This window comes from Martelella mediterranea, assembly GCF_004342225.1.
GTDB lineage: Bacteria > Pseudomonadota > Alphaproteobacteria > Rhizobiales > Rhizobiaceae > Martelella > Martelella mediterranea_B.
Genome location: NZ_SMAR01000004.1, coordinates 56,637 through 169,699 on the forward strand (window position 1 = coordinate 56,637; position 113,063 = coordinate 169,699).

Annotated in this window: 111 protein-coding genes and 1 other RNA gene (2 of these 112 cut by a window edge); 73 read left to right on the plus strand and 39 right to left on the minus strand. The window is 56.2% G+C overall.

Translation table 11 applies throughout. The annotated features are described in order from the left end of the window. A protein-coding gene (locus EDC90_RS04055) for a hypothetical protein (protein WP_207903838.1) crosses the window boundary here: on the minus strand, positions 1-448 show its 5' portion. Its footprint begins 11 nt before the window's first position; 448 of the gene's 459 nt are visible here — the first part of the coding sequence; the start codon lies at positions 446-448; the stop codon falls past the left edge of the window. A 55-nt stretch (positions 449-503) separates the two neighbouring features. After that, a complete protein-coding gene (locus tag EDC90_RS04060; protein WP_245510929.1) occupies positions 504-1,133 on the minus strand; it encodes a LexA family protein in 630 nt (209 codons plus the stop codon). Between EDC90_RS04060 and EDC90_RS04065 the strand changes: the two genes are divergently transcribed. The 23 genes from EDC90_RS04065 (at position 1,128) to EDC90_RS04170 (ending at position 15,563) form a co-directional block, all read left to right on the plus strand. Beyond that, entirely contained in the window at positions 1,128-1,412 is a 285-nt protein-coding gene (locus EDC90_RS04065) for a helix-turn-helix domain-containing protein (protein ID WP_132308833.1), read from the plus strand. The two genes, EDC90_RS04060 and EDC90_RS04065, sit on opposite strands and share 6 nt — an antisense overlap. A gap of 243 nt (positions 1,413-1,655) precedes the next feature. Then, complete coding sequence (locus tag EDC90_RS04070) at positions 1,656-2,144, plus strand: hypothetical protein (protein ID WP_132308835.1); 489 nt, start codon at positions 1,656-1,658, stop codon at positions 2,142-2,144. A 240-nt stretch (positions 2,145-2,384) separates the two neighbouring features. Continuing rightward, on the plus strand, positions 2,385-2,663 hold the full coding sequence (locus EDC90_RS04075) for a DUF2312 domain-containing protein (protein ID WP_245510935.1): 279 nt from the start codon (positions 2,385-2,387) through the stop codon (positions 2,661-2,663). Continuing rightward, positions 2,660-3,022: a helix-turn-helix domain-containing protein gene (locus tag EDC90_RS04080; protein ID WP_132308837.1), complete on the plus strand. Its 363-nt coding sequence runs from the start codon at positions 2,660-2,662 to the stop codon at positions 3,020-3,022. The genes EDC90_RS04075 and EDC90_RS04080 overlap by 4 nt, the downstream gene beginning before the upstream one ends. 101 nt (positions 3,023-3,123) lie before the next feature. Continuing rightward, positions 3,124-3,300, plus strand: a complete 177-nt coding sequence (locus EDC90_RS20815; protein WP_165972729.1) for a hypothetical protein — start codon at positions 3,124-3,126, stop codon at positions 3,298-3,300. A 25-nt stretch (positions 3,301-3,325) separates the two neighbouring features. Beyond that, a complete protein-coding gene (locus EDC90_RS04085) occupies positions 3,326-4,159 on the plus strand; it encodes a YdaU family protein (RefSeq protein WP_165972730.1) in 834 nt (277 codons plus the stop codon). Then, positions 4,143-4,595 (plus strand): hypothetical protein, encoded by a 453-nt coding sequence (locus EDC90_RS04090; protein ID WP_132308841.1) that lies wholly within the window; start codon positions 4,143-4,145, stop codon positions 4,593-4,595. The genes EDC90_RS04085 and EDC90_RS04090 overlap by 17 nt, the downstream gene beginning before the upstream one ends. Continuing rightward, entirely contained in the window at positions 4,579-5,313 is a 735-nt protein-coding gene (locus EDC90_RS04095; protein ID WP_207903840.1) for a hypothetical protein, read from the plus strand. The genes EDC90_RS04090 and EDC90_RS04095 overlap by 17 nt, the downstream gene beginning before the upstream one ends. Then, positions 5,310-5,945 carry a transcription termination/antitermination protein NusG gene (gene nusG, locus EDC90_RS04100; RefSeq protein WP_132308845.1) on the plus strand — a complete coding sequence of 212 codons (636 nt, stop codon included), beginning with the start codon at positions 5,310-5,312 and terminating at the stop codon, positions 5,943-5,945. Before EDC90_RS04095 ends, nusG begins: the two co-directional genes overlap by 4 nt. A 237-nt stretch (positions 5,946-6,182) precedes the next feature. Continuing rightward, positions 6,183-6,593, plus strand: a complete 411-nt coding sequence (locus tag EDC90_RS04105) for an HNH endonuclease (RefSeq protein ID WP_132308847.1) — start codon at positions 6,183-6,185, stop codon at positions 6,591-6,593. Between the two features lie 160 nt (positions 6,594-6,753). After that, on the plus strand, positions 6,754-7,386 hold the full coding sequence (locus EDC90_RS04110; protein ID WP_132308849.1) for a P27 family phage terminase small subunit: 633 nt from the start codon (positions 6,754-6,756) through the stop codon (positions 7,384-7,386). Then, entirely contained in the window at positions 7,352-9,118 is a 1,767-nt protein-coding gene (locus EDC90_RS04115; RefSeq protein WP_132308851.1) for a terminase large subunit, read from the plus strand. Before EDC90_RS04110 ends, EDC90_RS04115 begins: the two co-directional genes overlap by 35 nt. After that, entirely contained in the window at positions 9,115-10,350 is a 1,236-nt protein-coding gene (locus EDC90_RS04120) for a phage portal protein (RefSeq protein ID WP_132308853.1), read from the plus strand. The genes EDC90_RS04115 and EDC90_RS04120 overlap by 4 nt, the downstream gene beginning before the upstream one ends. A 1-nt stretch (position 10,351) precedes the next feature. Further along, positions 10,352-10,939 carry an HK97 family phage prohead protease gene (locus EDC90_RS04125; protein ID WP_132308855.1) on the plus strand — a complete coding sequence of 196 codons (588 nt, stop codon included), beginning with the start codon at positions 10,352-10,354 and terminating at the stop codon, positions 10,937-10,939. Positions 10,940-10,995: 56 nt separating this feature from the next. Next, the gene (locus EDC90_RS04130; protein ID WP_132308857.1) at positions 10,996-12,267 is read left to right on the plus strand and encodes a phage major capsid protein; all 1,272 of its coding nucleotides are present in this window, start codon (positions 10,996-10,998) and stop codon (positions 12,265-12,267) included. A gap of 63 nt (positions 12,268-12,330) precedes the next feature. Then, the gene (locus tag EDC90_RS04135) at positions 12,331-12,510 is read left to right on the plus strand and encodes a hypothetical protein (RefSeq protein WP_132308859.1); all 180 of its coding nucleotides are present in this window, start codon (positions 12,331-12,333) and stop codon (positions 12,508-12,510) included. Continuing rightward, positions 12,507-13,085 carry a head-tail connector protein gene (locus tag EDC90_RS04140; RefSeq protein WP_132308861.1) on the plus strand — a complete coding sequence of 193 codons (579 nt, stop codon included), beginning with the start codon at positions 12,507-12,509 and terminating at the stop codon, positions 13,083-13,085. Before EDC90_RS04135 ends, EDC90_RS04140 begins: the two co-directional genes overlap by 4 nt. A gap of 171 nt (positions 13,086-13,256) precedes the next feature. Then, positions 13,257-13,619 (plus strand): head-tail adaptor protein, encoded by a 363-nt coding sequence (locus EDC90_RS04145; protein ID WP_132308863.1) that lies wholly within the window; start codon positions 13,257-13,259, stop codon positions 13,617-13,619. Beyond that, positions 13,619-14,050, plus strand: a complete 432-nt coding sequence (locus tag EDC90_RS04150; RefSeq protein WP_132308865.1) for an HK97 gp10 family phage protein — start codon at positions 13,619-13,621, stop codon at positions 14,048-14,050. Before EDC90_RS04145 ends, EDC90_RS04150 begins: the two co-directional genes overlap by 1 nt. After that, the gene (locus EDC90_RS04155) at positions 14,050-14,469 is read left to right on the plus strand and encodes a DUF3168 domain-containing protein (RefSeq protein ID WP_132308867.1); all 420 of its coding nucleotides are present in this window, start codon (positions 14,050-14,052) and stop codon (positions 14,467-14,469) included. The genes EDC90_RS04150 and EDC90_RS04155 overlap by 1 nt, the downstream gene beginning before the upstream one ends. A 73-nt stretch (positions 14,470-14,542) precedes the next feature. Then, complete coding sequence (locus EDC90_RS04160) at positions 14,543-14,992, plus strand: phage tail tube protein (protein ID WP_132308869.1); 450 nt, start codon at positions 14,543-14,545, stop codon at positions 14,990-14,992. After that, positions 14,992-15,318, plus strand: coding sequence for a gene transfer agent family protein (locus EDC90_RS04165; protein ID WP_245510930.1), 327 nt, complete (start codon positions 14,992-14,994; stop codon positions 15,316-15,318). The genes EDC90_RS04160 and EDC90_RS04165 overlap by 1 nt, the downstream gene beginning before the upstream one ends. A gap of 53 nt (positions 15,319-15,371) precedes the next feature. Continuing rightward, positions 15,372-15,563, plus strand: a complete 192-nt coding sequence (locus tag EDC90_RS04170; RefSeq protein ID WP_132308871.1) for a hypothetical protein — start codon at positions 15,372-15,374, stop codon at positions 15,561-15,563. Here the strand turns inward: EDC90_RS04170 and EDC90_RS04175 are convergent, their stop codons facing one another. Beyond that, positions 15,564-16,202 carry a hypothetical protein gene (locus EDC90_RS04175; RefSeq protein WP_132308873.1) on the minus strand — a complete coding sequence of 213 codons (639 nt, stop codon included), beginning with the start codon at positions 16,200-16,202 and terminating at the stop codon, positions 15,564-15,566. A gap of 163 nt (positions 16,203-16,365) precedes the next feature. On the opposite strand from EDC90_RS04175, the gene EDC90_RS21410 reads away from it, so the two are divergent. Genes EDC90_RS21410 through EDC90_RS04195 form a run of 5 tightly spaced genes read left to right on the plus strand, consistent with a single transcriptional unit; the run spans position 16,366 to position 21,389 of the window. Further along, a complete protein-coding gene (locus EDC90_RS21410; protein WP_281015392.1) occupies positions 16,366-16,497 on the plus strand; it encodes a hypothetical protein in 132 nt (43 codons plus the stop codon). Continuing rightward, on the plus strand, positions 16,497-19,625 hold the full coding sequence (locus EDC90_RS04180) for a tape measure protein (RefSeq protein ID WP_132308875.1): 3,129 nt from the start codon (positions 16,497-16,499) through the stop codon (positions 19,623-19,625). Before EDC90_RS21410 ends, EDC90_RS04180 begins: the two co-directional genes overlap by 1 nt. Continuing rightward, the gene (locus tag EDC90_RS04185; protein WP_132308877.1) at positions 19,625-19,972 is read left to right on the plus strand and encodes a phage tail protein; all 348 of its coding nucleotides are present in this window, start codon (positions 19,625-19,627) and stop codon (positions 19,970-19,972) included. Before EDC90_RS04180 ends, EDC90_RS04185 begins: the two co-directional genes overlap by 1 nt. Beyond that, the gene (locus EDC90_RS04190) at positions 19,969-20,679 is read left to right on the plus strand and encodes a phage minor tail protein L (protein ID WP_132308879.1); all 711 of its coding nucleotides are present in this window, start codon (positions 19,969-19,971) and stop codon (positions 20,677-20,679) included. The genes EDC90_RS04185 and EDC90_RS04190 overlap by 4 nt, the downstream gene beginning before the upstream one ends. A gap of 14 nt (positions 20,680-20,693) precedes the next feature. Next, positions 20,694-21,389 carry an NlpC/P60 family protein gene (locus EDC90_RS04195; RefSeq protein WP_132308882.1) on the plus strand — a complete coding sequence of 232 codons (696 nt, stop codon included), beginning with the start codon at positions 20,694-20,696 and terminating at the stop codon, positions 21,387-21,389. On the opposite strand, the gene EDC90_RS04200 is transcribed toward EDC90_RS04195, so the two are convergent. Both EDC90_RS04200 and EDC90_RS04205 read right to left on the minus strand, forming a co-directional pair. Further along, positions 21,386-21,778 carry a type II toxin-antitoxin system HicB family antitoxin gene (locus EDC90_RS04200; protein WP_132308884.1) on the minus strand — a complete coding sequence of 131 codons (393 nt, stop codon included), beginning with the start codon at positions 21,776-21,778 and terminating at the stop codon, positions 21,386-21,388. The two genes, EDC90_RS04195 and EDC90_RS04200, sit on opposite strands and share 4 nt — an antisense overlap. A 15-nt stretch (positions 21,779-21,793) precedes the next feature. Beyond that, positions 21,794-21,976 carry a type II toxin-antitoxin system HicA family toxin gene (locus EDC90_RS04205; protein WP_132308886.1) on the minus strand — a complete coding sequence of 61 codons (183 nt, stop codon included), beginning with the start codon at positions 21,974-21,976 and terminating at the stop codon, positions 21,794-21,796. 90 nt (positions 21,977-22,066) lie between these two features. Between EDC90_RS04205 and EDC90_RS04210 the strand changes: the two genes are divergently transcribed. The 9 genes from EDC90_RS04210 (at position 22,067) to EDC90_RS04250 (ending at position 32,676) form a co-directional block, all read left to right on the plus strand. Beyond that, positions 22,067-22,663, plus strand: a complete 597-nt coding sequence (locus EDC90_RS04210) for a tail assembly protein (protein ID WP_132308888.1) — start codon at positions 22,067-22,069, stop codon at positions 22,661-22,663. Between the two features lie 19 nt (positions 22,664-22,682). Next, entirely contained in the window at positions 22,683-25,889 is a 3,207-nt protein-coding gene (locus tag EDC90_RS04215; protein WP_132308890.1) for a host specificity protein J, read from the plus strand. Then, positions 25,886-26,740, plus strand: coding sequence for a hypothetical protein (locus EDC90_RS04220; RefSeq protein ID WP_132308892.1), 855 nt, complete (start codon positions 25,886-25,888; stop codon positions 26,738-26,740). Before EDC90_RS04215 ends, EDC90_RS04220 begins: the two co-directional genes overlap by 4 nt. Next, entirely contained in the window at positions 26,740-27,381 is a 642-nt protein-coding gene (locus tag EDC90_RS04225) for a DUF4376 domain-containing protein (protein WP_165972731.1), read from the plus strand. Before EDC90_RS04220 ends, EDC90_RS04225 begins: the two co-directional genes overlap by 1 nt. A 32-nt stretch (positions 27,382-27,413) precedes the next feature. Continuing rightward, positions 27,414-28,364 (plus strand): glycoside hydrolase family protein, encoded by a 951-nt coding sequence (locus EDC90_RS04230; RefSeq protein ID WP_132308896.1) that lies wholly within the window; start codon positions 27,414-27,416, stop codon positions 28,362-28,364. Further along, positions 28,361-28,774, plus strand: a complete 414-nt coding sequence (locus EDC90_RS04235; RefSeq protein WP_132308898.1) for a hypothetical protein — start codon at positions 28,361-28,363, stop codon at positions 28,772-28,774. Before EDC90_RS04230 ends, EDC90_RS04235 begins: the two co-directional genes overlap by 4 nt. Next, positions 28,771-29,094, plus strand: a complete 324-nt coding sequence (locus tag EDC90_RS04240) for a hypothetical protein (RefSeq protein ID WP_132308900.1) — start codon at positions 28,771-28,773, stop codon at positions 29,092-29,094. Before EDC90_RS04235 ends, EDC90_RS04240 begins: the two co-directional genes overlap by 4 nt. A 338-nt stretch (positions 29,095-29,432) precedes the next feature. Beyond that, positions 29,433-32,396, plus strand: coding sequence for a class I SAM-dependent DNA methyltransferase (locus EDC90_RS04245; protein ID WP_132308902.1), 2,964 nt, complete (start codon positions 29,433-29,435; stop codon positions 32,394-32,396). Positions 32,397-32,469: 73 nt separating this feature from the next. After that, entirely contained in the window at positions 32,470-32,676 is a 207-nt protein-coding gene (locus EDC90_RS04250) for a hypothetical protein (protein ID WP_132308904.1), read from the plus strand. 238 nt (positions 32,677-32,914) lie between these two features. On the opposite strand, the gene EDC90_RS04255 is transcribed toward EDC90_RS04250, so the two are convergent. From EDC90_RS04255 to EDC90_RS04265, 3 genes are all read right to left on the minus strand, one after another. Continuing rightward, the gene (locus EDC90_RS04255; protein WP_132308906.1) at positions 32,915-34,429 is read right to left on the minus strand and encodes an AlbA family DNA-binding domain-containing protein; all 1,515 of its coding nucleotides are present in this window, start codon (positions 34,427-34,429) and stop codon (positions 32,915-32,917) included. A 20-nt stretch (positions 34,430-34,449) separates the two neighbouring features. Further along, positions 34,450-36,060 carry a hypothetical protein gene (locus EDC90_RS04260; RefSeq protein WP_132308908.1) on the minus strand — a complete coding sequence of 537 codons (1,611 nt, stop codon included), beginning with the start codon at positions 36,058-36,060 and terminating at the stop codon, positions 34,450-34,452. Positions 36,061-36,650: 590 nt separating this feature from the next. Next, the gene (locus tag EDC90_RS04265) at positions 36,651-37,673 is read right to left on the minus strand and encodes an alpha/beta hydrolase family protein (RefSeq protein ID WP_132308910.1); all 1,023 of its coding nucleotides are present in this window, start codon (positions 37,671-37,673) and stop codon (positions 36,651-36,653) included. Positions 37,674-37,805: 132 nt separating this feature from the next. Between EDC90_RS04265 and EDC90_RS04270 the strand changes: the two genes are divergently transcribed. The 6 genes from EDC90_RS04270 to EDC90_RS04295 all read left to right on the plus strand — a co-directional run bounded on the left by EDC90_RS04270 (position 37,806) and on the right by EDC90_RS04295 (position 44,031). Next, positions 37,806-38,801, plus strand: coding sequence for a helix-turn-helix domain-containing protein (locus tag EDC90_RS04270; protein WP_132308912.1), 996 nt, complete (start codon positions 37,806-37,808; stop codon positions 38,799-38,801). 407 nt (positions 38,802-39,208) lie between these two features. Continuing rightward, positions 39,209-40,786, plus strand: coding sequence for an ABC transporter substrate-binding protein (locus tag EDC90_RS04275; protein ID WP_245510931.1), 1,578 nt, complete (start codon positions 39,209-39,211; stop codon positions 40,784-40,786). Then, positions 40,779-41,798 carry an ABC transporter permease gene (locus EDC90_RS04280; RefSeq protein WP_245510932.1) on the plus strand — a complete coding sequence of 340 codons (1,020 nt, stop codon included), beginning with the start codon at positions 40,779-40,781 and terminating at the stop codon, positions 41,796-41,798. The genes EDC90_RS04275 and EDC90_RS04280 overlap by 8 nt, the downstream gene beginning before the upstream one ends. Then, positions 41,791-42,657, plus strand: coding sequence for an ABC transporter permease (locus tag EDC90_RS04285; protein ID WP_132308914.1), 867 nt, complete (start codon positions 41,791-41,793; stop codon positions 42,655-42,657). Before EDC90_RS04280 ends, EDC90_RS04285 begins: the two co-directional genes overlap by 8 nt. Next, entirely contained in the window at positions 42,654-43,451 is a 798-nt protein-coding gene (locus EDC90_RS04290) for an ATP-binding cassette domain-containing protein (RefSeq protein ID WP_132308916.1), read from the plus strand. The genes EDC90_RS04285 and EDC90_RS04290 overlap by 4 nt, the downstream gene beginning before the upstream one ends. After that, a complete protein-coding gene (locus tag EDC90_RS04295; protein ID WP_132308918.1) occupies positions 43,444-44,031 on the plus strand; it encodes an ABC transporter ATP-binding protein in 588 nt (195 codons plus the stop codon). Before EDC90_RS04290 ends, EDC90_RS04295 begins: the two co-directional genes overlap by 8 nt. A gap of 242 nt (positions 44,032-44,273) precedes the next feature. Here the strand turns inward: EDC90_RS04295 and EDC90_RS04300 are convergent, their stop codons facing one another. The 12 genes from EDC90_RS04300 to EDC90_RS04355 form a co-directional block, all read right to left on the minus strand. Beyond that, positions 44,274-45,599 carry an ABC transporter substrate-binding protein gene (locus EDC90_RS04300; protein WP_132308920.1) on the minus strand — a complete coding sequence of 442 codons (1,326 nt, stop codon included), beginning with the start codon at positions 45,597-45,599 and terminating at the stop codon, positions 44,274-44,276. Positions 45,600-45,761: 162 nt separating this feature from the next. Next, complete coding sequence (locus EDC90_RS04305; protein ID WP_132308922.1) at positions 45,762-46,607, minus strand: carbohydrate ABC transporter permease; 846 nt, start codon at positions 46,605-46,607, stop codon at positions 45,762-45,764. Beyond that, the gene (locus tag EDC90_RS04310) at positions 46,607-47,545 is read right to left on the minus strand and encodes a carbohydrate ABC transporter permease (RefSeq protein WP_132308924.1); all 939 of its coding nucleotides are present in this window, start codon (positions 47,543-47,545) and stop codon (positions 46,607-46,609) included. Before EDC90_RS04310 ends, EDC90_RS04305 begins: the two co-directional genes overlap by 1 nt. Beyond that, a complete protein-coding gene (locus EDC90_RS04315) occupies positions 47,538-48,665 on the minus strand; it encodes an ABC transporter ATP-binding protein (RefSeq protein ID WP_132308926.1) in 1,128 nt (375 codons plus the stop codon). The genes EDC90_RS04310 and EDC90_RS04315 overlap by 8 nt, the downstream gene beginning before the upstream one ends. A 230-nt stretch (positions 48,666-48,895) precedes the next feature. Continuing rightward, positions 48,896-50,410 carry an alpha-N-arabinofuranosidase gene (locus EDC90_RS04320; protein ID WP_132308928.1) on the minus strand — a complete coding sequence of 505 codons (1,515 nt, stop codon included), beginning with the start codon at positions 50,408-50,410 and terminating at the stop codon, positions 48,896-48,898. A 125-nt stretch (positions 50,411-50,535) separates the two neighbouring features. Next, positions 50,536-51,462: an ArsR/SmtB family transcription factor gene (locus EDC90_RS04325; RefSeq protein ID WP_132308930.1), complete on the minus strand. Its 927-nt coding sequence runs from the start codon at positions 51,460-51,462 to the stop codon at positions 50,536-50,538. A gap of 124 nt (positions 51,463-51,586) precedes the next feature. Next, complete coding sequence (locus EDC90_RS04330; RefSeq protein ID WP_132308932.1) at positions 51,587-52,960, minus strand: alpha-glucosidase/alpha-galactosidase; 1,374 nt, start codon at positions 52,958-52,960, stop codon at positions 51,587-51,589. A gap of 22 nt (positions 52,961-52,982) precedes the next feature. Beyond that, a complete protein-coding gene (locus EDC90_RS04335) occupies positions 52,983-54,653 on the minus strand; it encodes an ABC transporter ATP-binding protein (protein ID WP_132308934.1) in 1,671 nt (556 codons plus the stop codon). A gap of 21 nt (positions 54,654-54,674) precedes the next feature. Then, the gene (locus EDC90_RS04340) at positions 54,675-55,799 is read right to left on the minus strand and encodes an ABC transporter permease (RefSeq protein ID WP_132308936.1); all 1,125 of its coding nucleotides are present in this window, start codon (positions 55,797-55,799) and stop codon (positions 54,675-54,677) included. Then, positions 55,796-56,809: an ABC transporter permease gene (locus EDC90_RS04345; RefSeq protein WP_132308938.1), complete on the minus strand. Its 1,014-nt coding sequence runs from the start codon at positions 56,807-56,809 to the stop codon at positions 55,796-55,798. Before EDC90_RS04345 ends, EDC90_RS04340 begins: the two co-directional genes overlap by 4 nt. A 148-nt stretch (positions 56,810-56,957) precedes the next feature. Then, positions 56,958-59,054, minus strand: a complete 2,097-nt coding sequence (locus EDC90_RS04350; RefSeq protein WP_132308940.1) for an ABC transporter substrate-binding protein — start codon at positions 59,052-59,054, stop codon at positions 56,958-56,960. A gap of 150 nt (positions 59,055-59,204) precedes the next feature. Continuing rightward, on the minus strand, positions 59,205-60,677 hold the full coding sequence (locus tag EDC90_RS04355; RefSeq protein WP_132308942.1) for an alpha-glucosidase/alpha-galactosidase: 1,473 nt from the start codon (positions 60,675-60,677) through the stop codon (positions 59,205-59,207). A 181-nt stretch (positions 60,678-60,858) separates the two neighbouring features. On the opposite strand from EDC90_RS04355, the gene EDC90_RS04360 reads away from it, so the two are divergent. From EDC90_RS04360 to dctP, 4 genes are all read left to right on the plus strand, one after another. Continuing rightward, positions 60,859-61,815, plus strand: coding sequence for an AraC family transcriptional regulator (locus EDC90_RS04360; protein ID WP_132308944.1), 957 nt, complete (start codon positions 60,859-60,861; stop codon positions 61,813-61,815). 147 nt (positions 61,816-61,962) lie between these two features. Then, the gene (locus EDC90_RS04365; protein ID WP_132308946.1) at positions 61,963-62,553 is read left to right on the plus strand and encodes a TRAP transporter small permease; all 591 of its coding nucleotides are present in this window, start codon (positions 61,963-61,965) and stop codon (positions 62,551-62,553) included. Next, entirely contained in the window at positions 62,553-63,842 is a 1,290-nt protein-coding gene (locus EDC90_RS04370) for a TRAP transporter large permease (protein WP_132308948.1), read from the plus strand. Before EDC90_RS04365 ends, EDC90_RS04370 begins: the two co-directional genes overlap by 1 nt. A 34-nt stretch (positions 63,843-63,876) precedes the next feature. Further along, positions 63,877-64,941: a TRAP transporter substrate-binding protein DctP gene (gene dctP / locus EDC90_RS04375; protein ID WP_132308950.1), complete on the plus strand. Its 1,065-nt coding sequence runs from the start codon at positions 63,877-63,879 to the stop codon at positions 64,939-64,941. Between the two features lie 134 nt (positions 64,942-65,075). On the opposite strand, the gene pyk is transcribed toward dctP, so the two are convergent. Continuing rightward, positions 65,076-66,515 carry a pyruvate kinase gene (gene pyk / locus EDC90_RS04380; protein ID WP_132308952.1) on the minus strand — a complete coding sequence of 480 codons (1,440 nt, stop codon included), beginning with the start codon at positions 66,513-66,515 and terminating at the stop codon, positions 65,076-65,078. Further along, a complete protein-coding gene (locus EDC90_RS04385; RefSeq protein WP_132309102.1) occupies positions 66,515-66,952 on the minus strand; it encodes a DUF1036 domain-containing protein in 438 nt (145 codons plus the stop codon). The genes pyk and EDC90_RS04385 overlap by 1 nt, the downstream gene beginning before the upstream one ends. Positions 66,953-67,202: 250 nt before the next feature. Between EDC90_RS04385 and EDC90_RS04390 the strand changes: the two genes are divergently transcribed. The 3 genes from EDC90_RS04390 (at position 67,203) to EDC90_RS04400 (ending at position 68,666) form a co-directional block, all read left to right on the plus strand. Then, positions 67,203-67,982: an N-formylglutamate amidohydrolase gene (locus EDC90_RS04390; protein WP_132308954.1), complete on the plus strand. Its 780-nt coding sequence runs from the start codon at positions 67,203-67,205 to the stop codon at positions 67,980-67,982. Positions 67,983-68,006: 24 nt separating this feature from the next. Continuing rightward, complete coding sequence (locus EDC90_RS04395) at positions 68,007-68,312, plus strand: DUF1244 domain-containing protein (RefSeq protein WP_132308956.1); 306 nt, start codon at positions 68,007-68,009, stop codon at positions 68,310-68,312. A gap of 87 nt (positions 68,313-68,399) precedes the next feature. Then, on the plus strand, positions 68,400-68,666 hold the full coding sequence (locus EDC90_RS04400) for a DUF2312 domain-containing protein (RefSeq protein ID WP_132308958.1): 267 nt from the start codon (positions 68,400-68,402) through the stop codon (positions 68,664-68,666). Positions 68,667-68,676: 10 nt separating this feature from the next. Here the strand turns inward: EDC90_RS04400 and EDC90_RS04405 are convergent, their stop codons facing one another. Continuing rightward, the gene (locus EDC90_RS04405) at positions 68,677-69,435 is read right to left on the minus strand and encodes a sulfite exporter TauE/SafE family protein (protein WP_132308960.1); all 759 of its coding nucleotides are present in this window, start codon (positions 69,433-69,435) and stop codon (positions 68,677-68,679) included. A 141-nt stretch (positions 69,436-69,576) separates the two neighbouring features. On the opposite strand from EDC90_RS04405, the gene EDC90_RS04410 reads away from it, so the two are divergent. The 7 genes from EDC90_RS04410 to EDC90_RS04440 all read left to right on the plus strand — a co-directional run bounded on the left by EDC90_RS04410 (position 69,577) and on the right by EDC90_RS04440 (position 76,972). Continuing rightward, the gene (locus tag EDC90_RS04410; protein WP_132308962.1) at positions 69,577-70,230 is read left to right on the plus strand and encodes a thiamine phosphate synthase; all 654 of its coding nucleotides are present in this window, start codon (positions 69,577-69,579) and stop codon (positions 70,228-70,230) included. Between the two features lie 8 nt (positions 70,231-70,238). Further along, complete coding sequence (locus tag EDC90_RS04415) at positions 70,239-71,339, plus strand: tetratricopeptide repeat protein (protein WP_132308964.1); 1,101 nt, start codon at positions 70,239-70,241, stop codon at positions 71,337-71,339. 5 nt (positions 71,340-71,344) lie between these two features. After that, positions 71,345-72,568, plus strand: a complete 1,224-nt coding sequence (locus EDC90_RS04420) for a diguanylate cyclase (protein WP_207903842.1) — start codon at positions 71,345-71,347, stop codon at positions 72,566-72,568. Positions 72,569-72,664: 96 nt separating this feature from the next. Then, on the plus strand, positions 72,665-73,462 hold the full coding sequence (locus EDC90_RS04425; RefSeq protein ID WP_132308968.1) for an inositol monophosphatase family protein: 798 nt from the start codon (positions 72,665-72,667) through the stop codon (positions 73,460-73,462). 204 nt (positions 73,463-73,666) lie between these two features. Beyond that, positions 73,667-74,695, plus strand: a complete 1,029-nt coding sequence (locus tag EDC90_RS04430; protein WP_132308970.1) for a flagellar motor protein MotA — start codon at positions 73,667-73,669, stop codon at positions 74,693-74,695. A gap of 2 nt (positions 74,696-74,697) precedes the next feature. Continuing rightward, a complete protein-coding gene (locus tag EDC90_RS04435) occupies positions 74,698-75,729 on the plus strand; it encodes a peptidoglycan -binding protein (protein ID WP_132308972.1) in 1,032 nt (343 codons plus the stop codon). 334 nt (positions 75,730-76,063) lie between these two features. Next, positions 76,064-76,972: a DMT family transporter gene (locus EDC90_RS04440; RefSeq protein ID WP_132308974.1), complete on the plus strand. Its 909-nt coding sequence runs from the start codon at positions 76,064-76,066 to the stop codon at positions 76,970-76,972. Here EDC90_RS04440 and EDC90_RS04445 read toward each other — a convergent pair. Together EDC90_RS04445 and EDC90_RS04450 are read right to left on the minus strand one after the other, a co-directional pair. Next, complete coding sequence (locus EDC90_RS04445; RefSeq protein WP_132308976.1) at positions 76,969-78,495, minus strand: cryptochrome/photolyase family protein; 1,527 nt, start codon at positions 78,493-78,495, stop codon at positions 76,969-76,971. The two genes, EDC90_RS04440 and EDC90_RS04445, sit on opposite strands and share 4 nt — an antisense overlap. Positions 78,496-78,568: 73 nt before the next feature. Beyond that, positions 78,569-80,371, minus strand: coding sequence for an ABC transporter transmembrane domain-containing protein (locus EDC90_RS04450; protein ID WP_132308978.1), 1,803 nt, complete (start codon positions 80,369-80,371; stop codon positions 78,569-78,571). A gap of 195 nt (positions 80,372-80,566) precedes the next feature. Here EDC90_RS04450 and rpmE point away from each other — a divergent pair, with 195 nt between their 5' ends. Further along, positions 80,567-80,788 (plus strand): 50S ribosomal protein L31, encoded by a 222-nt coding sequence (rpmE, locus tag EDC90_RS04455; RefSeq protein ID WP_132308980.1) that lies wholly within the window; start codon positions 80,567-80,569, stop codon positions 80,786-80,788. A gap of 303 nt (positions 80,789-81,091) precedes the next feature. Here the strand turns inward: rpmE and EDC90_RS04460 are convergent, their stop codons facing one another. From EDC90_RS04460 to EDC90_RS04470, 3 genes are all read right to left on the minus strand, one after another. Continuing rightward, the gene (locus EDC90_RS04460) at positions 81,092-81,613 is read right to left on the minus strand and encodes a DUF1465 family protein (RefSeq protein WP_132308982.1); all 522 of its coding nucleotides are present in this window, start codon (positions 81,611-81,613) and stop codon (positions 81,092-81,094) included. Between the two features lie 277 nt (positions 81,614-81,890). Next, entirely contained in the window at positions 81,891-82,079 is a 189-nt protein-coding gene (locus tag EDC90_RS20820; RefSeq protein ID WP_165972732.1) for a DUF1192 domain-containing protein, read from the minus strand. Between the two features lies 1 nt (position 82,080). After that, a complete protein-coding gene (locus EDC90_RS04470; protein WP_132308985.1) occupies positions 82,081-83,367 on the minus strand; it encodes an MFS transporter in 1,287 nt (428 codons plus the stop codon). A gap of 194 nt (positions 83,368-83,561) precedes the next feature. Here EDC90_RS04470 and EDC90_RS20825 point away from each other — a divergent pair, with 194 nt between their 5' ends. Next, the gene (locus EDC90_RS20825) at positions 83,562-83,717 is read left to right on the plus strand and encodes a hypothetical protein (protein WP_165972733.1); all 156 of its coding nucleotides are present in this window, start codon (positions 83,562-83,564) and stop codon (positions 83,715-83,717) included. Positions 83,718-83,786: 69 nt separating this feature from the next. Here the strand turns inward: EDC90_RS20825 and EDC90_RS04475 are convergent, their stop codons facing one another. From EDC90_RS04475 to tkt, 4 genes are all read right to left on the minus strand, one after another. Next, entirely contained in the window at positions 83,787-84,983 is a 1,197-nt protein-coding gene (locus tag EDC90_RS04475; RefSeq protein ID WP_132308986.1) for a phosphoglycerate kinase, read from the minus strand. A 269-nt stretch (positions 84,984-85,252) separates the two neighbouring features. Next, positions 85,253-87,070 carry a potassium/proton antiporter gene (locus tag EDC90_RS04480; RefSeq protein ID WP_132308987.1) on the minus strand — a complete coding sequence of 606 codons (1,818 nt, stop codon included), beginning with the start codon at positions 87,068-87,070 and terminating at the stop codon, positions 85,253-85,255. Between the two features lie 308 nt (positions 87,071-87,378). Next, the gene (gene gap / locus EDC90_RS04485; protein WP_132308990.1) at positions 87,379-88,380 is read right to left on the minus strand and encodes a type I glyceraldehyde-3-phosphate dehydrogenase; all 1,002 of its coding nucleotides are present in this window, start codon (positions 88,378-88,380) and stop codon (positions 87,379-87,381) included. Positions 88,381-88,625: 245 nt separating this feature from the next. Next, positions 88,626-90,602 (minus strand): transketolase, encoded by a 1,977-nt coding sequence (gene tkt / locus EDC90_RS04490; RefSeq protein ID WP_132308993.1) that lies wholly within the window; start codon positions 90,600-90,602, stop codon positions 88,626-88,628. A gap of 590 nt (positions 90,603-91,192) precedes the next feature. On the opposite strand from tkt, the gene EDC90_RS04495 reads away from it, so the two are divergent. From EDC90_RS04495 to EDC90_RS04520, 6 genes are all read left to right on the plus strand, one after another. Further along, entirely contained in the window at positions 91,193-91,474 is a 282-nt protein-coding gene (locus EDC90_RS04495) for a DUF4164 domain-containing protein (RefSeq protein ID WP_132308996.1), read from the plus strand. A 23-nt stretch (positions 91,475-91,497) separates the two neighbouring features. Further along, entirely contained in the window at positions 91,498-91,863 is a 366-nt protein-coding gene (locus EDC90_RS04500; RefSeq protein ID WP_132308999.1) for a cell division protein ZapA, read from the plus strand. 94 nt (positions 91,864-91,957) lie between these two features. Further along, positions 91,958-92,119: non-coding RNA, 6S RNA (gene ssrS / locus EDC90_RS04505), on the plus strand. Positions 92,120-92,178: 59 nt separating this feature from the next. Further along, on the plus strand, positions 92,179-92,751 hold the full coding sequence (locus tag EDC90_RS04510) for a 5-formyltetrahydrofolate cyclo-ligase (RefSeq protein ID WP_132309104.1): 573 nt from the start codon (positions 92,179-92,181) through the stop codon (positions 92,749-92,751). A 156-nt stretch (positions 92,752-92,907) separates the two neighbouring features. Then, on the plus strand, positions 92,908-93,732 hold the full coding sequence (locus EDC90_RS04515; protein ID WP_132309002.1) for a TIGR00282 family metallophosphoesterase: 825 nt from the start codon (positions 92,908-92,910) through the stop codon (positions 93,730-93,732). A 253-nt stretch (positions 93,733-93,985) separates the two neighbouring features. After that, the gene (locus EDC90_RS04520; protein ID WP_432419985.1) at positions 93,986-96,769 is read left to right on the plus strand and encodes a DNA translocase FtsK; all 2,784 of its coding nucleotides are present in this window, start codon (positions 93,986-93,988) and stop codon (positions 96,767-96,769) included. A gap of 18 nt (positions 96,770-96,787) precedes the next feature. On the opposite strand, the gene EDC90_RS04525 is transcribed toward EDC90_RS04520, so the two are convergent. Then, on the minus strand, positions 96,788-97,600 hold the full coding sequence (locus EDC90_RS04525) for an ion transporter (RefSeq protein ID WP_132309008.1): 813 nt from the start codon (positions 97,598-97,600) through the stop codon (positions 96,788-96,790). 210 nt (positions 97,601-97,810) lie between these two features. On the opposite strand from EDC90_RS04525, the gene EDC90_RS04530 reads away from it, so the two are divergent. Continuing rightward, on the plus strand, positions 97,811-98,620 hold the full coding sequence (locus EDC90_RS04530; protein ID WP_132309011.1) for an MBL fold metallo-hydrolase: 810 nt from the start codon (positions 97,811-97,813) through the stop codon (positions 98,618-98,620). A gap of 108 nt (positions 98,621-98,728) precedes the next feature. Next, positions 98,729-99,475, plus strand: coding sequence for a YebC/PmpR family DNA-binding transcriptional regulator (locus tag EDC90_RS04535; protein WP_132309013.1), 747 nt, complete (start codon positions 98,729-98,731; stop codon positions 99,473-99,475). A 61-nt stretch (positions 99,476-99,536) separates the two neighbouring features. On the opposite strand, the gene EDC90_RS04540 is transcribed toward EDC90_RS04535, so the two are convergent. Then, on the minus strand, positions 99,537-100,538 hold the full coding sequence (locus EDC90_RS04540; protein WP_132309016.1) for an LLM class flavin-dependent oxidoreductase: 1,002 nt from the start codon (positions 100,536-100,538) through the stop codon (positions 99,537-99,539). Between the two features lie 260 nt (positions 100,539-100,798). On the opposite strand from EDC90_RS04540, the gene ruvC reads away from it, so the two are divergent. Genes ruvC through ruvB form a run of 3 tightly spaced genes read left to right on the plus strand, consistent with a single transcriptional unit; the run spans position 100,799 to position 103,045 of the window. Then, positions 100,799-101,308, plus strand: coding sequence for a crossover junction endodeoxyribonuclease RuvC (ruvC, locus tag EDC90_RS04545; protein ID WP_132309018.1), 510 nt, complete (start codon positions 100,799-100,801; stop codon positions 101,306-101,308). Between the two features lie 18 nt (positions 101,309-101,326). Further along, entirely contained in the window at positions 101,327-101,947 is a 621-nt protein-coding gene (gene ruvA, locus EDC90_RS04550; protein WP_132309020.1) for a Holliday junction branch migration protein RuvA, read from the plus strand. Between the two features lie 57 nt (positions 101,948-102,004). Then, positions 102,005-103,045, plus strand: coding sequence for a Holliday junction branch migration DNA helicase RuvB (gene ruvB / locus EDC90_RS04555; protein WP_132309022.1), 1,041 nt, complete (start codon positions 102,005-102,007; stop codon positions 103,043-103,045). A gap of 81 nt (positions 103,046-103,126) precedes the next feature. On the opposite strand, the gene rnd is transcribed toward ruvB, so the two are convergent. After that, positions 103,127-104,272, minus strand: a complete 1,146-nt coding sequence (gene rnd / locus EDC90_RS04560; protein WP_132309106.1) for a ribonuclease D — start codon at positions 104,270-104,272, stop codon at positions 103,127-103,129. Between the two features lie 307 nt (positions 104,273-104,579). Between rnd and aspS the strand changes: the two genes are divergently transcribed. Further along, complete coding sequence (aspS, locus tag EDC90_RS04565; protein ID WP_132309024.1) at positions 104,580-106,379, plus strand: aspartate--tRNA ligase; 1,800 nt, start codon at positions 104,580-104,582, stop codon at positions 106,377-106,379. Between the two features lie 75 nt (positions 106,380-106,454). On the opposite strand, the gene EDC90_RS04570 is transcribed toward aspS, so the two are convergent. After that, on the minus strand, positions 106,455-107,678 hold the full coding sequence (locus tag EDC90_RS04570) for a hypothetical protein (RefSeq protein WP_132309026.1): 1,224 nt from the start codon (positions 107,676-107,678) through the stop codon (positions 106,455-106,457). A gap of 218 nt (positions 107,679-107,896) precedes the next feature. Between EDC90_RS04570 and parC the strand changes: the two genes are divergently transcribed. Continuing rightward, entirely contained in the window at positions 107,897-110,179 is a 2,283-nt protein-coding gene (parC, locus tag EDC90_RS04575; RefSeq protein WP_132309028.1) for a DNA topoisomerase IV subunit A, read from the plus strand. Positions 110,180-110,226: 47 nt separating this feature from the next. Here the strand turns inward: parC and EDC90_RS04580 are convergent, their stop codons facing one another. The 3 genes from EDC90_RS04580 to hemB form a co-directional block, all read right to left on the minus strand. Further along, entirely contained in the window at positions 110,227-110,985 is a 759-nt protein-coding gene (locus EDC90_RS04580) for an arginyltransferase (RefSeq protein WP_132309030.1), read from the minus strand. A 97-nt stretch (positions 110,986-111,082) separates the two neighbouring features. Next, on the minus strand, positions 111,083-111,547 hold the full coding sequence (locus tag EDC90_RS04585; protein WP_132309032.1) for an RDD family protein: 465 nt from the start codon (positions 111,545-111,547) through the stop codon (positions 111,083-111,085). Positions 111,548-111,630: 83 nt separating this feature from the next. Beyond that, positions 111,631-112,653, minus strand: a complete 1,023-nt coding sequence (hemB, locus tag EDC90_RS04590) for a porphobilinogen synthase (RefSeq protein WP_132309034.1) — start codon at positions 112,651-112,653, stop codon at positions 111,631-111,633. Positions 112,654-112,811: 158 nt separating this feature from the next. On the opposite strand from hemB, the gene EDC90_RS04595 reads away from it, so the two are divergent. Beyond that, on the plus strand, positions 112,812-113,063 hold the 5' portion of the coding sequence (locus EDC90_RS04595) for a DUF6163 family protein (protein WP_207903844.1). It continues 159 nt past the right edge of the window; the window shows 252 of its 411 coding nt (coding positions 1-252); it begins with the start codon at positions 112,812-112,814; its stop codon lies off the right edge, out of view.

Here is a 113,063-nt window from a genome sequence, read left to right on the forward strand (position 1 = left end):
TTCCCTGAACGAACGTAATTCTAAAATGATCGGCTGCGAGTCGCCAGAAAATCTCCGGCGTGGTTGCTCGACGACGGGTTGACCTTTGTCTGGATGCGGCTGCCGGAATGCGAATTAATCCACCAATGCTAGTTGGGCCATCTTCGATGCCGCTTCTTTCGCAATGGGCATGAATATGGATGCCGGGGTGGTTTCCATGGTCTTCAAATCGGCTAACAACCGAGGCTCCGCTCTCCGTTGATAAAATCAGCCAAGCTTTCCAATTGTCCTTTTGCTCATTGACACGGCAGAGAAGAATATATTCCTTTTCTCCGTCCGTGGCTACTGCACTCCGCCATTTCCATGCTGGGCCAATATTTAGTGATTTTTTATATAACCCACCGGTGAACTTCGGTCCGATTGGGCCATCGCGCCAACCGGTGTCTGATTGTTCGGATTTTTTTTGCATGATAAGTTTTCGAACGCGCATACAAACTTACTCCGATCCTTTTTACCCTTCCACTTTATGCCGGAAAATCGAACATGGTGCGACGCACGCGGCCGATAATGGTCAATGGCCCCTTTGGGTAAATTGTCTTGTGCTCACGATTGGTCGTCTCCGGCTCCAAGCGTTCCGGGTCTTTTCGATAGCGCTTATAGGTGGCATCGCCGTCCTCTGTGCGAACCACGTAAAAACCGCCATCGATTGCTTCGCGCTCGCGGCGGTTGACGAAAATGATTGATCCCGGTGGCGAAAACAAATCCATGGAATCGCCCTCAACTTTAAGGGCGATCCAATCTCCTGCCGGAAGCCCGCCAGCGGGAATGCTGATAAAGTCATCGGATGGCACATAGCCATTCGGCTCAGTCAGGTGTCCGGCGCTGACAAAAGAAATAAGTGGAACGGCAGGTCCTGGCTGTTCACCCTGACCTGTCAGGAGCCATGCTTCGCTGACGCGAAAAGCCTTGGCATATTTTGACGCAGCTCGGCCAATGCCGCGAATACCTTGTTCGTGCTGCTTATAGGTCGCGTAAGACCAGCCAAAATAATCGACGGCCGCCTTCGCAGTTTTAAAACCGCGTTCTTTGCGTGCCTCTTCCAGGCGAATTGCGGGCGCTGGTCTGTCATCAAAGGTCATAGCTGCAAAATGCATAATTTTTGGCTGCGTTTCGACTTGACTGAAATGGATGCGTTATGCATATTTTCGGGCATGGAAAACCAAGTTGACATCAAAGCGTTGCGTGAGCGGATCGGCTGGACGCAAGCACAACTGGCCGAATGGCTAGGCGTTGCGCAGGGAAGCGTTTCGCGCATGGAGACCAAAGGTCGTGTGCGTGGGCCCACTATGCGGTTGTTGAAAACACTCGCTGCCGAACAGAGGCCCGATGACGTGCCGCGCCCCGTGGCCAATGCGCCGGAGGTTGCGGAATGAAAGCGGCCTTTTCGGCGGTTGAGCAACATGCAGGCGGCTTTGTTTTCCCGGCTGACCATCACTCCAGTGAATTGGAGGCGGAATGATCATCCGAATGCAAAGTTCATCCAGCACGAGCGAGCATATTTCCTTTTTCCTGCGGCATTCGTGCCACGGCGCTGGCTACAATGCAGATATAGCGTCGCATTCAGCCGGTCGCAGTGAATGCCTTCTCCAAAATCATTCCTATAGTGAGGTGCTTTGATGCAGCGTTTGCTTGCTCAAAAGGCCGTTGATGGCCTGCGTGAGGCATCCCGTCGTGCCGTCGTCCAAGGTGGTGGGCCGGAACGTTTTCAATATGTCACGCGGCTCAATCAGAGCCAGCTTTCGAAATGCTGGATCTGTGATCCCAGCCGGAAAAATCAGCTTGTTATGGCTGTCGATGTCGCGGTCGAGGCGGACATGGAGGCGGGCGCGCCGGTCATTCTTGGCGAAATGGCGCGGCTGGAAGGCTACCGGCTTGAGCGGGAAGACTTTGAAGAGGCGGGCAAGGGCGGCCTTGGTATTGCCGATATCGGTACGTTTCAGGCGGCTTTTCATGCCCTGTCGCAATCGATGATGGATGCGGCAGCCGATGGACATGTTGATGCGCGTGAGGCTGCCGACATCCTCGAACATTTCGCGAAGTTTCTTCGTGTCGCGCATGCCGTCGAGTGCAAGGCCCATGACTGCGATGATGGGGGCGAGGTGTGATGAAGCCGAACGACACCAAGCCTCAGACCGCTTCCAGCCGCTGCCGGATCATTTCCAGCTGCGGCTTTACCTTTTGCCTGACTTGTCACGGCAATGACTACGACGACCGCCCGTTTGTCTGCGGTTCAAATCCACAAAATTCAAAGGAGCGCGCGCATGAACACGCATGACGATTCCTATGATCCGATGGCCGTTGCCGGGCAGGATCGCACTGAAGAAAACCGCAAGGTCCGGAAAGATGTGAAAGCGGGTGGCCCGAATGTTGCGCGTGATCAACTTCGCGCCTTCATCGAGCGGGTTGAGCGGCTGGAAGAGGAAAAGTCGACAATCGCTGATGATATCAAGTCGGTTTACAGCGAGGCAAAGGCCAGCGGTTTTGACACCAAGGCCATGCGCAAGATCGTCCGGATTCGCGGTCAGGATGAGCAAAAGCTGGCTGAAGAAGAGGCGATCCTTGATAGCTACAAGGCCGCTCTTGGCATGTTGCCACTGTTTGAAAACGACGGTGGTGCGGCATGAGCGACAACCATATGAAAGAAATCGCGCGTCTTCGCGATGCCTGTGACGAAAAAGAAGAGCGAATCCGGCAGCTGGAAGCGGAGATCACACGGCTTGATGACATGGCGGAAGCCATGCGCTTCGGCCTGACACCAACAGAGCTGAAACTCTGGGCGATGCTGAAGCGGCGTGGTCGCGTCGACCGGCAGGCGATTTACACGGTGATTTATGGTGACAGAGCAGATGGCGGCCCGAAGCCGAAAACCATCGACGTGCTGATGTGCAAGCTTCGCCATAAGGTTCAGCCGCTCGGCTATCAGGTTGAGAGTTCCTATGGCCATGGCTGGCGGCTGGTGTCGCCGAAAGGTGGTGCGGCATGAGGGCGGCGCGCATCACTAAAGTTATCTGCCCGGAATGTGGTGGTCAGGGCTACCTTTCAGAGCGAAAATTGCGGTGCGCGATGTGTTGCGGGAATGGCCGTGTGAGCGTCTGCGATGCACGTCAGCATGCAATTTCATGTCGGAAAGCTGCGGATCGGCTCGGGCCGGGAACGCTTTATCGCGCCCGCCGTCAGAGGCTCTATCAGGTTGCCGAATGGGTCTTTGAAACCATCGGCGAATTGCCGCCATGGCGGCGCCACCGGGAGGCAGAGGGATGATCATCATTTTGATGGAGGCTTTGCCATGAGCGAAATGCCTTATGTGCGGTTCTATATGTCTGACTGGCTTTCGGCCACGCGTGGCATGAAGGCGGCGGAAATGGGCGTGTACTTCACGCTGCTGGCGCTGATGTATGAGCGCGGTGAGCCGCTGACCGAAAACCATGAGCGGCTGGCGCGGCAATGCGGGTGCACCAAAAAGGTGTTTTCGCAATACCTCGATGTGTTTGTCGATGACGGCAAAATCATCCGGGTTGAGGGCGGCCTCTGGAACCGGCGCGTGGAAAAAGAATTTCAATTTCGCGAAAAAAGTTCAGAGCAAGCAAAAGAGGCTGCAAAAAATCGCTGGGAAAAATCCAATAAAAACAATGACGATGTTATGCGACCGCATAGCGACCGCAATGCGGATGCAATGCTAAAGCCAGAAGCCAGAGTTAAGAAAGAAAGTGTTCCTAAAGGAACACAAAAGAAATCGGCTAAATCTGCCCTCTGCGAAGTGCTTTCACCCGACATCGCCGATGCCGTGATCGAGCACCGCAAAGCGCTGCGCAAGCGGCTTTCGGTGCATGCGGCTGAGCTGCTTGCCCGACAATTTGCCCAGATGCCGGATCCAGACAAGGCGGCTGAAACGATGATCGGTCGGGGCTGGCAGGGTTTTGAGCCGGGCTGGGTGGCCGAACGCCCGAAGCAGGCGGCCAGAGCCTCGCCGGGCAAGCCTTCTCGCAGCGAGGAAATCAGAGATCACAATCAGCGCGTTCGAACGGGTTTGCGCAAACGGATGGGGCAAAGCGATGACAACGAAAATGGCAACATTATCGACATCAGCCGGGGAGATTGGTCAGTTGCGCGAAGCGGTTAAACCGGCCAACGATCATCAGGCCGATATCATGCTGGACAAGCTGATGGACCGGGGTTTCGTGGTGCCGGATAGCGTGAACCCGGATGAAGCGGGCGAGTATTATGCGGAAGTGCTGCGGGGCAAACCCATCGGTGCGATGCGTCGGGTGTTCGACAATCTTCGGTTTGGTCGCTATCCGCGCTATCAGTCCTTTCTGCCGAAACCGGCTGAGCTTTCAGCGCTGATCGATGATGCCGCAAAGCATGACCGGGAAATGCTGCGGCTGGAGCGGGAAAAGGAGGAACGGGAGCAGGAACGTCTGGAGGCGCAGAAGCGACGGAAACTTACCCCGGAAGAGCAAGAGCGGCGGAGCGAAAAGGTTCGGAAAGCCGTAGCAGAGCTGGCGAAATCAGTGGCTGAGCAGTCACGCGGTGGAGGCGATGATGACGAAAGCTGAAGACCGCAAAGCCGTTCGCAGAGCTTTCCTGAAATTCTATCGCCAGTGGCCCACCTATGGCGAGGACAGTGACGAACGCGCCTTTGCCGAATGGCAGGCTTTGACGGCTGAAGAGCGTGATGCTGCAACTTCGATGCTTTCAGGCTTCCTGACGTTTGAGGCGATGCATGGTCGGCAGGTAAAATTTGCCGCCAGCACCTACCTGAAGGATCGCCGCTGGCAGGGTGTGCCGGAAGGGCTTTCCAGTGCATATGGTCCCGTGAATGCTGCGACTTATGGCAAGGCATGGATGGCTGAACGGTTTGCGCGGCTTGGTGCACCGTGTGCCCGGTTGCCGTCGCTGACACGGTTTCAGGAATGGGAAATCCGGCAGGGGCATGTGGACCGGAATGCGTTGTGGCTTGAGCGCAAGCGCAAGATGGGCTGGCCGCACGTCAACGCGATGCATGAACAGGCCGTGGTTCAGCCTGCCAAAGGCGCACGGGTTTCGCCGGAGATCGCGCTTTTAGGTTCTGCTTTTGAGGCGGTGCGTGTCGGCAGCGATGAATGGGAAGCATGGAAGCACGAACACGCTGAACGCGGCTGGCCGTGGCTGCCTGACACCGGTCGGCATGAATGGGTCTATTTCCCGCGCCTTGATGGGGGCAAGCCTTCCGATGCCTTGTCGGCATTCTTCGAAAAGCTTGAGCACATGCAGGGCAGGGAGGCAGCTGAATGACAGAGCAGCGGCATATCGGAGATCAGTTCAATGGCCGCTTGCCGGTGGATTTTGAACAGCGCATGCGACAGATCAGATTTACGCACCGGCCTGCACTTGCCAAGCGGGCCGAAAGTGATTCGGAATGGATGGTCGCCTGTGTGCGCAGTGGCCGGGAAATGGATGTGGAAAAGGCGCTTTCCGATGCTGGTGTTGAGGCGATTGTTCCGATCCGGAAGGGCAAGGAACGGCGACGCCGGAACAAGGTGATCCCGCCTCAAAACGAGGTTTTGATGAGCGGATATGTGCTGTTTCGATGCTGCTATTCCGTCGAGGCAATGAGCGGGCTTTTGAGCTTTGAGCATGTCGTTGATGTGCTTGGCGGGTGGGAAAAGCCGTTCACTGTCAACCATGAAAAAGTCAGGAATATCATGCAGAAAGCGCATGATGGGCGGTTTGATTATGAGCGGGTGTCTCAGGTGAAGGTCGCTGCCGGTGACAAGGTTCGGATTGTGGAAGGCTTGTTCGCCGGGCTGATTGCAGAGGTGATGACACCGAATGGCAAGGGCAAAGGTGACGTTGTGGTCGAGGTCGATATGTTCGGTCAGAAGACACCGACAATTTTACCTCTTGCAATTCTCGAAAAACTGTGAATTTATTTGTGCCAACGGATGACCGGTTCTTAGTGCGGCACGGCTAGCGCGCCCGGTTACCAGCCCTGACGATAGCCAATAGGCAACGCGATTCAGGGTCAGTGCGTAAGCTATGTCTTCTCTCCATTTATTAGCGTATAATCGAAAGCGTAAACGCAAGACGGGTGCGCCGTATTGTTGTTTGCTATCGTATGAGGCGGGTCGTGAAAGCGATCCGCCTTTTTGCGTTTAGGGTAGATGGTCAAATCCCCGAAATCATTCAGGCCTGCCGGAGCGCCAACGCGAAAGCAGCAACGCCAACGGGCCGATGACCGGCGCGGCAGCGCTGCCAGTCGCGGTTATAACCGGCGATGGTCAAAGGCGCGCGATACGTTTCTGGCGCATCGGCCCTTGTGTCTTGGCTGTCAGGCCGTGGGCAGGGTGACAGCAGCGCGTGTTGTCGATCACGTTGACCCGCACCACGGCGATCCGGAGAAGTTCTGGAACACGGCGATGTGGCAACCATGCTGCAAGTGGCACCATGACCATGTGAAGCAACGGCTCGAAGTCATGTACGAGCGCGGCCAGATCGGCATTGAAAGCCTCTGGCTGAACAGCGAACGCGCCAAGGCGATTACCTCGGGCCTGATGGCAGAACCTGCCGAATAGGCAGGGGGGTGGGTCTGGTTCTTGAGGGCTGACGGCGTGGACCGGCGGCCTAATCAGGAAAATTCCGGCGCGATATTTTTGGCGATAACTTTTTTTTCTGTACCGGGGAGACGGGACGTTTCCAACGCTTGCCGGTGCATGTCTGAAGGATGGCGAACCCATGGGCAGACGTAAAGACAATCCTCTTGAACAGGCGGCGAAGGGGTTTCCCGGTCGTCGCAAAGGCAAAGTCGAGAAAGAAATCGAGGCGGTCGTGACCTCTGTCGATGACGATGCCACACGAAGTGGCGATCCATTCCCGCTGCCAGCGCTGTTTCAGAAGCAGCCTGCTTATTGGAAACATGCCGCCAGTCTCTGGCGTGAGCTTTCAGTGGTTCTGGCGGCGACCGGGCGGCGCAAGCCTGCCTATCGGGCAGCACTCACGCGCTATTGCATCTGGACGCAGCTTTACATGACCACGGCTGAACAGCTTCGAAAGGATCTGCCGCGCGGCGGAACCACGGTGAAGGTCAAAAAGGGCGATGGCAACGAGGTCCATCGAACCCATCCCGGCCTCGAATTTATGGCGAAAGCCGAAACGCAGCTGAGGCTGCTTGATAGCGAATTCGGTCTGACCCCGATGCGGGATCAGGATCTCATGAAACTTGAAACCTTCAATGCAGGGCAGGGCCGGTTGCCGTTTGACGCTCCGAACGGTGGCGGGCGTGAGCGCGGCGATGACATGCCGGTTGATGACCCCATGGGGATTATGAACGACGATGGACGCCTCCCTCCCGGTCTCAAACCAAACTGAACCGCTGCCGGAGTGGATCGCCTGTCATGATGACGATGAAGCCTATGACTGGGCGCGTTCCGGCTGGAAGCGCGCCGCTGCTATTCCGGGTGCATGGTATGATGCTGCAAAGGCAGATCGCATCGTGGAGCGCTGGCCTCGTATCTTCAGGCTGACCGATGACCGGTTTGCGGGCATTCCGTTCAAGCTTTTGCCCTGGCAGGAAATCACGGTGCGGTTACTCGTCGGCTGGAAAAAGCCGGTCGAAATCATTGATCCCGAAACCCATGCTGAGACGATTTCCTATGTCCGGATCTTTCGCCGTCTGGATCTCTGGATCCCGAGAAAGAACGGAAAGTCTGAGTTTCTGGCTGCTCTGGCCGTTCTGTTTTTCGTGCTGGAGAAGATACAGGGCGCGCAGGCTTATGTGTTTGCGCGCGATGAAGAACAGGCGCTGATCCCGTTCAACAAGATGGTTCAGATCATCGAAGCGGCAGACGGGTTGAAAGAAGATCGCCACGGCAATGACCGGATCACGATCAATTCGAAAAGCATTTACCTGCGCGAAACGTCTTCGCTCTGTCAACTGCTGACCGGGTCCACGAAGGGCAAGCATGGCAAGTCGCCAACCGTGACGGTGGGTGATGAGATCCACGAATGGAAGTCGACCGAAATCGCCGACACCTTGCGGCAGGGAACCGGCGCACGGCTTCAGCCGATTGAGCTTTATGCGTCCACGGCTGGCCGCCGCGAAAACCGTGTCGGGTTTGAATGGTTTCAGGAATCGCTTTCGATCATGCGCGGGGAGATCGATGATCCATCGACATTGGTCGTTTATTTCGGGATTGAGGATGAAGACGACTGGACCGATGAAACAATCTGGCGGAAGGCCAATCCCAGTCTCGGTCTGACACCGACGCTGGACTATCTGCAAACAGAGTTTCGCAAGGCAAAGGGCCGCCCGGCGCAAGAGGCGATTTTCCAGTGCTACCACCTCAACCGCTGGGTCGATCAGATCGGCGGCTGGCTGCCGCGTTCGAAGTGGCAGGCCTGCACTGCCGATGCAAAGTCATGGCCGCGCCTTTGGGCGGAAAACAAGGGGCGGCGCGCGCTTCTGGCCTTCGACGTTTCCTCGGTCAACGATCTGACCGCGCTGGTGGCGATCCTGCCGCCAGATGCGACCAATGACAAATGGATCGTTATTCCCCGTTTCTGGGTGCCGGAAGACACGCTTGAGCGCCGGGCGCAGGAAGACAAGCGCGTCAACTGGAATGCGTGGGTGAAAACCGGCGCGCTTGAAACGACACCGGGTGACTTTGTCGATCTGAACTTTCTGATGCGGGCGATCTTTGACGCCGGTGCGCATTTCGATGTTGAGAGGATCGGCTATGACCCGTGGGGCACAAGCAAGCTGATCGGCGATCTTCAGCATGAAGGACTGGATCCTGAATTGCTGGTCGATATGCGGCAGACAACCGCCAACCTCAGCGCGCCGACCAAAGAGTTTGAACGGCTGGTCTTTGCGCAGGATATCGAACATGGCGGCCATCCGGTTCTCGGGTGGATGGCCGGGCATTGCTCTGTGCGCTTCGATGTCAATCTCAACTATGTGCCGGACAAAAAGCACTCACTCGACAAAATCGACGGTGTTGTCGCCACGGTCATGGGGATCGGGCTTGCGATGACGGATGAAGAACCGGAGCCGGTCTCCCCCTGGGATGACCCGGACTACACGCTGGTGAAGAAATCATGAGACTATTCAGCCGAAAGGCTAAGGCGGATGTTCGTGCTGCGAATATCGAAGATCCGAAGGTTAAGGTGAGTGCCTCGAACTTTCTCGAATTCTTCGGGATCAGGTCGGGCAACTTGCCGTCTGTGACGATTGAGAATGCCATGCGGGTTCCGGCGTTTTCTGCGGCGGTGACTTTCCTGTCCGGCAGTCTTGCGAACCTGCCGCTCCATGCGTTCAGATCCGGGAAAGATGGCGCTGCCCAGATGAAGGGTGGCATCCAGACGCTTTTAAACGAAGCGCCAAACCCGCAATGGACCAGTTACAGCTGGCGGGAATATTGCTGGTCGCAGGTGTTCACGTCCGGGCGTTCGCTTTCATGGATTGAGCGGGCCGGGCGGTCGGTGGTTGCGATCTGGCCGATGGAGCCGGGAAAGGTCACCATTCGCAGAACCGGCGGGCGCGTCAGCTATTCCTATGAGGGCAGAACCTATGATGCGGAGGACGTGATCGACATCGCATTTTTGCGAAAGCCCGACATGATTTCCTCATATGCGCCGGTGGCAACCGGGCGCAACGCCATCCAGCTGGCACTGGCTATGAATGAATACGGTTCAAACTTCTTTGCCAATGGCGGCATTCCACCGCTTGCTTTAACCGGTCCCATGCCGACCGGGGCAAATGCGATGAAGCGGGCGAAAGAGGATATCGACCGGGCAATCGATTATGCCCGTGAGTTCGGTGACAGCTTCTTTTCCATTCCGCCCGGCTATGAGCTGAAGCAGGTCGGTTTCGATCCGGCGAAAGGTCAGATGACCGAAGCGCGCCGGTTTCAGATTGAGGAAATCGCCCGGCTGTTCAATCTGCCGCCTTTGTTCCTGCAGGATCTGACGCACGCTACGCTGAACAATTCAGAACAGCAGGATCTGCATCTGGTCAAACACGTTATTGCGCAATGGGCGCGTAATTTTGAGCAGGAAATCAATCTCAAACTGTTCGGGCAGATGCGCAATTCCCGTTATGCCGAGCACAATCTGGATGCGCTGATGCGCGGCGACTTCAAGAGCCGGATCGAAGGTCTGGCGCGCGGTGTCCAGTCCGGCATTCTCACGCCGAATGAGGCGCGTGAGAAGGAAAACCGGCCCAACAAACCGAACGGCGATACGCTCTATATTCAGGGCGCGACCGTCCCGCTGGGCGCTGTTTCCAAAGCACCGGCATCCAGTCAGAGCGAAACAAACCCAACCGGAGAATAAAATGACGCTGATAAAGCGAGCGGTCGCCCGCCGTCCGGAGATCCGGGCGGACGGCGAAACGAAGACGGCTGTCGGTTATGCGGCGCTGTTTAACAGCGATGCCGATATCGGCGGCCTGTTTGTCGAGCGTATCGCGCCGGGCGCATTCACCGAAACGCTGAAAAGGGACGATATCCGGGCGCTGATCGATCACGATCCGGGCCGGGTTATTGGCCGGACATCCGCTCAGACATTGCGTCTCACCGAAGACGATAAGGGGCTGCGCGTCGAGATTGATCTTCCTGATACGACAGACGGGCGCGATCTCGCGGTTCTGCTGGAGCGCGGTGACATCTCCGGCATGTCGTTCGGCTTTCATGTGGTGAAGCAGGAATGGGATGAAACGGCTGAACCGTGGAAGCGCACCATTATTGCTGCCGATCTGATGGAAGTCAGCGCCGTTGCCTTTCCGGCCTATGACGACACCCAGCTTGCCATGCGGGATCTCGAAGCCGCGAAGAACGAGCGCGCCCGGCACAACTTTCATGCAGCCGCCCGAAGGCTGCGGATGAAGACAACCCTCGATCTCAGATCGCGGAGTAAGGCGTAAGGCGGGCCGCCAAGCGCTGAACCACTTTCCTGAAATTCAAGTCATGGAGCATCAGAATGCTGCAACGAATCAAAGAGCTGCGTCAGCGGCAGGAAACAATCGCTGAAGAGGCCCGCGAGCGTCTCAACCAGATCAATGACAGCACCGATGAAGCGCGTGCAACGGAACTTGAGGCCGCCCACGACACGGCTATGGCGGAATATGACAAGCTCGAAAAGCAGATCAGGCGTGAAGAGCGCCAGCTTGAAATCGAACGCAATGCCGAAGAGCGCCGGGCGCGCAACCGCCCGACCGGCGATGATGTCGAAACACGCGGTGCTGGCGGTGAAGAACCGTCGCCGGAATATCGTCATGTATTTGCCCGTGTGATCTGCGGAACGGATATCTCCGATCTGACGGCAGAAGAGCGCAATGTTCTGCGTGCCGGTGCGGCGAAGTTTGAAAACCGCGCTCAGACAGGCGGCAGCAATACTGCCGGTGGCTATACCGTTCCGACCGAACTTCATGGTGAAATCATCCAAGTGATGAAGGCGTGGGGGCCGATGTATGATGAAGAGGTTGCCACGGTCATGAATACGGCAGGCGGCAACCCTATTCAGGTGCCAACCGTCGATGACACCGACAATGAAGCGGATTCGCACGCTGAAGCTGAGGCTCTGAAAGATGACGGCAGCGGCGACGTGGAATTCGGGCAGAAGCTTCTGAACGCCTATGTGTTCAATACGCCGTTTGTGCGCTGGTCTTTTGAGCTCAACTCGGACGGCATCGTCAACATGGAATCGTTTCTTGGCTTTCTTATCGGCGAACGTCTTGGCCGTATCGCGAACCGCCAACTGACGGTGGGCACTGGCACCAACGCACCGAACGGCATTCTGACGGCTTCCAGTCAGGGATTGATTGCAGCGGCTTCCGCAAGCCTGAAATTCGATGAAATCATGGAACTGGAACACTCGGTCGATCCGGCATACCGGACCAGCCCGAAAGTCCGCTACATGTTCAATGACAACACGCTTCTGGCGATCCGTAAGCTGAAAGACGGCGACGGCAATTATCTTTGGCAGAAGGGCGATGTCCAGGCGGGGATCCCGGCCAACTTCAATGGTCGCAGATACTCGATCAATCAGGCTATGCCCGATATCGCAGCCGGTGCGAAGCCCATGCTCTTCGGTGATTTTTCCCGCTACTTTGTCCGTAAGGTCGGTTCGCCGGTTGTCGGCGTGATGCGTGAGCGGTTCTGGCCCGACATGGGGATCGCCGGTCTGATCCGTTTCGATGGTGAGCTGGGTGACGCCAATGCCGTTAAACACCTCAAGATGAAGGCTGCCTGATCAAAAGGCTGAAACGGCAGGCGTTCAAACGCGCCTGCCGATCTTCTCCGATGGAGTGCAATCATGGAAATCAAGATGCTGGCTGGATACACCGGCCCGGATTTTATCCTTGCGCCGGGCGAACGGCGTGACTTTCCGAAAGATAAGGCTGTTACCCTGATCAAGGCCGGGCTGGCAGTTCCGGTGAATGAAGACAGGTTCAATAAGGCGGTCAAACCGAAGGCGCTGGAGACCCGGCAATGAGCCGTTTGGGATGGGCCGAACCGGATATCATCGCACCGTCCGATGAAGAGGCGGTATCGCTTGCGGCGGCCAAAGAGCAGCTGACCGTTGATTTTGACGATGATGACAGCTTCATCCAGAGACTGATCGCGACGGCCTCTAACCATGTGGAACAGGTCACGGGCCTGATCGTCACTGAGAAGACGCTGAAACTTCACTGTCATGGGTTCGAGGATTTGAACCGGCTGCCGGTTGGGCCGGTCAAAGAGGTGGTCGCCGTGCGCTATATCGCACCGACCGGTGATGATGTCATTCTGGATCCTTCACACTACGAAACCCGCCTTGAGGGTTTGAGGGCTTCCATCGTCGCAAAGGCTGGACGGCCTTGGCCAGCTATTCAAACGGGTTCTCGCGTCGCCGTTGATGTTGTGGCTGGCTTTGATGAAGTGCCTGCCGCCGTTTGTCAGGCCATGCTGCTTTTGATCGGCACCTGGTATCGAAACCGCGAACAGGTCATCACCGGCACGATTACAGCAGAGCTTCCGGACAGTTCCGGCTTCTGGTCGCTGTTGTCTAACTACCGTCTGAACGCATAGGGGGAACAATGGTCTGGCTGGTCTTTGACAGACCTTTCCGATGGTCGCCACCGGAGAGGCCGAAAATTACTATCGCCTATCGTGAAGGCGGAAAATACAACGTTAGAACGGCTTGCGCTGAGGCTGCGTTGAACGCCGGGGCAGCGCACAGAAATCACCCGGAGGCTGACAATGGCCCGACCGGCGAATAGTGGCGGTCAGTTGCGCTCAAGGCTGCATTTCCAAAAGCGCGGCACCACCGATGACGGTTATGGCAACCCGGTCGCTGGCCCGTTTGAAACCGTCTTCACCCAGCGCGCTCAGATGATTGCCCGAAATGGCACCGAAACGGTTATGGCTGAAAGGCTTCAGGGCGTTCAGCCTTACACCGTGCGGATCCGTTACAGCGCGCAGGCGGCGGATATCACTGCGGATTGGCGCATTGTTGATGCGCGAAAGCCGGGCAGGGTGTTTGCGATCACCGCACCACCGGTCAATGTCGATGATGAAAACCGGTGGATCGAAATGCTTGTTTCTGAAGGGAAACCGAGCTGATGGCCCGTCGTGCAACGATCAAGGGGCGCGCTGCTCTTGAGCGAAAAATGAAGCGCATGCCGGTCATTGCGAAAAAGCTGATCAAGGCTGCCATGGAGCAATCGGCAGATGAGATTGTCGCTTTGATGAAAAGCCTTGTCCCGGTCGATAGCGGTGCACTTCGGGACAGTATCGGCTGGACGTGGGGCCGGGCACCGTCTGGATCCAGTATTGCCGCAACCGTAAAATCTCAGCTTGGCTCCGAAATGACCATTACAGTCTATGCCGGGAACGATGATGCGTTCTGGGCGCGCTGGGTTGAGTTCGGGCGGCAGGATATGCAGGCACGGCCCTATTTTTATGTGTCTTATCGGGCAAAACGCCGCCGTGTGAAATCGCGGATATCCCGGTCGGTAACGAAAGCGGCAAAACGTGTGGCGGCAGGTGCCTGATGGATGCAAACTTTGAACTGACGCGGCTTGTTATCACCACGCTGAAAACAGACCCGGTGGTCTCCGGCTTTGTCGCGGGCCGTGTCTTTGACCGTGTGCCTTCGGATCCGAAACCGGGCTTTCCCTATGTTTCCATGGGGCCGAGTGACAGCTTGCCCGATGACGCTGACTGCATCGCGGGCGAAGAAATCAGCCTTCAGATCGACTGCTGGTCTGAGGGCACCGGTGAAGCCTACGGATCGGCTGAGGTGAAAAAGCTGGCCGGAGCGGTGAAGCACTGCCTGCACGATGCGGGCCTCGCTCTTGGCGAAAATGCTCTGGTGTCGCTTCGCCACCGCGTCACACGGATTATCCGCGAGCCGAATGGTGTGACCAATCACGCTGCATTGTCGTTCACGGCCTTTGTCGAGATCGACTGAACCACACGCAACAATCTGAAACCTATCCTCGCCAGCCGGTTTCTGCGGTGGCGAAACAATGGAGCTATGACCAATGGCAGAAGCAAAAACCACGACATTCGGCAAACTGCTGATCAAGCTGGGCGATGGCGCCGACCCTGAAGTGTTCGCGCAGCCCTGCGGCATGACCTCGAAATCGCTCAGTTTCTCAAAAAATACCGGCGAAACGCTGGTGGTCGATTGTGACGATGAGGATCAGGTGACATGGCTGGAACGTAACGCAGAAAGCCTTTCGGCTTCTGTGTCCGGCGATGGCGTTCTGGCCGCAACCTCGATCCAGCCATGGTGGGAGGCCTTTGCCAGCACGCAGGCGATCAACTGCGAGCTTTCGATCCAGTACGCCACCGGCACCATGAAGTGGACCGGTCCGTTTCATCTGACGAGCTTTGAAATCAGCGGCGAAAAGAGCGGCGATCCGAAGGTGAAGTCTTCAATTCAGATGGACAGTGCCGGTGCCATCGAAAACGAATGGATTGCGGCCTGATGCGTGATGCACGGATTGAACAACCCTTTGCAGACGGAACCTATGCGTTCCGTCTGGGCTATGGGCAGATCTCGGAACTTCAGGAAAAATGCGATTGCGGCCCGATGCGGCTGCTTTCGCGTTTGCAGTCCGGCGACTGGAATATCGAAGACGTGTTCGAGACCATTCGCCTTGGCCTGATCGGCGGCGGCATGGAGCCGAAAGAGGCGCTGAAGCTTGCAGGCCGCTATGTGAAAGAGCGCCCGCCACTTGAAAACCAGCCGCTGGCCTTGGCAATCGTATTTGCAGGGCTGGCCGGTGCCCCGGATGAACCCGTGGGGGAGTAACAAGCGCCAGCACTGAAACCCGCCTTGATGATCTGCCGAACGGCAAGATCCGCATGGCGAATATTTACGGTGCTGGCGCGGCCATGGGGTTCACCCCGCAAGAGGTCAGCGCAATGAGCGTCTGGCAGTTCTCAGCCGCGCTTGATGGCTACATCCGGGCCAATTCATCGGAAGAAAACGATCAGACAAAACTCAACGATGCGCAGGCCGATGAAATGTGGGCTTGGATGCAGGATCAGATTTAGTCAGGAGATTTCAGGCATGTTGGGCGGTGGGTTATCACTCTTCGCTTCTTTCCATTTGATGAGGTCGATTGTGTGATTTTCGAGTTCTTTCAAATCGCTCGCGATATCGAGAGCTTCGTCAGCTTCATCGTCCAGATATTCAGACTTTAGAACAACCGTCGCATCAATGAGCCGCGACCTATATCTGCCTATCTTTTTGCGAAGCGGACGTAAGTCTTTAAGCAGGAACTTATTCTGTGAATGCATCTCTGCGACTTCGGAATTTGTAGCCTCGAAAAAGGATTGAGCGTTTTTGGCGGCTTCAAAGGCCATTTGATCGTGTTTTTCACGTGATTTTTCACGCTTGGTGCGTTCGCTCGTGTTTCTGTCGTTCGCAAAATCGACAGAAGCTCGCATAGCTTCTTGCTGAGTTTCAAATGGATCTGAAAAGTACGCTTCTGAATCCGGTCTGTTCATGGCGCAAGAAAACTTCCATCCTCCGTCACTTTCAAAAACCGTCAGGCGATTATCATTCTCGATTTTTGTTTGATTTCCTTTTGACGAAGGGTGCCACTCAGCCTCTTTCGCAGCGTTCGCGAAAGCTCCCCAAATTAAGATCACGACGATGATTGCCAGAATTACGAACAGGATTGTCCACACGTAGTCTTTCTCCTTTTATCCCGCGCCAAAATTGCGTGGGCTTATGAAGGCGAGTCAAGTCATCATTCAAACACCTTGGTGATCTGGCGAACGGCAATATCCGCATGGCGAATATTTAGGGTGCTGGCGCGGCCATGGCTTCACCCCGCAAGAGGTCAGCGCAATGAGCGTCTGGCAGTTCTCAGCCGCGCTTGATGGCTACATCCGGGCCAATTCATCGGAAGAAAACGATCAGACAAAACTCAACGATGCGCAGGCCGATGAAATGTGGGCTTGGATGCAGGAGCAGGAATAATGGCCAAAACCGACCTTGAGCAGCTCGTCGTTCAGCTTTCGGCTGACGTGAACAAGTTTGAAAAGCGACTGGCGAAAGCCAATGGGGTGGCAAACAAGCATTTGAATGCGATCCAGAAGAAAGCCGTTGCCATGGACCGCCGTCTTGAAGGTTTCGGGGCGAATGCGTTCAAGGGGCTGCTTTATTCCACAACTGCGCTCGCCTCCACGTTATCGGTTCGGGAAGTGGGCCGCTATGCCGATGCCTGGACACAAGCGAAGAACGCGCTGGCGGTGGCTGGTGTTGTCGGTCAGGAACAGGTGCGCACGCTTGATGCCTTGTATCAAAGCGCTCAGGATAATGCCGCGCCGATCACCGCGCTGGCCGATCTGTTCGGCAAAGCGTCTCAGGCCAATGACAACCTGCAGCAATCGCAGGAACGCCTTCTGAAATTCACAAGCGGCATTGCAACGGCGTTGAAAGTAGAAGGTAAGTCGGCGGCAGAAGCGTCGGGCGCACTGCAACAGCTTGGTCAGTTGCTCGGCTCAGCGCGGGTTCAGGCGGAAGAATTCAATTCAATTAATGATGGCGCGCGGCCCATTTTGATCGCCGTTGCCAACGGGCTTGATGAAGCTGGCGGTTCGGTCTCCAAACTGAAACAGCTGGTCAATGACGGTAAGGTTTCGGGCCGGGAATTTTTCGACGCCTTCATGAAAGGCTTTCCGGCCATCGAAAAGATGGCGGCGAATTCCACGCAGACGATTGCGCAGGGCGTGACCAAGGTCAACAATGCCCTGACCAAATACATCGGCGAGACGGATAGCAGTCTGGGGGCGTCTCAGCGGCTTGTCGCTGGTCTGAATGCTCTTGCCGACAATTTTGACCAGACGGCGGACACGGTTCTCGCACTTGCCGGTGTGATTGCCGGTGCACTGGTCGGGCGTTCGATTGCGGGTATGCTGGTCAAGCTTGGAATGGCAGGCACGGCGCTGACGAAGTTTGCGGCGGCCATGCGGTCGGCCATGGCGGCGGGTAGCCTTTCAACGGCGCTGGGCGGCATGAGTGCTGCGGCTGGTCCGCTCGGCCTGTTGATCGGCGGAACGCTGGTCGGTGCGCTGGCGCTTTATTCGCGTCATACGCAAGCGGCGAAAGCACAGACGGAAGCCGTCAATGCCGAACTTGAACGGCTTGGTCTTGTTGCCGAGGAAGCTGCGCCGAAACTTGACGACGTGACAGAAGCGGCTGAACAGCTCACCGATGGCGACATCTATCGCAAGGTTAAAATGCTGGCCGATGAATATGACCGGCTGAGCAATATGGGCGAGGGCTTTCTCGGTTGGCTTCGCGATGATGATGCGCTTGGTGGGATCATTGATCAGGCCAAAAGCCTCACAGGGCTTTTTTCAGATGTTCCTGAACGCGATTTTGACAGCATCTTCCAGATTCAGGACATGGCCCGTGACCTTGAACGCGGTCGTGTCGGGTTTCAGGACGTCATCAACCAGATGCGGGAAATCCGGGCCACCGAGATTTCCCAGCCTGTTGCCGATCTGGCCTATCAGCTGGAAAAGACGGCTCAGAAGCTTCAAAGCCTTGATGGGGCAAAAGCAGCCGATCAGGTCAATGAGCTTGAGCGTGAAATCCAGAGTGCGCGTGACGAACTGCTTGATTTCAGCCAGATCATGCCGATCTCGCTCGACCAGCGTGAGGCCATTGCCGATATCATCGACCAGTTCGACGGCACGAAAGAGGGGGCCGGAGAAGCCCGCCGTGCGCTTGAGGCCATGGCGGACGCCAACCCCGATGTCGCGGGCTATATCGAAAAGCTCGCACCTATGTTCTCGGTGCTTCAAAAGCTGATCGATAAATCGCGCGAAGCCATGACCATGCTGGCCGGAGCAACGGTTAATGGCTCGGGTGGCCTTAGTGACAGCCAGAAATCAGCCTATACCCAATACAGCGATAGCCGGGCTGAAGGTGAAAAAATGCTTCAGCTTGGCAAAGACTATGCTGACGAAATCGAATGGCAGAATAGCCTGACGAAAGATCAACTGGCACTTGAGCGGGAAAAGGCGAACATCAAGCGGGATCTCGAAAACAAAGGCGGCTTCCTGCCGGACAATGAGATCGAAAGCCTTGCTCAAAGCAGGCTGGATGCCAGTGCGCGCCGAAACAGCAGCGGATCTGGCGGCGGTGGCGGTGGTGAAAATGGCTTTGACAGCGCCGTCCAGTCTATCCGTGAACGCACAGCGGCTCTGATGGCTGAGAAGGAAGCGCAAAACGCACTGAACCCATTGGTGGAAGATTATGGCTTTGCGCTGGAAAAGGCGCGGGCGACCCATGATCTCCTGAGTGCTGCGGAAGCTGCGGGATTAAGCGTTAATGCTGATCTGAGGGCTTCAATTGACGAACTGGCTCAAGGCTATGCGGAAGCCGCTGCTGAGGCAGAAAAGGCTGCGCGCAAGAATGATGATCTTCGCCAGTCTGTGGATGACTTCAAGTCAACCGCGAAAGACGTAACCGGTGGGTTTGTCTCTGACCTGATGAGTGGCGTCAGTGCAGCGGATGCCTTGGTGAATGCATTGGGCCGCATTGGCGACAAGTTGCTCGAACTGGCACTGAATGACCTGTTCAGCACGGGCGGGCCGGGACTTGGCAGTTTCTTCAGTGCGATATTTGGCGGAATTGGCAAAGCCGATGGCGGTGCTGTTCATGCCGCGACTGGCGGGCGCATCGATGCGACGGGCGGCGGCAGTCTTTCCGGTCCCGGTGGGCCGCGCGGGGACAAAATCCCGGCGTGGCTTTCCGATGGCGAGTACGTGATCAACGCCAAAGCTGCCGGGAAATATGCACCGCTGCTTGAGGCGATCAATAATGGCGAAGGTCTCAAACTCGCTGACGGCGGTATCGCGCGTCATCCGGCTTTGCCACGCCTGCCGATGAAGGCGTTGCGGGCGGTTCAGTCACGTGGTGCCGTTTCGAGTTCGGTGAACATTGGCGATATTAACGTGAATGTTCCCGAGGGCACGGATCCGAAAGATGCAGCGGCGATGGGTCGCGAATTCAGGAAACAGATCGATGCCGCTATTGATGCGCGGCTTCAGGATAATCGACGTGCGCGTGGCATGCTGGCCGGAGGGCCTTTCTGATGGCTGAGAAGTTTGAACCGCCGAAATGTCCATCGGTCGAAAGCACGCGGGAGAACGAATTCCGCGTGCTCGAAAGTGAGTTTGGGGACGGTTACAGTCAAAGGGCTGGATCCGGCCTCAACGCGGAAAATGTCACGTTCAGTGCGGTGTGGTCTGTGCTTTCTATTGCTGAGGCCGATCAGATCGAGGCCTTCTTTCGACAGCATCGCGGTTATCGGGCTTTTGAATGGAAAGCGCCCCGCGATGCAATGCCTCAGCTTTACCGCTGCAAAAAGTGGAAACGCGGCTTTCGGGGAAGCGGTAACGACACGATCACAGCAACGATTGAACGGGTTTATGACCTATGACCCTGATATCCGAAAACGCACAATCACTGGCTGCCGATGATATCGTTCATCTTTATGAACTGGATGCCTCAGTGATCGGCGGCGGGATCTATCGGTTTACATCATCGGCGTTTGAAGATGCGCCGGTGTCGTTCGGTGGCAATGTTTTTGAACCGACACCGATTGAAACCGATGGCTGGGAAATGTCATCGCAGGGCACCATGCCACGACCAAAGCTGAAGGTCGCAAATGTGTCGGGGGTGTTGTCAGCCGTCGTCAATGAATTCGGCGATCTGGTCGGGGCGACGTTTCGGCGGATCCGGACGTTTCGCCGGTTTCTCGATGGTATGGACGATGCCGATCAGGACGCACACTTTCCCGTCGATGTTTACCGGATTGAGCAAAAGACCAATCAGAACCGTGTCTATATCGAGTGGACACTGGCAGCGGCCATGGATCAGCAGGGGCGAAAGCTGCCCGGTCGGCAGGTGATACAAAGCGCCTGCACGCATACCTATCGCCGCTATGATCCGGAAACCGGTTCGTTCGACTATTCAAAGGCGACATGTCCCTATGCCGGATCGGCCTGTTTCGATGCGAAAGGCAATGCGGTTGCCGCGTCAGAAGATCGCTGCAGCAAGCTTTTGCAGTCCGGCTGTGTGAAGCGTTTCGGCCATGGCGATCTGCCGACGCGGGCGTTTCCCGGTGTCGGGCGGGCGAACACTTAAGAAAGCTGACAATCATGTTTGATGATGATGTTGCGCGGCAAGCCCGTGCGCATGCGCTCGACGTCTGGCCGCAGGAAGCCTGCGGGGTGGTCTCCGGTGGTCGTTATATCCGTGTGCCAAACATTGCTGAGGATCCGGAGAACGCCTTTGAAATGCCCGCCGATGCCTGGCTGAATTATACGCCGCAAGCTGTCATTCACAGCCACAACGCAAAAATCCATCCGCACTGGCCGTCGAAGGGCGATATGGAAACCCAGATCGCGACCGGGCTGCCATTCGGGATTATCAGCTGTGATGGTGAAGTGACCACGCCGGTTTTATGGTGGGGCGATCACTGCCTCGATACACCGCTTCTGGGCCGGTCTTTCGTGCCGGGTGTCTTTGATTGCTACGGGCTTGTGCGCAGCTGGTACTGGCAGGAACGCGGTGTCCGGCTGCCGGATTTTGCCCGCTCAAAAAACTGGTGGGAAGAGGGCGACCATCTGCTGACCGATCATTTCGAAGAGGCGGGCTTTACGGCAATTGACGCCAATGAAGCCCGCCCCGGCGATGTATTCTTTATGCAGCTGGTCTCTAAGGTGCCGTGCCATTCCGGCATTCTTCTGGATGACAGTCTTTGCCTGCATCACCTCGACGGGCGGCTGTCACGGCGTGAGCCGGTCGGGCCGTGGCTGAAACGGATCACGCATTGGGTGCGGTATGACGCTTAGCCCGCGATTTCCCGGCGCGCCAGATCTGCCAGAAATGCCGAGCGTGTCAGGCCGTGGGATTTTGCGTACTGATCGACCGCGCTCAATAAGCCTGCATCCATGGTAATATTGGCTTTGGTGGTTCTGCCACTGAGCTGAATAAATGGAACTGCCAGAAGAAACGCGCCTTCGGCCAGATCACGTGTAACGTCATCATCTGCACGAACAGCATCCAGTGACCGGGCTTCCGGCAATGCCTCACCTTCGAGATGAAGGGCAAGGGCTTCGCTCGCATTAGTCAAAAGATCGTTCATGTCGTCAGCTGCCGAAAAGCAACCGGGGACATCGGGGAAGTGTACGCCAAAAGCGCTGTCACCTTCCTGATGAACAACTGCAATGTAGTAACGCATGGCGCTTTCCTTTCCTTACAGCCAACCGGCCTGTTTATAGATGTTGCGCACAGTGCCGATTGGCAAGTCCTTCTTGGGGTGGGGCACAGTAACGGTCTTATCACCCTTTTTAAACTTGTGGTGTGAGCCTGTGACTTTCACCAGTTCGAAGCCATCGTTTTCTAAGTTTTTAATGATCTTGCGACTGTTGGTGTCCATCAACTGATCCCCTTTGATGCGTATATATATACGCCTTAATGGCGGATATCGCAAGGCAATATGCGTATTAAAATACGTATTGAGGCGTTCATGAAAAGAACCATCCACCTACACGGCGACCTCGCAGGCCAGTTCGAACCGTTCTATCGGCTTGATGTTGCCAGTGCGGGCGAGGCCGGAGAGGCGCTTGCATCTGTTGTGCCGGGCTTCCGGCAGTATGTGGCGGAACGCAATTTCCGTGTGCTGCGTGGCGATCCGGAAACCGGCATGGCGCTGGGTCCGGAAGATCTTGGCTTTCAGCTCGGGCATGCCGATCTGCATATCGTGCCGGTGGTGGCAGGCGCTGGCAATCGCGGGCTGGGCAAGATCATTGCCGGTGTGTTCCTGATCGGCGCGGCCTTCTTCATGCCTGCCTCACTGGCCGGTGCTGGCTTTCTGGGAACGACGGTCGGCGGTGCGATGAAGGGGCTTGGCATGGCGCTCGCCATGGGCGGTCTCGGGCAGATGCTGTCACCGGCCCCCAAAGTCGCTGACAGCAGCAATGAAGATCAGGCGTCTTATCTGTTTAACGGCGGGGCCAATGTGACGACGGAAGGCGGCCCCGTGCCGCTGGTCTATGGCCGTTCCTTCCGCGTTTCGCCGGTGCTGATCGCCGCGGGCCTTTCCACCGAAGATATCGCAATCTGAGCTTCAGGCAGAACACATTATGCAACATATGCGAATTTCCGGTCACGGCGGTGGCGGGAAGGGCGGCAAAAGCGGTGGCTCCGGTGGATACAACGAGGCCCCGAACACGCTGCGTTCAAAACAAACCATGCGGCTTTTGTTTCTGGTCAGCGAAGGCGTGACCGGTGGGCTGAAGGATGGCGCGAAGTCGATCTTCTTTGACGATGTGCCGGTCCAAAACCCGGACGGCTCGTTTAATTTTGAGGGCGGTACGTTCGAAACCCGCAACGGCTTTCCCGATCAGGCCGCCTTGTCCGGGTTTCCGGCTGTCGAGAATGAACAGGGCGTTGGTGTTGAGATCAAACAGGATCTGTCGGCCACGCGGGCCATCACCAATCTGGCGGCAACGGCAGTGCGTGTCTCTATTCAGGTGCCGCAGCTGATCTATACCGATCCCGATAATGGCAATGTCAAAGAGAACTCGGTTGATATCGCCATTGACCGGCGCTCAGAGGCAGGCACATGGCGCGAAGTGCGCCGGGATACGATCTCAGGCAAATGCACCTCGCCTTATGTCCGGGCTTACCGGATCCCGCTTGAAGAGGCCGGGCCGTGGTATATCCGGGTGCGTCGGCTTTCCGAAGATGCCAATGGCACAACGTCGAATAACCAGACTTACTGGTCATCCTATACGGTGATTGAAGATTACCGGCTGACTTATCCGGACAGTGCGGTTCTGGGTGTCACGCTGGATGCGGCTGAGTTTGGCGGCAATGCGATCCCGACCGTTTCTGTTGACTGGTCCGGCATCGAAATTGAAGTGCCGTCGAACTATGATCCTGAGACACGGGCCTATGCCGGTGTCTGGGATGGCACATTCAAGCGAGCCGTCACCGATAATCCGGCATGGATCTTTTATGATCTCGTGGTCAATGATCGCTATGGCCTCGGCCAGTATGTCGATATCGGGCAGGTGTCGAAATGGGCGCTTTATACGATTGCGCAGTATTGCGATGCACTGGTCGATGATGGCTTTGGCGGGAAAGAGCCGCGCTATACGTTCAACGGCGCGATTACCTCGCGCGATGAGGCGATCAATGTCCTGACGGCCTTTGCCGGTGTGTTCCGGGGCATGGTCTACTGGGGCACGGGGGCGGTCACTGCGGTTTGCGACAAGCCTGCCGATCCGGTGAAACTGGTGTCTCAGGCCAACGTTGTTGACGGCACATTTTCGTATCAGGGATCGGCGCTCTCGGCCCGCCACACGCAGGTGCTCGTACGCTGGTTCGATCCTGAGAACAACTATAAACCCGCCATTGAAGTGGTCGAGGATCCGGATGCTGTTGCACGGTATGGATCACGCCAGACAGAGATCCAGGCGATTGGCTGTTGCTCACGCGGTCAGGCGCATCGTTACGGCGCATGGCTGCTGGATACCGAACAGCACTCAACCGAAGTCGTGACCTATCGTGCGGGGCTGGACCATGCTGACGTTGCGCCGGGTGACGTGGTTCTGGTGGCTGATCCGTCCTATGCCGGTGTGCGTTATGGCGGGCGGATCAAGGCCGTTTCCGATGAACTCACGGCGGTAACGGTCGATGCAGCGGTCACGCTCAATGACGGCGAAACCTACACGCTGACAGTCGTCATGCCGGATGGCGTGCTTGCAGACAGGCCCGTTACAAACGGGGCCGGGGAAACGGATGAGCTGATACTGTCGGAAGCCTTGCCGGATCAGCCAGTGGCCGGTGCGATGTGGATCCTGACAGGCTCGGATGCTGCACCGCGTCCCTTCCGGGTGTTGTCGATCACGGAAAACGACAAGCATCAGTTCGATGTCTCGGCGCTGATCTATGACGAAACCAAATGGGCAAGGGTGGAAGAGGGGCTGATCCTCGAACCGCCATCGTTTTCCACCTATCCGACCGGGCCGCTTCTGGCTCCATCGCATATCACGGTGGAAGAATATCTCTATCTGGCCGGTGGCGTGTCGGTGCGCGGCGCGGTCACAATCGGCTGGTCTGCCCCGAATGATACACGGGCAACGCTTTACGAGGTGGAATATCGCGAACAGGGCGGGATCTGGCTGCCGGTCGGTTCCACGACAAGCGTTTCGATTGATCTGCAGGATCTCGATCCCGGTGTTTACAGCTTCCGGGTTCGTTCCGTTTTTACCGCGCTCAATCAGCGGTCAAAATGGACAGTGCTTGAAGCGGTCTATCTGTCGAGTGTCCTGTCACCACCGGGCAATGTCGAACGCTTCAATATTGCGGTGATCGGGGATATGGCGACACTGACATGGTCGCCGGTCGATGCCCTCAACCTGTCGCATTATGTGATCCGCTATTCGCCGGAGCTGACGGGCGTGACGTGGCGCTCGTCCGGTGCCCAGCTCGATCATGTCGATGCAACAAGCGTGCAGATCCCGACACGGCCCGGCACCTACCTGGTCAAGGCGGTGACACGGCAGGGTGTGGAAAGCCCGTCTGCCACCTTCATTCAGACCACGGTCGGGGCAACGCCGACAAATGCAATCGAGCGCTTCATCGAGCAACCGGCATGGTCCGGGACACTGGACAATTGCTTTGCCGGTGAACCGGGCCTGCGGCTCGCCAATGCCGGAGACGATATCTACACCGTGGTTGAGGCCGGAACCTATGTCTCGGCCCGCACCATCGATCTTGGCTCGGTCTTCACTTCAAGGATCACGCCGGTTTTGTCTGTCTACGGGCAGGAACTGGATGAGACGATGGATAAATGGCCGCTGCTGATCAATCTCGATGGCATGGTCGGGGCGGATCCGTCGAAGTGGAATGCGGTGATGGAAATCCGCACCACGGATGAAGATCCGGACGCCTCAGAAGCCGTCTGGACAGACTGGCATGAGGCGGCGACCGGCGATGTGGCGGCGCGGGCCTATCAGGTGCGGCTGCAGCTCTCATCGATCGATGAGAACATCACGCCGATTGTCGCGCGGGCTGAACTGACGGTGGATATGCCCGACCGGATTTTAAGCGGCAACAATATCGTTGTTCCGGTTGCCGGAAAGCGGATCGGCTTTGATCCGCCCTATTACGGGCTGACCGGCGTCTCGATCTCGGCGCAGGGGCTTCGCTTCGGCGACTTTTATGAAATCGCAAACAAGGATGAGAGCGGCTTTGACATCGTGTTCAAAGATCAGTCCGGCACGCCGGTTGAACGCTCGTTTGACTATGTCGCCGTTGGCTACGGAAAGGTGCATGCATGACGCAATATGAGAATGTGACGATTGATCCGACCGTCACCAATGGCTCGCAGCTTGCGGCCAATATCAACAGCTGGCGCAAGGCCGCGCTGACACTGCACAGCGGTGTTGAGCGGCCATCCTATGCCAGTGCGGGCACGATGTGGATCAGCACGGCGTCCAGCCCATGGAAGCTTTGCGTCTATGATGGCACGGATGATGTCGTGATCGGCGAACTCAAACCGGACAGCCATGATTTTGTCAGCGCCGGTGGCACCGAATACACCAATGACCTGATGGCTTCAGGCGATGCCGCAGAGGCGCGGGACAAGCTGGGGGCTGTTTCGAAGTCCGGTGATGTGATGACCGGCTGGCTCAAGGTCGAGTTCGATAGTCCGAACCTTGCTGAGCTGAAATCGACGGGGGCCACAGATGCCCGGCTGAAAATGTGCAGCGACAATGGCGGTAACAGCTATGTCGAGTTCGGTCAGCGGCACAACGGCGATGCCTATATCTGGTCACGTGGCAAAAGCTACAATTTTAGAAGCGATGGTTATTTGACCAATGGTTCATGGCAGATCGCCGCCGACGGAAATATCAATGGCTCCATCTGGGGAAACTGGGGCAGTAATTGGGCCTACACCGCTATCGGCAACCGCATTGAAGACCGTGCGGCGGCGCACGCGAATAACAAGGCACCGAAAGGTGCGCGCATCCAGCACGATTCCGGCACTTATGACATTGGCGGCTGCGACATCGGCTATGGCGACTACACAGTCGACTGCGCCGGAAGTCAGGCCCTGACAGGACTTCAATGCTTCAGTGGGCGCAACCAGTGGCTCCGGCTTCGTGCAAAATATCTGAGGAATTACTGATGGACGATACGATTTCCCCTGACAGCTCTAACGCGCTCAATCCCGACCTCGACCGTGATGCGCTGGAACACCTGCTTTCGCTTGAATATCCGGACCTGAAACCGGGCCGTGATTTTCTGACCGGACATCTGGAAAAGCGCTCCGGCGGGCGTCTCGGCTCGGCAGTGATCCTTGAATGGAACGTTGAAGCGGATTTCCCATCGCCGGATGATCTGCATGCCTTACTCGATCAGCACCGGGATGCTGTCGCAGTGTTTGTTGAAGGCCGCGAGAACAGAATGTTGCGGAACGCCGTCGATGCTGAACGTGACCGGCGCATTGCAGATGGTTTCGTGTTCGAAGGCGTTACGTATCAGTCCCGCCCCAGCGATATCGACAAGATCTCGCGCTGGGCCGCGTCAGCCCGGTCCGTGATTGAAGCCGGAGCGGTTGCCGGTGACTATCGCTGGCACGGTCAGAACTATGACTTTGCATGGATTGCGGCTGATAACACCACGCACAAGCTCGATGCACAGGCCATGGTCGCACTCGGCGAGACGGTTCTGGCGCATGAACAGGCGCATATTCTGGCAGCCCGGCAGATCAAGGATATGGATCCGATCCCTGCCGATTACGCACATGACAGCTACTGGCCGGACTGACCGGCGCTAAAACTCCACAAGGAAAATCGACTATGCCAATCACCACGGTATCCAGCCGGGGGCGTGCTTTCGTGCGCCTTCATGAAGGCAATCCGCTGACCGCCTATCTCGATCCCACCGGCACGCCGACCATCGGGACGGGCTTCACCATGCGCTCTCCCTATTGCCGGGCGGAATTTGCAAAGCTCGGCATCAAAAAGCTCGTTCCCGGCAAAACGAAGATCACCGCCGAACAGTCTGATCAGATCCTGCGCACGGTGATCGATAACGGCTACAGCAAAGAGGTCGTTGCACATTCGCCGGGTAACCGGACGCAATACCAGATGGATGCTGCCACAAGCGCGGCATTTAACCTCGGCGGTCGTGTGGTCAGTAAATGGCAGTTCGGCAAGCTCTGGCGGACAGGGCGGCTGAAACAGGCTGCCGATTACCTGGCCGTGCATTACAACACCTCAAAAGGGCGCAAGCTGCCGGGGCTGGTCCGACGACGCAAGGAAGAGGCGTTGTTGTTCGAAAAGGGCATCTATACCGGTATCGATATGGCCGTGGATGCGCCTGAAGGTGTACCGCGCGCCGAAACAGATCAGAAGCCCGTAACCGGCGATCCGGTCGTGGCCGATGTTCAGACCATGCTGAAAAAGCGCGGTTTTGATCCCGGTGCAATCGACGGCTGGTTCGGCAAGAATACCCGAAAAGCCGTGCTGGCCTATCAGATGGCGCATCCGCATCTTCAAAACGATGGGATCATCGGCCCGGCGACGATTGCCCAGTTGCGTAGGGATATGATGGCGCTCAAAGATGCTGCTGCAAAGTCCGGCCTGTCGGCGGCTGCCTCCGGTGCTGCTGCATGGACGGCAGGCCTGCCGGTTGGCTGGATTGTGGTCGGTGTCATCATCTGTGCCACTCTCTGGTTCGCATGGCGTTATCGCGATGTGATCGCACGGCGGATCAACACCATCATCGGGCATGAGGTGGGCGTATGATCACCACGATCATCAAATGGCTGGCAAAGCTTGGCGCGGGCGGCATTGTCGACCGCGCCATGACGCTGATCGATAAGCGGGCTGAACAGGAAACCGACCGGGAGAAGATCAAGGCAGATCTGACAGCGGAATATTACCGGCAGGTGATCGAAGAAACCCGCATCATGGCGGATTACAACAAGGCCAAACTGTCATTTCCTTGGTTCTGGCTGTTTGCCAGCCTGTTCCTGTTTCCGCTGGCGCTCTGGTGGGCGGCTGTCATCCTCGACAGCGTCTTTCACTTCCCGTGGACGATTGCGGATCTGCCCACGCCTCAGATGCAGGCATGGGCGGGGAATATGATCCAGTGGGTGTTTTATGTCGGCTCCGGCGTGGCGGGGCTGAAAACCGTTCTGAAGGCAGAGAAATGACCGTTGAAATCGCACGTCAGCTCGGAGAGGTTCAGGGCAAGCTTGATGCCCTGATCCGCAAGGTGGATGACAACCGCACCAGCCATGATGAAATCCACGAACGCCTGAACACGGTCGAACACCAGAATGAAAAGCTGATCAGCGAAAACAAAGAGCTTTCCGAACGCCTGACGGAAACCGAAACCTTTGTTGCCGATGTTCAGAAGATCAAACAGATCGGTCGGGGCTATATCCTCGGCGCGGCCATGGCTGGCACCGGCTTCGGTGTCTGGCTCTCAGACGGGATCCTGCTGCTGATCAGGGCGGTGAAGGGTGGGTGATGATTGGCTTTGCACCTTGCCGAAACCGTGATTTCTCGCAGAGATAAGCTGATGACTGCATCGCGCCGCCATCTCGGTCATAAAGCCTGAGAAAATTCTACTTCTAAAGCCCATTATTTTTCGGGAGGGACTACCGTATGGCGGAACCCCGGCGAAACTTCGGGTGTCCCTAAAGGCGATGCAGAAGGCTTACAAAGTGAAGGCCAGTGATGAGGCGAGCATAGTTCGGGCGCAGCGCCTGCTTTAGCTCCACTGCAATTCAAGGCGACTATTTGGCTTGCTTTTTTCTTGCAATTCAGCCGCTGAGATTGTGAAGTCGCCGCATTCAGGGGGACCGCATGATACCGCATGACTTCATAAAAAAATGGCAGGGCACCAAGCTAAAGGAGCGGGCCGCCGCTCAGGAGCATTTCATCGATCTCTGCCGATTGCTGGGAGAGCCGACGCCTGCCGAAACTGATCCGACCGGCCTCGACTACGGTTTTGAAGTGGGCGCGACGAAAACAACCGGCGGACGCGGGTTTGCCGACGTGTTCAAGCGCGGCTGCTTCGGCTGGGAGTACAAGGGCACCCACGCAAATCTCGACACTGCCTTCGCGCAGATTCAAAGATATGCGGTCGCGCTCGACAACCCGCCTCTCTTGATCGTCTCCGACATCGGAACGACGATTCGCATTCATACCAATTGGACGAACTCGGTCTCAAAGACCTACGAAATTCCAATCGCTGCGTTGGAAGATGCCGACCAGCGAGACCTCTTGAAGCTGGCCTTCACGGACCCTGAGGCCCTTCGTCCGGCTAAAAGCAGACAGGAACTGACGGAAGAGGTTGCCGGGGAGTTTGCCGCGCTTGCAACGTCGCTGCGTGAGAAGGGCCATGCCCCCGAGCAAGTGGCTCATTTCATCAACCGTCTGGTTTTCTGCATGTTCGCCGAAGACGTTGACCTGCTTCCCTCGAAGCTGTTCACGCGGATGATCGAGCGGGGCCTCGACGACCCGAGCGAGTTTGAAACGTTTGCCCGGTCACTGTTTCTTGCCATGAAGAGTGGCGGGCTTGTCGGGTTCGAGAGAGTTGCTTGGTTCAACGGCGGGCTCTTCAATGACGACCTAGCTTTCAGTTTGACGAAAGACGAGTTGAAAATCGTTCACCGCGCAGCGGTCCAGTATTGGGGGGATATCGATCCGTCCATTCTCGGCACTCTGTTCGAGCGCGGGCTGGACCCGGAAAAGCGCAGTCAGCTCGGCGCTCACTACACCGACCGCGAAAAGATCATGATGATCGTCGGCCCGACCATCATTGAACCGCTGGCGGCTGAGTGGAGCGCGACAAGGAGCGTGATCGAAGGCTTGATGAAGAAGGCCGAACTGGCAGATGCTGCCGCGAAGACAACGCGAGGGCGGAGCGGATCGCGAAAGCAGGGCGCAGCCACAACGGCGATCAATGCCGCTCAGGCCGCGCTTGACGCCTTTCTGAAACGCCTTTCGAACTTCAGGGTTCTGGACCCGGCCTGCGGGTCGGGAAATTTCCTGTATGTCGCTTTGCGGGAACTCAAGGATTTGGAGCATCGGGCACAGGTCGAAGCGGAAGCGCTGGGGCTTCCCCGTGGCTTTCCGCAGATCGGCCCCGAGGTGGTACGGGGGATCGAGATCAATCCCTATGCTGCCGAACTTGCCCGCGTCTCTGTCTGGATCGGTGAGATTCAATGGATGCTCAAGAACGGCTTTGCCGCTTCTTCGAACCCGATCCTGAAGCCGCTCGAAACGATTGAATGCCGGGATGCACTCTTGTCGTTATCGCAAGATGGAGAGTGGAGCCCAGCCGAGTGGCCGGAAGCAAACGCCATTATCGGAAACCCCCCATTTCTGGGCTCAAAGTTTCTTCGCAATGGAAAGCCAGCGACACGAAACCGGCCGGCCGTCGCTGGTTTGGGTGACGAATATGTCGATCGCCTGTTCCGCGTGTTTGAAGGCAAGAACCCAGGGTCCGCAGATTTCGTTTCCTACTGGTTTGCATTGGCCCTAAGAGCAACCAGCTCTACACCAAAACCTATAATAGGGTTTGTAGCAACCAAATCGATTGCAAAAGGCGCTACAAATAAGGCGTTGGATGCTTTGGTTTCTGAAGGCGAGATGGAACTGTTCTGGGCGGTAGCAAACACTGAGTGGGTGGTCGCTGGTGCTGAGGTGCGCGTATCTCTTGTCTGCCTGCGTCCCCGAATGACGGGTTTAGGAGCCAGTCTACCCCTCCTGAATTTTCGTCCTGTTTCAGCTGTCAACACAGACTTAACGCATGGCCTTACGCTCGCCAGAGCCCACACCATGCCTTCCAACAAGAGACGGTGTTTCCAAGGCGTGAAGCAGAACGGCACATTTGAGACGCCCGCCACCAAAGCTCGAAGTCTGCTTCTGGAACCACGCAATCCTAATGGCCTCGATAATTCTTTGGTAGTGAAGCGGTTTTACGGCAACGACGATGTTTCAGGTAGAGATCAAGATGGTTGGATAATCGACTTTACAGAATATCCGAAGGAAGAAGACGCGGCGCTCTTCGAAAAACCATTCAAAGCTGTAGAGCATGTGCGGACGGAGCGTTCGAATCGTACGAAAGGGAAGGCGACAGAGAGCGATAAGCTAAAGTCTCATTGGTTGATGCAGAGGCCGAGACCAGATCTGCGCTCCGAAATCGCTAATCTATCGCGAGTAATCGGCGTTCCAGAGACATCGGAACATTTTATATTCCGCTTTTTGCCCGCCACAGGTATCTACAGCGGTAGTCTCTTTATCTTCCCACGAGAGGACTTCACTTTCTTCGGAATTTGCCAATCGACTACTCATGTTCTTTGGGCAAGACTTGCTGGAAACAATTTAGGTTCTGGCAACCAAGATCGCTACAACAAAGGCTGGACATTCGAGACTTTCCCGTTCCCCGAAGGTCTCACCCCTGACATCCCGGCATCTTCATACGCCGAGGACCCTCGCGCGACTGCCATCGCAACTGCCGCAAACCGCCTCAACGAACTTCGTGAAAACTGGCTGAATCCTCCGGACCTAGTTCGCCGGGAACCTGAGGTGGTCGAAGGTTTTCCCGAGCGTATCCTGCCGGTTGACGACAAGGCCGCAGAAATCCTCAAGAAGCGGACACTCACAAATCTCTACAACCAGCGCCCCGCATGGCTGGATCATGCACACAAGGCGCTGGATGGAGCCGTTGCAAGTGCTTATGGCTGGCCTGCCGACCTTTCCGATGACGAAATTCTTGCCCGGCTATTCGCGCTCAATCAGGAACGGACGGAAAGCCAATAGGTTGGGAAAGTGATAGAAAAGGCTCAGAGAAGACTACGGCAAAGACTGCTTCAAGCGTGATGATTTCGCTGACATGGCCGAATTGCTCGCGGGCATCGAAGGCCGCTTCATCGTCTCATTGAATGATTGCCCGGAAGTGCGGGACATCTTCTCTGACTTCCGTTTCGCTGATGTGAAGCTGGACTACACAGTCGGCAGCGGTGCGCAAAGGCCGATAAGAAAGGTAGTTATCTTGGATGGTAAAGATATGGCCAAAGCAAGGAAGCTTCCCCTATTTTAGGGGAAGGTATCAAAGGCTATACGGAGGGCGTTGCTAGGTATGAAATGCGCGGCCATCTTGGTCGGTCAGCGGCTCTTGGCCCGATCCCTCAAACAGCCGTTCTTTGCGCAACGTTCGAAGTTCTTAAAAGGGCGAGAGGCGGAGGTTCGCTTCACTCACCCGGAAGGCTGATGAAGCGCAAAATGCTTCCTGTACGACAGCAAGGTAACCTGCATACTCAGGCAATATGATCTGTTGTCTATAGTTGACCAGTCTGAATTTCACTTTCCAGTTCATCAAGTCGAGCGGCTGCGCTGAAAACACCGCTCCGAACACCAGCGTTTCTGCCCGCATCCTCATAGATGTCGCGGAGAAGTTCGAAAATTGGGGCGGTTGCTTCGAAGCCGTCTGGCAGGCCGCGAATACCGCGAACGATCTGGAAGTCGTTGAATCTTTGACGCAAGTCGTCAATGCGACCAGCCTGCAAATCCGCGACCACCTCAAGGATTGCACCACCGGGGTGTTCGAAAGCGAGCCTCTGCCCTCGAAGGCGTTCAAGGGACTTTGCTTTCGAGATTCGGTAGACAGCATTTGTGGCATCAAGCGCCTCGATTGCTGCGTCGATGTTCCCGCCCGCTAGCCGGACGAAGTAAAAAAGCGGCAGCCATTGCCGTTGAACTTTGGCTGATATGCAGACATACTCGAGCGGGGCGCGGACCGCATCATGGCTCAGGTAGGCCCTCAGCACTGCGTCAGCGTCCAGCGCGCGCCCCTCAACGCGCTCGGCGACTTGCCCCGCGGGGTCCACGGCATGTACATCACCGACTAGCTTCAAAGCACGAGCGCCAGCGCGTTCCTCAAACTCTCCTTCACGAATGAAATCAAGTTGATCGGCCAAAGCACGGTCAATAAATATACGCTTTGATCCTGCGTCCATCTCTCCCTCTTTAGCATCTACGATCAAAGCCCGATCCGCTCCGATTTCGCTGAGGCGCGACGCACTGGTCAGCAAGCTGTGCGTCGCCGCCCGGTCGCGTTCGCGCAGCATGGCCAGAAGATCACCAAATTTGATCTTTCCCGACTGTCCTGGATAGCGGAACAGGATAGATCCGTCTTCAAGTCCGTTCGCATCTCGGCACACTATCACCGGCGGGGTGGGATACTTTTCAACAAAGATCACACCAACTTTATGGCCCCCAACCTCAATTTCATCTTTCGAAAAAGACGGGGTCGGCGTCAAGAGCGCCTTGGCTTTGTCCGTGATCCTGACGATGTCTGTTTCTTCGAAAACCGTATCTGTCATTCCCACCACGCGGCATTCGGGATCGCCGATGCCAATGAATACGAAGCCGCCCCTGTTGTTCGCCAAGGCTGCAATAGCTCGGATAATTGGCTCCATTCGACGCGGTTCGAATTGCACCTTGCATTCCTGTTCGGATGTCTCGCCATCCGCAAGGTACCAGTTGCCATCGTTGAGCTTAACAAACCTTGCTTGCGCTCGCTCGGTCAGCGTGGGCTCGCGTTGTTCCCCGGCTTCAATCACAACGCCCACCTTGGCAGGAGCAAAGGTGGCTAGAAAAACGTCTAGTGCGGCATCTGTCGCCTCTGGAACCTCGGGACCATAGTCACCAGATCTTATCCCTGTGATCCGACCCGAATTGACCGGTCGATCCTGCCTGTTGAAATAGAATTGGATGTCCCTATTGCGCATCCCACGGCGCAGCATCGTCTTGATTAGACCGATTTCTTCGTCAGTGATTGACCTGCGCGGCATCGCCTCAAAGCCCCCCCCCTCTAAGTCGCACTTGTCCGGCGATGAGATGGGAGGTGGTCAATGATGGTCTGTTGGACCTCTGCCTCCCAGAAATAGTAAATCCTCAAACACCTTTTTGGATCACGCAGGTTGCCACCGTTTTTGACATGCCAGTCAACTTCGTAGCGCCGCCCCTTCCATTCAGCTACATAGGTATCCCCGCCACATGGTGAATTCAGGATACCGTTCTCAAGTTGAACATCCCTGAGGCTTCCTCCTCCATTGACGCGCCGGTCATGTTGAACGGTTGCCAGCCATGCGATTGTACGCGCTACCAGTGTAACATCTTCGAACTCAGGGGAACGTGCCTTCCTCCGGGCTGCAGGTGTCAACAAGACCTTGTCGGGATAGGTCTGGTCGAGCCAGTCCGTGAATTCTGACCAATCCTGCGGCAAAGGCTGCTCCTCTGTTGAGGTCTCGCCCCCCGCAGCCAGCGCGGTTTGCAACTGCCTAACGCGGGATAACAATGAGCGGTTTTCTTGCTCAGCGGCTTTCGCGCGATCCTCTGCGGCGTCAACCTCTGCGATGTAGCCATCGATCTCTTTGTCTTTTTCGTCGATCTGTTTTTCCAGACTTTCAACCAACTCTTCCGCAGTTTGCAAGAGTTCGTCATCTGGAGCGGCGTGGTTGGAAAGATCTGTCTTGCGGAGTTTTCTGCTCGCTGTACGAACTGCCGCAAAATCAAGAACATCTTTGCCCAGACGTGTTTCCGAGATGCTGACCTCTGCGGCCAATGCCCGCAGACTGCGAACACAGGCGGCCCCTCCACCGGTTTTGAGCAAATCAGCTTCCAGAAACAGGCGATGGCGGAATGGGTCGTCAGCTGCGGAAAAACCCTGCAGATACGCGCGTATCCCACCATTGAACACGGAGCGGTATTTCCCGAAACGCTTAGTCAAAACCCAAGTCAATTCGGCAGGAACCAGTACGGTCCGGGCAAGGCCCGCTGCAGCTTTGGCTAATACTGCAGTGTTGATATGGGGGGTGCCGCCAGCCTCTGGCATGGCAACGACAAAAATCGGAAGTCGGCGCTCGCAGTCTTCCAGATGGTCGCATAGGTCTTCAGCGTCGTTTTCCGTCTGGATCGTCACAGGCTCTGAGGAGAGGCTCCGTGGGCCACGGATCAGGCCCGGTGCTTCGATCATCTGCAAAACCGGCCCTGGCACGTGGGGGTCAATGGTGAAATCCGGCTCGGTCGTGCTGGCAATTAAGCGAAGGCTAACATGTGGGCGGCTCCCAACCTCGCCGCCAATAACGATTTCGGTGGACCAGATGCGCCCAGCCACGTTCTTATCTGGGTCTTCCGCCCTTAGCGCCCAGAGATCGAGCGCGTCATTCTCTATCCGCACCGCCGTGCTGCTGCGCCCACCCACCGGCAAGTCAAAATCCTGCAAATCCCACGCTGCCTCGGGAAGCTCCCGCCCGGCGCGCTTCTGTGTCCATTTCAGCGCTTCTTTTCGCGCAGCCTCGGCAGAGGCCGCATAGTCCTCCCCCTCAAGTTGCGCCGAGACCCGGAGGATTTCGATGTCCCGCACCGCGGGGGGCATCCGTTTGGATAGTGGAAGGAGTGCTTCAGAAAGTGCAATATTCAATGCTAAAACCCCAGATGTCGACTTAATTGGTAATTTAGAGGCTACTCTCGCCGTCTCTGGTATTCAACTCTTGAATGAAGTTCATTAAACAGCTGTTCTATCTGAAATCCAGCAATTGGACGAAACCGACTGCGCTCCTCTTAAACCTGAACGTCCGTTTCGCTAATTGGTGAGATCAAACCTGCCTGTCGCCTTCCGTCCCCAAAACCGTCATCTGGAAACGATATCGCGATGTTCCGACTCAGAGCCTTTGAGGCAGGCAGGGTTTGATGGCTGACTGAGTGATAGGCTCCTTGCTGAAGAGTATTCTAAGGTAAGGGATGATGTCTGAAATCATCAATAATTACAACGGGAACTATTTCCCTCACTATCTCTATAAGTTATTGAATTGTCGAGGTTATAGAGCGCCTCTTCTGGGCACCAATTTCATGTTTCGGAACGTCCGTGGATGTTCAGAAACGCCGCAAAAAGCCCGGTTCGCCGGGCTTTTTTGTTTTCTGGTGTAGGTATCGGCCAGCCTGCATTATTGATCACTCGAAGCCATAATCGTCATGGTGTTATCTATGCTGAGTACGGCCCGGCGTTACAGATCATAGCCCGATAAACCGGGCAATGGCATCGACGATGGCGGCGTGGACGGCGGCGCGGTCTGTGCCTTCCGGATCGGTGCAGACCGGATCGTCCTGTTCCTCTGCAAGAAACGCAGCACCTTCCGGCTTGCATAGCGCCAGAAAGGTGAAATGGCTGGCCGGTGCGAATGTCTCATGCGCTGCATCCGGCAGGCGGGCAAGAAAATTGCTGCCGCTCTCGCTCAAATCCGTCGCGGGAAGCAGGTGTTCTTTGCCGAGGCTGATCACCAGAACCGGAAGCGACATGGTTTCGATACTCGCCTCAGTTGCTGCGTAGGTAAAACCGGGATCGATTGCGATTACAGCGCCAACACGTTCATCGCGCAGGTCACCGCCGAAACCCTCCGGCAGACGGTCGAAATCAAGATTGCCCTTCGACATGAAGATGCAGTCGGTATAACCCGGATTTTCCCGGCAATAATCGGCAAAGGCATCGCCGGAAACCCGCATGCCGCCAAGATTTAGCGCCGTTGCGCCGCCGAGCGAAAAGCCACTCGCCGTAATCGCCGACTGGTCGACATGCGGACCTAGAACCGGATCGGCCAGGAGATAATCGAGTGCTGCCGAAAGATCGCCCGCCCGCCGGTCCAGAAAGGCTGACGCACGCGGAGAGGAATCGCCCGTCGTGCTGCCGGGATGATTGACCGCCAGCACCATGGCGCCCTTTTCGGCAAGTCCCGCCATCAGCCAGGCGCTGTTGTCCATATTGCCACCGGACCCGTGGGAAAACAGAAACAGCGGAAATTGACCATCGGCAATGCGCGCGCCCATCAGACCGGATGTGCCCTGAAAAACCGCATTGCCGCCGACAATGCCGCGGTAGCTTCTGATTTTCGCGGGATACCAGAGCGTGGCGGCCAGCGGCACGGTGCGGGCGCTGCTTTCAACCGTGAGCCGCTCGTAACCCGGCAACAGGTTTTCAGCGGCTGCGGCCGAGCCGGCCAGCATGAGTGAAGTGACGAGTGAGAGAATAAGCCGTTTCATGGATAAACCTTTTGAATGGTTGAAGACGGCTTTTTCTGGCGTTTTCGGCAGACGGCGGCGTCCTTTTTCCGGTTTGAGGTCGCCCGCAACCGGTTTTTGCACTATCGCAAGGCCGGTCAAGGAGTGAAAAATATGCTGGTTCTTCCGGTTCCGCTGGTCACCGCGCTGGTCTTGGGGTTCATGGTGTTGCGCATGCTTGCAGGCGAAAGGCGACCGTTTGAGACCGCCGTTTTTCTGTCGGCCTGCGCGCTTCAGGGGCTGCTCGTCGCGCTGGTGCTGTATTATGGCCTGACCTGGCTGCGTCCGGTGCAGCCGGTCACAGCCACGCTTGTGCCGGCTCTGGCCTGGCTTGCCTTCCGCTCGTCCTTTATCGCACCGCTCAACCTGAAACGGGATTTCATCCATCTGGCCGCCCCCGCCTTCACCCTGTTTTGCGTGATTTTCGCCCCGGTGACGGTCGATGCGGTCATTCCACTGATATTTCTCGGTTATGGCTTGTGGATCCTGCTAGCGCTCAAGGCCCGCGGCGATGCCCTGCCACTGGCCCGGCTGGAGGCCGGACGTCAGCCGCAATGGCTTTGGGCGGGGATTGCAACAAGCCTTCTCCTCTCGGCTGTCAGCGATACGCTGATTGCCTATGTCATCGCCGCGGGGGCACCATCGCTCAAACCGCTGATCGTCAGCATCTTCACCTCGGTAGCGCTTCTGGCGGCCGGCCTTTTGAGCCTGTCGCCGAACGCCTTCGGCGAGGGCGATCCGAAGGAGGTCGCCCGCCCCGAACCGCCCGAGGCAAGCGAAGCCGATACCGCCATCGTCGCGCGGCTTGATGCGCTGATGCGCGCTGAAACGCCTTATCTCGATCCGGATCTCACGCTTTCACGGCTTGCCCGCAGGCTCAAGCTGCCGGCCAAGACGCTGTCGAGCGCGATCAACCGCGCCACCGGCGAAAACGTCTCCCGTCATATCAACCGCTTCCGCATCGATCACGCCTGCGCGCGCCTGAAAGCCGGCGACAACGTCACCGCCGCCATGCTCTCAAGCGGCTTCAACACCAAATCGAACTTCAACCGCGAATTCATCCGCGTGACCGGTAAAAGCCCGACCGCCTGGCTGGACGGGCAGGCCTGATGGCTTAGTTGGGAAAGACCTCATTCGACGGCAGGCGACATTGGAGCTGTATGCCTGATCCGGACCGGCAGAGTAATCGAATAAAGATCGCTCAAGCAAACCGAGAGCTGCATCGAACGCGGCGGTCTCGGTGCTGGACGTGATCGAAACCTTCGCCAGTATCTCTCTCATATGAGCGTGGCATTGATTGCCCTTTTCCATGTGGCGGCTCCAGACAAGCATGCGTGTGGGAGCGGCCTTCGCCGGTTAATGTCAGCCGAGGTCCAAAATGGTTGCAAACCGTCAGGTCTGACAGTTGGCATAAGTGCGGATGTCGCGATAGGTCTCGCAAGTATGATGTTTTTGTTTTGACGTCATACTTTTGAGTGTTAGCTTACTTACGAGATGTCTTTTGAAGGGGAACAATTGTGATCGGTAAAACCACGGCACGGCTTGCGGCGACAACGGTATTGGTGATGGCGGCATTCTCCGCCAGTGGGCCTGCATTCGCCAAATCGGAACTGATCCTCGCCATCGGGGGAGAGCCGGACACCGGCTATGATCCACTGCTTGGCTGGGGGCGCTATGGTCATCCGTTGTTCCAGTCCACCCTCCTGAAACGTGATGCCGGTCTCAATACCGTTCCGGACCTCGCCACCGAATGGATGCTTTCCGATGACAGGCTGGTATGGACCATCAAGCTGCGCTCTGACGTTGTGTTTTCCGACGGGACGCCACTGACGGCGGAAGATGTTGCCTTCACCTTTAATGAGGCTGCGTCATCGGGTGGCGCACTTGATCTGACAGTGATGGAAAAGGCCGAGGCGGTCGACGCGACGACTGTTGAAATCTATCTCAAGCGCCCCTGGGTTACATTTTCGGAAAATTTCTATTCGCTCGGTATCGTGCCGTCGCAGGAATATGGCCCTGGTTATGCACGTCAGCCGGTTGGTTCCGGCCCCTTCCGGCTGGTTTCATGGACCGAGGGCGAACAGCTGATTGTCGAGGCCAATAGCAAGTATTACGGCAAGAAACCGGCATTCGACCGGCTGACCTTCGTTTTCTCCGGCGAGGATACCAGTCTGGCGGCCGCGCGGACCGGCGATGTTGACATGGTTTCCGTCCCGGCCCTGATGGCGGATGAAAGCATTAAAGGCTTTGACAAGATCGTTGTGCCGTCTGTCGACAACCGTGGTCTGTCTTTTCCGATCCCCGAACCGGGTGAAGTGAATGCCGAGGGGCAGCCCGTTGGCAATGCAGTCACCTCCGATCTCGCTATCCGTCGCGCGATCAATCTGGGCGTGGATCGTGCGCAGCTCGTCGATGTTGCGCTGAACGGCTACGGTCGCCCGGCCTATGGCCCGGCTGATGGGCTGCCCTGGTCGAACCCCGATGCGGCCGTTGCTTATGATCCCGATGCCGCGCGCGCCATGCTGGATGAGGCGGGATGGGTGCCCGGTGCGGACGGCATTCGGGTCCGGGATGGCGTGCGTGCTACATTCGATATCTACTTCCCGGCCTCGGACTCCGTGCGGCAGGCGCTTTCCGTCGTCGTCAGCGAGCAATTGAAGGCGCTCGGCATCGCTGCACAGCCAAAGGGCGTGACATGGGAGCAGATCGGCCGGATCGACCATCAGCAGCCAGTCATGTTTGGTTGGGGCAGCCACAGTCCGATTGAAGTTTATAGCCTCTACAATTCCGCTTGGGGAGGAATTGACTTCTATAACCCCGGCTATTTTTCCGACAGTACCGTTGATGGCCATCTTGCAGATGCCCAGCATGCCGAAAGTCTGGAGCAATCATATCCGCACTGGCAGGCCGCCGAGTGGGATGGCGAGACAGGGTTTTCCGCACGTGGCCTTGCCGGGTGGGCCTGGCTTGTGAACCTCGACCATGTCTATTTCGTCAATGACTGCCTGGACGTTGGCGAGACCCAGATCGAACCGCACGGTCATGGATGGCCGATCACGGCAATGATCGAGCAGTGGACCTGGACGTGTGACTGAGATTTCCGTGTATTCCGCCGCGATCATGCTGACGAAACGACTGGGACGGCTCGCTGCCGTCCTGGTTCTGGTCGCGGCGGTCGCTTTCACCCTTGCCAAGCTTTCCCCAATCGATCCGGTCAACGCCTATCTGGGGGTCGATATTGCACGGGTGGGGCCGGAGCAGAGGGCACTGATTGCCGAGCGTTGGGGGCTGGACCAGCCGCCGCTGACGCAATTCCTACACTGGGCAGGCAACCTTCTTCAGGGTGATCTCGGTTACTCGATGATCTATAACGCTCCCGTCTCCAAGGTCATCGCCAGCCGGTTCTGGGTATCCCTGCCGCTTGTCGGTCTGGCGTGGCTCTTTTCCGGCCTGCTTGGCTTTGCGCTGGGGGTGATTGCCGGTGCCTGTTCAGGCTCTGTAGTCGATCGCGTGATCAGGCTTTCCGCCTATGTTCTTGCATCCGCCCCTACGTTCTGGATCGCGATATTGTTGCTGATCATCTTTGCCGTCCAGCTGGGCTGGGCGCCGGTCTGCTGTGCCGGTCCACTTGGTGTGGTGCCGGATGCTGTCACTTTTGGCGACCGGCTGCGCCATCTCGCCTTGCCACTGTCCGCGCTGACGCTTTTCGGTGTCTCTCAGGTCGCGCTGCACACCCGCGCCAAGATCATCGAAATTCTAGAAGGCGATGCCGCGCTTTATGCCCGTGCGCAAGGTGCCGGCAAATGGGATGTGGCGCTCAGGCATGGCGCCCGCAACGCGGCACTGCCCGCCGTGACAATTCTTTTTGCCTCGCTCGGGGAGCTTTTTGGCGGGTCGATACTGGCGGAGCAGGTTTTTGCCTATCCGGGGCTTGGACAGGCTGCTGTTTCCGCAGGCATCAAGGGCGATGTGCCGTTGCTCCTCGCCGTCACTCTTTTTCTGACGCTGTTCGTATCGGTCGGTAACATGATTGCCGATATGCTTTATCGGCTTGTGGACCCGCGGCTGCGCGATGACGCTCTTTCGGCTGGAGGGCAATATGGCTGAACTGGAACAGCGCCAGAGCTTTGAGCCTCTGGTCTTGCCGAGGATGGGCAACAGGGTCTGGACCCTGACTGCAGCCCTTATCGGCTTCATGCTGATACTGCTGATACCGATATTGGCCGTGCTTACGGGGCCGGCAGGTGTGGCGACGGATTTTGCCGCAAGGCTTTCCCCACCGGACTGGGCACACTTGTTTGGAACCGACCAGATGGGACATGACCTTCTGGCGCGTACCATCAAGGGGCTTCGCACAAGTCTCTGGGTGGGGCTGCTTGCTTCATGCTGTTCCGTTGTTATCGCCACTGCTCTTGCGCTGGTTGCAACAGCCGGCGGTCGGTTTGCGGATGCCATCGTGTCGCTTCTGGTTGACGCGACCATCGGGCTTCCGCACCTTGTGCTGCTGATCCTGATCTGCTTTGCGCTGGGTGGCGGGCCTGTTGCCGTCACGGTTGCCGTAGCGCTCACGCACTGGCCGCGTCTGACACGCATATTGCGTGCTGAAGTCCTGCAGGTAAGGCAGGCCGATTATGTTGTCTCCGCGCGCCATTTCGGCAAATCGTGGGGCGTGATCACAATCGGGCACATTCTGCCTCAGATCCTGCCGCAAATGCTGGTCGGGCTTGTTTTGATGTTCCCGCATGCCATTTTGCATGAGGCCAGTCTGACATTTCTCGGGTTCGGCCTCGACCCGACCCGGCCGGCCATCGGTGTAATGCTCTCAGACTCGATGCGTTATCTGACAGCAGGAAAGTGGTGGCTTGGCCTGTTTCCGGGGCTGTGCCTGCTTCTGCTCGTGCTCAGTTTTGATGCTGTCGGCAATGGGGTACGTCTCATTCTCGATCCCAGGACGGCGCAGACATGACCCTGCTTTCTTTCAATAATGTTGACCTGTCATTCCGTCGCTATTGTGGGCTGCTGAAGGTTCGTGAGATGCCGGTTCTCAGCCGTATCGGCTTTGCGGTGAAACGCGGTGAGGTGGTCGCCCTTATCGGCGCGTCCGGTGGCGGAAAGAGCCTGATTGCCCATGCATTGTTCGGCATATTGCCACCCAATGCTCAAATCAGAGGCGATATCCATTTTGACGGGCTGCGTGTCGATGAAAGCACTCGTCCGGCTTTGCTCGGGCGGCGCATGGCTCTGGTTCCTCAGTCGATCAGTCATCTTGATCCTATGGCGCGCTGCTTTCAGCAATTGCGCTGGGCGGCTCGCCGGGCCGGGCTTAAGGCAGATGATGCCGCGCTTATGGCGGTGTTGGCACAGTTCGGACTGGATGCGGATGCGGCGCGCGCCTTTCCTCACCATCTTTCCGGTGGTATGGCGCGGCGTATGTTGATGGCCATCGCGACGGTTGGCGACCCGGACCTGATTGTCGCCGATGAGCCGACCAGCGGCCTCGATGATGACAACGCTGCGCGTATTCTTTCAAAGCTAAAAAGCCTGGCTGCAAATGGTAAGGGCGTGCTTTTGATCACACATTCTCTGGCGACCGCACTTGCCTATGCCGACAGCGTTTGCCTTGTCCGAAATGGCACGGTCGCGGGTGAGGAGCGCGCAGAAGCCTTCGAAGATTGCGGAGAGCGCCTACGTTCCGATTATGCGCGTGCCCTCTGGCAGGCGCTGCCACACAACGGATTTCGGGTGAACGGCGATGCTTGAAGCGAAGAATATCTGTTTTCGCTATCGTAACAGGTCACCGGTCATCGACGGGATCGATCTTGCCATTCGTCCTGGCGAAATCGTTGGGATGACGGGCCGGTCCGGGGTCGGGAAATCGACATTCGCCCGTATTCTTGCTGGCCATTACCGACCGGCTTCAGGGCAGGTCCTCGTCGATGGCGCGGCCCATCCGCAGGGCTTTAACCCGGTCCAGTATCTTCATCAGTCTCCGGTTTTCGCCGTCAATCCGCGCTGGACAGTTGGAAAGATCATCGCCGAGGCCTGGCAGCCCGATGCGCCGCTCAGAGAGGCGTTCGGCGTCTCGAACACATGGTTTGATCGTTATCCACACGAGATATCGGGTGGGGAGTTGCAGCGCGTTGCTCTTTTAAGGGCATTCGCGCCGCGAACCCGCTATCTGATTGCTGACGAGATTTCCGCGCAGCTGGATCCCCTGACACAGGCGCAGATATGGTCCGTACTGCTTGAGCAGGCCGAAAGTCGTCAGCTGGGTGTCCTCGTTATCAGTCATGACATGCCGCTTCTTGAGCGGATCGCACACCGCATTATCACCATATGATGGTTGCCGACGTTCCAAGGCGTTGACCTCCTGATAATCCGGTACGCATCCTCTGGGCACCAATCCGAAAGCTCGCAGATTATATGTGAACGCCTTTTCATGAATGTTTTCAAGTCTGTGTGGATATGGAACGGCTTTTCTGGCCCTGCGCTGAATGCGCTTACGCGTTGGGTTTTGTCCGGGTAAAACAAAGGCGCAGACCGTGAGATCTGCGCCTTTGCTTGTTCGTGTATGATCGGAAATCAGAGATACCGTAACAGATCGTTGACTCGGTCCTGCATATCGGCCAGCGCATCGTCGATGCTTTTCTGGCCGGTCATGGCTGCGTTCATTTCCTGGCCAATAATATCCTGGATGGCGAACTGGCGCTGAACTTCACCGGGCACCGGCGTCCCGATTTCGGCAACTTCCAGAACCGTTTCGCGATGCGGCAGGGCCCGGAATTCTTCAGAGTCCAGCACCGCCTGAACCGACGGCAGGTGGCCGGTGCGGGCCCAGTCATAGTCGTTGTCGTAGATGAACTTCAGGAACTTGCCGATGGCCGCTTCTTCTTCATCCGAGCGATCCATGCGCGAGACGGCCAGGCTGTGGCCGTCGGCATACTGGCTGCGGGTGCCGGAATAGAGCTGCGGATAGGGAACCACGGTGTAGCCGCCGGCATTGAGCGCCGTGCCGTCTTTTTCCGATTCGGCATTGTAATCGCCGATGACCCAGGTGCCACCCTCATGGACGCCGGCATCGCCCGCCAGGAAGGCGTTCAGCGAAGCGCCGTAGTCGAGGTCCTTGGTAACATAGCCTTCGTCGTAAAGCGTCTTGTAGAGTTCAAGCACGGCCTTGGCTTCCGGCGTTTCGATGGAAATTGCCGTCGGATCGGCGAAGAAGTCGGCATCCTGCTGCTGCAGATAGGTGTAGAAATCGCGGGTATAAAGCGCGGTCTCATTGGCGAGCGGCATGGTGAAATAGGGCTTGCCGGTGGCTTCCTGGAACTGTTCGGCCTGGGCCAGGAGTTCCTCGGCGGAGGTCGGCAGAACCGGCGTGCCGTCCTCGTTGACAAGGCCGGCCTCGTCGAAGAGCGCGAGGTTGATGTGCCAGAGCTGGCTCCAGTTGTCTATCGGCAGACCATAGATCTCGCCGTCACGGGTCACACCGGTCAGGCTTGCCTTGGTGAAGCTTTCCGGCGAGATGCCCTGCTGCTCCAGCAGCTCATTGAGCGGCATCAGCAGGTTCTTGGACACATAATCGCCGAGAACCGACTGGTGGATCGTCACGACATCCGGCGGATCGCCGGCGGCAAACTGGGCCGTCAGCTGGTCGTAACCGGGCCATTCAACAGTGGTGACGTTGACCGTGATATCCGGGTTTTCTTCTTCGAACTTGTTGACCAGCGAGGTGATGATGCCGCATTCGCCAACGGCTGCGGAAACATCGGTATTGTCTCCCCAGTCGGCATCGCAGGCGCCGAAGAAGCGCTGGAAGTCGATGGTGGTGTCGGCCAGTGCCGGGCTTGCCACCGAAAGTGCGGCAACGGAGAATGCGCCGAGCAGCGCCTTTTTCAAACGGTATGTCATATCTACTCCTCCACAAAACGAGCCGTCATCGGCCGTTTGTTTTTCGCCTCAAAGGGCGATCCCAGATTCGGTTCCGTCTCCCGCGGCGGCGTTTGCCGCCATGCGGGCATTCTTTCCGGTTTTTTCATTCGATAAACACGGGCACAGCGCGCCCGCGCGACATCACTTCTCCGCCGAGCCGGAAACGGCGGTGACGATGTATTTCTGGAAAAACAGGTAGACGATCAGGATCGGCGCACTGGCGAACACCGCCTGAGCCATCAGGAAGCCGAGTCCCTCGGTCTGTGCGAAATTCATCTGCGAGGAGGCGATCCCGACCGTCAGCGTGTACATTTCCTTGCGGGTTGCGGTGATCAACGGCCAGAAATAGTCGTTCCAGGCAATCAGGAAGGTGAAAATGCCGAGCGTCGCCTGCGCCGGCAACGTCAGAGGCAACAGCACCTTCCAGAAAATCTTGAAACGGCTGGCATTATCCAGAAGTGCCGCCTCGTCGTATTCCTTCGGGATGGCGCGGAAAAACTGCGTCATCAGGAACACACCGAAGGGCGCGGACAGACCCGGCAGGATCAGCGCATAATAGGTGTTGTGCAGGCCGATGCCGGCAAAGATCTGGTGCCGGGCGATCAGCACGGCCTGTTCGGGGATCGCAAGGCCCAGAAGCACGATGATGAAGATCGTGTTGCGGAAGGGGAAATTAAGCCGCGCGAAACCGTAGCCGGCAAGCGAGGTCAGCACCAGAATGCCGAAGGTGATCGAACCCGAGACGATGACGCTGTTCAACACCCAGCGGAATACCGAGGAATTGCCGAAGATGTTGAGATAGTTCGCAATCGTATAGGGGCCGTGAAAGACCGAGTTCATGTTGGCCATGAGCTCTGAATTGTCTTTCAGCGACAGGCCGATGACCCACAGGACGGGCGCCACCATGATCAGCGCCAGAACGATCACCGAACCGAGGATCAGCCGGTCGCCGAGCGTGTTTTTCTTGGAAAGACCGAAGGAGCTCATCAGTTGTCTCCCTTCTTGCGCGAGACCATGAACTGGGCCATGGCGGCGATCAGGATCATCACGAACAACACTTCGGAAGCTGCGGCACCCAGGCCGATATCCCAGCGGGTAAAGGCCATCTGATAGATATAGAGCACCATCGGCAGGGATTCATTGTTGGGGCCGCCATTGGTCATCAACCGGGCCTGGCCAAAGAGCTGGAACTGCATCACGATCTGGATGATGACCACCAGAATGACAGTGCGCTTGATGGAAGGCAGGGTGATATAGCGCAAGGTTCGCCATCGCCCGGCATTGTCGAGAGCGGCCGCTTCATAGATCTCTTTCGGGATCTGTTGAAGCGCCGAGAGATAGAGCATCATCGGCAGGCCGATACACCACCACACCGTCGCAATCGCAATGCCGATCATCACCAGGTCCGGATCGGAGAGGAATGCGGGCGGCGTTGCATCGAACCAGCCGTAAATCGTGGCGAGCAGGCCGAACTGGCCGATGAAGACGATGCGCCAGATCAACGTGACGATGGTCACCGAAAGCACCGACGAGGAGAAATAGAGCGTGCGCAGCGCAGCGGCGGTCTTCGTCTGCCGGTTCAGCGCGAGCGCCAGGAAAAGCCCGACCAGCGCCAGCGGCGGAACGCTCAAGAACACGAAATAGAAGGTGTTCCAGACGGCCTTGAGAAAGACGCCGTCATTGAGCAGGCGGACATAATTGCCGATGCCGATAAAACGGCCCATGGAAAAGGCGTCGGCCCGGTGCAGGCTGAGCCAGATGTTCCAGATCATCGGGAACACCAGCAGGGTGATGAAGAACACCATATAGGGCGCGATGAACAGCGCATTGCCCCAGCGCGGGGCATTGATGTTGGCGGTGGCCGTCTTCACCCCCTTCTTGTCGTGACGGGCAAGTGCGGCGCGGGTCGACTGGGCGTCAGACATTGTGCGCCTCCTGCCCTTCCGCTGCCGCCTCTGCGCTTGCGTGATAGGCCTTGCCGTTGGAATCGAACAGATGGCAGGCCGAACCGTCGAAAGCGAGATGCACGGTGTCGCCGATTTTAGCGCGGCTGAGACCGATATCCTCGGCGACAACGACGCTGTCATCGCCAAGCCGGGTGTAAAGCAGGGTGCGGTCGCCAAGCCGCTCAAGCACGTCGACCGTGCCCTCGGTGGTGCCGCTGGCCGCATCGGATACGCATTTGACCGCTTCGGCGCGAATGCCGAGCTTCATCGTCTTTTCCGGCAGGTCCGCCGTCTTGACGCCGGTCTTCAGCTTTGCGCCGTCGGGGAAACGCGCAAGGGCAAAGCCGCCGTCATCGGTGATTTCGGCCGGCAGAAAATTCATCGTCGGCGAACCGACAAAACGGGCGACGAATTCGCTCACCGGCCGGCTGTAAATCTCCATCGGTTCGCCGATCTGCTCGATCTTGCGGTTGTTGAGCACCACGATCCGGTCGGCCAGCGTCATCGCCTCGATCTGGTCGTGGGTGACGAAGATCATGGTCGAAGCGACGCGGTTGCGAAGCTGGGCCAGTTCGACGCGGGTTCTCACCCTCAAAGCCGCATCGAGGTTCGACAGTGGCTCGTCGAACAGAAAGGCTTCCGGTTCCTTGACGATGGCGCGGCCGATGGCGACGCGCTGGCGCTGGCCGCCGGACAGCTGGTTGGGCTTGCGCTCCAGCAGGTGGCTGATCTCCAGCATGCGCGCGGCTTCCTTGATCCGCGCATCGATGACCGATTGTTCGACGGAGATGTTCTTCAGCCCGAAAGCCATGTTTTCCGCCACGCTCATATGCGGATAAATGGCGTAGTTTTGAAACACCATGGCAAGGCCGCGTTTGCCGGGCGGCAGATTGTCGATGCGCTTGCCGTTGATGGCGATCTCGCCCTCGTCAACCGCTTCAAGCCCTGCGATCATGCGCAAAAGCGTTGATTTTCCGCAGCCCGAGGGACCGAGAAAAACCATGAATTCATTGGCCGCAATCGACAACGATATGTTGTCGAGAACGGTGAGGCTGCCGTAACGCTTGGTGATATTCTTGATTTCGATCTGAGCAGTCATTCTGCCGTTCTCCCCGGCCGCAAATCCCGGCCCTTCCGACGACTTTTCCTAAGCTCCCGCGTTCTCAGGCACGTTTTCCGCATGCCTGAAAACACATTGCCGGATCCACGCGGAAACGGGAGGCTGTGCCACCCATTGTTTCCTCCCGATGCATGTCCGAGCGTTAAAAGACCCTAAGACAAATCGCCCATTTGTCAACATGATTTCCGGTTTGAACCAGAAACCATGGTTTAGTTCAGCTTGATACGCACGAAGCGATAGCTGAGCGGTGCGATGCTTGCTGTGAGGCCCTTCCCGCCGAGTGCGGCGTCGGCTGCATCTTCAGGCTTTACTGCGTCTGGCGCGGATGCCGTGTTGGTGATGTCGACGTCCGAATGAGCAATCACCTTGTCGTCCAGGATCGTGTCGGCATCGAAACCTTCCAGTGCGAGATCGATCTCGGCCGCCTCGCTTTGGTGGCGGTTGACGAGGAAGAAGGAGATCGTTCCATCCTCTGCGTTATGAACGGCTGAGGCGTCGACATAGGGCACTTCGCCGATGTCTTCGGTGGTGTAGCCGGGGCAGTCGAGCGCAAGCTTCAGTGCCGTGCCGCGTCCATAGCGGGATGCGAAGTAGTAGGGATAGAAGATCGTTTGCCGCCAGGCTGCGCCACCGGGCTCCGTCATGATCGGGGCAATGACATTCACGAGCTGCGCCAGGCAACCGATCTTGACCACATCGGCGCGGTTGATGAAGGTGTTCAGGATGCAGCCGACCTGCAGCACGTCCTCGAAATTATAATCATCCTCGAGCAACGGCGGCGCAAACGGCCAGCCTTCCTTGCCGGCAAGCGTTGCCTCGTCGCGCTTTTTCGAATGATACCAGACGTTCCATTCATCGAACGAGATATAAACGTCCTTCTTCGAGCGCTTCTTCGATTTCACATAGGCGATCACGCCGGCAACCGTGTCGATGTAATTGGCAAGTACCTTCGACTTGGCGAGATAGCCGGCCGTGTCCTTTTCGTGATTCTCGAAATACATGTGCAAGGAGATGTAATCGACGGCATCGTAGGTATGGTCGAGAACCGTCGCTTCCCATTCGGGATAGGTCTGCATGAAGGAGGACGACGAACCGCAGACGACCAGTTCGAGATCCTTGTCGAACTGGCGCATGGCCTTGGCGGTCTCATAGGCCAGGCGGCCATATTCTTCCGCCGTCTTGTGGCCGGTCTGCCAGGGGCCGTCCATCTCGTTGCCAAGGCACCAGAGCTTGACATTCCAGGGCTCCTCGCGGCCGTTTTCGCGGCGCAGGTCCGACCAGGCGCTGCCGCCGGGATGGTTGACATATTCGAGGAAGTTGCGGGCCTCGTTGATGCCGCGGGTGCCGAGATTGATGGCCAGCATCATTTCCGTGCCGACATCGTCGCACCATTTGGAAAACTCGTGAATGCCGACCTGATTGCTTTCGGATGTGTGCCAGGCGAGGTCAAGACGAACGGGGCGTTCTTCCTTCGGGCCGATGCCGTCTTCCCAGTTATAGGCAGACACGAAATTGCCGCCGGGATAGCGCACGACCGGCACATCGAGCTCGCGCACGAGCGCCTTGACGTCATCACGCATGCCATTCTCGTCGGCCGTCGGATGATCGGGTTCATAGATGCCGGTGTAAACGGCGCGGCCCATATGCTCGATGAACGAGCCGTAGAGCCTCGGATCGATTTCGGAAATCGTGTAGTCTTTGTGGACGGTAATCCCGGCGCGCATTGTGTCTCCTCCAAATCCCAAAATTTTGGTTTAAACCAATTTTCATGATCAATAGAAACCCGATTGCGCTTTCCGTCAAGCGCCTTTTAAGCGCCACCCGGAAATTTTTCCGCAGCCGGACGTGCCTACTTGGTTGTAATGCGCAGAACGATGTCCTGGTCGTAATTGCCGAAACCCCGGCCAAAAATATTGACGCCGCCAGGGTGGCGGGCATCCGCGCGCACGCTGATCGAGAGGCGGATCGAGTGGTGCTGATCCAGTTTCAGGTCTTTCAAAGCAATATCGGAAATGCGCATTCCATCAACATAAGCGCCGTTTTCCGTGACACGAAAGCGTTTCAGCATTCCGTATTGTGATCCTTTGAGTTTCCACCAATCTGGTGTGAGAACGCCGCGGCGATCTCCGAAATCACCGGGCGATGTCCACTGGCCGATGTCGATACCGTTGATGCCAATGGTGATATCCGATGGCCAGTTGGGGTTGGTCCCCGGCACTTCCGAAGACAATTCCAGTGAAAACTCGATCTCCGTTATAGTGCGATTGTCGAGCCGGGCATTGTTGGGGAACTGATAATCAACTGAGCCGCGCGTGAACCAGATCAGACCGGCGCGCATGCGCTGCGGATCAAGGAAGGCATCGGGCACATCCAGAAGGCCGATAATGCCTTCGGTCGTGCACAGCCCGCACGGCGCGCTGACATCGAAACTTGTGTAGAGGCCGACCGGCATTGCCACTTCAATGGCGTCATCGCGGCGCTCTTCCGCTGCATCGCCGAAGGAAATAACGACTTCATCATAAATGCTGGAGCAAACTTTCTGGTTGCCTTTACGGGCGCGCTGGCTCTCGGTTCTGATGAGGCCAGCTTCTTCCAGAAGCTGAACGCTCAAGGAAACAGTCGATTGCGGTAACTTCAGAAGCTCACCAATTTCCTTGACGTTCAGCGGGCCCTTGCGGCGTAAAAGCTTAAGCACAGAAATGCGTGCGGGCGCGGCAAGGCCTTTGATGATATGCGGATCCTTTTCCGGATCGACGACGAGAAAGTTGCGCGCCATGTCAAGGTTTACTCAGTTCCAGCGTGTAATAAAACGTTCATATCAGGATTTTTGGCACGGTCAAACCGGCTCCGGGTGGGTCGGGCGCCATAAAGGCTGTTTACGCCGCCCGGTCCCGCAGTTATCAGGCTGATTTTACCTGCTGCGTCAGACGGGCCCAGTCCGGCAGAAAATCGTCATGAGCAACCAGCAGATCATCAACCATTGACCAGATCTGGTCGAGATCGAGCTCTGCGGCCGTATGCGGGTCCATCATCGCGGCATGATACAGGTGCTCCCGGTTTTCATGAACGAGCGCTGCCACTGTCAACTCCTGCACGTTGATATTGGTGCGGATGAGCGCCGTCAGCTGCGGCGGCAGGTCGCCGATATAGGTGGGCTGAATGCCGGAGGCATCGACGAGGCACGGCACTTCCGCCGCGCAGTTATCCGGCAGCGAGGTGATGCAGCCATTGTTGCGGATATTGCCGTAGATGACGGAGGGCTCGCCGGTCCACACCGAATTCATGATCGACGAGGCGTATTCCTTGCTCTGCTCTACCTTGATTTCATCGGCCTTCCTGTATTCTGCCGCCTGATCCTTCCATTTGGCAATCTGCTCGACACAACGCACGGGGTATTCGTCCAGCGGAATGCCGAATTTCTCGATCAGATCCTCGCGGCCTTCCTTGATGAAATAGGGCGTGTATTCGGCAAAATGCTCCGAGCTTTCGGTGACGAAATAGCCAAGCCGCGTCAGCATTTCGTAACGCACCTTGTTGGGGCAGCGCGGGTTCCAGCTTGACGGTTTCGGGAACCGGCCTTCGCGGTAACCGCGCACCAGATCGGGGTAGAGATCGCGGTAGCTGCCGTCTTTCTGGCGATGCTCGAATTTCAGGAAGAACGCCATATGGTTGATGCCGGCCGAACGGTAGCGGATTTCCTCATAGGGAATGTCAAGGTCGCGCGCCAGTTCACCGGCGGTGCCCTGCACCGAATGGCAGAGGCCGACCTGCTTGATCTGAGGATATTTTTCCGCAATTGCCCAGGTGTTGATCGCCATCGGGTTTACATATTGCAGCAGAATGGCGTCGGGGCAGACCTGCATCATGTCCTCGCAGATCGACCAGAGATGCGGCACGGTACGCAATCCGCGCATGATTCCACCAACGCCGAGCGTATCGGCAATGGTTTGACGCAGCCCGTATTTCTTAGGGATTTCAAAGTCTGTAACGGTCGCGGGCTTATAGCCGCCGATCTGGAAGGCCACGACGACAAAATCCGCACCATCCAGGGCCTCGCGCTGGTTCAGATGTGTCGTGATCTTAGATTTCGAGCCAAGTGTTCTGGCAAGCTTTCCTGCGACGATTTCACTTTCGGCCAGCCGCTCGGGATTGATGTCCATCAGTGCGATTGAGGCATCCTTCAGCGCCGGGCGTTGCAGCGCATCACCGATGATATTTTTCATGAAAACCGTCGAACCGGCGCCGATAAATGTGATCTTGGGTTGTCTCGTCATGCTGGTACTTTCTTGTCTTAAACTAAGCGGCAACTTCGAAGGCAGCTTTAACAAGCCGTTTCGTGTAGTCGGTTTGGGGATTATCCAGCACAGCCTGAACCGGTCCCTGTTCCACGATCCTGCCGTGCTGCATGACGCAGACGCGGTGGCAGAGCGCGCGGACGACCTTCAGATCGTGCGAGATGAAGAGGTAGCTCAGGCCGCGCTCGGTCTGGAGCCTGCGTAGCAGCTCGATAATCTGTGCCTGCACAGAAAGATCGAGCGCCGAGGTCGGTTCATCCAGCAGAATGAACTCCGGCTCCAGCGCGATGGCGCGTGCAATGGCAATACGCTGACGCTGACCACCTGAAAACTCATGCGGAAAACGATGCGTAATGGAGCCGGGCAGCCCGGAACTGACGAGTGCATCACGCACCCGCTCATCGCGGTCCTTTCCGGTTTTTCCGATGTCGTTGACGATCAAACCTTCCTCGATGATTTGCCCCACGGTCATGCGTGGGTTCAGCGAGGAAAACGGATCCTGAAAGACAACCTGCATACGCGAGCGCAACGGACGCAGCTGTTCGCGTGTCAGGCTTTCGATATTGCGTTCGTCGAAAAGAACCCTGCCGTCATCGGCGTGGATCAGGCGCATCAGCGCCTGCCCGAAGGTGGTTTTGCCCGAGCCGCTCTCGCCGACAAGCCCGAGCGTTTCCTGTTTTCTGAGCGTGATCGAAAGATTGTCAACCGCAACCAGCTCGCTGAAATGGGCCTTGAAGAAGCCGCCTGAGCGGAGCGTGAAGGCCACCCGCACATCCTGACCTTCAAGGATCGGTCTTGAGCCCTCCGGCATCGGATTGGCTTCACCTGTTGGTTCGGAGCTTAAAAGCTTGCGGGTATAAGGATGGGACGGGTTTTCGAAGAGTGCCTCCGTGGTGTTGTGTTCACGGACAACACCTTCGCTCATCACATAAACATAATCGGAGAAGTGGCGCACCACGGTCAGATCATGCGTGATCAGGATCACTGCCATGCCGAGATCACGCTGAAGCTCGCGGATCAGTCCGAGAATTTGCGCCTGAACCGTGACGTCCAGTGCCGTCGTCGGTTCATCGGCAATCAGAACATCCGGCTTGTTGGCAAGTGCCATGGCAATCATTACGCGCTGGCGCTGGCCACCGGAGAGCTGGTGCGGATACTGTTTCAGCCGTGCTTCAGGCTCCGGGATCTGCACCTGCCGCAAGAGCGCGATGGTCTCTTCTTCCGCCTTCTTTCGGCTCATCCGCCGGTGGGTCTGGATCGCTTCGATGATCTGTGAGCCGATTGTATAGATCGGGTTCAGCGAACTCATTGGCTCCTGAAAGATCATCGAAATCCGCGATCCGCGCATGTCCCGACGCTGGCGTTCAGAGAATTTGAGAACGTCCTCTCCGTTATAATTTATCGTGGAACCCTTGCCGACGCTTGCCCGCTTTGGAAGCAGGCCCATCACCGTTCGAGCTGTCACGGATTTACCCGAGCCGGATTCACCGACAATGGCAATTGTCTCTCCGCTGTAAAGCTGAAACGAGACATCGCGGACAGCATTGACGGTGCCATCTTCCACCTTGATGTCGACGGCAACATTGCGGGCATCAATCAGCGGTGCACCTTCTTTTTCGGCCCTGTCGCGGCGCTCAGGTGGTGCTGTGTCGTATCTGAGATCATCAGTCATCTTGTAGAAAGCCTCCTGAACTCAATAAGGGTCGATGGCATCGCGCAGACCGTCGCCGAAAGCGTTGAACGCAAACACGGTCAGAAGCACAAAGGCCACGGGGGAAAGCAGCCACGGATAGGCGCCGATTACCGAATAATTGGAAGTATCGCGCAGCATCAGCCCCCAAGAAATCAACGGTGGCTTCACCGCAAAGCCGAGAAAACCGAGAAAGGCTTCCAACAGAACCACGGTCGGGATCGCCAGCGTGACAGCAACGATGACGTGGCTCATCACATTCGGCAGGATGTGGCGGAAGATGATTCGTTTGTCGGTTGCGCCAACGGCGATGGCCGCACGCACATAATCCATTCGAACCAGGCCCATGGTCTTGCCACGCACCTCGCGCGACATCTGCGCCCAGCCAAGGGCGGACATGACGGCGATGACGAAGCCGAGAAAAACTTTCGTCGGTGCCGTGACCGGGATCAACGAGGCGAGCGCCAGATAAAAAGGCAATTGCGGGAAGGCGAGCACCAACTCCACCACACGCTGGATCCAGGCGTCAACAGGTCCACCGAAATAGCCGGATGTCATCCCCACCGAGGTGCCGACAACGGTCACAACCGAAACAACCGTCAGCGCGATCAGAAGCGAAATTCGCGAACCATAAAGAATACGCGACAGCACATCCCGGCCGAGCTTGTCAGTTCCCAGAAAGTGGATCACCGAGCCGTCCGTAGCGCCGATAAAGTGTCGATCCGCAGGGATGAAGCCAAAGAGTTTATAGGGGGCGCCTTTGACGAAAAGGCCAAGAATTTGCGGGTTTTCATAGTCCGGACCGACGAGCGGCTGGAATGTGACCGGGTCAAGCTCTCCCGTATCGCCTAACGGATAAGAGCGCGGCGGGAAAACAAAGTCACCGTCCTGATTGAACACGGTGATTGTCTGCGGAGGTTGATAGGCCTGGCCGGTCGCACGTGGATCAGCTGGCGAGAGAAAATCGGCAAACACGGCGATGAAAAGTAGAAACACCACCAGAACAAGGCCCATCATGCCTGAGAAGGAACGCTTGAGGCGGCGCCAGACCAGCGCCAGATAGGTTTCGTTCTTGCTGGCTTCCGGTTCTTTTACAACGTCAACGGTTTCAAGAATATTGTCGGTCATGCCGCAGCCCTCCCTGTCTGTCGCACGCGTGGATCAAGGGCTGCCAGAAGAAGATCAGCGATGATGTTGCCGATCAGCAGCATGGCAGAAAGCAACAGCATGAAGGTGGCAGTCACATAGACATCGCCGACCTCCATTGAGCCGACAATCGCCGGGCCAACGGTTGGCAGTGCAAAGATGATCGCCACCTCGATTTCGCCCGTCAACATGTATGGCAGGACAACTCCCTGATACATCACCAGCGGGTGCAGCGCATTGGGCACTGCATGGCGCATGATGACCTTGCGTTCTGAAAGGCCTTTGGCGCGCGCAGTTTCGACATATTGCATGTTGAGCGTATCAAGCAAATTGCCGCGCATGACCCGCATATTATAGGCCAGCCCACCAAAGGTGGCGATGGCGACCACCGGCCAGATATGTTGCACAAGATTGACGAACTTGCCCCAAGACCATGGCGCACCGCCATATTGCGGCGAGTAGAAACTGCCCACCTCCGAGACATCGAAATGAAACACAAGAACATAAACGATAATCAGCGCCATCAGAAAACGTGGCACAGTCATGCCCAGAAATGCGACGCCGGATAAGGCGGTGTCGATCCAGCTATATTGTCTGGTCGCCGCGACAATACCGAAACCGATACCGAATATGGATGCCAGAATGTGGCAAACGAGCGCCAGCGCCAGAGTGCGCGGCAGCCGTTCAGCGACGACATCGGAAACGGGCTTGTTGTAGTAAAGGCTCTGGCCGAAATCGCCATGCAGAACAATGCCCTTGATCCAGTTGACATATTGCAGTGGCAGCGGGTCATCGAGCCCATTGGCTTCACGATAGGCCTGCGCCTGCGCGTCAGCCTGTTCGAATGATGCTCCGCCCTGGTTGATCGCCTGCGAGCGGATATAATCGCTGTAGTCTCCGGGCGGGGCCTGGATGATCGTAAAGGTTACGATGCTGAGCACGAAAAGCAGCATGATCCCTGACGAAATCCGGGCAAAAAGAAATCTGACCATAGTCTCCTTGCGTCCCTTCTGAAGCGTTTTGCCGGTTTTGCCGGAAACACTTTTGTGGCGGAGCCGGTTTGCCGGGAGAGCAGGCTCCGGCTCCGCGCGGTTGGCAGCGGCCGGCAGATGCGGTCGCCACGACGCTTTCGTTTCAGGTTCAGCCCTTCACTGGACCATCTGCACCGGGCTTGCCCGGCAGGGTTTCGGGAAACAGCTGATAACCGCCCTGTTCATCCTTCGGCACAAACATGCGCTCGCGGATAATGGCGTCTTCGGCCCAGTTGAACATGAAGATCGGCGCCCCGGCGGCAACATTATCGAGGCGCTTGTTGACGATCAGCGCACCGGGAAATTCCGTCAGCCCGATCGTGTCGACGTTTTTTGTCGCGACCTCCTGATACTGTTTCATCAGCTCGGCGCGTTCAGCATCGTCACTGGTTGCAATGAAGTGGCTGACGATCTCGACGAGCTGTTCTTCATAAGGCATCAGATCGAGCGTGCCGTCCGGGCCAGCGCGATGGTGGTGGCTGGTTCTCGGGCCAACCGGGGCCAGAGACGTTGTACCCTGAACGACAGAGGCAAGCGCAGGGGAGTTACGCAGGATCATCCAGTCGAAATCACCGCCATAACGCATCGATTCATACTGGTTGTTGTCGATCGAGTTCTGGACCACGCGCAAACCAACCTGCTGCAGCTGGCCGATGACACCTTCGGCAAGGTTAACGTCGGTGTTGTAGGAAGAGCTGAGCAGCAGGATGATGTTGAGATCTTCGCCATTCAGCGTGCCTTCCGGCCAGTTCACAAAGCCATTGCCGTCGGTGTCTTCGAGACCGAGAGAGGCGAGGATCTCTTTCGCACCTTCCGGATCGTAGGGGTAATAATAGGTCGATTCCCGGTCATAAAAGCTGGTACCGGAATTCAGGCCGCCTGGATAAATGGCGGTAAAAGGACCGCGCACCAACGAATCTCCAAGGCTCTGACGGTCAATGGCCATGGTAATGGCTTTGCGGAATTCCGGGTTCCTGTTGAGTTCTCGCACGGCCTGAGCCCGTGCATCCGGCTCACCCCAGCCATTGCCAGACAGGTTCATCCGCATGTTGTAGCCGATAAGGCGCGGACCGAAGGCAAGGCGGGCAGGGGCGGTTTCTTCTGCCGCGCGGCGCAGCGCCACGACAAAGTTTTCCGGCTGTTCAAGATTGGAAAGGTCGGCAGAGCCGGCAATCGTCTGAATATCACGGTCGGCCCAGGTCGAGAGTTTATAGTGAAGCTCGTCGATATAGGGTAGCTGATGGCCTTCTTCGTCGACCTTCCAGTAATAAGGGTTGCGGCGTAAAACGATAATATCGTCTGAACGGTATTCGACCGGCGCCCAGGCGCCCATGACCGGCCAGTTCAGCATTTCCGGGGGGAAGCCGTTGCGATATTCGTCATAGGTCGTATCGGCATATGACGGATGCTTCGTCTTCATGATATGAGCCGGGCCGGGGCAGAAATTTCCGTAAGCCATGTTGAATAGATACTGACGCGGGAATTCTTCCTCGAATGTCCACTCGACCGTGTAATCATCCAGTGCTTTCAGCGTCGTGTTCGAGCCGAAGGTTTCACGGCTGGCGCCATTGAGCGGCGTCACATTGGGATCGACGATGTTGTCTTCCCACATAAACAGCACATCCTCGGAGGTGAAGGGCACACCATCGGACCATTTCGCGCCTTCGATCAGGTGCATCGTCAGCGTGTGGCCGTCTTCAGACCATTCCCAGCTTTTGGCAAGGTTTGGCAATGGCTCCATGTCCGAGGCCTCAACCTGATAAAGCGGGGCTGTGCGTGTCAGGCATTCAAACATGCCGATGTCGATACCGCCCCAGCCGGTGCTTTGGCCTGCCTGATAATTCCAGCCCTCCGGCCGTCCGCCGATCACGTGACGCAGCGTGCCACCATAAACACCGATGCCGTCAGGCATGTTCCCGGTTTTAAACACCAGTGGCTCTTCTGGAAGACGTTCTTCCACCGGTGGCAATGCCCCTGTTTCGACGAAGTTTTTCGTTATCCATTCGGGTTCCGAATAGGATGAAAGTGCTTTGAATGACGCGATGGAATCCCGCGGCACATAGGTGATCTTGGACTGGGCCGGGAAATCTGGCTGTTCGGGTACCACGGTCGCTTCCGACGCCCATGCGCCAGAAGCAAATACAAATGTTGAAATGCCTGCCGCCAGAATTTTATTCAGATGGCCAGTGGTCGGGTGATGTTGCATCTTGGATTCCTCCCTCTTGAAACTCATGAAAGGGCACGTTGCCCTTTGAGCAATCTCGCTTCGGCCATCTGGCTCCTACCCACAGTTGGCCGAAACAGGTTTAAGGCGCGAAACCGGCACGTCTGCCGGTCTCGCATTGCAGCAAAAAGTCTAGGCGTTGGCTGCAGCGCGTTCGGCCTCTTTCTCCTCACGCATTTCGTCAATGGAGCGAACCTTACGGCGGGCTGCCCCTTCCCAGTCGTGGGTTTTGACGGTGGCGTTTGCAAGCCGCGCTCTGGCATCATCGACGGCATGGGCATATTGCGGTAGCCATTCGGTCTGAGCAACAACCATTTCATCCACCATCTGCCAGACTTCCTCCGGCGTGCAGACCGCGCCAACAAGCGGATCATGCAGCATGGCGAGTTTCAAAAGATCGATATCGCCGGTCACCGCAGCGTGAACCGACATGCGCTGAACATTAATAGAAGACATGCATGTTGCAGCGCAGGCCTCTGGCAGGGTTATCCCGGCCACCATGTTGAGGCCGAAGCGATCGACAAAGCCGGGGGATTCGATGATCGCATCATCCGGCAGGTTGGTGATTACGCCGTTGTTTTTCTGATTGAAGTGACCGCGGTAGACCCGGCCGGTTTCAAGGCCTTCAAGAATGTAGCTGGCATGTTCGCTGGAGCGTTTGGCCGGATCAATCGGCTTAGCCGCATCTTTCAGGAATTCATCATACTCGGTTTCAAACCAGTTGCGGTTTTCAGCCGTGTGGCGCAGATAACCGCCGGTTTCACCGTGGATCCATTCTGACATATCGATCCAGCGATTGATCTCGTCTGGACGTTTGCGATACCAGGGCAGGTATTCGGACAGATGGCCATTGCTTTCGGTTGAATAGACACCGAAACGCTTCAGCACATCGATGCGCACTTTTTCCTGCTGTGAATAGACCGGATGCGCCTCAAAGGCTGCGATCAGCTCATCCTTGCCGATCTTGCGGCCGTTAACGCGCAGATCGGTGAACCATGTCTGATGGTTGATGCCCGAGCACACATAGTCCAGTTCACCGGGCCTGGCCCCCAGAACCTCGGTAATCTGCTCGGCACCGTGCTGAACGCCGTGGCAAAGGCCGATCGTATCAACTTTTCCATAATCAATCGCCGCCCATGTGTTCATAACCATCGGGTTGGCATAGTTCAGGAATTTGGCGCCCGGTTCGGCGACTTCACGGATGTCTTTGCAGAAGTCCAGAATCACCGGAATATTGCGCTGACCATACATGATGCCACCGGCACATATCGTATCGCCAACACACTGATCGACACCATATTTCAGCGGAATGCGGATATCATCGGCATAGGCTTCCAGGCCACCGACACGCACGCATGAGATCACATAGCGCGCACCTTCAATGGCCTTACGGCGGTCGGTGGTTGCCGTGATCTTTGTCGGCAGCTTGTTGGCCTCGACGATGCGTTCCAGAATGGTTTTGACCATCGTCAGGTTCTTCTCGCTGATATCGGTCAGCGCAACCTCAATATTGGCAAACTCCGGAACGCACAGGATATCCTTGAAGAGCGTCTTGGTGAAACCGACGCTGCCGGCGCCGATAATGGCTATTTTGAAAGCGCTCATATCCGCCTCCTTGTTTTGGGAACTTTCAATTGGGTAAAATTAAATGCAGAAATGAGCGCATTGTGTTTCGCATAAGGCCTGAACCGTTCTGCGCATGCCGCCCTTGGCTGCTTGTATTTCCTACTCCTGATGCGCATTATGCCAGTGGCTGAAGATGGCAAAAGAGAGGGATTGTGCTTTTATGGGTAATTCTGTGCTACGTGATCTGCGGGCTCGCGCGCCTATCGGTCGTTTGATTTCCCTGCCGCGGGGACATCAGGATCTCCACGCCATGCCCGTCAGCGCAGGATATGAAGTTCGCACCGATCCGAAATACAGCTGGGATGGAAGGCGCCGCGGCCGCAGTCCGTTTTCGGTTATCCAGTACACGGTCGCCGGTGGCGGCAATTTGCGTTTTGAAAACCGATCGTTCCGGCTTCACCCCGGTGAAACAATGCTGACCTGCATTCCGCATAATCACCGCTACTGGGTGGAAGAGGGTGGATTGTGGGAGTTTTTCTGGATTTCACTCAACGGCGAGGAGGCGATGCGTATTCAGCAGGCCATTCTTGAGACATCCGGCCCGGTTTTGAAGCTCAAGCCGGAAACGGTGGATGAAATGGCGTTATGCGTCAACGAGCTTTTGTCGACGCAGGCTGAAACGCCTGCACGTGCTTCGATGATCGCTTATAAGGTGGCGATGCTGCTTTACGACGATGTCTTCGGAACGCGCGCCATACCGCCGGTGGAAAGCCGGGCAATGCAGCGTGTCATCCATTTTATTGATGAGCATCTGGAAGACGCTTTGCCAGTCGAGCGACTGGCTGAGGTTTCTGGCTTTTCACGAGCGCATTTCTCAAGGCTTTTTGCACAGTCAGAGGGGATGCCGCCCGCCGAATATGTGCTTTTGCGCCGGCTGCGTTTTTCCACGCGGCTGCTGTCCGGCAGCGACCATACGATCAAGGAGGTCGCAGGCATGGCGGGTTTTTCCGATCCGAATTACTTTGCAAAGGTTTTTCGCCGCTATTTTCGCATCACCCCGACGGAATTCCGGCAGATCGGCCTGGCCGCCAGCATTATGAGTCTGAATGACGACCCACCGGACGATGATGTCATGCGCCTTGATCAGGAATATGTTCCTGAAAGTCCGGGGCATTGACAGGATTTCGCACCATGGATTGGCCGAACCGGCATGAATGGGAGGAAAAAAACTCTTGCGGACTTTCCCCCATACCGGAAAAACGCTAGGCAATTGCCGATCTGCCGCAGGGCTTTGTCTCTGTGCTGGCTTTGAATAGGTCACCATATGGGTTTGTTACTGGCTGCGGCCGCTTGTCTCTCGTTTATCAATCGGCCTCTTCTGGCTCTGGGGCGCTGGCTTGCCGCGACTCTGATGGGGCTGATGGTGGTCGTGATTCTGATTCAGGTGTTTTTTCGCTATGGTCTGAACAACGCACTGCCATGGACCGAAGAGCTGGCGCGTTTCATGATGTTGTGGATGGTGAGCCTGATGGCGCCGACCGCATTTCGCCATGGTGGCCTGATCAGCATTGAGACTCTTCGATGCCTTCTGCCGAAGACTGTGGCCTCGCTTTTAAACGTTGTCCTGCTTCTGGTTTCAGCCGTGGTGCTGTGGTGGGGCATCGGAATCGGCTGGAGCGAAGTGTCCGGCATTGGCGGGCGTTTTGCGATGCCTGCTCTCAAGGTTCCGACTGCGATCGATCTTTCAGTCTGGATGAAAGTGCCGCGCGCGGCGATGATGGCGTCGCTGGCAACCGGTGTTACCCTGATGTTTTTGGTCAATTGCGAATTGTTGCTGCGGCTTCTCGCTGAGCTTTTCGGCGCTGGTACAAGGTTGAAGCCTCTGAAGCCTGTCGCCGGGCTGGAGACCGAGTAATGCTGAGCCTGTTTCTTCCGCTTTTTCTCGTCTTCCTGTTTCTCGGTCTGCCGATCCTGTTTGCGTTGATCGCAGCGCCCGCACTGCTGCTCTGGTTCAACGGGCAGGAGCGCGATATCGTGCTTTTATATCGCAATATTTATAATGGCATGGATAGCTTTCCACTGATGGCTGTGCCGTTCTTCATGCTGGCAGGCGAACTGATGAACCGCGCCGGAATTACCGAGCGGCTGGTGGAGTTCTCGCAGGCCATTATCGGTCATTTTCGCGCTGGTCTCGCTCATGTCAACGTGTTCTCATCAATGCTCTTCGCCGGGCTTTCAGGGTCTGCTGTCGCTGATGTTTCGGCCCTTGGCGCGATGATGATACCCGCCATGGAAAAGCAGGGTTATTCTCGCCGTTTTGCAGCTGCCATTACGGCGGCCTCGGCCATTATCGGGCCGATTATCCCACCATCCGGCATCATGATCATTTACGCCTATGTGATGGGCGAAAGCGTTGCAGCCCTGTTTCTGGCAGGCATCGTGCCCGGTGTTCTGATTGGCGTGTCGCTCATGGTCCTGGTAAGGCTTATGGCAGACCGCGAAGGCTTGCCGCTTGCAACGCCCAGATCTGACTGGAAAACCCGACGGCAGGCCAGCCTCAGGGCTTTCTGGCCGCTTTTGACACCGGTGATCATACTGGGTGGTATTCTTGGCGGTGTATTCACACCCACAGAAGCGTCGGCCATTGCGGTTGGCTACGCCTTCTTTATCGGTTTTTTCGTGCTGCGTACGCTCAGCGTACGCGATGTACCCGCGATCCTGACACGGGCGGCGCTGTCTTCGTCGGTGGTGCTACTGCTGGTGGGCGCCGCCATGGCGTTCAAAACAGTGGCTTCTCTGGCGCACACGCCGGAAATGCTGGCAGGTTTCATGCTCGGGCTCACGGATAATCCGCTGCTTTTGCTGCTATTGATCAATGTTTTGCTGCTGGTTGTCGGTATGTTTCTGGATGCAGGACCGGCGATTATTATCCTTGGGCCAATTCTCGGGCCGATCTTTCTGGATATGGGAGTCGATCCGGTGCATTTTGCCATCATCATGGCGGTGAACCTGACTGTTGGCCTGCTAACGCCGCCAATGGGCCTGGTTCTGTTTGTGACATCGTCGGTTTCAAGGCTTTCGGTTGAAAGTGTCGCCCGCGCCGTTCTGCCATTTCTGGCGGTCGAAGTGGCGGTTATTTTCCTGATCACCTATGTTCCGGCTATCAGCCTGACTTTGCCGCGCATGTTCGGCTTTCTGAATTGAATAATAGAACGACGGATCCAAGGGAGGATATTTTATGGTGAAAACGTTTTTGAAGACAGCGCTTCTGGCCGGTGCACTGGCACTGTCTGGCGCGCAATTCGTCACTGCTGCTGACACCACATTGAGGGCGACGGCCAATTCCAATGAGAACGACGAAGATTATGATGGTCTGGTCGTCTTCAAGAATTACGTCGAGAATGCATCAAATGGTGCGATTGCTGTGGATATCTTCATGGGGACGCAGATCTGCGCGACCGGTGAAGAGTGCCTGCAAGGCATAGCAGACGGCTCAATCGATATTTACATGTCCACCTCCGGCGGTGCGGCTGGTCTTTTTCCATACCTCCAGATCCTTGATCTGCCTTATCTGATGGATGATGACCGGGTGGCCGAAGAAGTGCTGAGTGGTCCGTTTACAACGGAACTGCGCGATCTGGCGCTTGCCGACAGCGGCGATACGATCCGTTTGATGACGATTGGAAATACGGGCGGCTGGCGTAACTTCGCCAACACCGAGCACACCATCAAGACGCCTGACGATATGGACGGTATGAAGCTGCGAACCGTGCCTGCTGAGCTTCCGCAGGAGTTGGTGAAGTCGCTTGGAGCATCGCCAACACCGATCGCCTGGCCGGAGCTTTTTACATCGCTTCAAACGGGCGTGGTTCAGGGCACGGCCAACGGCATCACAGATATCATGAACATGAAATTTCCCGATGCCGGGCTAAAATACATCACGCTTGACCGTCACTCATACATGGCAGCCTTCTGGTGGATGTCAAATGCGCGTTTTGAAGGTCTGACAGACGCACAGAAAAAGGTCGTGGTGGATGGTTTTTATGCCTTGCAGCAGGCGACTTTCGCCAGCCCGAAGCGCAAGGAAATTGCCGCTTATGAGGCGTTTCTCAAAGATGGTGGTGAAATCTATGTGCCAACCGAAGCGGAAAAGGAGAAATTCAGGGCAGCGGTTGAGCCGGTATTTGAATGGTTCCAGCAGTCGGTTCCCGGTGGCGAAGACATCTTTGCAAGCTTTACCGCAGCCGTGGAAACGGCCGAAAACAGTGTAAACGCTGAACGTGCCGACGAAATGGGCCAGTAGGGCCTGTGACTTCAGACTGACCGGCTATGTGCCGTTAATAGTTCAGACAAAAAGAAACCCGCCATCGTGGCGGGTTTCTTTGTTTTGGATAGCGGCGGCAAACGCACAAGGCGCATGTCGCCGGGATATTGAGCTTAAACGCCGGAACGACCGTCCATTCCGATATAAGCGATGCGCAGCATGTTCGTCGCGCCCGGCGTACCAAGCGGAACACCGGCAGATATGATGATCCGATCGCCCGGCTTGCCGTAGTCTTCATCAACGACAATCCGGCAGGCACCATCCACCATGCTGTCGAGATCGGTCGGTTCATCGGCAACCACGCAATGCAGCCCCCAGACAACCGAGAGACGGCGTGCTGTTTTGACAACCGGCGACAGGGCAATGATCGGAACATTCGGCCGTTCACGCGCGGCACGAAGGCCGGTTGTGCCGGAAGCGGTGTAGCAAACCAGCGCGGAAAGCTTCAGCGTTTCAGCGATTTCGCGTGATGCCAGGGAGATCGCGTCGGCGCCGGTTGCCTCCGGCTGCGGGCGCTGCGCGTGCAGGATGTTGGGATAAAGGTGCTCGTGCTCGATCGTGCGGGCGACAGAAGCCATCGTTTTAACAGCTTCGACCGGATACTGACCGGCGGCCGATTCAGCAGACAGCATCACAGCATCCGCACCTTCGAAAACAGCTGTTGCAACGTCGGAAACTTCTGCGCGGGTGGGAACCGGCGAAGTAATCATCGATTCCAGCATCTGCGTGGCGACGACCACGGGTTTGCCGGCAGCGCGGCAGGCACGGATCAGCTTTTTCTGCAGACCGGGAACGGTTTCCAGCGGCATTTCAACGCCAAGGTCACCACGGGCAACCATCAGCGCATCACTCATTTCGATGATCTCATCGATGCGCTCGATAGCCTGCGGCTTCTCGATCTTCGACATCAGGCCAACCTGACCGCGCGCGATCTTGCGGACTTCAGCCAGATCGTCGGGGCGCTGCACAAAGGACAGCGCAATCCAGTCGGCATCGCCGGTTTCCAGAACGGCGTCGAGGTCGGCGCGGTCCTTCTCGGTCAGAGCGCCAACGCCAAGCAGCGTATCGGGCAGGGAAACGCCCTTGCGGTCGGAAATGGTTGTACCTGCGATCACGGTGCATTCGATGCTCTTGCCATCGCATTTTTCGGCACGAAGCTGCAGCTTGCCATCATCGATCAGCAGACGGTGCCCGGGCTGAACGGACTGAAGGATCTCCGGATGTGGCAGATAAACGCGCTTTTCGTTGCCCGGTTCTTCGTTGTCGTCGAGGGTAAAGGTCTGGCCGATTTCAAGTTCGACCTTGCCATCCATGAATTTGCCGACGCGCAGTTTTGGGCCCTGAAGGTCGCAAAGGATACCAATGGGCCGGCCACAGCGTGCCTCGACATTGCGGATACGCTTGATCAGCGTGCGCATCAGGTCGTGGCTGGCATGGCTCATATTGATACGGAAGAGGTCGGCGCCTGCTTCGTGGAGTGCCTGGATCTGCTCTTCTTCGGACGAGGCGGGACCAAGTGTGGCGAGAATTTTTACTTTTCTATAACGTCTCATCAGTTCTGACTCTCTTGGGTGCTGGGCTTGTCCGAGAGCTGGACCGTCCAGCTTTCTTCCCGCCCTGTGTCGTATTCGCTAAAACCCATCTGCTGATAACCGCGGGCAAAGCAGTCATCGACGCCGACGATTTTGAACTCGTCTTCAGCTACACACATATTGGTATAACCGGTCCAGCGTCCGTTCCCGGAGGCATCTTCGGCGTAGAGGTAGTAATAGCGTGATTCTAAGGGGCCGGAGACGACCGTTGCGCAGGTCGTGGCCGGAAGTTGCCACCACCCTTCAGATATCCATCCGTCATCATCACGATATCCGACGGCGACGCCGACCAGATTGGCCGTATCGTTGCAAACGCGGAACTCCGCATGGGCCTGTCGTGGTGAAGCAAAGCCCGCCATCATAACCGCGCCGAATACAACAAAAGCTCCGGCCGTCATGGTGCGGATGCCTTTAAGGGTTTTCGTGCGGCGATTTGTGGCGGTCAGGAATCGATCTGTCTTCAATGGCATAGGTGTCTTTATCTTGGTTTGCATTGACACCTGGGAGTGTGTCAGCGCGCGCAATTGATTGTAAAGCCCCTTATTATGTGGCCCTGTTCTGGGCGAGTATATGGCATGAATGTGGCTTGCCGAATATGCCGACTCCATGTCATCACCTGCATTATCGTTAATTCTGCGACGGATATCCATGCCGAACGTCAACGCTTTTGAGATAATAGACGGAAAATATGACACTGGTATAGTCCTTCTGGGTGATCACGCCATGGCTCATGTGCCTGAAAAATATGGCGAACTCGGGCTGGACGCCAGTGTTTTCCACCGTCACATAGCCTATGATATCGGAATTGAAAAGCTGACGCGTGCTTTAGCGGCAAGGCTTCAGTGTCCGGCTGTCATGTCAACTTTCTCACGGCTTCTGATTGATCCGAACCGTGGCGAAGACGATCCGACATTGATCATGAAGATTTCTGACGGTCAGATCATCCCAGCCAATCATCCGCTCACGGCGGCAGAAAGGCAAAGCCGGATCGATCTTTTTCATCGTCCCTATCATGATGCCATTGACGGTGTCATCGCCCGTGCGACAGCTGCAGCGGGAAAGCCGCCACTCGTTCTGTCTCTTCACTCTTTCACACCTGACTGGAAGGGATTCAGGCGCCCATGGCATGCCGGTGTGCTCTGGGATGGCGATCCGCGTGCGGTGCGTCCTTTGATCGCGGCTCTGTCTACGCTGGAAGGTGTCGTTGTCGGAGAGAATGAGCCCTACACCGGCGCGCTGAAAGGCGATACGATGAACCGGCATTGTATGACTGAGGGAATCGCGCATGCACTGCTGGAGGTGCGGCAGGATCTGATTGCCGATGATCGGGGTGTGAAACGCTGGGCGGACCTTATCGAACCTATTTTTGCCACCTTGAATGCGGAAGAGAGCGTTCATGAAATAAGGCATTTTCCTTCACGGGTATGAAACACAACGATCAGGGATAATTTCATGAGCGCATTGACGGAAGAAGAGCAGCGCGATCTGGAGGCTGCGGCGTTCAGGCGTCTTGTATCGCATCTGCGTGAACGTACGGATGTTCAGAACATCGATATGATGAATCTTGCCGGTTTTTGCCGCAATTGTCTTTCCAACTGGTATCGCGATGCTGCCGAAGAGCGTGACATCAACCTCTCGAAAGACGAATCGCGCCGGGCCATTTACGGGATGGACTACAGCGAATGGAAAGCGCGCTATCAAAGAGAGGCCAGTGCGGACCAACGTGCCCAATTTGAAGTGAACAAACCACGCGATTAAGATTTAGAACCTGAACCTGTCTTGACCTTTGCCGCACTTCGCGGCAGGCAGGAGCACCTTAAATTTCCGTTTGAACAGGAGATCATTATGTCTGACGCACAAGGCGTTGCGCGCGATCAGCTGCGCTCGTTCATCGAGCGGGTCGAGCGTCTCGAAGAAGAGAAGAAAACCATCGCTGATGACATCAAGGATGTCTACGGCGAGGCGAAGGCGACCGGTTTCGACACCAAGGCCCTTAGAAAGATCGTTGCTCTTCGCAAGAAAGACGAGCAGGAGCGCATGGAAGAGGAAGCGATCCTCGATACCTATATGATTGCGCTTGGCATGCTGCGTGCTCCGGAAGACGAAGAGTAAGACGCAACGATCAAAGACCGTCAACCATCAGCTTCAGTCCGGCCAGAAACGCCATGGCGTACATGAACGGGTAGAATACATCCATGCGCATGCGTTTGATTACAAGTGCGCCGATGACAGTGGAGACGACGGCAAATGGCAGAAGGCTTGCCGAAGCAATCAGGTTCGGCGCCTTCAGCTCTCCCAGTTGATAATAGGGAAACAGCTTGATGAAGTTGATGATCGCGAAGAAGCGCACACTGGCACCGGTGTATGAGCGCGGATCAAGCTTCAGCGGTAGGGTATAGATCTGGTAGGGCGGTCCGCCTGAATGCGATATGAAACTGGTATATCCCGCCACCGCTCCCCAGACCGTGCCGGCAACAGGTCGCTGACCGGCCGGCGGTTTTTCCCGCTTGTCGCCGGGTCGCAGCATGTCAAAGAAATATTTGCCCGCAAAGATTACAGTGACGCCGCCGACAAGCAATCGTGTCAGGTCGAAGGGGACTGTCGAGAACGTGTACCAGCCAAGGGCAGTGCCGATGAGTGCACCGGGCATCAGATAGAGAAGCGTTGGCCAGTGCGTGTTATGCCGCCAGGAGAACAGCGCCACCACGTCCATAACGACAAGGATCGGCAAAAGAATTGCCGCTGCGGTTGCCGGATCGACAACAAAGGTCATGATTGGTACGCCGAGCAGCGCCAGCGCACCGCCCATTCCGCCCTTTGTAAGGCCGACAAGAACGACGGCAGGGACGGCAGCAGCATAGAAGGTAAGGTCTGGAAGCATCAGGTTTCAGGCTTGATAAATTGATGAAATGCGTTGCCCCGGAACTTCGATCAACGCATATGTTGAAAGTCCGATCTAACGGATTTATCGGGAAATGGCGAGGCCGCCGTTTCGCGCGCCATAAAAAGGGAGGCTATCAAAATGGAATCCGAACAGGAACGCTGCCGTCTGGTTCTGGTCGTGCCGAAGATCGAAGACGCAAAGGCGCAGGAAAAGCTTTTGGGTGATGCTCTTCGCGGTGGCGATGTGGCTTCCGTGATACTTCCTCAGTATGACGAGGCGTTTGATGCATTTCAGGCGCGGGCCGAGCGGATTGTCCCGTTGATCCAGAATTACGATGCAGCGGCGCTGATTGCCGGTGACACGCGTGTGGTCGGACGCGTGAAGGCTGATGGCATACATATCGAAGGTGGCGCACCGGAGATTGCCGAAGCGGTTGAACGTTTTGCACCGCGCATGATTGTTGGTGGCGGCAACGCAAAAGAGCGACATCAGGCGCTGGAAATCGGCGAGGCCAATCCTGATTATATCTTCTTCGGTCTGCTGGATGGTGATACGCACGCCAATACACATCCCAAAAACCTTGAGCTTGGCGAATGGTGGGCGTCTATGGTCGAGATTCCCTGTATTGTGATGGGGGGGAGTGAACCGGCAAGTGCTGTTGAAGTGGCACACACCTGGGCCGAGTTCGTTGCTTTAGGACGTGCGGTTTTCGAAGCGCCAGGCGGGCCGGCGGCGATGGTCGCCCAGATCAATGCTGCGCTTGACGAAAAAGCGCCACGGTTTGAGTATTGATAGGGCTTATGTTTTCTTTATTCCGCACTATCTGGCTGTGTTCGTTCGCAACTGTTTCCCTTGCGGCATCCGGTGCCGTTGCACAGAGCCAGATGCCGATGATGGTGCCTGGAAACATGATGGTGCAGGGCGGCGATATATCAAAAGGGAGCCGCCTTATTCCGCCTGAAAATGATGATGCAGGAGGCGAAGCGGGCAATGACGGCTTCGGGCTTCATCTTTATGACCGAATGGATGCCGATCTTCCCGAACTGCCGCCTGAAAAGCCCTACAACGGTCCGATTGACCTGGCTTATGGTCTTTATCAGCGTGGTTATTTCGAAAGCGCTTATCAGGCTGCACTGGTGCGCGCGCACAAGGGCGATCCGGCTGCTGAAACCCTGATAGCGGAGATGATCGAGCGGGAGTTTATCTCTCAAAAACGTGCTGGCAAGCCGATGGAGTGGTACCGCATGGCGGCTGACAGCGGAAGGGCGTGGGCTGTCAATCGCTATGGTATGGCACTTCTCTCCTCAGATGATGAAGAAGATGTTGCAGAAGGCCGCAAGCTGATCAAACAAGCGGCTGAGGCCGGAAATGCGACGGCTCAGTATAACTATGGAAATCTTCTGATACAGGAAAATCCGGGACAAGAAGGGCTCAGGCGGGCCTTGCCCTGGTTTGAGAAAGCCGCCGTGGCCGCCGTTCCTGATGCTGAATACGCCCTGTCGCAGATTTATCCGGCACTCGATGGTGCGACGGAACAGGATCAGCGCGAGGCGCTGTTCTGGCTTGAGCGCGCCGCTGAGGACGAGCATGTTACAGCCCAGCTTGAACTCGCCCTCAAGTTGATTAACGGTGATGGCGTTCCCACGGATCTCGGAGCGGGGTTTGACTGGATGCATCGTGCAGCCTTGAAGGGAAACCCCGCAGCGGCGAGCAAGCTGGCTTATCTTTATAAAAACGGGATCGGGACACCCGTCGATGAGATTGCCGCGGCAACTTTTTACCTGAAAGCCAGGCAGGCAGGCCTGGATACGCCGGAAATGGAAACCTTTCTTCAGACCCTTTCTCCCGATGAGCTTGCAAAGGCGCGAATGCGGGCGCAGGCAATCGTCGTCCAGTTTTAAGCCTATTGCTTTTTAACTGTTCATATTTCTACGTTAAGTATATTCTGAAAACAATCTTGGGACTTCAGAACACTTCTGAAATCGGGGGTGCGTTTCGGAGGTACACAACGTTGCTGCAGTTCAGCTTCATCGGGCAGCTTGTCGCCAGTCTCGGTCTGGGGGCTCTTGTTGTTATCGGCTATGGCATCGTCCTGCGCCGTCTGGGCGGCAAACGCAGCGCCTTGTATGCGAGCGCTATCATTTTTTCATTTGGCGCACTGGCGGCCATGGTTAACCCGATCGAGCTTCAACCGGGAATTGTTTTTGATGCACGCGCTGTATTTATCGCGCTTGCTGCCCCGTTTGGAGGCTCGTTAGCCGGGGTGGCGGCTGGCATGAGTGCCGCTGCTTTTCGGTACTGGGGCGGTGGCGACGGAGCCGTCGCCGGGATGACCGGCATAGTGATTAGCACTTTAGCAGGCCTCATCTTTTGTTGGCTGAGCCTTAAGCGGCAGACTGTCAAAAGCCTCCTGATGTTGGGGCTTATGACAGATATCATGGTGTTTTCTGTTTTTGTTCTTGGTTTTGAGGTGGCCGGTCCACTGTTCCAAAACGTAGCCCTACCCTTATCCCTCATCAATATCGGTGGCGTTGTCATGTTGGGTTATGTCCTCGAAGCCACGCGGCAAGCCGATGACCATCTTCGACTTGTCGAGTTTGAGGCGGAGCGTGATCCGCTCACGAATTTGTGGAACCGGCGTGCTCTGGCCGAGTTGGGCGTGCGAATGGCCGCGCCTGACAATACTGAGCCCAAACAAGGATGTATCATCCTTTTCGATATCGATCATTTCAAGGCGATCAATGACCGCTTCGGCCATCCGCGCGGCGATCTGGTGCTCTTGGCTGTTGCGCGGGTGATATCGACCCGTGTCCGGCGGTCGGATATGGTTGTCCGCTACGGTGGCGAAGAGATTGCTGTCATTCTTTTAGGCTCGCCGGTTGAAGCTGCCTGCCGTGTTGCCGAGCAGGTTCGTCATTTAGTCGAAGAAGAGCGGTTCGAACATGAGGGGCATTCTTTCGGGGTGACCGTGAGTGCTGGTCTTACAGCCTTTGATACGATGCAGATGCCTTTAAGCCATGCTCTGGATCTGGCGGATCGTGCCTTATACAAAGCTAAAAATGCCGGTCGGAACCGTGTGCATTTCGAGACTGTCCAGACTAAAGAGCCGATTGCCGCGTCCAACTCTTGAATTTCCTTGTGTTATGTGGTCTTGAACCGGCAACAGATGTGTTTTGTCTTTGCCGCGTTTATAGCGCGCGGCCCGTCCTAAGGAAGTATTCGTCTCATGGCCCGTTCCGCCCTTCTTAACGTCATGGTACAGGCTGCGCTCAAAGCCGGGCGTTCGCTTACGCGTGATTTCGGTGAAGTGCAGAACTTGCAGGTTTCCATCAAGGGACCCGGCGATTTCGTGTCGCAGGCTGATCTGAAGGCCGAAAAGATCGTGCGCTCTGAACTGATGCGTGCCCGCCCGACCTATGGTTTTCTTGGCGAAGAAGGTGGCGAGGAAGAAGGCTCAGACGGTCAGCATCGCTGGATTGTCGATCCGCTGGATGGAACGACCAATTTCCTGCACGGTATACCGCAATTCGCGGTTTCCATTGCGCTTGAGCGAAATGGAGAGATTGTTGCCGGTGTCATTTTCAATCCTGTTCAGGATGAGCTTTTTGTCGCTGAAAAGGGCGGCGGCGCGTTTTGCAATGATCGCCGTATTCGTGTTTCAGCGCGCCGTAATCTTTCCGATTGTGTCGTTGGCTGCGGCGTGCCGCATCTCGGGCGCGGTCAGCATGGCAAGTTTCTGGTCGAACTGCGTCATGTGATGGGGGAGGTCGCAGGCATCCGGAGGATGGGCGCTGCCTCTCTTGATCTTGCCTATGTGGCGGCCGGTCGCCTTGATGGCTACTGGGAAGACAGCCTTTCAGCCTGGGATATGGCAGCGGGCCTGATTCTGGTTCGCGAAGCCGGTGGTTTCGTGTCGGATACCAAGGGCGGGCAGCAGATGCTGGATACCGGCAGCGTGATCGCCGGCAATGAAATGATACGCATCGCGCTCTTCGATCAGCTGCAGCGCCGCCTTGAGAAATAATCGCGCTCAGCCATGAAGCCTTTTTGGCTTTTCGGCACTGCACCCTTCATTTCGTCCGCTTTTTCGATTAGAGCTTGCGGGGCCGGTTGAACAACCGGCCCTGATTTGTCGTGTCGATTCTCCACCGGGCTGAAGGCGGTCTGACGTCTCGCTCAAAGTTTGGGAACGGCAGACAAGTGCCAGATGCGCGGAGGTTGTGACAGAATGTCAGATATCGAACTCGAAAATGGTGATCGGCGCGAACCGTCCAAGCGCGGTTATGCGCAGAAGCTGTCGAGCCCGATGACGTTCATATGGACGATGGTGATCTTCCTGATCCTGATCGGGTTTTGCGTGGCGATCCTCTACCGGCAGGCTCACGACGCATTCATGACCAATCCGGGGCTGAACGGTCTCATACTTGGCGTATTGCTGATCGGTATCCTGATGGTCTTCAGTCAGGTCTTTGCCTTGCGCAGAGAAGTGAGCTGGCTGAATTCCTATCGCGCTGCCGGAAGTGCGGATCGGGTTGGCCGGGATCCGAAATTGCTGGCTCCGTTGCGTGCGTTGATCGGCAGCCGGCAGACCATGGCTCTTTCCACGGCCTCTTTGCGTTCCATTCTCGATTCCATCGGGACGCGGCTCGATGAACAACGGGATACCTCGCGTTATCTTGTCGGTCTGCTTGTTTTCCTTGGGCTTCTGGGCACATTCTGGGGACTTCTTGGAACGATTGGCTCGATTGGCGATATCATTCAGAATCTCGATCCGAATTCAGGCGATAGCGGCGATGTGCTGAACGCGCTGAAACAGGGGCTTTCCGGCCCGCTGGCGGGTATGGGAACTGCGTTTTCGTCATCACTTCTCGGGCTTTCCGGCTCGCTCGTTCTCGGATTTCTGGATCTGCAGGCGGGCCGTGCGCAAAACCGTTTCTATATGGAACTGGAAAACTGGCTGTCATCGATGACCGATGTCTCTTCCGATCTTGCGCCCGCGCTTGAAGGTGTTGCCAGCGGCTCCAGCGAACAGTTTGAAATCATCGCGCAGGAGCTGCGCCGCATCGTTGAGGCCAATGGAACCGCCAAAGGCGATGTCACGGCGATGGCCCAGCTTGCTGAGGGCATTCAAGGTGTTGTGAAAAATATGCGCAACGAGCAGCAGATGCTGCGCGACTGGATCGAGGCGCAGCACGAAGAGTCGCAGGAAATGCGTCGTACGCTCCAGCGACTGACCGATAAGCTTGAAGGGCGCTGACCATGGCGCTTGGCCGAAACCGCCGATCAAACCGCAATGTTGATTACTGGCCTGGCTTTGTCGATGCGCTTTCGACACTGCTTCTGGCCATCATGTTCCTGCTGACGGTTTTCGTGATCGGGCAGTTTATCCTGACGCGGGAAATTTCGGGCAAGGACGAGGTGTTAAATCGCCTCAACAGTCAGATTGCGGAGCTGACGCAGCTTCTGGCTCTGGAGCGGAGTAACAGTCAGGACGCCAATGATCAGATTGCCGCTTTGCAGGCATCTCTGGCCTCTGCTGTCGCTGAAAAATCGCGCTTGCAGCAGCTTCTTGATGAAGGGGCAGGTGCAAGCGATGCAGCAGAAGCGCGCATCGGTGAATTGTCCGAAGATCTGGAGGCTGAACGCCAGCTTTCGGCCCGTGCCCAAAGCCAGATTGCGCTGCTGAACCAGCAGATTTCTGCTCTGCGGGCGCAGCTTGCAGCCGTCGAAGAGGCATTGGAAGTTTCGGAAGCAAAAGACAAAGCTTCGCAGGCGCGCATCGCGGATCTTGGTCGTCGCCTCAATGTAGCTCTTGCGCAGAAAGTGCAGGAGCTAAACCGCTATCGTTCCGATTTCTTCGGGCGCCTGCGACAGATCCTGTCTGACCGTGAGAATATCCGCATTGTCGGAGACCGTTTCGTTTTCCAGTCGGAGGTTCTCTTCCCATCCGGTTCTGATGAACTGAATACAGCCGGACGAGAAGAACTGTCCAAACTGGCCAGTGCGCTTCTGGAGATCGCACCTGAGATCCCCGATGATATCAACTGGGTGTTGAGGGTCGATGGTCATACCGATGATGTGCCGATCCGCGCCGGTGGTCAGTTTGCCGATAACTGGGAGCTTTCGACAGCGCGTGCGAATTCGGTTGTGCGTTACCTGATTTCTCAGGGTGTACCGGCGAAACGGCTGGTGGCTGCCGGGTTTGCTGAATATCAGCCGATTGCCGAAGGCAATTCACCCGAGGCGCGTGCGCAGAATCGTCGGATTGAGTTCAAGCTGACTGAGCGATAGAGCGCTTTGCAAAAAAGTTGGTCCGCCAAAAAACTGCGTTTACTTGGCGGGCTATGGAAATGCGGTGTTTCCTTTTGTGGTCGGCAATAGGGCTTTGCCTGAAAGTCTGACCGTTTGCAGAAAAAACGGACGGAAATTGTCCGCATTCGGTGTTCGTCCGTTCGTCGGGGCTTGCCGCGGGCAAGTGTTTTTTCTATTTTCCAATCTCCGCAAGGGTGGAGCGCGTCTCGTGCTGCCGCCGCGTTTCGTCCAAGAAGCGCTGTTCTTCCTGACAAGCGGACGAGGGCACCTCCAGGAAGCATTCAGAACAATAGTATCTGCTTCGGAGAGGGACATGACCTTCGATACACAATCGATCGGGGCCCGATTACGCCCGGATTCGCGTATGATCGCGCTTTTTCTCATGATTGGCGGCGTCACTGCCTTTACGCTGGTTGACACGATCACCAAGGAGCTGACCCAACGTCATGACCCTGTCATGCTGGTCTTTCTGCAATCCGGCATAGCGGCTTTGATGATCCTTCCTGTTGCTGTGCGCCAGGGGGGCGAGGGCTTTCGTATCCGCGATCCGCGCCTGCTGGTTTTGCGGGCGATCCTTGGCGTGATGGTCAGCTGGCTGATCTTCACATCTCTGTCCCTGCTTCCCTTTACAGTGGCTGCCTCTCTGTTTCAGCTCGAGACCTTTTTTGTCGTGCCGCTGGCCATTTTATTTCTGAAAGAGAAAGCCGACTGGCGCCGCTGGATGGCTGTCGGTCTTGGGCTTTCGGGGGCTTTGCTGATTCTGCGTCCCGGCGGTGAGACTTTCCAGCTGGCCGGGCTTTTGGCGATCTGTGCGGCGCTGGCACTTGCCTCAAAGAATATCGTTCTGAAAATTCTGGCGATGAATGAACGCGTCGTGCCGGCACTTTTCTGGATGTATGCATTGATGGCCGCTATCGCCTTTATACCGGCGCTGTTTCGCTGGACCACGCTCTCATGGTTTGATTTCGGTCTGCTGGTCGTGTCTGCAACATTGGTCAATGCGAGCAACTTCTTCATGATCAAGGCGTTTTCCATGGCTGATGCCGTGGTGCTGACACCGGCCCTGCATACGGCATTGCCAATCGCGGTGATGATCGGTCTGTTTGTTTTCGGCGAATGGCCACAGCCAATTGTCTGGGCCGGAATTGCACTGATTTTTCTCGCAACTTTCATGCCTACAGGCACGAAGAAGCCGATTGAAGAGCCTGAAGACGTTATCTAGATCCCGATTTCCCTGAAGAAGCGCTTTGTATCGTCGCGAATTGCGTCGCGCTTCTGGTCACCCATTCGGTCGAGGGTTTTCATCATCATGCCGACGCGGTGATTGGATTCCAGTTTCTCGCGATTGCGCATAATGAAGTCCCAGTACAGATAGTTGAACGGGCAGGCTTTCGGCCCGTTCTTTACCGTCACCTTGTAGCTGCACTGACTGCAATAGTCGGACATTTTGTTGATATAGCTGCCTCCGGCAGCATAGGGTTTGCTGGCCAGATATCCACCATCGGCATAGAGGATCATGCCGGTCACATTGGGCATCTCAACCCACTCATAGGCATCGGCATAGACCAGCAAATACCATTCGTTCACCTCATCGGGGTGAATGCCGGCCAAAAGAGCGAAATTGCCAAGAACCATCAGCCGCTGAATATGGTGGGCGTAGGCATTCTGTTTTGTTTCCAGAACGCACTGCCGCAGACAGTTGAGTTTTGTCTCGCCGGTCCAGTAGAAAGCAGGCAGCCTGCGGTCCGCCTCCAGGTAGTTGGCATGGGCATAGTCCGGCATATTGAGCCAGTAAACACCCCGAACATATTCCCTCCAGCCTAAGATCTGGCGAATGAAGCCTTCTGCGGCATTCAGCGGCGTCTGGCCGTCGTGATAAGCCTGTTCTGCTGCGGCGATACATTCTTTCGGGTTCAGCAGGCCGCAATTGAGGTAGAAGCTGATTTTCGCGTGGAACATGACGGGCTCGCCCTGAACCATGGCGTCCTGAAAATCGCCGAATAGCGGGAGCTTGTCTGAAATAAAACGCCTTAGAACAGTGAGTGCCTGTTTACGCGTCACCGCCAGGTCGAAAGGTTCCAGATCTCCGAAATGAGCTGAGAAACGGTTGGCAACCAGATCAAGAACCTCACGGGTGATTGCATCTGGTTCAAAACCCTCGGCCTCAGGAACAGAAAGGTCTTCCTTTGGCGGTTTGCGGTTTTCGCTATCATAATTCCAGGCGCCGCCTTCGGGATGATCGCCATCCATGAGGATATGGTATTTCCTGCGCATCTCGCGATAGAAATACTCCATCCTCAGGCTCTTGCGGCCCTCCGCCCATTTGTGAAAGTGATCAATGCTGCACAGAAAACGAGTATCATCGACGATTTCGATCGGTATGCTGCTATCCGCGGCGAAGGCTTCCAGATCTTTCAGAACGCGATATTCGCCCGGATGGGTGACGATAACCCGGTCCGGATTATGCTGCGCAATAGCGTTTCCCAGCGCGCTGGTAAAAGACGTGTGGCTTTTCTCATCATCAAGGTGAAGATAGTCGACCTTGAAGTTCTTGTCGCGAAGCTCGGCTGCGAAGTGTCGCATGGCCGAAAACAGGAAAGCGATCTTCTTTTTATGATGCTTCACATAGATCGCTTCATCATGCACCTCGCACATGAAGACCACATCTTCCTGCCGGTCCACGCCTTCAAGACTTGAAATCGAGTGCGAAAGCTGGTCGCCGAGGATGAAGCGCAGTGTTTTCATCAAAATGTCCGTTATGATCTGCCTGAGTGATGTTCTCCTTATTTAGGGCGGCATTTTGCCTTGACGACAGAGATTATCCGGAAAGCTCTTCGGGTGTGGTCTCTGTATTGAACTGAAGCCGGGCGAGGCGGGCATAAAGACCATTGTGCGCCACAAGAGAATCATGCGTGCCTTCTTCTACGATGACACCTTCGTCCATCACGATCAGCCGGTCGGCAGACAAGACGGTTGCCAGCCGGTGGGCTATCACAAGCGTCGTCCGTCCTTGCATCAATTGCCCCAGAGCCTGCTGAACCAGTGTTTCGCTTTCGGCATCGAGCGCAGAAGTTGCTTCATCGAGCAGCAATATCGGCGCGTCCCGCAAAATCGCGCGGGCAATGGCAATGCGCTGGCGCTGACCGCCTGAAAGTGTGATGCCGCGCTCGCCTGCGAGCGTGTCATAACCATGCTCCAGCTTCTCGATAAAGCCATCGGCCTGTGCCGCAATTGCTGCTGCCCTGACATCTTCGCGTGAAGCGCCCGGACGCCCAATGGCGATATTGTCATGAATGCTCGCGGCGAATATCGCCACATCCTGCGGTACAATTGCAAAGCGCTGGCGCACGGCCTGAGGATCAGCTTCGCGAAGATCAATACCGTCAAGCCGGATCCCACCTTCTACCGGGTCATAAAAGCGCAAGAGCAGCGCAAACAGCGTGCTTTTGCCCGCACCCGAGGGACCGACAATGGCCACCGTTTCTCCGCTTTTGACCGAAAGCGAGATGCCATTGAGTGCGCCTGCTTTTGCCCCGCTGGTAGGATAGCAAAACGCAAGACGGTCGATGTCGATGCGCCCGGCGGCGGGCTGGGGAAGCGCCTTGGGGGTTGCAGGCGCCGTTATGATTTCCGGTTCGCTCAAAAGCTCGCTCAGACGTTCAGCAGCGCCTGCGGCCAGAGACAATTCGCCCCAAACCTCTGAAAGCTGGCCAAGCGCGCCGGCTGCCAGCACCGAGTAGAGCAGGAACTGGCCAAGCGTACCGCCGGTCATCGTGCCCGCGAGAACACTCTGCGCGCCGACCCAAAGGATCGCCGTCACGCTGCAGAACACGAGCGTGATCGCGATCGCCGTCAAGGTGGCGCGTGCGCGGGTGGCTGATCTGCTGGCGGCAAACGCATCGTCAATGCTGTTTGTATATTGACGGCTTGCCATGGCTTCGCCGTTAAATGCCTGCAGAGCCCGTGTGGCGCCGATGGCTTCACTTGCAAAGGCGGAGGCATCGGCAAGCGAATCCTGCGCTATGCGGGAGCGTCCGCGCACCTTACGGCCGAAGGCGATCAGCGGCAGTACGATGACGGGAATGGCGAAAATCACCATAACTGAAAGCCAGGGCGCGGTATAAATCATCATGATCAGGGCCCCTAGGCCCATGATCAGATTTCTCAGCGCGATAGAGGCGGAAGCGCCGAAGGCGGACTTGATCTGCACTGTATCCGCTGTCAGCCGCGAGACGATTTCGCCAGACTGGTTGACGTCAAAAAAAGCAGGCGAAAGCCGGACGATATGAGAAAACACGTCGCGGCGCAGATCGGCAACAAGTCTCTCCCCCAGAACCATGACGAAATAGTAGCGCATGGCACTGGCTACACCGAGCGCCAGTGCCATCAGGCCCAGCATCATAAAGTAGTTATTGACCAGCGCTGCGTTATCCGCACTGAAACCGTGGTCGATAACGCGTCTGACCGCAACAGGCAGCGCCAGCGTTACCAGCGAGGCCATCAGCAGAAAGAAAAGCGCGCCGCTGACAAGGCCGCGATAGGTTTTCAGATAAGGCAGAAGCCTGGAGAGCGGCTGGAGCTGTTTTGCCCGGCCGTTACTTGATTTCGCATTCCGGCTCAAAGGATTGTCCTTATGTGTCAACAAGCCGTCATAATGGCCGTGGCGGCTCTTGTTATTCGTTTCTCGTTCCTGTATAGCGACCGCAACCAGTCGGAAAGCCGTGGCCTCGTTGTCAGGTGTCACGGCTTTGTTTATTCAATCGGTCCAGCCGGCGCAATGGTGCCAAGCGCGGACGAAGCTTGCAGGAAGAATGTTATGAAGGCTGATATTCATCCCGATTATCACACAATCAAGGTCGTCATGACGGACGGCACCGAATATGAAACCCGCTCCACCTGGGGCAAAGAGGGCGATGTCATGAACCTCGATATCGACCCGACCTCTCATCCGGCATGGACCGGTGGTCAGCAGAACCTGCTGGACCGTGGCGGTCGCGTTTCGAAGTTCAACAAGCGCTTCGGTGGTCTCGGCATCTGATTTTTCAGAAGCAATCAGAATATCAAAAACCCGGCCTTTGCGCCGGGTTTTTTGTTGCGTCGATTTCTGACGGGAATAGGGCAGGGCGGTCTGAAAGTGCCGAAATAAGCTGTCGCGGAGTGTAGACGAAAAAGTGGAAGCCGGTTTTCGCCACCCCGGGGCATCAGAAAGTGGAACCTTGAGCGTCGGGTGATGCTTGCTCGTCGGATGATGCGTTTAAGGCTGATGAACCCCACGATACGGACCTGAGCGCATCAGGCGGTCATCTGCAGATAAATAACATCATTCGAAAAAAGAAAGGCTTCAGCGGCGCCCGAAGGCTGTCTGCAAAAGGTCGATCTGCGCGATCACCTGATTTTCATTGGCACTTTCGCAGGTGTCTCCCTCAGCACTTTCCTGCATGAGGTTGTCATCCAGAATCCGGATCCGGGACTCAAGTCGCTGTGAGGCCTCCACAAGCTCCTGAAAGCCCTCAGGCAGATCAGACCAGCCAGCCGTATTGCGGTTGATTCCACCCTCGTTCAGACGAAGCTTGCGACGTTCCTGCAGAACCTGCTCGCGGGTCATCTCGCCGGTGTTCAGCGAGCGCTGAAGCAGAAGCCAGGAAGCCAGCTGCATCAGTCTTGTTGTCAGGCGGATCGACTCAGCAGAGTAAAGCGAGGCAGCATGGGACGGAAGGGTCTTGGCCGCCTTGCGCCCCTGTCCGTCGAGATAGGCAGCAGTGGTTTCAACCAGGTTCATGCCTTCTGCATAAAGTGCATCGAATTGCGGCGAATTGGCTGCGTGGCCTGCAAAGTTGATTGTTTTGGCCCCGATTTGTGACATTTCTTTACCCTTGCGCCTGCACGCTGACTTTCAAGTTCTGGAATTTGTGAACACTTAAACCTGTAGTGCAAATCCGCAAGTTGTTTCTTAACAGAAGGTTAATACCCACTACCAATCGCATTCAACCGCGAAAAAAAAGCCGCTCCAAAAAGCGGCTGATAAATTAAGGGTGATGATCGGAATTAAGACAGAGATCCCGACTCCGCTAAACGGATAACAATATAACAACTTAGAAAGGTTAATTTTTTGTTAACGCTGAATAGCGTGATGTATAAGTCTACTTCTTGAACAGACTCTCTGCTGCTTTTAGTCCTGCGCCTTTTTTAGTGATCGCTTTTTCTATGCGTTCGATCTCTGTGCGCAGGTCGTTCACAAGCTCCTCAAGAGCCTCGACAGAGTGTTCCTCAAGATCCGCGCCGATAATGTACTGGTTCTTCGGCGGCTTCTTTTGTTCATCGTCTTCCATGTCAGGCCTCCTCTTTTCTGGTTGCGGAATCGGCTTCTGTGTAAGCTGGTGTTTCCGGTGCAGCGTTTCTAAACTGCATGCCTTCAGGCGTTGAAACCGGTGTTGCCGCATCGGGCATTGCAGCGAACGCCTCTTTCTCGGCAACGGGGACAGCTGCACGGACACGCGAGCGGATAATGGAATAGCCGAGAATGAGAATATGGGCGCTGGCTGTTACGAGGAACAAGGCGTAAGGGCCGAAAGCGGTCATAACCGGACCGCCGACCGTTGGGCCGATGATTGTACCGATGCCGAACAAAAACAGCAGGCCACTTGAGATTTTCACATAGTCTTCCGGATTGGCGAAGTCGTTGGCGTGTGAGGCGATGATTGGGTAGAGCACGTTTGCCGCCGCGCCATAGATGGCAATGAGGATGATCAAAGTCATCGCACCGGGGTGAAACAGAATAATCAGAGTAGCGGCAAAGGCCGCAAAACCGGCCAGAACCGCGATAACGAGACGGCGGTCGACCATGTCGGAAAGCTTGCCAAACGGCACCTGAGCCAGCGCCCCGGCCAGAATTGCAGAGGTCATCAGAAATGCGATCTGGCTATCGGGCAAACCGGCACGGGCACCGAAAACTGCACCCAGCGTACCGAAAGCGCCGTTGGCAATGCCGGTCAGAAGAACACCGAGGCAGGCAACCGGAGAGTTGCGGTAGAGCAGCTTGAGGTCGATCTTTACGGCCTGCAGCGGTCGCGGTGATGCCGCGTTGGAAACAGTCGTCGGCAGCATGGCGACGCAGTAGAGAATGCCTGCCACCATGAAGAGGTAAGGCGTGTTGGTATTACCGAAGCCAACGACGAGCTGTCCGCCGACAACGCCGAAAAGCGTGATGCCGGTATATGACGTAAAGACAACGCCGCGGGAAGCGTTGTCAACGCGCTCATTCAGCCAGCTTTCGATGATCATCTGCGTCCCCGCCATGGCAAAGCCCGTTGCAGCGCGTAAGATGATCCAGGCATATTCGTCGATGAAGATACCTGTCGTAAGCGCGACGATACAGATGATCGCGATGAAGCCCGAAAACGCGCGGACATGGCCGATGCGCATGATCAATTTCGGTGCAAAGATGCAGCCAAGCACGAAGCCGGACGCCCATGACGTACCGATCAAGCCCAGCGCGGTGTCGCTATAGCCCTCAGCAGCACCTCTGACAGGAAGCAGAAGCCCGTGGAGACCGTTTCCAAGAAACAGAAATAATGTGCCGAGAAGCAGCGCGAAAACCGGAAAAAGATTACGTTTCATCAACAGGCCTTGGTCACTGAAATTACTATGAAGGATAAAGGCTCAATGCTGTATCTTAGACCTTGTTCCAAAAAATGCGCCTGTTTTTTTAAAAGAAAACAGTGCGTCGGCCTATTTGGTATTGTCCCGTGACGCGCAGCGTCGATCCATGTAAGAGAGAGAGCCGGGTGAAACCGGGAACAAGAGGGGACATCATGACAAAGCTGATTGCGGTTCTGCTGATCGCTGCCATGGTCGTACATATCATCAAGCCGCTCGGATTGCCCGGCCTGAAAAAACGGATGGATTTCTGGAAGATCATCGTGGTTGCATTTGTGCTGACCGGGCTGATCGCGGTTTTAAGGCCCTGATCATCAGCACACAAAAAAGGAGCGGCCCGAAGACCGCTCCCGATGCCGTATCAGCCTTGAACTGAAAACTTACTTCTGCAGGATTTCGACGCCGGGAAGAACCTTGCCTTCCATCCATTCCAGGAAGGCACCACCGGCGGTCGAAACATAGGAGAAGTCACCTTTCACACCGGCATGGCTAAGTGCGGAAACTGTATCCCCTCCGCCGGCAACCGAGGTCAGCTTACCAGCCTTTGTCTGCTCAGCCGCGAATTTCGCAGCCGAAACGGTGGCTGCATCAAAGGGCTCGATTTCGAAGGCACCCAGCGGGCCATTCCAGACGAGCGTTTCTGCCTTTTCAATCCACTCATTGACGACCTTGACCGAGGCGGGGCCGACATCAAGCATCATGGCGTCTGCGGGGATGGCATCGATGGTAACGATCTCGTTTTCGGCGTTGGCTTTGAATTCACGCGCGACAACACCATCGACAGGAAGCACGATCACGCAATTTCCGCTTTCAGCCTTTTTCATGATTGCCCGTGCTGTGTCAGCCAGATCATGTTCGCACAGCGATTTGCCGACATTGATGCCCTTGGCTGCGACAAACGTGTTTGCCATTCCGCCGCCGATAACCAGCGCATCCACCTTTTCGATCAGATTTTCCAGAAGGTCGATCTTGGTTGAAACCTTGGCGCCGCCAACGATTGCGACAACCGGTCGCTTGGGATCCCCTAAGCCTTTTTCCAGGGCTTCCAGCTCGGCCTGCATCGTGCGGCCGGCATAAGCGGGCATATGATGGCCAAGGCCTTCTGTGGAAGCGTGCGCACGGTGGGCGGCAGAAAATGCATCATTGATGTAGATGTCGCCATTGGCTGCCAGTGCGGCCACGAATTCTGCATCGTTCTTTTCTTCGCCCTTGTGGAAACGTGTGTTTTCAAGAAGCAGAATATCGCCATTGCCCATAGCATTGATTGCGGTCTTGGCCGGTTCACCGATGCAGTCACTGGCAAATGCAACGTCGTGTCCGAGCACATCTTTGACAGCCGGGACGATCAGCTTAAGTGACATGTCTGGAACAACTTCGCCTTTTGGACGGCCAAAATGGGCCATCAGGATAACCTTTGCACCCTTTTTCGAGAGTTCCAGAATGGTCGGTGCGACGCGCTCGATGCGGGTTGTGTCCGAAACCTTGCCATCGCTGACCGGTACGTTCAGATCGACACGCACCAGAACGCGCTTGCCGGCAATATCATTGAGATCGTCGAGCGTTTTAAAGGCGGGCATAACTCACTTCCTCTTAAAAGTGTTGAAGAGCCGCTTGCCGAAAGGGCGCGCGGCGCTCGGATGAAAAAGCCGGATCCCGGTTGCTCCGCTTGAACTGTTGATCTGACGCGGGCCGTGCATCCGAAAAAAGACATAAGCAGCCTGATTCCTATTCAAAAACAGCGCCTCCGGCAATGATCGAGGTCAGAAACAGAATATTTGTTCGCCGGTTTATCATCGCTGAAGCAGCCTGCTACGGAAGATATCATATCAGCCTTTGAGAATGACGATCAGTCTTTGCGGTCTGCCTGATTGCCGCTCGATGATGCTCTGCTGAAGAAACGGTGCATCAGTTGTCGGAAGTTCATGAATATAGGCAGGCCTCGCTCTCTGACAGGCTGTTTCCAGATGCCGATGGCTGAAACTTCGTTATTCTCATCGGTATCCCTGACAATCAGCCAAAGTGAGCCGACCTGAAAGCGGTCTGCCACGACGGGCTGACCGCCAAGGCGCTTTTTCATATACTCGGCAAGGCTCATATTCTCCTCGTCCGTCGGCAGGTTGATTGTTTCATCCACTGAACGCAGTTCCTTTACCGGTCTCTCGGGAAGGAGCAGTTCAGCGCCGAAAATCTCCGGGTCCTGTCCTGCGTCAAGCGGTTTGGGATCTGCAAAAAGCCGGTCCAGAAGTGGCGAGGTTCCGGGCGCGGCAAACATGTAGAGGTAGTCGCCCGGCATCAGGTTCCCTGCGTAGAAGTACCGCATAGACTGGCCGTTGCGAATAATCAGGGAGGGCATGGCCCAGCGGGGAATGGGGGTTCCTTCAAGAACCGGAGCCCCCTCGACAAGGTGGTAGACGAGCAGCTCATGCCCGGCGGAGCCCGGCAGATCGATTTCGATATTTTCCAGCGGGCCGGGCGGCTTGGGGCGCACCAGTTTCAGGTGCCTTGCAACCGGGGCCAGCGTCCAGCCCTGAAGGGTCAGGGAGACGATCACCATCACAAATACGACGTTGAAATAAAGGCCGGCATTTTCAAGTCCATACAGACTGGGCAGGATGGCAAGCAGAATGGAAACCGCACCACGAAGGCCAATCCATGCAATGAACTTGGTCTCCCGCGGACGGTAGTTGAACGGCAAAAGGCAAAGCCAGACGGCCAGCGGACGGGCAATAAAGACCAGAAATAATGCCAGAGCGATTGCGGGCAGGAAGATTTCCGGAAAGTGGCTGGGGGTCGCAAGAAGGCCGAGGAGCAGGAACATGATAATCTGTGCCAGCCATGTCATTCCATCCTGAAACCGTCGGATCGCGCCGACAAAGCGCACCTGCTTGTTGCCGGCATAAAGCCCGGCGACATAGACCGCGAGATAGCCGCTGCCACCCGCCGTGCTGGTCGCAGAGAAGACCAGAAGCGCGACCGCCAGAACCAGAATGGGGGTGAGGCCCCGATTGATCCCAAAGCGGTTGGCAACAAGAACGACAATCATTCCGCCGATCAGACCAAAAACGAGGCCGAAGCCGACCTGGCTGAAAAAATGCAGGATGAGCGGAATAACAGCGAATGTTTCCGGCTGAGACGGCGATAGAATCGTGACCAGCGTCATGGTCAGGAAAATAGCCATCGGATCGTTCATACCCGATTCGACCTCAAGCGCTGAGCCGACACGTTCTACGACGCGAACGCCGCCAACCCGCATCAGGAAGAACACAGCCGCCGCATCCGTTGACGCCACGATGGAACCCAGCAGAAAACCCTGCATAAAGCTCAGATCTGTAACAACCATGGCCACAGCGCCGAGCATCGCAGCCGTGGCCGCAACCCCCACTGTTGCCAGAAGCAGGGCAGGGGCAGCGCCAGCTCTTAAAACCTTTAACGACGTCCCAAAGCCCGCATCGAAAAGGATTACGGCCAGCGCGAGCGAACCGACATAAAATGTCAGCGCATCATTGTCGAAGTCTATGCCGAGGCCATCTGTACCAGCCGCCAGGCCGACACCAAGAAACAGCAGCAGCAAAGGGGCGCCGAATCTGAAAGCGATTGTGCTCGATAAGGCGGCAACAAGAATGAGAACAGAGCAAACCAGAACTGCGATATAAAAAGTCGTCAAAAGGGCTTCCCGAAAGACAGAATTACAAAACGTCCGAACACGTTATCCAAATGATAGTTTGAAATGCAGCCCGTTCAAAGGCTGCTGAACAGTTTCTGTGATGACACTGAAATCTGACAGTGACGCGACGAAAAATGAGCAATCGAAGGGTGTGGGTGAAGTAACGCGGCGGCAATGCTCCGACGAGAGAGGTCTGTATTCCCCCTCGATATGGAACTGGTGCCAACTATGCACAAAAAAACAGGCCGCGAATACGGCCTGTTTCTTCAAAAGCGAAATCTGAAATTAACCGGTAGCAACCGTTTAACTCAGAGAAGCTTGCCCATAGCAACGGCAACGTCGGCCATGCGGTTGGAGAAGCCCCATTCATTGTCATACCAGGACAGGACACGCACGAGCTTGCCTTCCAGAACCTTGGTCTGAGCCTCGGCAAAAATCGAGGAATGCGGGTCGTGGTTGAAGTCGCGTGAAACCAGCGGCTCGTCAGAGTAGCCGAGGACGCCCTTCAGTTCGCCTTCCGCAGCAGCCTTGACGGCAGCGTTGACTTCTTCTGCTGTGCATTCCTTGCTTGGAACGAACTTCAGGTCGACAACCGAGACGTTCGGGGTCGGAACCCGGATTGAGGAGCCGTCGAGTTTGCCATTCAGTTCCGGCATAACCAGGCCGACAGCCTTGGCCGCGCCTGTTGACGTCGGAATGATCGACAGAGCCGCCGCGCGTGCTCGATAGAGGTCTTTGTGCATCGTGTCCAGTGTCGGCTGGTCACCCGTATAGGAGTGGATTGTGGTCATGTAGCCACGTTCAATGCCAAAAGCCTTGTTCAGAACATAGGCCACAGGTGCCAGGCAGTTCGTCGTGCAGGAGCCATTGGAAACGATCAGGTCGTCTTTGGTCAGCGTGTCATGGTTGACACCGAAAACGATCGTCTTGTCAGCGCCCTTGGACGGTGCGGAAACCAGAACGCGCTTGGCACCGGATTCCAGAAGCATCTCAGCCTTTTCCTTGGCGGTGAAGATACCTGTGCATTCCAGCGCGATATCAACGTCACTCCAGGGAAGTTCCTTGGGATCACGAATCGCGGTCACGCGCATCGGGCCAAGGCCGGCGTCGATGGTGTCGCCGTTAACCTTGACGTCGTGCGGGAAACGGCCATGAACCGAATCGTATTTCAGCAGGTGTGCGTTGGTTTCAACCGGACCGAGATCGTTGATGGCAATAACCTCGATGTCCTTGCGGCCCGATTCGAGGATGGCGCGCAGAACATTACGGCCGATACGGCCAAAGCCGTTGATGGCAACTTTTACAGTCATGCTAGGGACTCCCATTTCGCGAGTATTGGTCATAAATCGCAGAGCAACCGATTACCTATTATACGTTTCACCGCCACCCGAAAAGCCGCGACGAGCGTATCTGCCGCCTGAAAAATGGCGGAGCTGCGGCGTTAATACAAGCTTTTGGAAATAGAACGCAGTGATTATGGTCAAATCGTTTACACAAATTCAGTCGGAAAGACCGGCCTTTCAGCCGGTCAGTCTTTATTTACGCATCAGATATATCAGCCGCGCTTGGCTTCAACAGCTTCAACAACGGCCTCTGCTGTGATGCCGAAATGCTTGAACAGGTCCGGGCCTTTGCCGGAAGCGCCAAAGCCGCTCATGCCGATAAAGATGCCATCGGAACCGATAAACTCGTCCCAGCCCATGCGAACAGCGGCTTCAACACCAACCTTGATCGGTGAGTTGCCGATGATGGCTTTGCGGTAGGCTTCCGGCTGCTCGAAGAACAGCTCCATGCAGGGAACCGATACAACGCGCGTGGTGATGCCCTTGGCGGTGAGAGCCTTCTGTGCATCGACAGCAACAGAGACTTCCGAGCCGCTGGCGAAGATCGTGACATCGGCAGAATCGGCCGGGATCAGATCATAAGCACCGGTGGCGCAAAGGTTCTTCTCTGTGTACTCGGTTCTGAGCGGCGGAAGGCCCTGACGTGTCAAAGCCAGACCGGACGGACGGTCCTTGCTTTCCAGCGCAAGCTGCCAGCATTCTGCCGTTTCCATCGCGTCAGCCGGACGGAACATCTGAAGGTTTGGAATCGCACGCAGCGAAGCCATCTGTTCGACAGGCTCATGCGTCGGGCCATCTTCACCAACGCCGATGGAATCATGCGTCCAGACGTGGATGACGCGGATGCCCATCAGTGCAGCAAGGCGCACCGAAGTCCGGCAATAGTCAGAGAAGATCAGGAAGCCGCCGGAATACGGGATCAGGCCGCCGTGCAGCGCAATGCCGTTCATGGCTGCTGCCATGGCGTGTTCACGAACACCCCAGTGCATGTAGCGACCGGAGAAATCATCCGGTGTAATGCCTGCCGTCTGGCTGGTGTTGGTATTGTTGGAGCCGGTCAGATCAGCAGAGCCACCAAAGGTTTCCGGAACGACGCCGTTGATGACTTCAAGCGTTTCCTGCGACGATTTACGCGAAGCGAGCTTCGGCTGTTCGGCAGCCAGCTTCTTCTTGTAATCGTTCATGGCGGTTGCAAAACCACCGGGCAGGTCGCCGGCAAAACGGCGCGTGAATTCAGCCTTGGCGCTGGAGCCGTTCAGGCGTTCTTCCCATTCGACACGGGTCTTGGTTGAACGAAGACCAGCGACACGCCATGCGTCGAGAACGTCTTCGGGAATCTCAAACGGACCATATTCCCAGCCGAGAGCCTTGCGGGTTTCCGCAATTTCCTCATCGCCAAGCGGTGAGCCGTGTGCCTTGTTTGTGCCTGCCTTGGTCGGAGCACCATAACCGATGGTCGTTTTGCAGGCGATCATCGTCGGCTTGTCAGACTTCTGAGCTTCCTTCAGGGCAGCTTCGATTTCTTCCGGATTATGGCCATCAATGTCGATGGTGTGCCAGTTGCAGGCCCGGAAGCGTGCATGCTGATCGGTCGAGTCTGCCAGAGAGACAGCGCCGTCGATGGTGATCGAGTTGTTGTCCCACATCAGGATCAGCTTATTCAGCTTCAGGTGACCGGCCAGTGCGATTGCTTCCTGGCTGATGCCTTCCATCAGGCAGCCGTCGCCGCAAAGCGCATAGGTATAGTGGTCCATCAGCTCTTCGCCGAATTCATCGGCAAGCTTGCGCTCGGCAATCGCCATGCCAACAGCATTGGCGATGCCCTGACCGAGCGGTCCGGTCGTGGTCTCAATGCCGGAAGCGTGCCCGTATTCCGGGTGACCGGCAGTTTTCGAACCAAGCTGCCGAAACTGCTTGAGATCTTCCAAGGTCATGTCTTCATAACCAAGAAGATAAAGCAGCGAGTATTGCAGCATTGAGCCGTGACCGGCTGAAAGAACAAAACGGTCGCGGTTGGGCCATGACGGGTTCTTGGGGTCGAACGTCATGAATTTTGTGAAAAGCACTGTTGCGACATCGGCCGCGCCCATCGGCAGGCCGGGGTGCCCGGAGTTGGCTTTCTGAACAGCGTCCATGGAAAGGAAGCGGATCGCGTTGGCCATCCGGTTATGTTTTTCAAGAGAAGTCATGTTTTCTTCGCTTTTCTTGAGTCTTAAGGATTGCTTCAATCGGTGATGAACTGCCGGCCTGAAGTCTTGGAAAAAGCCAGCTGGCAGTGCTCGAACGGTAATCTACAGTCTGGATCAAGGGGATCAAGGCGGGATTCTCAAAAGCCGTCCTTCATCTCCCCAAGCCCTCGAAACGCGATGAACGTACACCATTTCAAATCGTGCTTCTACTGGTTAATATGGTCTCAGATCGATGTGGCCTTACTTGGCCATTTTTGCGATCTAAAACGATTTATATGGCGGTTGTTCGATGATTGCTTTGCTTTTTGCCAAAAATGCGGACGGTTAAGAGGCCATTTTCAATTTTCAGGTCATGCATTTGTCAGGGCAGATATCAGCTCCGCCGCGCAAAACCTTCTTTTGAAAACCTTTTTCGTCTGGCCGTTTCAGTTGACCTTCGCGATCAACTCTTCATAAAATCATAAATGAAACTCGTGCACCTCTGGCGATTCGATTGGCGCTGATGGATTTTCACTTGTACCTGAATAATTGGCAGGCGGTGCACATATAAGCTTCTCGCCGACGGATGCCGGTTTTTGGGAGACATGCGAATGGAGGCGAAAAAAGACCGGCTGACCAACGCCATTGAAGCTCTTGAAGCCGCATTTGGTGGGCTGGAAAGCGTGATTGATGCACGTCTTGAGAAGATGCAGGACCGCGAAGACCTCGAAAATGAGGTGCGTCTTGTTCATGAAGACCGTGCAAGTCTGGCACGTGAGCTTGATCAGGCACAGTTTCGTGCCAATCGTCTGGAAGAAGTCAATCGGGAAGTGTCCCGTCGACTGGTGACGTCCATGGAAACGATCCGTTCCGTCCTTGATCACGAGAAATAGGCGCGCAGAAGGGAAACGCTGGTATGGCGCAAGTTACCGTCAATATTGACGGCAAGGCCTATCGAATGGCCTGTGAAGCAGGGCAGGAAGACCATCTTCAGGCGCTGGCCGCCCGGTTTGATGGCTATATTGCAAACCTGCGCGGTCAGTTCGGAGAAATCGGAGATCTGCGATTGACCGTCATGGCCGGAATCATGGTCATGGATGAGCTGAGCGATCTTCAGGCCCAGATCGACAGCGATGCGGCAGAGTTGCAGCAGCTCAGGACTGCTGCGGAGAATGCAGACAACACCCGGCTTGATCGTGAGAATGAAATAGCCGGCGTTCTGGAAGATCTGGCGGGGCGGCTGAGCGATCTTTCGCAAAAGGTTTCTGCCAGTAAAGGCTGATGTTTCTGCGGCTGCAGCTGCGGAATTGAAAAATCGTATGATGTTCGCCGTCTTACCTCTGGAAGCGGTCCTCAAGACATTCTATATAAGCTGCTACGGTCTGCGCTTCACGACAGGAATCATCGAATCCCCGGGGCCTTACTCGATCCTAAGGGAGCTGTCCCTGACCTCGCTCGTGGGCTTGGTTATATGGCGCCCACCTACTTCTGTAGGCGCCCAGGATCCAAAAGATTCCATCGGTCGTCGTGGACCGGCTTATCTGTCCTCATGTCTGGCAGGGAGCGTTCGTTGACTGACAGGCAGAATGATAAGGACATGCTGAGAAAAGCTGTTCTTCAAGAGCGTGACGCACTGAGTGCAGCGGTTCGCCTTTCAAAAAGCCGGGCTATAGCCGGTCACGGAGCCAGTGCTCTTGCTGAATCTGCTGCCAGCAAGAACGTTTCCGGCTTCTATCCTATTCGTTCTGAAGCCGATGTGCGGCTGTTGCTATCACTTTTGGAAGATGCGGGCGCGCGTCTCAGCCTCCCCGCTGTTGTGGACCGGCAGACGATTGTTTTTCGCCGATATAGATTCGGTGAAACGCTCGTTCCGGGTGGATTCGGGACGTTTGCGCCGGGCGAAATTGCCGAAGTGGTCGATCCGGATATCCTGCTCATGCCGCTTTCTGTCTTTGACTATCACGGCAACCGGATTGGCTATGGTGCCGGCCATTATGACCGCGCGATTGAGCGTCTTCATATGCTGGGGAAAAAGCCTTTGCTTGTCGGGGTCGCCTTCGATCTTCAGGGCGTTCCAGATGTTCCTGCTGAACCGCATGATGTGCCACTGGATGCCATCATCACTGAAAGCGGCGTTCAGTGGTTCTCAGAGCCGAAAAGCGGTGTCTAAACGTTCAAACCGCCGCGTTTGCCTTTCTGTTTCTCGACAAAAGCCATTTGCAAGCTCTGATCATCGCGTTAGAGGAGAGCGGAGATGTTCGATGTGCCTGCCGTTCCGGAGTTTGTGGGGCGGTAAACACGCTGCGCGCTACAGATTGGATTTTTAATGCGGTTGCTTTTTCTGGGGGATATGGTCGGTAAATCGGGGCGCAAGGCTGTCTGGGACCGGTTGCCGGGGCTCGTCAGCGATCTGAAACTCGATTTTGTCATCGTCAACGGTGAGAATGCCGCTGGCGGCTTCGGCATCACCGAGAGCATTTTTCAGGAAACGATCAATTGCGGCGCAGATGTCGTGACCACCGGTAATCACGTCTGGGATCAGAAAGATGCGATTATTTTTGCAGATCGTCACGAACAGTTTCTGCGCCCGGCCAACTATCCCAAAGGCACGCCGGGGCGCGGTTCGAGCGTTTACTATGCCCGCAACGGTGCCCGTGTTCTGGTTGCCAATATTATGGGACGCGTGTTCATGCATCCTGAACTTGATGATCCCTTCAAGGCCGGCGAGGACATTCTGGAAGCCTGCCAGCTGAAAGATCAGGTCGATGCCATCATTTTTGATTTCCATGCCGAGGCGACCAGTGAGAAACAGTCGTTCGGCCATTTTGTGGATGGTCGTGCCAGCCTTGTCGTCGGCACGCATACGCATGTTCCCACAGCTGATTGCCAGATACTGAACGGCGGCACGGCCTATATGTCGGATGCCGGCATGTGTGGTGACTATGATTCGTCGCTTGGGATGGACAAGGAAGAGCCGTTGAGCCGATTCGTCTCCAAAATGAACAAATCGAGGTTTGAGGCGGCTTCCGGTCCCGCCACAATCTGCGGTGTCGGCGTTGAGATCTCCGACCGCACAGGCCTTGCAGAAAAAGTCGCTCCGCTGCGTCTTGGTCCAAGGCTGGAAGAAACCGTGCCTGAATTCTGGCGCTGAAACGGTATCGTCAGAAGCGGGTGCAAGCTTTTGCGCTGATTGCCTGAAAGAAAAAATGTAGTGCGCTAAGCGCCCGGTTTCAGGCGAAAAGAGCGCGTTGAGAGGGAAGGCGCGCGGATAAGGCAACGTCTGGTTAAGGTTTCTTTTTTATCAATAAGGCTGTGTGACAGCTCTTTTGATGGTCTCCTTCAGTATGTCTTTTTCGCGCTCTTCAAGCCTCTACTCGAAATCCGCCGCTGCTGCGGATGGTTGTGTGTCCGACAAAGCCTCCGATCCGCAGGATCCGCAGCGCAATCGCGATGCCGCGATCCTGGATCCCGATCGTCTGCCTACCTGGCAGCGGCCTTTCCTGCTTGGGCCGAATGTACGCTTCACCCGGACCCCGCATAAGAAGCAACCAATGTCTGACGAGCCAAAGGTGCCGGGAAAAGCCGAGGCGCTGCCTGCCGACGATGTGCCGCCGCCTTCACCGGCAATGGTGCTGCAGGACCGGATTGCAGATGAACTTCCGGCTGAGCGGTCTGACAGTTTTTGTGACATTGAAGTCAGAAACGCCGCCGAAACCGATATCGATCAGCCGAAGGTCGCGATGGACTTTCTGTTTCATCCGATCCAGCCGCCGGTTCATCAGGGCCCGCCTGAGCGCGAGGATGCTTCATCCGTTTCGGTCGAGATTACATCGCAGACGGATGAGACGCTTGTCGCGCCTGAACCAGCCTTTGATGGTTCTCCACCGGACCTGACTGAGGCTGCCGAACCATCGCAAACCGAAACACCGACTGAAACTGCTGAAAATACCGTGTCTGAACATACCGTCTCCACGCCTGATCATTTCGCCTTTCTGCCAGACGGTCTGGCCTTCGAAGTCATGGGTCTTGGCCTGATGGATGCGGCGGGCGAAGAGCCTTTGCCGGTTGATGAGACGTTGTTTCAGGAGCCTGTCGGGGAACGTGAAGCCGTTGCCGAACAGGCAACAGATGCTGTGCCGGAAGTGCAGGAGCAAGAGGAAATCGTCAGCGATTATTCTTCGCAGTCTGAAGTGGGGCTTGCTGACTTGCTGACGACCTCCGGACAGATGCCGTTGACGGCCGCATCCGATCCTGTCGAGACGGCTGCGGAGGAGCCGTCAGACGAAGATGAACATGCTGAAGCCGAAGAGGATGTCGGCTCACCTGTCGCGCTTTATAGGCAGGTTGAAGTGCGCTCGTTCATCCGCCAGACGGTCGCTGAAGAGGTTGAAGACGATGAATCCGAGGCTGGGGTCGAAGCTTCGGAAGCGTTGGAAGCGCATCATGCCGAAGAAAGCCCGGCGGATACTGAGAATGAAGACGCTCACAACGACGAGGAAACCTGTGCTGATCCTGAATATGCTGATGCTGCAGGTGATATGAACGAAGCCGGTGAAACGGATGAAGCCGGAAACGACGACGAACCGCAGATGTGTGAAGATGATGCGTCGGACGACGAGCAGAAAGAACCGGCGTCGGTCATCCATGTCGAGCCGGAAACAGATTTCGTTTTTCCGTCGCTGGAGCTTCTGCAGGCTCAGAATTTCGATGAGGTCAGCGAGTTCAGTCAGGAGGCGCTGGAACAGAGTGCTGGCCAGCTGGAAAGCATTCTCGAAGATTTCGGCGTCAAGGGTGAGATCATCGATGTGCGCCCCGGTCCTGTCGTCACCCAATATGAGTTCGAACCAGCGCCAGGTGTGAAATCGTCGCGGGTGATCAATCTCTCCGATGATATCGCGCGCTCCATGTCGGCCTTGTCTGCCCGTGTTGCCGTTATCCCCGGTCGCAATGTGATCGGTATTGAGTTGCCGAATGAAGAGCGTGAAACGGTGTTCCTGCGTGAGCTTCTGGAAAGCCGCCTTTACATGCAGACAGATTTCCGTCTGCCGCTCTGCCTTGGCAAAAATATTGGTGGTGAGCCGGTTGTTGCAGAGCTTGCCAAGATGCCGCATCTGCTGGTGGCAGGCACAACCGGATCTGGCAAGTCTGTGGCCATCAATACGATGATCCTGTCGCTGCTCTACCATCTGCGTCCGGAAGAGTGCCGCCTGATCATGGTGGATCCGAAAATGCTGGAGCTGTCAGTTTACGATGGCATTCCGCACCTCCTCACTCCGGTGGTGACAGATCCGAAGAAAGCCGTTCTGGCGCTGAAATGGGCCGTGCGCGAAATGGAAGATCGTTATCGCAAGATGGCGCGGCTTGGGGTTCGCAACATCGATGGGTTCAATAAGCGCGTTGCTGAAGCCCGTGCGAGCGGCGAGACCATCATGGTCAGTGTGCCAACCGGGTTTGACCGGACAACCGGCGAGCAGACCTTCGAAGAGCAGGAACTCGACCTTTCCGCGCTGCCGTATATCGTCGTCATCGTTGATGAGATGGCCGACCTGATGATGGTGGCTGGCAAGGAGATCGAGGGCACAATCCAGCGCCTGGCACAGATGGCGCGTGCAGCCGGCATTCATCTGATCATGGCGACACAGCGTCCTTCGGTGGATGTTATTACCGGCACGATCAAGGCGAATTTCCCGACCCGCATTTCCTTTCAGGTCACATCCAAGATCGACAGCCGCACCATTCTCGGTGAACAGGGTGCTGAATATCTTCTGGGGCAGGGCGACATGCTGCACATGAAGGGCGGCGGTCGCATCGCCCGTGTGCATGGCCCATTCGTTTCCGATTATGAGGTGGAGAAGGTCGTAGCGCATCTGAAACGGCAGGGAACACCCACCTATCTCGGCAGCGTAACCGTTGATGAGGAAGAAGCCGAAGGCGGTGAAGAAGACACGGCTGTCTTCGACAATACCGATATGGGCGCAGACGGCGATGAGGGCGATGACCTGTTCGCCAAGGCTGTTCGTATCGTCCAGCGGGACAAGAAGTGCTCGACCTCCTACATCCAGCGTCGCCTTTCAATCGGCTATAATCGCGCCGCCTCACTTGTTGAGCGGATGGAACAGGAAGGGCTTGTTGGCCCCGCCAACCACGTCGGCAAGCGCGAGATACTCGATACCGGTTCTGCTGGTTAAAACCCGCAAGACCTTCAATCAGCCTGATACTGCGTTATCGCGGCGTTGATCTTTCAGCGCCGCGATTTCTGTTCTGAGCGCCTTCAGCTCGGCCAATATCTGCTGCATTTCCGGCTCTCTGGCCTGACGGTTTTCTTCCAGAAGCTCCTGTTCATGTTCCTTCTGCATGGCGGAAACGATGATACCGATAAAAAGGTTAAGCACGGTAAAAGCGGTGGACAGAATGAACGGCACGAAGAAAAGCCATGCCTGCGGGTGAACTTCCATAACCGGGCGGACAATACCCATCGACCAGCTTTCCAGCGTCATGATCTGGAACAGCGAATAGATCGAAGCACCAAGAGAGCCGAAGAATTCCGGGAATGTTTCTGCATAAAGCTTGGTCGCGATCACGGCAAAAATGTAAAACACAAGCGCCATCAGCACGATAATGGACCCCATACCGGGCAGGGCTGCCACCAGTCCACCGATGACACGCCGCAGTGACGGGATCATCGACAGAAGCCGTAATGCCCTTAGAATACGCAACGCACGCAGCACCTGCAGCGGCCCGCTGGCGGGCAGAAGGCTGATGGCTACGATGGTAAAATCGAAAAGGCTCCATGGATCGCGGAAAAAGCGCAGCCGGTTCGCATAAATTCTGAGCATGATTTCAACGACGAAGATCGCCAGAACAATGCCATCGAACAGTTTGAGAACTGTTCCGGCCGGTCCGGCCATGATCGTTTGTGAGGTTTCAACGCCAAGCGTTATGGCGTTGATAACGATCACAGTCAGAATGAACGTTTCCCAAGACCGGGAAGATGTAAGCGTCAGTACCTTGTCTCGCATATCCGGTCGTCCCCTTTTGAAACTGCGTGCGAAAGATGGTGAGGCCTTTGCGCGTGCGCAAGTGCGCTTTTCCGATGAAGTTCAGCGTGCTGCAATAGGGGGAAGATCTTGCGGCTTCACGAATGAGTGAAGGCAACAAAAGTCCGGAAATATGGACCTTTAGGCCAGACTGCCGCATGCTTGAGAAAAGCTCAACATCGGAGAACGGTAATGCTGCGTTACTTTGCGATGCTGATGACACCCTTTCTGTTTTGTCTACCGGCGGAAGCCCGCGCTCAGGCTCCGCCACCTGTCAGTCAGTGTCAGGCTATTGCCGCCAGGCTTCCCGATGTGAAGTTCGCCAGCCTCTTGCCGGTTGCCTATCAGCCTCCCGAAGTCACCATCACATTCATCGGGCATTCGACCTATCTGATCGAAACGCCGGATGGCGTGCGGATCGCCACTGACTATGCCGGTTTTTTGTTGCCTGGCGGCCCGCCAGATGTAGCAACGATGAACAAGGCACATGAAAGCCATTTTACGCTGACACCGGATCCCGGCATCGGCACCATTCTGCATGGGTGGGGTGCGTTGGCCGGAGAGCCTGCCGATCATGACCTCGTGATCGGTGATGTCTACATTCGTAATGTGACAACGGATATTCGCACCTGGGGCGGGTTTGAGGAAGACGGCAATTCGATCTTCATTTTCGAAGTTGCCGGTCTTTGTATCGGGCACGTCGGTCATCTTCATCACGAACTGTCCGACACACACATCGCAGAAATCGGCAGGCTTGATGTGGTTATGGTCCCTGTTGATGGCGGCCTGACACTCGGAGCGGAGAGTATGCGAAACGTGATTGAGAGACTTTATTCCGCGATTGTTCTGCCGATGCATCGCACGGGGCCGCGGATCCGCTCCTTTGCCGAAATGCTCGGTGATGGCTTTGAAACGGTTTATTCCGACAGCCGTTCCCTGACGATCTCGCTGAATTCTCTATCCAGTCCGCCAAAAGTTATTTTGCTGAGCGGCGTGTGGTAGCCGGCGTTCTCAGGCCGCCAATGCGCGCATGGGCTTGAATGGATGGCGTTGCGCCCGTATAAGGGCGCCCATTCTATTCTTGCAATAATAACGACAGGGCGGAGCATAATGGCTGGCCATTCACAGTTTAAAAATATCATGCATCGCAAAGGCCGGCAGGATGCGGTGCGTTCGAAGATGTTCTCCAAGCTGGCGCGCGAAATCACTGTTGCCGCCAAGATGGGCGCGCCGGACCCGGATATGAACCCGCGTCTGCGTCTGGCCATTCAGAACGCCAAGGCGCAGTCCATGCCGAAGGACAACATTGAGCGTGCCATCAAGAAGGCTTCCGGTGGCGATGCGGAAAACTACGATGAGGTGCGCTACGAAGGTTACGGTCCCGGTGGCGTCGCCGTGATTGTCGAGGCGCTTTCCGATAACCGTAACCGCACGGCTTCGAATGTTCGTTCGACCTTTACCAAGGCGGGTGGATCACTCGGCGAAACCGGCTCGGTTGCCTTCTCCTTCGATCACGTCGGTGAGATCGTTTACAAGCCCGAAGCAGGCGATGCCGACACCATCATGGAAGCCGCCATCGAGGCCGGTGCAGAAGACGTCGTGACCGATGAAGATGGCCACACGATCTATTGCGCCTTCGAGGATCTGAACGAAGTCTCCTCGGCGCTGCAGGAAACGCTCGGTGAGGCCGATAGCGTCAAGGCGATCTGGAAGCCGCAGAACACTATTCCCGTCGATGAAGAGCGCGCGACCTCGCTGATGCGCCTGATCGAAAACCTGGAAGACGACGATGATGTCCAGAACGTCTATTCCAACTTCGAAGTTGACGACGAGGTCATGGCCAAGCTCTCGGCGTAATTTTACTAGATTAAGATTAGCAAGACGCCGCCGGTGCGAACCGCCCGGCGGCTTTTGTGTATCACGCCGCCATCGCGAGTGTCTGCCGCATCGCGCCGAACATCTCGACCGATTTCAGCCTGGCTTCCAGCGAATGCACCGGCACTGAAATGATGACCTCGTCGGCCTTGGTGTCGGCAACGAACTGCTTCATCTTTGCCGCAGCTTTTTCAGGCCCGCCGACGACCGCAAACTGGAAGGTGTGCTCGATCGACATTTTTTCCATCTCCGTCCAGATGCCATCCATGCTTTCAACCGGTTTTGGTGTTTTGCCGCGGGCGTTGCGCCTCAGCGCCACAAAGCTCTGAAGAGCCGAGGTGAAATGGTAGTCTGCTTCTTCGTCGGTATCCGCCACAGCGCCCATGACACCGGCAATCACATAAGGCTTCTCACACTGTGCCGAGGGTTTGAAATTCGAGCGATAGATATGCAGTGCATCAAACAGCATGTCGGGCGCAAAATGTGACGCAAAGGCATATGGAAGGCCAAGCATCGCAGCCAGATGAGCGCTGTATGTGGAGGAGCCGAGAATATAGACCGGCACTTTCGCGCCCGCGCCCGGATTTGCGATCAGGCGCTGGCCTTCGTCCGGTTCATCCATCAGCTTTTGAAGTTCAACGATATCGTTGGGAAAGGTCTGTGCCCCCGCCTCCAGATTGCGGCGCAGCGCACGGGCCGTGTTCATGTCTGTGCCCGGTGCACGACCGAGGCCAAGATCAATGCGGCCCGGATAAAGCGCTTCCAGCGTGCCGAACTGTTCGGCAATGACCAGCGGCGAATGATTGGGCAGCATGATGCCGCCGGAACCGACACGGATGGTTTCCGTTGCACGCGCCGCTTCTGAAATAACCAGTGACGTGGCAGCGCTTGCAATGCCAACCATGCCGTGATGCTCGGCCAGCCAGAAACGGGTGTAACCTGAAGCTTCTGCCTGTCGTGTCATCTGGCGCGTCGCATCAAGCGCTTCGGAAACGCTGCCGCCTTCGACCACGGGGCAGAGGTCGAGAATGGAAAATGCAGTCATGAAAAAATCCTGTCTTATAACGGTGTTGGCTCAGAGGTAGGAATTGATCAAATGATTTGCAAAAATTCTTTAGGTCGGAATCGCCGCGCTGTTATGTCGGACATGTCTATTTCGGCGGTGCCTTTTCATTGTTTAGCCATCGCAGGCCGGATTGCAGAATAGTGCGCCAGCTCTGTCGAATTTTGGAGCCGGGGATGAGATGTTTTTGTTTTGTTCACTTTTCTCTGGAAGCCTGTCACCGTCATCGCTAGGGTGGGCACATGGAAAAGACGATTCGCATACTGGGCATCGATCCGGGCTTAAGGCGCACCGGCTGGGGTGTTATCGAGATGCTTGGCAATTCGCTCAGGTTTATCGATTCCGGCACGGTGACGTCTGACGGAAACATGGATCTGGCAAGCCGCCTGCGGCAGCTTCATGACGGGTTGTCGGAGGTCGTGCATGGCTTTCGTCCGGATGAGGCCGCCGTCGAACAGACCTTCGTCAACAAGGATGCGGTGGCGACGCTGAAGCTCGGGCAGGCGCGTGGCATTGCGCTTCTTGTGCCCTCGCTTGCGGGGTTGCATGTTTCCGAATATGCGCCAAATGCCGTGAAAAAGGCGGTGATTGGTGTCGGCCATGGCGACAAGGAGCAGATCCACATGATGCTCAAAGTGCTGATGCCGCGGGTGAAATTCAAAGGCAGCGATGCTGCCGATGCCCTGGCCATCGCCATCTGCCACGCCCATAATCGCGGCGCCAACCGGCTGATGAAGATGGCGGCTGGCTAATATGACGGAGCAGGCGGCATGATCGGAAAACTCAAGGGCGTGATCGATGAAATCGGCGATGATTATGTGCTCATCGATGTGCATGGCGTCTGCTATGTCGCCTTCTGTTCGGCGCGCACCCTTTCGCGCATTGGTTCAGTGGGGGAAGCCGTAACGCTTTTCATCGAAACCTATGTGCGAGAAGATCAGCTGAAGCTTTACGGCTTCATCAGTGGCGACGAGCGCGGCTGGTTTAACCTGTTGCAGAGTGTGCAGGGCGTCGGAGCGCGCGTTGCGCTGGCAATTCTTTCGACGCTGTCGGCCGGAGAGGTGTCCAATGCGATCGCTCTGGGCGACAAGACGGCCGTTTCACGCGCACCGGGCGTTGGACCGAAAGTGGCGACGCGCATCGTCAATGAGTTGAAAAACAAGGTTCCAGCAGGGCTTTCGGGCAGCGACAATGAGGGCGTAGCCTTCCGGCAGGAGGTCAGCGAAGGGGCCGCGCCTGCTGCGGTCTCCGATGCGATTTCGGCACTTGCCAATCTTGGCTATTCGCGTGATCAGGCTGCAGGGGCTGTGTCCGCAGCGATGAAAAAGGCAGGCGAGGGGGCAGACAGTGCGACACTGATCCGCCTTGGCCTGAAGGAATTGGCGAACTGAGTGCATTTGTCTATGCTGCGCAAGAATGCTCGTACCAGAACATGAAAAGTTTGACCCATGAGTGACGAAAGCCGTCTGATTTCTCCAGACAAGCGCGTTGAAGATATTGATGCGGCCATGCGCCCGCAGACGCTGGATGATTTTACCGGTCAGGCCGAGGCGCGGGCAAATCTGAAAATCTTCATCGAGGCTGCAAAGCGACGCGGCGAAGCGCTGGACCATGTGCTGTTCGTCGGTCCGCCGGGGCTGGGCAAGACGACGCTGGCACAGATCATGGCGAAGGAACTCGGCGTTAATTTTCGCGCTACCTCAGGCCCGGTCATCGCAAAGGCTGGCGATCTTGCGGCCCTGTTGACCAATCTTGAAGAACGCGATGTCCTTTTCATCGATGAAATTCATCGGCTGAACCCGGCCGTGGAGGAAATTCTATATCCGGCGATGGAGGATTTTCAGCTCGACCTGATCATCGGTGAGGGGCCAGCGGCGCGTTCGGTCAAGATCGACCTTGCCAAGTTTACGCTGGTGGCGGCAACGACCCGGCTTGGCCTTCTGACCACGCCGCTTCGTGACCGTTTCGGTATTCCCGTCCGGCTCAATTTTTATACGGTTGAAGAACTTGAATCGATCATTCGTCGCGGTGCGCGGCTGATGCAGCTTGGCATGAGCGATGACGGTGCGCGCGAGATCGCCCGGCGCGCGCGTGGCACGCCACGTATCGCCGGTCGCCTCCTGCGTCGCGTGCGTGACTTTGCAGAGGTGGCCGAAGCCGAGGAAGTTACGGCAAAAATCGCCGATGAGGCGCTGACGCGGCTGGCCGTCGACCATATGGGCCTTGATCAGCTGGACCGCCGTTACCTGAACATGATTGCACAGCATTTTGGTGGAGGTCCGGTGGGTATTGAAACAATTGCAGCAGGCTTGTCGGAACCGCGCGATGCGATTGAGGATATCATCGAGCCTTACATGATCCAGCAGGGCTTTATCCAGCGCACGCCGCGTGGCCGGGTGATGACACCTGGCGCATGGAAGCATCTTGGCCTCACGCCACCAAAAGATGCCGATCTTACCCAGTTCAAACTGTTCGATGAAGGTGAGTAACACAGGCCACAAGCAAGGCTTTGGCGTCTGTCATCTTCATCAGCATATAGCCGACCGGGACAAGGTAGCCCGTTCTTCGGTTCAAACCGGGATCACATGAACCTTGTTATCAATGAAACGCAGAGCGACCTCTCCCTTCATCAGCTGAAGTGCGGGCTCACCGAAAAGCTGGCGCCGCCAGCCTTTCATGGCTTCGACATCCGCTTCGTCTCCATCAGCTGCAATCTTGTCGATATCGTCCGATGACGCGATCACGCGCTGCGCAACCTTGTTCTGCTCTGCAATGATTTTAAGCAGCACCTTGAGAAGCTCGGCCGCCGCTGCTGCGCCCTCCGGCGGTTGGGCCGGGCGCGGGATCTTTGGCAGGTCAGCTTTCGGGGTTTCCAGCGCCGTCTTGACTGCTTCGAGGAGGCTTGCAGCCTGTCCGGAGCGTTCCCATCCCCTCGGAATCATACGCAGTTTCGCAAGTGCTGCCGGTTCGGTTGGATGCTGTTGGGCGATTTCGTAGACGGCGTCGTCTTTGAGGATGCGGCGGCGCGGCATGTTGCGGTCACGTGCCTCCCGCTCGCGCCATTCTGCGACAGCCTGCATCACGGCGAAATCAAGCGATTTCTTGACCCTGAGTTTCAGGCGGGTCCATGCCTTTTCGGGTGGCAGGTCGTAGGTTTCCGGCGCCTCCAGGATCGCCATTTCCTCTTCCACCCAGTTCTCCCGGCCTTCGCGCTCAAGCTGGTCTTTCAGTCTAAGGTAAACATCGCGCAGATGGGTCACATCTGCCAGCGCATAGGAAAGCTGCTTGTCATTCAGCGGTCGCGCACGCCAGTCGGTGAAGCGGGACGATTTATCGAGTTTCGCACCGGTCACGCGTGCAACAAGCTGGTCATAGGAAATGGAATCGCCAAAACCGCAGACCATCGCAGCCACTTGTGTGTCGAAAAGCGGCGCGGGCAGCATGTTGCCGAGGTGGTAGACGATTTCGAGGTCCTGCCGGGCCGCATGAAATACCTTCACAACGTCCGGATTGGCCATCAGATCGAAAAAAGGCTTCAGATCGATATCCTTGGCCAGCGGATCAACCAGCACCTCAAGGTCTGGCGATGCCATCTGGATCAGGCAAAGCTCTGGCCAGAACGTGCTTTCGCGAATAAATTCAGTGTCAACGGTAACAAATGCTGACTTGGCGAGTGTGTTGCAGGCGTCTTGAAGCGCTTGGGTGGTTTCGATCATCATAGATAAATTCTGTTTTGGTCTTGTTAAAGTCCTTCGCTTTTGAGCGCCTCATGTCAAGCCATGAGGCGTTTCAAGACGCCGAAAGAGCATTTTTCGAGCTGATTTCCTCAGGCTTTGTTGTGACGGACTTGCCGCTGCCGTCTGCTTGTGGTTTAGCTCCGCTCAGTATCCGCCCGAAGTGGCCCGATAAGCCCTTCACCTTGACAAACGGGCCTTCCCATGCGCTTTTCCGCCAGATTTTATCTGATGGCGGTAAGCGTGATTACCCGCTTGCGCCTCTGGAACCAGATTACGGACCAAGACAATGCATCGTTATCGCAGCCACACCTGCGCCGCCCTGAACAAGTCTGCTGTCGGTGAAACCGCCCGCCTTTCCGGCTGGGTGCATCGCGTGCGAGACCATGGCGGTGTTCTTTTCATCGATTTGCGCGACCATTACGGCATGACCCAGGTTGTTGCCGATCCGGACTCCGCCGCCTTTGCCGCTGCGGAAAAAGTACGCGGCGAATGGGTGATTCGGGTTGATGGCAAAGTGCGCGCCCGTACGGAAGAAACCGTCAATTCCAATATGGCGACCGGTGAGATCGAACTTTACGCTGAGGAAATCGAAATTCTCTCGGCGTCGAAGGAATTGCCGGTTCCTGTCTTCGGTGAGCCTGACTATCCGGAAGACCTGCGCCTGAAATATCGCTTCCTCGATCTGCGCCGTGAAACGCTTCACGCCAATATCGTCAAGCGGACTCAGATCATTGCCGAAATGCGCAAGGCCATGGGCGAATCCGGGTTTACGGAATATTCGACGCCGATTCTGACAGCATCTTCGCCGGAGGGCGCGCGTGACTTTCTGGTGCCGAGCCGAATTCATCCCGGCAACTTCTACGCTCTGCCACAGGCGCCGCAGCAATATAAACAGTTGCTGATGGCTTCCGGTTTTGACCGTTACTTCCAGATTGCCCCGTGCTTCCGTGATGAAGACCCGCGTGCTGACCGTCTGCCGGGCGAATTCTACCAGCTCGACCTCGAAATGAGCTTTGTCGAGCAGGAAGATATTCTCACGACGATGGAGCCGGTGATCCGTGATGTGTTCAAGGCTTTTGCAAAGGGCAAGCCGGTCACTGAAGATTTTCCGCGCATCCCTTATGATGTTGCGCTTCGTAAATATGGTTCCGACAAGCCGGACCTGAGAAACCCGATCGAGATGGAAGCCGTTACCGAGCATTTTGCCGGGTCCGGCTTCAAGGTCTTTGCCAACATGATTGCCAAGGACGAGAAAGTCGAAGTCTGGGCGATACCGGCGAAAACCGGCGGCAGCCGCGCATTCTGCGATCGCATGAATTCCTGGGCGCAGAGCCAGGGCCAGCCTGGCCTTGGTTACATCTTCTGGCGCAAGGAAGGTGAGGAAATCACCGGTGCGGGGCCACTTGCCAAAAATATCGGACCGGAGCGCACCGATGCTGTTCGCCAGCAGCTTGGGCTGGAAGAGGGCGATGCCTGCTTCTTTGTCGCTGGTTTTCCCGATCAGTTCGTCAAGTTTGCCGGTGAAGCGCGCACGCGCGTTGGCGATGAGCTGGAACTGACGGACAAGGAGCGTTTTGCGCTGTGCTGGATCGTCGACTTCCCGTTCTATGAATGGAACGAAGACGACAAGCGTATTGATTTTGCGCACAATCCCTTCTCAATGCCGCAGGGCGGACTTGAGGCGCTGAAATCGGCTGACGGCGACGAAGGGCTTCTGGCGCTGAAGGCGTTCCAGTACGACATGGTCTGCAACGGTTTCGAGATTGCTTCGGGCGGTATCCGTAACCACTCGCCGGAAACCATGATTGCTGCATTCGGTCATGCCGGTCTTGGTGCAGAGGTTGTTGAAGAGCGTTTTGGCGGTCTTTACCGCGCATTCCAGTATGGTGTTCCGCCGCATGGTGGCATGGCGGCCGGTATCGACCGTATCGTGATGCTGCTGGTGGGCGCGAAGAACCTGCGTGAAGTGACGCTGTTCCCGATGAACCAGCAGGCACAGGATCTTCTGATGAGCGCGCCGGCAGAGGCAAGCCCGGCACAATTGCGTGAGCTGGGGCTTCGCATCCTGCCGCAGAAGAAAGACTGATTTTTCTGTCTTTGATCCATTAAAAAAGCCCCGGCGGTTCGTTCCGCCGGGGCTTTTTCCTGTCTGGAAGCAACCTCAGTCGTTGGCCTTGATTTCAAGGTTAAGCAACTGCGGCACAGACTGGGGAGCGGCTGCGCCCGCCATGAAAATGGCGAGGACCGGCATCTGCATCTGCGGTGCGATTGAGACTTCAAAGCTCTGCGGATCATTGAAGTAGGTTTCGACAGCCGAAGTCACCATGTTTGCGAGATCGGGCATATCGAGTGCTGAAAGGCTGGTGTTGATGTCATTGTTGATGTCGGCGACGACCTCGTCGGTGGTCACATCGAGATCATCTTCCATAAGCTGCATCAGACGTCGGGTGATCGAAGCGTCTTCGAAACGGATGCTGAGACCGGATACGCCGATCTGCTGGCCCAGTTCCATCATCTGCTCCTGATACGGGTCCATGCCATCTTCGCTGGCGGTCGCGTCTTCGTCCACGTCATCCGGCATCTCATCAAGCGTGTTCAGCATGTCCAGTGTGAAGCCGGTGATACCGAAACTGACCTTCAGAGTGCCGACATCTTCGACGGAGAGGTTATAAGACGAAACATCCAGATCACCGGAAACGATGTTCCAGGTTCCGGCAAGATCGAAGGTCGATGTCGACTTCAGCAGATCGAGTGTTTCGAGGTGATTTCGGAAGTCAGGATCAAGATCATCGACGTTTGTGAGGTCCAGGCTGATGTCACCGGTTTTGGCGGTGAAGCCGGCAGTCTGCGTTTCAGCATCAAAAGTCTGCATGCCCTCTGCTGACGGCATGCTCAGGATCGTCTCGCCCTTATAATCGAGTGTGACGTCTTCTACCTGGCTGTTTTCGCCATAGAGCCAGCCAGAAGGATTGCTCATATCCGGTGTGGCCGGGATGTGCAGATTGCGCTCCTCATACGATCCGATCGTCCAGGCGAGATCCTCGGCCATGAATGTGGCGTCCTTGAGCAAAAGCTCGCCAACAACATAGCTGCCATCCTCGTTTTCTTGAATGTCGGAGAAACTGACCTCCACCGGTTGTTTCTGTTCGAAGCCTTCAAGCTCGTCAGAGATTTCCGCTGATGGTGAAAAGACAACGTCTTTGATGACGAGAGCGGAGTCGCCCTTGGTTTGGATATCGCCATGGGTGAAGGTGATGCCTGCATCGTCGTAAGCAGCCTTCACTTTTGCGATGAAATCGTCACTGTCGAGCGCGAAGGCCGGAGCCGAGGCTGCAATGAGGAAGGTTCCGGCAAGGAAAATCTGTTTGATCGGCGCTTCGCGCATGGTGTTTCTCCCGGTTATGACGTTCTAAAAGGATTGGTGTGTGGATCAAACACTGGCAAAATTGAAATTCGAAAACAAAACAATTCTGCCACCCATATCTAAGGTGCGCAGCAGTGAAGTGCAAACATGCCTCCGAAAAATGATGGAGGCCTTTATTTTCAGGGGATTGCAGGATTTCACGCCTTGTCGCGAGCGGTTGTATCGTCTAACAGAACACCATGGCTAACGATATCCTGCCGCCCTCTGAAGGTGGTGACAACAATGATACAGTTGATCTGCGCAAAGCGCTTGAGGAGCGTTACCTCGCTTATGCGCTGTCAACGATTATGCACCGTGCGCTGCCGGATGTGCGCGACGGGCTGAAACCGGTGCATCGCCGCATCATCCACGGGATGAGTGAGATCGGTGTTCGGCCCAATTCCGCATATAAAAAATGTGCGCGTATTGTCGGCGATGTCATGGGTAAATTTCACCCGCATGGCGATGGGTCTATCTATGACGCACTGGTCCGCCTTTCGCAAAATTTTGCGCAACGTTATCCCATGGTCGACGGGCAGGGCAATTTCGGCAATATCGACGGCGACAGCGCTGCTGCCATGCGCTACACCGAAGCCCGGATGACCGATGTCGCGGCGCTGATGCTGGAAGGTATCGACGAAGACGCCGTTGATTTTCGACCGACCTACAATGAAGAGGATGATGAGCCGGCGGTCCTGCCCGGCGCGTTTCCCAATCTTCTGGCCAACGGCTCGACCGGCATTGCTGTCGGCATGGCGACTTCCATTCCGCCGCATAATGCCCATGAGCTTTGCGAAGCTGCCATCCATCTGATCAAGCATCCAGACGCGACGATTGAAGACCTGATGACGAGTCCGGGTGCGGATGGCGCAAAGGCGAACATGATCCAGGGGCCGGATTTCCCGACCGGTGGCATCATCGTTGAGGATTTCGACTCCATGGTCGAAACCTATAAAACCGGTCGTGGTGGTTTCCGTGTCCGCTCACGCTGGGAGAAGGAAGAACTCGGCCGCGGCAATTATCAGATCGTCGTGACCGAAATTCCCTATGGCGTGCAAAAGTCACGGCTGATCGAAAAGATTGCCGAGCTGCTGATCGCACGCCGTCTTCCGCTTCTGGAAGATATTCAGGACGAATCTGCTGAAGATATCCGCATTGTTCTGGTTCCCAAAAGCCGGACGGTTGACCCATCTCTGCTTATGGAGTCGCTTTTCAAGCTCACGGATCTTGAGCAACGCTTCTCGATGAACATGAATGTTCTCTCCTACGGCAAGGTGCCGAAGGTCATGGGGCTTGTTGATGTTCTCAAAGAGTGGCTGGGTCATCGCCGTGATGTGCTGCAGCGCCGGTCGCGCCATCGCCTCGCGGCGATCGAACGGCGTCTTGAAATTCTTGGCGGTCTTCTCGTCGCCTATCTCAACCTTGATGAAGTGATCAAAATCATCCGCGAAGAGGATGAACCTAAAAAGGTTATGATCGCACGGTTTGAGATAACAGACGTTCAGGCCGAAGCTATTTTGAACATGCGGCTGCGTGCTTTGCGCAAGCTCGAAGAAATCGAAATCCGGAAGGAATTCGATAATCTGACGGCTGAAAAGGCAGAGATCGAGGCGCTTCTTGCATCCGAAGAACAGCAGTGGCAGACCGTCGCCTGGGAGATCGGCGAGGTGAAGAAAACCTTTGCCAAGGCCACGGATATCGGACGTCGCCGTTCAACATTTGATCACGCACCCGACACGGATGTCGAGGCGATCCATCAGGCTATGATCGAGAAAGAACCGATCACGGTCGTGATTTCCGAGAAGGGGTGGGTGCGCGCCCTGAAAGGACACGTGGAAACGTCGGGCCTCACCTTCAAGGAAGGTGACAGTCTGAGACTTTCATTCCCGGCACAAACGACTGACAAACTGGTGATCGTGACCACCGGTGGCCGTGCGTTCACAATCGGGGCGGACAAGCTTCCGGGCGGGCGCGGCCATGGCGAGCCACTCAGAATCATGGTCGACATGGAAGCCGATCAGGATGTTGTTACGGCTTTCGTCCACGAAGAAGGCCGCAGGCTTCTGATTGCATCGACGCTGGGCAATGGCTTCATCGTTGAGGAAGACGCAATGGTCGCCAATACCCGAAAGGGTAAGCAGGTCATGAATGTTTCCGGTACGGCTGAGGTCAAGCTGGTGGTTCCGGCGGTGGGCGATACAGTTGCCGTGATTGGTGAGAATCGCAAGCTGCTTGTGTTCCCGATGGTGCAGGTGGCCGAAATGGTACGCGGCAAGGGCGTGCGACTGCAACGCTATAAAGATGGCGGTCTTTCGGATGCCAAGTGCTTTTCTATGGAAAATGGCCTGACATGGGAAGACAGCGCCGGGCGAACGCACTCACGTTCCAGAGACGAGCTTCTTGAGTGGCGCGGCGACCGGGCGATGGCTGGCCGTATCGCACCGAAAGGTTTCCCCCGCTCGGGCAAATTCGGTAACTCCTGATTTGCCACCGGGGCCGACTTAATGCCGGTCAGAAAGCAGGTCTCTGATCATGTGTCTGTTTCGCTTGCGGGCACGCGGTCCCAGCCATGACCTGTCAGGTGTTCCTGCGGCTGAAAACGCTTCTTATAATCCATCTTGCTGGACCCTTTGACCCAGTAGCCAAGATAGATGTAGGGCAGGGCCATGCGCTGAGCCCGCATGACATGGTCAAGGATCATGTAGCTGCCGAGTGAGCGTTTCTCATAAGCTGGATTGAAGAACGAATAGACCATCGACAACCCGTCGCTCATGACGTCTGTCAGGGCAACCGCGATCAGTTCGCCATTCTGGTCTTCATTTTCTGCTGAGGGTGCAATCCTGTACTCGAAAACCCGGGTTTCGACATGGGTTTCTTCGACCATTACAGCATAATCATCGACGGTCATATCTGCCATGCCGCCGAGCTGATGCCGGCTATCGAGGTAAATACGAAACAGATCATATTGCTCGGCTGAGGCAATGGCCGGGCGCTCTTCACTAATGAGATCCTGATTGCGGGAAAGCGTTCGCCGCATGGAACGGTGCCATTCAAATTCACCCGCCAGAATGCGAACGGATACGCACGCGCGGCAATTTTCACAGGCCGGGCGATAGGCTATGTTCTGCGACCGGCGGAAACCACCCTGTGTCAGAAGATCATTCATCTCGCTGGCCCTTGGGCCAACAAGATGCGTGAATACCTTCCGTTCGCGCTCGTCCTCAAGATAAGGACATTGCGCGGGGGCGGTCAGGTAAAACTGTGGCGAATGAGTGGCTTGCGTATTCATATTCGGCGCACCATGCTTGCAGCTTGAGGCCTTAGCATGGCGTAATCCAGAAAAAGGTCAACCGCACCGGTCAAGGCGCGGTGACAAAAAACAGCGATTAAAGTGTGTCGGAGCGTACCACGACGGTTCCGACGAGAAAGTCGTGAATGAGACGTTTTCGGTCTGTGAACAGGCCAACCAGCAGGATCAACGGCGTGACAATGGAGTTGAACAGCCAGAAGAGCGCCAGATGTGCAATTGCCGTGAAAAAGTCCATCGGCATCCCATTGGTACGCGCGATCGCAATGCCCATCGACCGCATGCCTGGTGAGGCCTGAGCCGGGCCACCCATTGTCAGGCCAAAATAAAACACGGCAACGATGAAATAGAGTACCGGGTATAGCAAAAAGGCCAGGCCCAAGGTCGCGATACCGATGAAGAACAGCAGAACAGCTGCAGGCACCCAGAGAATGGCCACGATCAGGTAATCGACCACAAACGCCATGACGCGGCGTGAAAGCACTCCGGAATAAGCCGGGCCCGATGCCGGAGCAAAATAGTGTGATTCACGTTCAAGGCTCATCTGGTGAGACCCCCATTTCATAATTTCGTGGAAAACAGATGGGGGTTCTAAACGCTAAATGCAACGCATTTGCGCGGCCCGCGTCAGGCCTTTGCAAGCTTTTCCGCAGCCTCAATGGCAAAATAGGTCAGGATGCCATCGCAGCCGGCACGCTTGAAAGAGAGAAGCGTTTCCATCATCACACGCTCGCCATCAATGGCACCGTTGTCGGATGCCATCCGGATCATCGCGTATTCGCCCGAGACCTGATAGGCGAAAACCGGAAGGCTGAACGCTTCCTTCATGCGCCAGCATATATCGAGATAGGGCAGACCGGGTTTGACCATCAGCATATCGGCGCCTTCTTCGACATCCAGGGCAGCATCACGCAGCGCCTCTGTGGCATTGGCTGTATCGATGTAGTAGCTGGCCTTGTCGCCTTTCAGCAGACCGCTTGTCGAAATGGCTTCGCGGTAGGGGCCATAATAGCCAGACGAGAATTTCGTCGCGTAGGACATGATCCCGACATTCTGAAAACCGGCTGCATCCAGGCCATGACGCAATGCGCCGATGCGTCCGTCCATCATTTCTGAGGGAGCGATAATGTCCGAGCCGGCCTTTGCCTGCAGGATTGCCGCTTCAACAATCTGCTCGACGGTCTCGTCATTGACGATCTCGCCGTCCCGCAAGATCCCGTCATGGCCGTGACTGGTGAACGGATCAAGTGCCACATCGGTAATGACACCGATGTCGGGCGCCGCCTTTTTCACCGCAGCCGTGGCCTGATTAAGCAGATTGTCAGGGTTTAAAATCTCCGAGCCTGTTCCATCCCGCTTTTCCATTTCGATGTTGGGAAAGGTGGCGATTGCCGGAATGCCGAGGTCAGCCGCTTTTTTTGCTGCTTCTGCAAGCCGGTCAACACTCATGCGGGAAACACCGGGAAGAGACGCAATCGGTTCTTCGATATTGGTGCCGGGGATTACAAAAACCGGCCAGATAAGATCGTCAACAGTAAGCCGGGTTTCGCGCACCATTCGTCTGGTCCAGTCAGCCTTGCGGTTTCTGCGCATTCGGCGGTGACCGGTGATATGGTCGACGAAATGGGTCTTGTCTTCGCGTTCACTCATGACTTCTGTCCGTGTTTTTTTCTCGGTCCGGGTTTATCACGGCCTGTGGTAGGGTCAAATGCGACATCCTGAAACAATAGGCTTGCAAAATACCCGCTGAACGCTGCTGATCGCCTCGACAGGCTTTATCAAATGCCGGGTTGTGGCTATAACGAGGCATGATGATGAGTGATCGCCCGATGACTGTGCGCAAAAGCTTTTCGCAGGAAGCCTTTCTGGTTTTTCAGCGATGTGCTGCTTGCTATCTGTTCGTAATCGGTCTGGGCTGCTGGGCAGCTCTGATTGGTTTGTCCATGAACGGCGCATGGCGTTTTGATCTTGTTGCGCCGAATATCAGGGCGGTTGAAGCGGTGCTCGCCGTTATCTTTCCGATCGCCGCCACCGGGCTTTGGTTCGGGGTTGGATGGGGC

What these genes read in the sequence shown, in the direction of transcription:
- EDC90_RS04285 (WP_132308914.1), top strand. Translation starts at nt 41,791, where the DNA reads ATGGCTGAACTGGAACAGCGCCAGAGCTTTGAGCCTCTGGTCTTGCCG.
- EDC90_RS04385 (WP_132309102.1), bottom strand. Translation starts at nt 66,952, where the DNA reads ATGACGGCCGGAGCTTTTGTTGTATTCGGCGCGGTTATGATGGCGGGC.
- rpmE (WP_132308980.1), top strand. Translation starts at nt 80,567, where the DNA reads ATGAAGGCTGATATTCATCCCGATTATCACACAATCAAGGTCGTCATG.
- rnd (WP_132309106.1), bottom strand. Translation starts at nt 104,272, where the DNA reads ATGATCGAAACCACCCAAGCGCTTCAAGACGCCTGCAACACACTCGCC.
- EDC90_RS04270 (WP_132308912.1), top strand. Translation starts at nt 37,806, where the DNA reads ATGCTGGTTCTTCCGGTTCCGCTGGTCACCGCGCTGGTCTTGGGGTTC.
- EDC90_RS04205 (WP_132308886.1), bottom strand. Translation starts at nt 21,976, where the DNA reads ATGGACACCAACAGTCGCAAGATCATTAAAAACTTAGAAAACGATGGC.
- EDC90_RS04570 (WP_132309026.1), bottom strand. Translation starts at nt 107,678, where the DNA reads ATGCGCGAAGCGCCGATCAAACAGATTTTCCTTGCCGGAACCTTCCTC.
- EDC90_RS04060 (WP_245510929.1), bottom strand. Translation starts at nt 1,133, where the DNA reads ATGCATTTTGCAGCTATGACCTTTGATGACAGACCAGCGCCCGCAATT.
- EDC90_RS04515 (WP_132309002.1), top strand. Translation starts at nt 92,908, where the DNA reads ATGCGGTTGCTTTTTCTGGGGGATATGGTCGGTAAATCGGGGCGCAAG.
- EDC90_RS04135 (WP_132308859.1), top strand. Translation starts at nt 12,331, where the DNA reads ATGGAAATCAAGATGCTGGCTGGATACACCGGCCCGGATTTTATCCTT.
- EDC90_RS04325 (WP_132308930.1), bottom strand. Translation starts at nt 51,462, where the DNA reads ATGGCGCGCAACTTTCTCGTCGTCGATCCGGAAAAGGATCCGCATATC.
- EDC90_RS04125 (WP_132308855.1), top strand. Translation starts at nt 10,352, where the DNA reads ATGACGCTGATAAAGCGAGCGGTCGCCCGCCGTCCGGAGATCCGGGCG.
- EDC90_RS04180 (WP_132308875.1), top strand. Translation starts at nt 16,497, where the DNA reads ATGGCCAAAACCGACCTTGAGCAGCTCGTCGTTCAGCTTTCGGCTGAC.
- EDC90_RS04540 (WP_132309016.1), bottom strand. Translation starts at nt 100,538, where the DNA reads ATGACTGCATTTTCCATTCTCGACCTCTGCCCCGTGGTCGAAGGCGGC.
- EDC90_RS04105 (WP_132308847.1), top strand. Translation starts at nt 6,183, where the DNA reads ATGGTCAAATCCCCGAAATCATTCAGGCCTGCCGGAGCGCCAACGCGA.
- EDC90_RS04330 (WP_132308932.1), bottom strand. Translation starts at nt 52,960, where the DNA reads ATGACGAGACAACCCAAGATCACATTTATCGGCGCCGGTTCGACGGTT.
- EDC90_RS04390 (WP_132308954.1), top strand. Translation starts at nt 67,203, where the DNA reads ATGCCGAACGTCAACGCTTTTGAGATAATAGACGGAAAATATGACACT.
- EDC90_RS04085 (WP_165972730.1), top strand. Translation starts at nt 3,326, where the DNA reads ATGAGCGAAATGCCTTATGTGCGGTTCTATATGTCTGACTGGCTTTCG.
- tkt (WP_132308993.1), bottom strand. Translation starts at nt 90,602, where the DNA reads ATGACTTCTCTTGAAAAACATAACCGGATGGCCAACGCGATCCGCTTC.
- EDC90_RS04430 (WP_132308970.1), top strand. Translation starts at nt 73,667, where the DNA reads ATGTCAGATATCGAACTCGAAAATGGTGATCGGCGCGAACCGTCCAAG.
- EDC90_RS04405 (WP_132308960.1), bottom strand. Translation starts at nt 69,435, where the DNA reads ATGCTTCCAGACCTTACCTTCTATGCTGCTGCCGTCCCTGCCGTCGTT.
- EDC90_RS04170 (WP_132308871.1), top strand. Translation starts at nt 15,372, where the DNA reads ATGGCGAATATTTACGGTGCTGGCGCGGCCATGGGGTTCACCCCGCAA.
- gap (WP_132308990.1), bottom strand. Translation starts at nt 88,380, where the DNA reads ATGACTGTAAAAGTTGCCATCAACGGCTTTGGCCGTATCGGCCGTAAT.
- EDC90_RS04160 (WP_132308869.1), top strand. Translation starts at nt 14,543, where the DNA reads ATGGCAGAAGCAAAAACCACGACATTCGGCAAACTGCTGATCAAGCTG.
- EDC90_RS04355 (WP_132308942.1), bottom strand. Translation starts at nt 60,677, where the DNA reads ATGAGCGCTTTCAAAATAGCCATTATCGGCGCCGGCAGCGTCGGTTTC.
- EDC90_RS04365 (WP_132308946.1), top strand. Translation starts at nt 61,963, where the DNA reads ATGGGTTTGTTACTGGCTGCGGCCGCTTGTCTCTCGTTTATCAATCGG.
- EDC90_RS04130 (WP_132308857.1), top strand. Translation starts at nt 10,996, where the DNA reads ATGCTGCAACGAATCAAAGAGCTGCGTCAGCGGCAGGAAACAATCGCT.
- EDC90_RS04195 (WP_132308882.1), top strand. Translation starts at nt 20,694, where the DNA reads ATGTTTGATGATGATGTTGCGCGGCAAGCCCGTGCGCATGCGCTCGAC.
- EDC90_RS04230 (WP_132308896.1), top strand. Translation starts at nt 27,414, where the DNA reads ATGCCAATCACCACGGTATCCAGCCGGGGGCGTGCTTTCGTGCGCCTT.
- EDC90_RS04290 (WP_132308916.1), top strand. Translation starts at nt 42,654, where the DNA reads ATGACCCTGCTTTCTTTCAATAATGTTGACCTGTCATTCCGTCGCTAT.
- EDC90_RS20825 (WP_165972733.1), top strand. Translation starts at nt 83,562, where the DNA reads ATGACAAAGCTGATTGCGGTTCTGCTGATCGCTGCCATGGTCGTACAT.
- nusG (WP_132308845.1), top strand. Translation starts at nt 5,310, where the DNA reads ATGACAGAGCAGCGGCATATCGGAGATCAGTTCAATGGCCGCTTGCCG.
- aspS (WP_132309024.1), top strand. Translation starts at nt 104,580, where the DNA reads ATGCATCGTTATCGCAGCCACACCTGCGCCGCCCTGAACAAGTCTGCT.
- EDC90_RS04250 (WP_132308904.1), top strand. Translation starts at nt 32,470, where the DNA reads ATGGCCGAATTGCTCGCGGGCATCGAAGGCCGCTTCATCGTCTCATTG.
- EDC90_RS04155 (WP_132308867.1), top strand. Translation starts at nt 14,050, where the DNA reads ATGGATGCAAACTTTGAACTGACGCGGCTTGTTATCACCACGCTGAAA.
- EDC90_RS04310 (WP_132308924.1), bottom strand. Translation starts at nt 47,545, where the DNA reads ATGTCTGACGCCCAGTCGACCCGCGCCGCACTTGCCCGTCACGACAAG.
- EDC90_RS04360 (WP_132308944.1), top strand. Translation starts at nt 60,859, where the DNA reads ATGGGTAATTCTGTGCTACGTGATCTGCGGGCTCGCGCGCCTATCGGT.
- EDC90_RS04415 (WP_132308964.1), top strand. Translation starts at nt 70,239, where the DNA reads ATGTTTTCTTTATTCCGCACTATCTGGCTGTGTTCGTTCGCAACTGTT.
- EDC90_RS04070 (WP_132308835.1), top strand. Translation starts at nt 1,656, where the DNA reads ATGCAGCGTTTGCTTGCTCAAAAGGCCGTTGATGGCCTGCGTGAGGCA.
- EDC90_RS04235 (WP_132308898.1), top strand. Translation starts at nt 28,361, where the DNA reads ATGATCACCACGATCATCAAATGGCTGGCAAAGCTTGGCGCGGGCGGC.
- EDC90_RS04345 (WP_132308938.1), bottom strand. Translation starts at nt 56,809, where the DNA reads ATGGTCAGATTTCTTTTTGCCCGGATTTCGTCAGGGATCATGCTGCTT.
- EDC90_RS04200 (WP_132308884.1), bottom strand. Translation starts at nt 21,778, where the DNA reads ATGCGTTACTACATTGCAGTTGTTCATCAGGAAGGTGACAGCGCTTTT.
- EDC90_RS04065 (WP_132308833.1), top strand. Translation starts at nt 1,128, where the DNA reads ATGCATAATTTTTGGCTGCGTTTCGACTTGACTGAAATGGATGCGTTA.
- EDC90_RS04240 (WP_132308900.1), top strand. Translation starts at nt 28,771, where the DNA reads ATGACCGTTGAAATCGCACGTCAGCTCGGAGAGGTTCAGGGCAAGCTT.
- EDC90_RS04120 (WP_132308853.1), top strand. Translation starts at nt 9,115, where the DNA reads ATGAGACTATTCAGCCGAAAGGCTAAGGCGGATGTTCGTGCTGCGAAT.
- dctP (WP_132308950.1), top strand. Translation starts at nt 63,877, where the DNA reads ATGGTGAAAACGTTTTTGAAGACAGCGCTTCTGGCCGGTGCACTGGCA.
- EDC90_RS04110 (WP_132308849.1), top strand. Translation starts at nt 6,754, where the DNA reads ATGGGCAGACGTAAAGACAATCCTCTTGAACAGGCGGCGAAGGGGTTT.
- EDC90_RS04320 (WP_132308928.1), bottom strand. Translation starts at nt 50,410, where the DNA reads ATGCGCGCCGGGATTACCGTCCACAAAGACTACACGATTTCCGAAATC.
- EDC90_RS04395 (WP_132308956.1), top strand. Translation starts at nt 68,007, where the DNA reads ATGAGCGCATTGACGGAAGAAGAGCAGCGCGATCTGGAGGCTGCGGCG.
- EDC90_RS04500 (WP_132308999.1), top strand. Translation starts at nt 91,498, where the DNA reads ATGGCGCAAGTTACCGTCAATATTGACGGCAAGGCCTATCGAATGGCC.
- EDC90_RS04400 (WP_132308958.1), top strand. Translation starts at nt 68,400, where the DNA reads ATGTCTGACGCACAAGGCGTTGCGCGCGATCAGCTGCGCTCGTTCATC.
- EDC90_RS04340 (WP_132308936.1), bottom strand. Translation starts at nt 55,799, where the DNA reads ATGACCGACAATATTCTTGAAACCGTTGACGTTGTAAAAGAACCGGAA.
- EDC90_RS04475 (WP_132308986.1), bottom strand. Translation starts at nt 84,983, where the DNA reads ATGCCCGCCTTTAAAACGCTCGACGATCTCAATGATATTGCCGGCAAG.
- ruvC (WP_132309018.1), top strand. Translation starts at nt 100,799, where the DNA reads ATGGAAAAGACGATTCGCATACTGGGCATCGATCCGGGCTTAAGGCGC.
- EDC90_RS04335 (WP_132308934.1), bottom strand. Translation starts at nt 54,653, where the DNA reads ATGACTGATGATCTCAGATACGACACAGCACCACCTGAGCGCCGCGAC.
- EDC90_RS04315 (WP_132308926.1), bottom strand. Translation starts at nt 48,665, where the DNA reads ATGACTGCTCAGATCGAAATCAAGAATATCACCAAGCGTTACGGCAGC.
- EDC90_RS04580 (WP_132309030.1), bottom strand. Translation starts at nt 110,985, where the DNA reads ATGAATACGCAAGCCACTCATTCGCCACAGTTTTACCTGACCGCCCCC.
- EDC90_RS04585 (WP_132309032.1), bottom strand. Translation starts at nt 111,547, where the DNA reads ATGAGCCTTGAACGTGAATCACACTATTTTGCTCCGGCATCGGGCCCG.
- EDC90_RS04185 (WP_132308877.1), top strand. Translation starts at nt 19,625, where the DNA reads ATGGCTGAGAAGTTTGAACCGCCGAAATGTCCATCGGTCGAAAGCACG.
- EDC90_RS21410 (WP_281015392.1), top strand. Translation starts at nt 16,366, where the DNA reads ATGAGCGTCTGGCAGTTCTCAGCCGCGCTTGATGGCTACATCCGGGCC.
- EDC90_RS04440 (WP_132308974.1), top strand. Translation starts at nt 76,064, where the DNA reads ATGACCTTCGATACACAATCGATCGGGGCCCGATTACGCCCGGATTCG.
- EDC90_RS04210 (WP_132308888.1), top strand. Translation starts at nt 22,067, where the DNA reads ATGAAAAGAACCATCCACCTACACGGCGACCTCGCAGGCCAGTTCGAA.
- EDC90_RS04535 (WP_132309013.1), top strand. Translation starts at nt 98,729, where the DNA reads ATGGCTGGCCATTCACAGTTTAAAAATATCATGCATCGCAAAGGCCGG.
- EDC90_RS04140 (WP_132308861.1), top strand. Translation starts at nt 12,507, where the DNA reads ATGAGCCGTTTGGGATGGGCCGAACCGGATATCATCGCACCGTCCGAT.
- EDC90_RS04510 (WP_132309104.1), top strand. Translation starts at nt 92,179, where the DNA reads ATGCTGAGAAAAGCTGTTCTTCAAGAGCGTGACGCACTGAGTGCAGCG.
- EDC90_RS04350 (WP_132308940.1), bottom strand. Translation starts at nt 59,054, where the DNA reads ATGCAACATCACCCGACCACTGGCCATCTGAATAAAATTCTGGCGGCA.
- EDC90_RS04150 (WP_132308865.1), top strand. Translation starts at nt 13,619, where the DNA reads ATGGCCCGTCGTGCAACGATCAAGGGGCGCGCTGCTCTTGAGCGAAAA.
- EDC90_RS04525 (WP_132309008.1), bottom strand. Translation starts at nt 97,600, where the DNA reads ATGCGAGACAAGGTACTGACGCTTACATCTTCCCGGTCTTGGGAAACG.
- ruvA (WP_132309020.1), top strand. Translation starts at nt 101,327, where the DNA reads ATGATCGGAAAACTCAAGGGCGTGATCGATGAAATCGGCGATGATTAT.
- EDC90_RS04095 (WP_207903840.1), top strand. Translation starts at nt 4,579, where the DNA reads ATGATGACGAAAGCTGAAGACCGCAAAGCCGTTCGCAGAGCTTTCCTG.
- EDC90_RS04295 (WP_132308918.1), top strand. Translation starts at nt 43,444, where the DNA reads ATGCTTGAAGCGAAGAATATCTGTTTTCGCTATCGTAACAGGTCACCG.
- EDC90_RS04190 (WP_132308879.1), top strand. Translation starts at nt 19,969, where the DNA reads ATGACCCTGATATCCGAAAACGCACAATCACTGGCTGCCGATGATATC.
- EDC90_RS04255 (WP_132308906.1), bottom strand. Translation starts at nt 34,429, where the DNA reads ATGCCGCGCAGGTCAATCACTGACGAAGAAATCGGTCTAATCAAGACG.
- EDC90_RS20820 (WP_165972732.1), bottom strand. Translation starts at nt 82,079, where the DNA reads ATGGAAGACGATGAACAAAAGAAGCCGCCGAAGAACCAGTACATTATC.
- EDC90_RS04460 (WP_132308982.1), bottom strand. Translation starts at nt 81,613, where the DNA reads ATGTCACAAATCGGGGCCAAAACAATCAACTTTGCAGGCCACGCAGCC.
- pyk (WP_132308952.1), bottom strand. Translation starts at nt 66,515, where the DNA reads ATGAGACGTTATAGAAAAGTAAAAATTCTCGCCACACTTGGTCCCGCC.
- EDC90_RS04370 (WP_132308948.1), top strand. Translation starts at nt 62,553, where the DNA reads ATGCTGAGCCTGTTTCTTCCGCTTTTTCTCGTCTTCCTGTTTCTCGGT.
- EDC90_RS04145 (WP_132308863.1), top strand. Translation starts at nt 13,257, where the DNA reads ATGGCCCGACCGGCGAATAGTGGCGGTCAGTTGCGCTCAAGGCTGCAT.
- EDC90_RS04215 (WP_132308890.1), top strand. Translation starts at nt 22,683, where the DNA reads ATGCAACATATGCGAATTTCCGGTCACGGCGGTGGCGGGAAGGGCGGC.
- EDC90_RS04220 (WP_132308892.1), top strand. Translation starts at nt 25,886, where the DNA reads ATGACGCAATATGAGAATGTGACGATTGATCCGACCGTCACCAATGGC.
- EDC90_RS04245 (WP_132308902.1), top strand. Translation starts at nt 29,433, where the DNA reads ATGATACCGCATGACTTCATAAAAAAATGGCAGGGCACCAAGCTAAAG.
- EDC90_RS04435 (WP_132308972.1), top strand. Translation starts at nt 74,698, where the DNA reads ATGGCGCTTGGCCGAAACCGCCGATCAAACCGCAATGTTGATTACTGG.
- parC (WP_132309028.1), top strand. Translation starts at nt 107,897, where the DNA reads ATGGCTAACGATATCCTGCCGCCCTCTGAAGGTGGTGACAACAATGAT.
- EDC90_RS04495 (WP_132308996.1), top strand. Translation starts at nt 91,193, where the DNA reads ATGGAGGCGAAAAAAGACCGGCTGACCAACGCCATTGAAGCTCTTGAA.
- EDC90_RS04530 (WP_132309011.1), top strand. Translation starts at nt 97,811, where the DNA reads ATGCTGCGTTACTTTGCGATGCTGATGACACCCTTTCTGTTTTGTCTA.
- EDC90_RS04225 (WP_165972731.1), top strand. Translation starts at nt 26,740, where the DNA reads ATGGACGATACGATTTCCCCTGACAGCTCTAACGCGCTCAATCCCGAC.
- hemB (WP_132309034.1), bottom strand. Translation starts at nt 112,653, where the DNA reads ATGAGTGAACGCGAAGACAAGACCCATTTCGTCGACCATATCACCGGT.
- EDC90_RS04165 (WP_245510930.1), top strand. Translation starts at nt 14,992, where the DNA reads ATGCGTGATGCACGGATTGAACAACCCTTTGCAGACGGAACCTATGCG.
- EDC90_RS04265 (WP_132308910.1), bottom strand. Translation starts at nt 37,673, where the DNA reads ATGAAACGGCTTATTCTCTCACTCGTCACTTCACTCATGCTGGCCGGC.
- EDC90_RS04080 (WP_132308837.1), top strand. Translation starts at nt 2,660, where the DNA reads ATGAGCGACAACCATATGAAAGAAATCGCGCGTCTTCGCGATGCCTGT.
- EDC90_RS04445 (WP_132308976.1), bottom strand. Translation starts at nt 78,495, where the DNA reads ATGAAAACACTGCGCTTCATCCTCGGCGACCAGCTTTCGCACTCGATT.
- EDC90_RS04425 (WP_132308968.1), top strand. Translation starts at nt 72,665, where the DNA reads ATGGCCCGTTCCGCCCTTCTTAACGTCATGGTACAGGCTGCGCTCAAA.
- EDC90_RS04115 (WP_132308851.1), top strand. Translation starts at nt 7,352, where the DNA reads ATGGACGCCTCCCTCCCGGTCTCAAACCAAACTGAACCGCTGCCGGAG.
- ruvB (WP_132309022.1), top strand. Translation starts at nt 102,005, where the DNA reads ATGAGTGACGAAAGCCGTCTGATTTCTCCAGACAAGCGCGTTGAAGAT.
- EDC90_RS04470 (WP_132308985.1), bottom strand. Translation starts at nt 83,367, where the DNA reads ATGAAACGTAATCTTTTTCCGGTTTTCGCGCTGCTTCTCGGCACATTA.
- EDC90_RS04305 (WP_132308922.1), bottom strand. Translation starts at nt 46,607, where the DNA reads ATGAGCTCCTTCGGTCTTTCCAAGAAAAACACGCTCGGCGACCGGCTG.
- EDC90_RS04410 (WP_132308962.1), top strand. Translation starts at nt 69,577, where the DNA reads ATGGAATCCGAACAGGAACGCTGCCGTCTGGTTCTGGTCGTGCCGAAG.
- EDC90_RS04300 (WP_132308920.1), bottom strand. Translation starts at nt 45,599, where the DNA reads ATGACATACCGTTTGAAAAAGGCGCTGCTCGGCGCATTCTCCGTTGCC.